Origin of the sequence: Curtobacterium sp. UNCCL20 (genome assembly GCF_900101675.1) — a bacterium.
Taxonomy (GTDB): Bacteria; Actinomycetota; Actinomycetes; order Actinomycetales; family Microbacteriaceae; genus Curtobacterium.
The window spans coordinates 243,424-358,766 of record NZ_FNKG01000002.1 but is presented as its reverse complement, the minus strand read 5'-3'; the positions used below and the strand labels follow the sequence as shown (position 1 = coordinate 358,766).

The 115,343-nt window shown below is 71.1% G+C and carries 102 protein-coding genes and 2 tRNA genes (2 of these 104 only partly in view); 50 read left to right on the top strand and 54 right to left on the bottom strand.

Going from position 1 to position 115,343, the window contains the following annotated elements:
- A protein-coding gene (locus tag BLT36_RS11005; RefSeq protein ID WP_092095137.1) for an alpha/beta fold hydrolase crosses the window boundary here: on the top strand, positions 1–12 show its 3' end. 765 nt of this gene lie to the left of the window's left edge; only the last 12 of its 777 coding nucleotides appear in the window; its start codon lies off the left edge, out of view; the stop codon is at positions 10–12.
- Between the two features lie 15 nt (positions 13–27).
- Here the strand turns inward: BLT36_RS11005 and BLT36_RS11000 are convergent, their stop codons facing one another.
- Positions 28–816 (bottom strand): CPBP family intramembrane glutamic endopeptidase, encoded by a 789-nt coding sequence (locus tag BLT36_RS11000; protein WP_092095787.1) that lies wholly within the window; start codon positions 814–816, stop codon positions 28–30.
- A 108-nt stretch (positions 817–924) separates the two neighbouring features.
- Positions 925–1,476: a GNAT family N-acetyltransferase gene (locus BLT36_RS10995; RefSeq protein WP_092095135.1), complete on the bottom strand. Its 552-nt coding sequence runs from the start codon at positions 1,474–1,476 to the stop codon at positions 925–927.
- A gap of 135 nt (positions 1,477–1,611) precedes the next feature.
- On the opposite strand from BLT36_RS10995, the gene BLT36_RS10990 reads away from it, so the two are divergent.
- From BLT36_RS10990 to BLT36_RS10980, 3 genes are all read left to right on the top strand, one after another.
- Entirely contained in the window at positions 1,612–2,931 is a 1,320-nt protein-coding gene (locus BLT36_RS10990) for a GNAT family N-acetyltransferase (protein WP_092095133.1), read from the top strand.
- A 13-nt stretch (positions 2,932–2,944) separates the two neighbouring features.
- Positions 2,945–3,427 (top strand): DUF2087 domain-containing protein, encoded by a 483-nt coding sequence (locus BLT36_RS10985; RefSeq protein WP_092095132.1) that lies wholly within the window; start codon positions 2,945–2,947, stop codon positions 3,425–3,427.
- Positions 3,428–3,520: 93 nt separating this feature from the next.
- Positions 3,521–4,543: a squalene cyclase gene (locus BLT36_RS10980; RefSeq protein ID WP_092095130.1), complete on the top strand. Its 1,023-nt coding sequence runs from the start codon at positions 3,521–3,523 to the stop codon at positions 4,541–4,543.
- Between the two features lie 117 nt (positions 4,544–4,660).
- On the opposite strand, the gene BLT36_RS10975 is transcribed toward BLT36_RS10980, so the two are convergent.
- The 9 genes from BLT36_RS10975 to BLT36_RS10935 all read right to left on the bottom strand — a co-directional run bounded on the left by BLT36_RS10975 (position 4,661) and on the right by BLT36_RS10935 (position 17,457).
- The gene (locus BLT36_RS10975; RefSeq protein WP_092095129.1) at positions 4,661–5,659 is read right to left on the bottom strand and encodes an ABC transporter permease; all 999 of its coding nucleotides are present in this window, start codon (positions 5,657–5,659) and stop codon (positions 4,661–4,663) included.
- A complete protein-coding gene (locus BLT36_RS10970; RefSeq protein ID WP_092095128.1) occupies positions 5,656–6,594 on the bottom strand; it encodes an ABC transporter permease in 939 nt (312 codons plus the stop codon). Before BLT36_RS10970 ends, BLT36_RS10975 begins: the two co-directional genes overlap by 4 nt.
- Positions 6,591–8,342 (bottom strand): dipeptide ABC transporter ATP-binding protein, encoded by a 1,752-nt coding sequence (locus BLT36_RS10965; RefSeq protein WP_092095126.1) that lies wholly within the window; start codon positions 8,340–8,342, stop codon positions 6,591–6,593. The genes BLT36_RS10970 and BLT36_RS10965 overlap by 4 nt, the downstream gene beginning before the upstream one ends.
- Positions 8,339–10,009: an ABC transporter substrate-binding protein gene (locus BLT36_RS10960; RefSeq protein ID WP_092095124.1), complete on the bottom strand. Its 1,671-nt coding sequence runs from the start codon at positions 10,007–10,009 to the stop codon at positions 8,339–8,341. The genes BLT36_RS10965 and BLT36_RS10960 overlap by 4 nt, the downstream gene beginning before the upstream one ends.
- A 707-nt stretch (positions 10,010–10,716) precedes the next feature.
- Positions 10,717–11,991, bottom strand: coding sequence for a D-arabinono-1,4-lactone oxidase (locus tag BLT36_RS10955; protein ID WP_092095122.1), 1,275 nt, complete (start codon positions 11,989–11,991; stop codon positions 10,717–10,719).
- A gap of 17 nt (positions 11,992–12,008) precedes the next feature.
- On the bottom strand, positions 12,009–13,544 hold the full coding sequence (araA, locus tag BLT36_RS10950; RefSeq protein ID WP_092095120.1) for an L-arabinose isomerase: 1,536 nt from the start codon (positions 13,542–13,544) through the stop codon (positions 12,009–12,011).
- Positions 13,541–14,254, bottom strand: a complete 714-nt coding sequence (locus BLT36_RS10945) for an L-ribulose-5-phosphate 4-epimerase (protein ID WP_092095118.1) — start codon at positions 14,252–14,254, stop codon at positions 13,541–13,543. The genes araA and BLT36_RS10945 overlap by 4 nt, the downstream gene beginning before the upstream one ends.
- Positions 14,251–16,032: a xylulokinase gene (locus tag BLT36_RS10940; RefSeq protein ID WP_092095116.1), complete on the bottom strand. Its 1,782-nt coding sequence runs from the start codon at positions 16,030–16,032 to the stop codon at positions 14,251–14,253. The genes BLT36_RS10945 and BLT36_RS10940 overlap by 4 nt, the downstream gene beginning before the upstream one ends.
- A gap of 426 nt (positions 16,033–16,458) precedes the next feature.
- The gene (locus BLT36_RS10935; RefSeq protein WP_092095114.1) at positions 16,459–17,457 is read right to left on the bottom strand and encodes a LacI family DNA-binding transcriptional regulator; all 999 of its coding nucleotides are present in this window, start codon (positions 17,455–17,457) and stop codon (positions 16,459–16,461) included.
- 212 nt (positions 17,458–17,669) lie between these two features.
- On the opposite strand from BLT36_RS10935, the gene BLT36_RS10930 reads away from it, so the two are divergent.
- From BLT36_RS10930 to BLT36_RS10915, 4 genes are read left to right on the top strand one after another with little or no spacing between them, the layout of a single operon-like run.
- Positions 17,670–19,655, top strand: coding sequence for a glycoside hydrolase family 127 protein (locus tag BLT36_RS10930; protein ID WP_092095112.1), 1,986 nt, complete (start codon positions 17,670–17,672; stop codon positions 19,653–19,655).
- A gap of 4 nt (positions 19,656–19,659) precedes the next feature.
- Positions 19,660–20,967: an ABC transporter substrate-binding protein gene (locus tag BLT36_RS10925; RefSeq protein ID WP_092095786.1), complete on the top strand. Its 1,308-nt coding sequence runs from the start codon at positions 19,660–19,662 to the stop codon at positions 20,965–20,967.
- A 52-nt stretch (positions 20,968–21,019) separates the two neighbouring features.
- On the top strand, positions 21,020–21,976 hold the full coding sequence (locus BLT36_RS10920; protein ID WP_092095110.1) for a carbohydrate ABC transporter permease: 957 nt from the start codon (positions 21,020–21,022) through the stop codon (positions 21,974–21,976).
- Positions 21,977–21,979: 3 nt separating this feature from the next.
- Positions 21,980–22,933 carry a carbohydrate ABC transporter permease gene (locus BLT36_RS10915; protein ID WP_092095108.1) on the top strand — a complete coding sequence of 318 codons (954 nt, stop codon included), beginning with the start codon at positions 21,980–21,982 and terminating at the stop codon, positions 22,931–22,933.
- A 134-nt stretch (positions 22,934–23,067) separates the two neighbouring features.
- Here BLT36_RS10915 and BLT36_RS10910 read toward each other — a convergent pair whose 3' ends face one another.
- Complete coding sequence (locus BLT36_RS10910) at positions 23,068–24,117, bottom strand: LacI family DNA-binding transcriptional regulator (protein ID WP_092095106.1); 1,050 nt, start codon at positions 24,115–24,117, stop codon at positions 23,068–23,070.
- 181 nt (positions 24,118–24,298) lie between these two features.
- Between BLT36_RS10910 and chvE the strand changes: the two genes are divergently transcribed.
- From chvE to mmsB, 3 genes are all read left to right on the top strand, one after another.
- On the top strand, positions 24,299–25,429 hold the full coding sequence (chvE, locus tag BLT36_RS10905) for a multiple monosaccharide ABC transporter substrate-binding protein (protein ID WP_092095104.1): 1,131 nt from the start codon (positions 24,299–24,301) through the stop codon (positions 25,427–25,429).
- A gap of 102 nt (positions 25,430–25,531) precedes the next feature.
- Positions 25,532–27,085, top strand: coding sequence for a multiple monosaccharide ABC transporter ATP-binding protein (gene mmsA / locus BLT36_RS10900; RefSeq protein ID WP_092095102.1), 1,554 nt, complete (start codon positions 25,532–25,534; stop codon positions 27,083–27,085).
- Entirely contained in the window at positions 27,072–28,253 is a 1,182-nt protein-coding gene (gene mmsB / locus BLT36_RS10895; protein ID WP_092095100.1) for a multiple monosaccharide ABC transporter permease, read from the top strand. The genes mmsA and mmsB overlap by 14 nt, the downstream gene beginning before the upstream one ends.
- Positions 28,254–28,346: 93 nt before the next feature.
- Here the strand turns inward: mmsB and BLT36_RS10890 are convergent, their stop codons facing one another.
- The gene (locus tag BLT36_RS10890) at positions 28,347–29,684 is read right to left on the bottom strand and encodes an alpha-amylase family glycosyl hydrolase (protein WP_092095098.1); all 1,338 of its coding nucleotides are present in this window, start codon (positions 29,682–29,684) and stop codon (positions 28,347–28,349) included.
- Positions 29,685–29,750: 66 nt separating this feature from the next.
- Between BLT36_RS10890 and BLT36_RS10885 the strand changes: the two genes are divergently transcribed.
- Both BLT36_RS10885 and BLT36_RS10880 read left to right on the top strand, forming a co-directional pair.
- Entirely contained in the window at positions 29,751–30,149 is a 399-nt protein-coding gene (locus BLT36_RS10885) for a DUF3253 domain-containing protein (protein WP_092095097.1), read from the top strand.
- A 37-nt stretch (positions 30,150–30,186) separates the two neighbouring features.
- Positions 30,187–31,287: an SDR family oxidoreductase gene (locus tag BLT36_RS10880; protein ID WP_092095784.1), complete on the top strand. Its 1,101-nt coding sequence runs from the start codon at positions 30,187–30,189 to the stop codon at positions 31,285–31,287.
- 20 nt (positions 31,288–31,307) lie between these two features.
- On the opposite strand, the gene BLT36_RS10875 is transcribed toward BLT36_RS10880, so the two are convergent.
- The gene (locus BLT36_RS10875; RefSeq protein ID WP_092095095.1) at positions 31,308–31,655 is read right to left on the bottom strand and encodes a DoxX family protein; all 348 of its coding nucleotides are present in this window, start codon (positions 31,653–31,655) and stop codon (positions 31,308–31,310) included.
- Positions 31,656–31,748: 93 nt separating this feature from the next.
- Between BLT36_RS10875 and BLT36_RS10870 the strand changes: the two genes are divergently transcribed.
- Entirely contained in the window at positions 31,749–32,402 is a 654-nt protein-coding gene (locus BLT36_RS10870) for a TetR/AcrR family transcriptional regulator (RefSeq protein WP_092095093.1), read from the top strand.
- A gap of 22 nt (positions 32,403–32,424) precedes the next feature.
- Positions 32,425–32,721, top strand: coding sequence for a biopolymer transporter Tol (locus tag BLT36_RS10865; protein ID WP_092095091.1), 297 nt, complete (start codon positions 32,425–32,427; stop codon positions 32,719–32,721).
- Between the two features lie 136 nt (positions 32,722–32,857).
- On the opposite strand, the gene BLT36_RS10860 is transcribed toward BLT36_RS10865, so the two are convergent.
- From BLT36_RS10860 to BLT36_RS10845, 4 genes are all read right to left on the bottom strand, one after another.
- Positions 32,858–34,684, bottom strand: coding sequence for a glycoside hydrolase family 35 protein (locus BLT36_RS10860; protein ID WP_092095089.1), 1,827 nt, complete (start codon positions 34,682–34,684; stop codon positions 32,858–32,860).
- A gap of 68 nt (positions 34,685–34,752) precedes the next feature.
- Complete coding sequence (locus BLT36_RS10855) at positions 34,753–36,087, bottom strand: ABC transporter substrate-binding protein (RefSeq protein WP_175529607.1); 1,335 nt, start codon at positions 36,085–36,087, stop codon at positions 34,753–34,755.
- Positions 36,088–36,177: 90 nt separating this feature from the next.
- On the bottom strand, positions 36,178–36,987 hold the full coding sequence (locus BLT36_RS10850) for a carbohydrate ABC transporter permease (protein ID WP_092095783.1): 810 nt from the start codon (positions 36,985–36,987) through the stop codon (positions 36,178–36,180).
- Between the two features lie 176 nt (positions 36,988–37,163).
- The gene (locus BLT36_RS10845; RefSeq protein ID WP_092095085.1) at positions 37,164–38,099 is read right to left on the bottom strand and encodes a carbohydrate ABC transporter permease; all 936 of its coding nucleotides are present in this window, start codon (positions 38,097–38,099) and stop codon (positions 37,164–37,166) included.
- A gap of 158 nt (positions 38,100–38,257) precedes the next feature.
- Between BLT36_RS10845 and BLT36_RS10840 the strand changes: the two genes are divergently transcribed.
- Both BLT36_RS10840 and BLT36_RS10835 read left to right on the top strand, forming a co-directional pair.
- The gene (locus BLT36_RS10840) at positions 38,258–39,286 is read left to right on the top strand and encodes a LacI family DNA-binding transcriptional regulator (protein WP_254787571.1); all 1,029 of its coding nucleotides are present in this window, start codon (positions 38,258–38,260) and stop codon (positions 39,284–39,286) included.
- A gap of 161 nt (positions 39,287–39,447) precedes the next feature.
- The gene (locus tag BLT36_RS10835) at positions 39,448–39,741 is read left to right on the top strand and encodes a hypothetical protein (protein WP_092095083.1); all 294 of its coding nucleotides are present in this window, start codon (positions 39,448–39,450) and stop codon (positions 39,739–39,741) included.
- Positions 39,742–40,142: 401 nt separating this feature from the next.
- Here BLT36_RS10835 and BLT36_RS10830 read toward each other — a convergent pair whose 3' ends face one another.
- Positions 40,143–41,645, bottom strand: a complete 1,503-nt coding sequence (locus tag BLT36_RS10830) for an arabinosylfuranosidase ArfA (RefSeq protein WP_092095081.1) — start codon at positions 41,643–41,645, stop codon at positions 40,143–40,145.
- Between the two features lie 234 nt (positions 41,646–41,879).
- Between BLT36_RS10830 and BLT36_RS10825 the strand changes: the two genes are divergently transcribed.
- The 3 genes from BLT36_RS10825 to BLT36_RS10815 are packed head-to-tail and all read left to right on the top strand — an operon-like array spanning position 41,880 to position 45,168.
- The gene (locus BLT36_RS10825) at positions 41,880–43,247 is read left to right on the top strand and encodes an extracellular solute-binding protein (protein ID WP_092095079.1); all 1,368 of its coding nucleotides are present in this window, start codon (positions 41,880–41,882) and stop codon (positions 43,245–43,247) included.
- A 45-nt stretch (positions 43,248–43,292) separates the two neighbouring features.
- A complete protein-coding gene (locus BLT36_RS10820; RefSeq protein WP_092095077.1) occupies positions 43,293–44,258 on the top strand; it encodes a carbohydrate ABC transporter permease in 966 nt (321 codons plus the stop codon).
- Between the two features lies 1 nt (position 44,259).
- Positions 44,260–45,168, top strand: a complete 909-nt coding sequence (locus BLT36_RS10815; protein WP_092095075.1) for a carbohydrate ABC transporter permease — start codon at positions 44,260–44,262, stop codon at positions 45,166–45,168.
- 86 nt (positions 45,169–45,254) lie between these two features.
- On the opposite strand, the gene BLT36_RS10810 is transcribed toward BLT36_RS10815, so the two are convergent.
- Positions 45,255–46,094: a siderophore-interacting protein gene (locus tag BLT36_RS10810; protein ID WP_092095073.1), complete on the bottom strand. Its 840-nt coding sequence runs from the start codon at positions 46,092–46,094 to the stop codon at positions 45,255–45,257.
- A gap of 19 nt (positions 46,095–46,113) precedes the next feature.
- Between BLT36_RS10810 and BLT36_RS10805 the strand changes: the two genes are divergently transcribed.
- The 6 genes from BLT36_RS10805 (at position 46,114) to BLT36_RS10780 (ending at position 52,112) form a co-directional block, all read left to right on the top strand.
- The gene (locus BLT36_RS10805; protein ID WP_254787570.1) at positions 46,114–47,202 is read left to right on the top strand and encodes a FecCD family ABC transporter permease; all 1,089 of its coding nucleotides are present in this window, start codon (positions 46,114–46,116) and stop codon (positions 47,200–47,202) included.
- Positions 47,199–48,317: a FecCD family ABC transporter permease gene (locus BLT36_RS10800; RefSeq protein ID WP_254787568.1), complete on the top strand. Its 1,119-nt coding sequence runs from the start codon at positions 47,199–47,201 to the stop codon at positions 48,315–48,317. The genes BLT36_RS10805 and BLT36_RS10800 overlap by 4 nt, the downstream gene beginning before the upstream one ends.
- A complete protein-coding gene (locus BLT36_RS10795) occupies positions 48,314–49,174 on the top strand; it encodes an ABC transporter ATP-binding protein (RefSeq protein ID WP_092095071.1) in 861 nt (286 codons plus the stop codon). The genes BLT36_RS10800 and BLT36_RS10795 overlap by 4 nt, the downstream gene beginning before the upstream one ends.
- Positions 49,175–49,185: 11 nt before the next feature.
- Entirely contained in the window at positions 49,186–50,214 is a 1,029-nt protein-coding gene (locus BLT36_RS10790; protein ID WP_092095069.1) for an ABC transporter substrate-binding protein, read from the top strand.
- A 162-nt stretch (positions 50,215–50,376) separates the two neighbouring features.
- Positions 50,377–51,162 carry an SDR family NAD(P)-dependent oxidoreductase gene (locus BLT36_RS10785; protein WP_092095067.1) on the top strand — a complete coding sequence of 262 codons (786 nt, stop codon included), beginning with the start codon at positions 50,377–50,379 and terminating at the stop codon, positions 51,160–51,162.
- A gap of 38 nt (positions 51,163–51,200) precedes the next feature.
- Entirely contained in the window at positions 51,201–52,112 is a 912-nt protein-coding gene (locus BLT36_RS10780; RefSeq protein ID WP_175529606.1) for an alpha/beta hydrolase, read from the top strand.
- Here BLT36_RS10780 and BLT36_RS10775 read toward each other — a convergent pair.
- A complete protein-coding gene (locus tag BLT36_RS10775; protein ID WP_092095065.1) occupies positions 51,995–52,873 on the bottom strand; it encodes a helix-turn-helix domain-containing protein in 879 nt (292 codons plus the stop codon). The two genes, BLT36_RS10780 and BLT36_RS10775, sit on opposite strands and share 118 nt — an antisense overlap.
- A gap of 69 nt (positions 52,874–52,942) precedes the next feature.
- On the bottom strand, positions 52,943–54,994 hold the full coding sequence (locus BLT36_RS10770; protein ID WP_254787566.1) for a transglycosylase domain-containing protein: 2,052 nt from the start codon (positions 54,992–54,994) through the stop codon (positions 52,943–52,945).
- 166 nt (positions 54,995–55,160) lie between these two features.
- Between BLT36_RS10770 and BLT36_RS10765 the strand changes: the two genes are divergently transcribed.
- From BLT36_RS10765 to BLT36_RS10755, 3 genes are read left to right on the top strand one after another with little or no spacing between them, the layout of a single operon-like run.
- On the top strand, positions 55,161–56,156 hold the full coding sequence (locus tag BLT36_RS10765) for an alpha/beta hydrolase (protein WP_092095063.1): 996 nt from the start codon (positions 55,161–55,163) through the stop codon (positions 56,154–56,156).
- A 23-nt stretch (positions 56,157–56,179) separates the two neighbouring features.
- Complete coding sequence (locus BLT36_RS10760; protein WP_092095061.1) at positions 56,180–56,554, top strand: VOC family protein; 375 nt, start codon at positions 56,180–56,182, stop codon at positions 56,552–56,554.
- Entirely contained in the window at positions 56,551–57,123 is a 573-nt protein-coding gene (locus BLT36_RS10755; RefSeq protein ID WP_092095059.1) for a GNAT family N-acetyltransferase, read from the top strand. Before BLT36_RS10760 ends, BLT36_RS10755 begins: the two co-directional genes overlap by 4 nt.
- A gap of 114 nt (positions 57,124–57,237) precedes the next feature.
- Here the strand turns inward: BLT36_RS10755 and BLT36_RS10750 are convergent, their stop codons facing one another.
- The 3 genes from BLT36_RS10750 to BLT36_RS10740 form a co-directional block, all read right to left on the bottom strand.
- On the bottom strand, positions 57,238–57,924 hold the full coding sequence (locus BLT36_RS10750) for a class I SAM-dependent methyltransferase (RefSeq protein WP_217638291.1): 687 nt from the start codon (positions 57,922–57,924) through the stop codon (positions 57,238–57,240).
- An 18-nt stretch (positions 57,925–57,942) separates the two neighbouring features.
- Complete coding sequence (locus tag BLT36_RS10745) at positions 57,943–58,320, bottom strand: VOC family protein (RefSeq protein ID WP_092095057.1); 378 nt, start codon at positions 58,318–58,320, stop codon at positions 57,943–57,945.
- 99 nt (positions 58,321–58,419) lie between these two features.
- A complete protein-coding gene (locus BLT36_RS10740) occupies positions 58,420–59,121 on the bottom strand; it encodes a helix-turn-helix transcriptional regulator (RefSeq protein ID WP_092095055.1) in 702 nt (233 codons plus the stop codon).
- 160 nt (positions 59,122–59,281) lie between these two features.
- Between BLT36_RS10740 and BLT36_RS10735 the strand changes: the two genes are divergently transcribed.
- From BLT36_RS10735 to BLT36_RS10710, 6 genes are all read left to right on the top strand, one after another.
- A complete protein-coding gene (locus BLT36_RS10735; protein WP_175529605.1) occupies positions 59,282–59,920 on the top strand; it encodes a TetR/AcrR family transcriptional regulator in 639 nt (212 codons plus the stop codon).
- A gap of 74 nt (positions 59,921–59,994) precedes the next feature.
- Positions 59,995–62,595 carry an MMPL family transporter gene (locus BLT36_RS10730; RefSeq protein ID WP_092095051.1) on the top strand — a complete coding sequence of 867 codons (2,601 nt, stop codon included), beginning with the start codon at positions 59,995–59,997 and terminating at the stop codon, positions 62,593–62,595.
- Between the two features lie 397 nt (positions 62,596–62,992).
- On the top strand, positions 62,993–63,436 hold the full coding sequence (locus BLT36_RS10725) for a MarR family winged helix-turn-helix transcriptional regulator (protein WP_092095049.1): 444 nt from the start codon (positions 62,993–62,995) through the stop codon (positions 63,434–63,436).
- 51 nt (positions 63,437–63,487) lie between these two features.
- The gene (locus tag BLT36_RS10720; protein ID WP_092095048.1) at positions 63,488–63,700 is read left to right on the top strand and encodes a hypothetical protein; all 213 of its coding nucleotides are present in this window, start codon (positions 63,488–63,490) and stop codon (positions 63,698–63,700) included.
- 61 nt (positions 63,701–63,761) lie between these two features.
- Positions 63,762–64,856 carry an alkene reductase gene (locus tag BLT36_RS10715; protein ID WP_092095046.1) on the top strand — a complete coding sequence of 365 codons (1,095 nt, stop codon included), beginning with the start codon at positions 63,762–63,764 and terminating at the stop codon, positions 64,854–64,856.
- Between the two features lie 154 nt (positions 64,857–65,010).
- Complete coding sequence (locus BLT36_RS10710; RefSeq protein WP_175529604.1) at positions 65,011–67,140, top strand: acyltransferase family protein; 2,130 nt, start codon at positions 65,011–65,013, stop codon at positions 67,138–67,140.
- A gap of 244 nt (positions 67,141–67,384) precedes the next feature.
- On the opposite strand, the gene BLT36_RS10705 is transcribed toward BLT36_RS10710, so the two are convergent.
- The 3 genes from BLT36_RS10705 to BLT36_RS10695 all read right to left on the bottom strand — a co-directional run bounded on the left by BLT36_RS10705 (position 67,385) and on the right by BLT36_RS10695 (position 69,803).
- Positions 67,385–67,460: transfer RNA gene (locus tag BLT36_RS10705), tRNA-Arg, on the bottom strand.
- A 127-nt stretch (positions 67,461–67,587) separates the two neighbouring features.
- Positions 67,588–68,373 (bottom strand): dienelactone hydrolase family protein, encoded by a 786-nt coding sequence (locus BLT36_RS10700; RefSeq protein ID WP_092095042.1) that lies wholly within the window; start codon positions 68,371–68,373, stop codon positions 67,588–67,590.
- An 11-nt stretch (positions 68,374–68,384) separates the two neighbouring features.
- On the bottom strand, positions 68,385–69,803 hold the full coding sequence (locus tag BLT36_RS10695; protein ID WP_092095040.1) for a glucose-6-phosphate dehydrogenase: 1,419 nt from the start codon (positions 69,801–69,803) through the stop codon (positions 68,385–68,387).
- An 82-nt stretch (positions 69,804–69,885) separates the two neighbouring features.
- Between BLT36_RS10695 and BLT36_RS10690 the strand changes: the two genes are divergently transcribed.
- From BLT36_RS10690 to BLT36_RS10675, 4 genes are all read left to right on the top strand, one after another.
- Positions 69,886–71,055, top strand: coding sequence for a Gfo/Idh/MocA family protein (locus BLT36_RS10690; protein WP_175529603.1), 1,170 nt, complete (start codon positions 69,886–69,888; stop codon positions 71,053–71,055).
- A complete protein-coding gene (locus BLT36_RS10685; protein WP_092095036.1) occupies positions 71,052–71,978 on the top strand; it encodes a sugar phosphate isomerase/epimerase family protein in 927 nt (308 codons plus the stop codon). The genes BLT36_RS10690 and BLT36_RS10685 overlap by 4 nt, the downstream gene beginning before the upstream one ends.
- Positions 71,979–71,996: 18 nt before the next feature.
- The gene (locus BLT36_RS10680; protein WP_092095034.1) at positions 71,997–73,811 is read left to right on the top strand and encodes a thiamine pyrophosphate-requiring protein; all 1,815 of its coding nucleotides are present in this window, start codon (positions 71,997–71,999) and stop codon (positions 73,809–73,811) included.
- Positions 73,812–73,913: 102 nt separating this feature from the next.
- Positions 73,914–76,253 (top strand): bifunctional metallophosphatase/5'-nucleotidase, encoded by a 2,340-nt coding sequence (locus BLT36_RS10675; protein WP_092095032.1) that lies wholly within the window; start codon positions 73,914–73,916, stop codon positions 76,251–76,253.
- A 305-nt stretch (positions 76,254–76,558) separates the two neighbouring features.
- Here the strand turns inward: BLT36_RS10675 and BLT36_RS10670 are convergent, their stop codons facing one another.
- Genes BLT36_RS10670 through efeU form a run of 3 tightly spaced genes read right to left on the bottom strand, consistent with a single transcriptional unit; the run spans position 76,559 to position 80,680 of the window.
- The gene (locus BLT36_RS10670) at positions 76,559–77,863 is read right to left on the bottom strand and encodes a Dyp-type peroxidase (protein ID WP_092095030.1); all 1,305 of its coding nucleotides are present in this window, start codon (positions 77,861–77,863) and stop codon (positions 76,559–76,561) included.
- Positions 77,860–79,083: an iron uptake system protein EfeO gene (gene efeO / locus BLT36_RS10665; RefSeq protein ID WP_092095028.1), complete on the bottom strand. Its 1,224-nt coding sequence runs from the start codon at positions 79,081–79,083 to the stop codon at positions 77,860–77,862. Before efeO ends, BLT36_RS10670 begins: the two co-directional genes overlap by 4 nt.
- On the bottom strand, positions 79,070–80,680 hold the full coding sequence (gene efeU, locus BLT36_RS10660) for an iron uptake transporter permease EfeU (protein ID WP_092095026.1): 1,611 nt from the start codon (positions 80,678–80,680) through the stop codon (positions 79,070–79,072). The genes efeO and efeU overlap by 14 nt, the downstream gene beginning before the upstream one ends.
- A gap of 69 nt (positions 80,681–80,749) precedes the next feature.
- Here efeU and BLT36_RS10655 point away from each other — a divergent pair, with 69 nt between their 5' ends.
- On the top strand, positions 80,750–81,520 hold the full coding sequence (locus tag BLT36_RS10655) for a trimeric intracellular cation channel family protein (protein ID WP_092095024.1): 771 nt from the start codon (positions 80,750–80,752) through the stop codon (positions 81,518–81,520).
- A gap of 277 nt (positions 81,521–81,797) precedes the next feature.
- On the top strand, positions 81,798–82,460 hold the full coding sequence (locus tag BLT36_RS10650; RefSeq protein WP_092095022.1) for a TetR/AcrR family transcriptional regulator: 663 nt from the start codon (positions 81,798–81,800) through the stop codon (positions 82,458–82,460).
- A 405-nt stretch (positions 82,461–82,865) separates the two neighbouring features.
- Here the strand turns inward: BLT36_RS10650 and BLT36_RS10645 are convergent, their stop codons facing one another.
- The 5 genes from BLT36_RS10645 to BLT36_RS10625 all read right to left on the bottom strand — a co-directional run bounded on the left by BLT36_RS10645 (position 82,866) and on the right by BLT36_RS10625 (position 89,988).
- Complete coding sequence (locus BLT36_RS10645) at positions 82,866–85,253, bottom strand: transglutaminase TgpA family protein (protein WP_139166440.1); 2,388 nt, start codon at positions 85,251–85,253, stop codon at positions 82,866–82,868.
- Complete coding sequence (locus BLT36_RS10640) at positions 85,250–86,581, bottom strand: DUF58 domain-containing protein (protein ID WP_092095018.1); 1,332 nt, start codon at positions 86,579–86,581, stop codon at positions 85,250–85,252. Before BLT36_RS10640 ends, BLT36_RS10645 begins: the two co-directional genes overlap by 4 nt.
- Positions 86,581–87,534, bottom strand: a complete 954-nt coding sequence (locus BLT36_RS10635; RefSeq protein WP_217638307.1) for an AAA family ATPase — start codon at positions 87,532–87,534, stop codon at positions 86,581–86,583. The genes BLT36_RS10640 and BLT36_RS10635 overlap by 1 nt, the downstream gene beginning before the upstream one ends.
- A gap of 241 nt (positions 87,535–87,775) precedes the next feature.
- Positions 87,776–88,780, bottom strand: a complete 1,005-nt coding sequence (locus BLT36_RS10630) for a sugar phosphate isomerase/epimerase family protein (RefSeq protein WP_092095016.1) — start codon at positions 88,778–88,780, stop codon at positions 87,776–87,778.
- A complete protein-coding gene (locus tag BLT36_RS10625) occupies positions 88,777–89,988 on the bottom strand; it encodes a Gfo/Idh/MocA family protein (RefSeq protein ID WP_092095014.1) in 1,212 nt (403 codons plus the stop codon). Before BLT36_RS10625 ends, BLT36_RS10630 begins: the two co-directional genes overlap by 4 nt.
- A gap of 109 nt (positions 89,989–90,097) precedes the next feature.
- On the opposite strand from BLT36_RS10625, the gene BLT36_RS10620 reads away from it, so the two are divergent.
- Positions 90,098–91,099: a LacI family DNA-binding transcriptional regulator gene (locus BLT36_RS10620; protein WP_092095012.1), complete on the top strand. Its 1,002-nt coding sequence runs from the start codon at positions 90,098–90,100 to the stop codon at positions 91,097–91,099.
- A 45-nt stretch (positions 91,100–91,144) separates the two neighbouring features.
- On the opposite strand, the gene BLT36_RS10615 is transcribed toward BLT36_RS10620, so the two are convergent.
- Positions 91,145–92,143, bottom strand: a complete 999-nt coding sequence (locus BLT36_RS10615) for a glycosyl hydrolase family 18 protein (protein ID WP_139166439.1) — start codon at positions 92,141–92,143, stop codon at positions 91,145–91,147.
- 64 nt (positions 92,144–92,207) lie between these two features.
- A complete protein-coding gene (locus tag BLT36_RS10610; protein ID WP_092095010.1) occupies positions 92,208–92,657 on the bottom strand; it encodes a MarR family winged helix-turn-helix transcriptional regulator in 450 nt (149 codons plus the stop codon).
- A 136-nt stretch (positions 92,658–92,793) separates the two neighbouring features.
- Between BLT36_RS10610 and BLT36_RS10605 the strand changes: the two genes are divergently transcribed.
- Positions 92,794–93,987 carry an MFS transporter gene (locus BLT36_RS10605; protein WP_092095008.1) on the top strand — a complete coding sequence of 398 codons (1,194 nt, stop codon included), beginning with the start codon at positions 92,794–92,796 and terminating at the stop codon, positions 93,985–93,987.
- A 21-nt stretch (positions 93,988–94,008) separates the two neighbouring features.
- Here BLT36_RS10605 and BLT36_RS10600 read toward each other — a convergent pair whose 3' ends face one another.
- The 4 genes from BLT36_RS10600 to BLT36_RS10585 all read right to left on the bottom strand — a co-directional run bounded on the left by BLT36_RS10600 (position 94,009) and on the right by BLT36_RS10585 (position 98,086).
- Positions 94,009–95,202, bottom strand: a complete 1,194-nt coding sequence (locus BLT36_RS10600; RefSeq protein WP_092095006.1) for an amidohydrolase — start codon at positions 95,200–95,202, stop codon at positions 94,009–94,011.
- A 120-nt stretch (positions 95,203–95,322) separates the two neighbouring features.
- Positions 95,323–95,412, bottom strand: a tRNA-Ser gene (locus BLT36_RS10595).
- 389 nt (positions 95,413–95,801) lie between these two features.
- On the bottom strand, positions 95,802–96,476 hold the full coding sequence (locus BLT36_RS10590; RefSeq protein ID WP_092095004.1) for a GntR family transcriptional regulator: 675 nt from the start codon (positions 96,474–96,476) through the stop codon (positions 95,802–95,804).
- A gap of 149 nt (positions 96,477–96,625) precedes the next feature.
- Positions 96,626–98,086 carry an MFS transporter gene (locus tag BLT36_RS10585; protein WP_368086375.1) on the bottom strand — a complete coding sequence of 487 codons (1,461 nt, stop codon included), beginning with the start codon at positions 98,084–98,086 and terminating at the stop codon, positions 96,626–96,628.
- A 234-nt stretch (positions 98,087–98,320) separates the two neighbouring features.
- Between BLT36_RS10585 and BLT36_RS10580 the strand changes: the two genes are divergently transcribed.
- The gene (locus BLT36_RS10580; protein WP_092095002.1) at positions 98,321–99,706 is read left to right on the top strand and encodes a MoxR family ATPase; all 1,386 of its coding nucleotides are present in this window, start codon (positions 98,321–98,323) and stop codon (positions 99,704–99,706) included.
- Complete coding sequence (locus BLT36_RS10575) at positions 99,699–101,711, top strand: vWA domain-containing protein (RefSeq protein WP_092095000.1); 2,013 nt, start codon at positions 99,699–99,701, stop codon at positions 101,709–101,711. The genes BLT36_RS10580 and BLT36_RS10575 overlap by 8 nt, the downstream gene beginning before the upstream one ends.
- A 309-nt stretch (positions 101,712–102,020) precedes the next feature.
- Here BLT36_RS10575 and BLT36_RS10570 read toward each other — a convergent pair whose 3' ends face one another.
- From BLT36_RS10570 to BLT36_RS10560, 3 genes are read right to left on the bottom strand one after another with little or no spacing between them, the layout of a single operon-like run.
- Positions 102,021–102,779 carry an SCO1664 family protein gene (locus BLT36_RS10570; RefSeq protein WP_092094998.1) on the bottom strand — a complete coding sequence of 253 codons (759 nt, stop codon included), beginning with the start codon at positions 102,777–102,779 and terminating at the stop codon, positions 102,021–102,023.
- Complete coding sequence (locus BLT36_RS10565; RefSeq protein WP_092094996.1) at positions 102,776–103,303, bottom strand: DUF3090 domain-containing protein; 528 nt, start codon at positions 103,301–103,303, stop codon at positions 102,776–102,778. The genes BLT36_RS10570 and BLT36_RS10565 overlap by 4 nt, the downstream gene beginning before the upstream one ends.
- 33 nt (positions 103,304–103,336) lie before the next feature.
- A complete protein-coding gene (locus tag BLT36_RS10560) occupies positions 103,337–104,047 on the bottom strand; it encodes a histidine phosphatase family protein (protein WP_092094994.1) in 711 nt (236 codons plus the stop codon).
- A gap of 57 nt (positions 104,048–104,104) precedes the next feature.
- On the opposite strand from BLT36_RS10560, the gene BLT36_RS10555 reads away from it, so the two are divergent.
- Entirely contained in the window at positions 104,105–105,319 is a 1,215-nt protein-coding gene (locus BLT36_RS10555; RefSeq protein WP_368086374.1) for an MFS transporter, read from the top strand.
- 74 nt (positions 105,320–105,393) lie between these two features.
- Here BLT36_RS10555 and BLT36_RS10550 read toward each other — a convergent pair whose 3' ends face one another.
- Positions 105,394–106,122, bottom strand: a complete 729-nt coding sequence (locus BLT36_RS10550) for a DUF3800 domain-containing protein (protein ID WP_092094993.1) — start codon at positions 106,120–106,122, stop codon at positions 105,394–105,396.
- 122 nt (positions 106,123–106,244) lie between these two features.
- Here BLT36_RS10550 and BLT36_RS10545 point away from each other — a divergent pair, with 122 nt between their 5' ends.
- The gene (locus tag BLT36_RS10545; protein WP_092094992.1) at positions 106,245–106,673 is read left to right on the top strand and encodes a BLUF domain-containing protein; all 429 of its coding nucleotides are present in this window, start codon (positions 106,245–106,247) and stop codon (positions 106,671–106,673) included.
- A 63-nt stretch (positions 106,674–106,736) separates the two neighbouring features.
- On the opposite strand, the gene BLT36_RS10540 is transcribed toward BLT36_RS10545, so the two are convergent.
- The 7 genes from BLT36_RS10540 to BLT36_RS10510 form a co-directional block, all read right to left on the bottom strand.
- Positions 106,737–107,186, bottom strand: coding sequence for a luciferase domain-containing protein (locus BLT36_RS10540; protein ID WP_254787563.1), 450 nt, complete (start codon positions 107,184–107,186; stop codon positions 106,737–106,739).
- Entirely contained in the window at positions 107,183–107,491 is a 309-nt protein-coding gene (locus tag BLT36_RS10535) for a hypothetical protein (RefSeq protein ID WP_092094989.1), read from the bottom strand. The genes BLT36_RS10540 and BLT36_RS10535 overlap by 4 nt, the downstream gene beginning before the upstream one ends.
- 4 nt (positions 107,492–107,495) lie before the next feature.
- Positions 107,496–108,107, bottom strand: a complete 612-nt coding sequence (locus BLT36_RS10530) for a ScbR family autoregulator-binding transcription factor (RefSeq protein WP_175529602.1) — start codon at positions 108,105–108,107, stop codon at positions 107,496–107,498.
- Positions 108,108–108,199: 92 nt separating this feature from the next.
- Positions 108,200–108,670 carry a BLUF domain-containing protein gene (locus tag BLT36_RS10525; RefSeq protein WP_092094985.1) on the bottom strand — a complete coding sequence of 157 codons (471 nt, stop codon included), beginning with the start codon at positions 108,668–108,670 and terminating at the stop codon, positions 108,200–108,202.
- Between the two features lie 99 nt (positions 108,671–108,769).
- On the bottom strand, positions 108,770–110,149 hold the full coding sequence (locus BLT36_RS10520; protein WP_092094983.1) for an ABC transporter substrate-binding protein: 1,380 nt from the start codon (positions 110,147–110,149) through the stop codon (positions 108,770–108,772).
- A 26-nt stretch (positions 110,150–110,175) separates the two neighbouring features.
- Positions 110,176–111,117 carry a carbohydrate ABC transporter permease gene (locus BLT36_RS10515; protein WP_092094981.1) on the bottom strand — a complete coding sequence of 314 codons (942 nt, stop codon included), beginning with the start codon at positions 111,115–111,117 and terminating at the stop codon, positions 110,176–110,178.
- Between the two features lie 16 nt (positions 111,118–111,133).
- Entirely contained in the window at positions 111,134–111,973 is an 840-nt protein-coding gene (locus tag BLT36_RS10510) for a carbohydrate ABC transporter permease (protein ID WP_254787561.1), read from the bottom strand.
- Positions 111,974–112,302: 329 nt separating this feature from the next.
- On the opposite strand from BLT36_RS10510, the gene BLT36_RS10505 reads away from it, so the two are divergent.
- The gene (locus BLT36_RS10505) at positions 112,303–113,538 is read left to right on the top strand and encodes a Gfo/Idh/MocA family protein (RefSeq protein ID WP_092095770.1); all 1,236 of its coding nucleotides are present in this window, start codon (positions 112,303–112,305) and stop codon (positions 113,536–113,538) included.
- A gap of 73 nt (positions 113,539–113,611) precedes the next feature.
- Entirely contained in the window at positions 113,612–114,625 is a 1,014-nt protein-coding gene (locus BLT36_RS10500; protein WP_254787559.1) for a LacI family DNA-binding transcriptional regulator, read from the top strand.
- A gap of 66 nt (positions 114,626–114,691) precedes the next feature.
- On the opposite strand, the gene BLT36_RS10495 is transcribed toward BLT36_RS10500, so the two are convergent.
- Positions 114,692–115,153, bottom strand: coding sequence for a winged helix-turn-helix transcriptional regulator (locus tag BLT36_RS10495; RefSeq protein WP_092094975.1), 462 nt, complete (start codon positions 115,151–115,153; stop codon positions 114,692–114,694).
- A gap of 103 nt (positions 115,154–115,256) precedes the next feature.
- Between BLT36_RS10495 and BLT36_RS10490 the strand changes: the two genes are divergently transcribed.
- Positions 115,257–115,343, top strand: the start of a protein-coding gene (locus BLT36_RS10490) for an SDR family oxidoreductase (protein ID WP_092094973.1). It continues 612 nt past the right edge of the window; only the first 87 of its 699 coding nucleotides appear in the window; the start codon lies at positions 115,257–115,259; its stop codon lies beyond the right edge, outside the window.

The window sequence follows — 115,343 nt, the reverse complement described above, 5'->3', positions numbered from 1 at the left end:
AGTCGGGTCTGAGCGGCGCGCGGCGGCTCACGCGGTCGCGCTCGCGACCACCAGTGCGAACGTGAAGATGACCCAGTCGTTCAGGATGTGCGCGCCCGTGCTCACCAGGATGTTCTTCGTCCGCACGTAGGCGAGCGTGAGCACGATGCGGGCGACGCCGATGACCAGGAACGCCTGCGCGAAGTTCCACTGGTAGGTCGGCAGGTGCGCCGCGGCGAACCAGGCTGCGGTGACGACCAGGGCGATCACGATCGCGGGCCGACGCGACAGGCCCCCGGACGTGCAGAAGGCGAGCACCGCGAGGAAGGGCAGGATCGTGAAGAGTTCCTCGCCGAACAGCTGGATCCCGGTGCCGACGTAGAACGCCACGACGGCCCCGGGGTCGTGCACCCCGTCGACGGCGGCGTTCGCGTTCGCGCCGAAGAGGGCCTTCACGACGATCCCGACGATGATCGTCACGACGAGGTTCGCGGCCGCGAAGAGGACCATCGCCCACACGTCCCGGCCGCGGATCCGGTGCATGATCGCCGTCCACTGCCCTCGGGTGAAGGCGATGAAGACGGTCAGCGGGATCGCCGGGAACAGGATCCGCGACACGAGCGCCTGCACGTCGTTCCTCGCGGGGTAGAGGATCAGCACGAAGAACCCGAGGGCGCAGGCGAGGACGACGATGATCCACTGCCAGCGGGCGAGGCCGAACGGGTTGCCGTCGTAGAACGGGAAGTCGCGTCCGTCGTCACGCTCGACGGCGCGTCCGAACCGCTGGCGTTCGGTCGGGACGAGCCTGTCGTCCGTCGTGGACACGGTCTGCGGCATGGCGGTCCCCTCGCTCACTGTGAGCCGAGCGGCCCCTCGGGCCGAGCGGCCCCTCCGGCTGAGGATACTGACGCGACACTCGGCCGACAACTGTCCGGGGAACGCGAGCTACGGCTCGACCGACTCGAGCGTCTTCGCGTACCAGCGGTCCGAGAACGGCTCGTCGTTGAAGGGCTCGACCCGGACGTACCCGAGCCGCTCGTAGAGGGCACATGCCTCGGCGAGCTCGGCGCGGGTGTCCAACCGGAGGAGTGCGGCGCCGCGGTCCCGGCAGGTCTGCTCGAGCGCCCGGAGCAGGGCGGAACCGGCTCCTCTCCCGCGGTGCGCCGGCACCGTGAAGACCTTCGTCACCTCCGCCACGAGACCGACGGCGTCGGCACCGCCGCCGTCGGTGCCGTCGCCGCCGCCTGCGCCGCCGCCCGCGCCGCCCCCGACGAACCTGGCGCCCGCGCACGCGACCACCTCGTCCGCGTCGCGCGCCGTCAGGAACACCCCGGTCTCGCCCACGAGATCGTCGTACGGTTCGTCGCGGAGCGCCCGCTCGACCTCGGCGGCCGTCACGGGCCGTCCGTACCACCGCGACGCGACCTCGCCGAGGTACGTCCGCACCACGGTCTCGGCGGCAGCCGAGCCCGGAGCGGTGACCGCGATCGTGAACACGACACCGGAGCCTAGCCACGCGTCCGCCCCGCGGCACCCGCGCCGCCAGCTGTCGAGATGTCCGTGGCGGAGCCGAGCCGCTCCTCCCGGCCGATGCGCAGCCGCGCTGTCACAGCCCACCGATAGTGTCGGAGCGTGAGCAACGAGGCATGGGACGACCGGTACGAACTGCGCGAGTTCGCGCCCGCCGCGGACGACGCGGGGGCACCGAACGCCGAGACCGAGGCATGGATGCGGGCCGTGGGGCTCGGCTTCCACGAAGCGGATCCGAGTGACGAAGGCGCGGCGCGGTTGGTCGAGCACGTCGTCGAGGACGGCAACACGTGGCTCGGCGCCTACGTGCGGAAGCCGGCCCCGGGATCCGTCGACGAGACCTGGCCGGCCGGCACGTTCGCGTGGTTCCGGAAGCCGCTCAGCTGGGGCGACGGCTCCTCCATCGACACGCAGGCGATCTCCGCCGTGACGGTCCGACCGACCGAGCGTCGGCGCGGGATCCTCCGCCGGATGATGACGCACGCACTCGAACGCGGTGTCGCCGAGGGCTACGCGATCGCGTCGCTCACCGCGTCCGAGGGCACGATCTACCGTCGCTTCGGGTTCGGCAGCGCCATCCGCGAGCGTGCCGTCAGCGTGCGCCGCAACCGCGCACTCCCCTTCCTCGCGCCGACCTCCGGCGTCGTCAGCGTCGTCACGCCCGAGTGGCTCGCCGGCGGTCCGGGGCGCGCCGTGTTCGACCGGTTCAACGCCCGCACGCCGGGTTCCATGGTGCGGAACGCCGGCACCTGGCCGGTCGCGCTCGGGCTCCGGGGCCAGGACGGCGAGAAGGCGAAGGACGTCCGCGCGGCGGTGCACCGCCCCGACGGCTCGGACGAGGTGGACGGCTACGTCACGTGGCGCGTCACCGAGAGCCGCAGCGACGACACCGTGCTCGAGGTCGTCGACCTGGTCTACGCCACCGACGAGGCCTACCTGTCGCTGTGGGAGTTCCTGCTCTCGATCGACCTCAACGACGTCGTCCAGTACAAGCGCTCACGCCTCGACGACCCCATCGTCGCGGCGCTCGGCGACAACCGTGCGTACGACGTCGACCACGAGGAAGACCACGTCTGGCTGCGTGTCCTCGACGTCCCGGCAGTGCTCGCGTCACGGCCGTACGCCGTCGACGGTTCGCTGACGCTCGCCGTCACGGACGCGCTCGGCTTCACGACGGGGACGTACCGACTCGACGTCCTGGAGGCGCGTGGCACCGTCACGAAGGTCGCCGACGACGTCGACGTGGCCGGCTCTGACCTCCAGCTCGACGTCGCCGACCTCGGTGCGGTGCTCATCGGGTCGGTGTCGCCGGTGACGCTCGCGGCCGCGGGCCTGGTCCGCGCCGCCGACCCGGCTGCGCCGGCGCTGCTCCGCGCGATGCTGACGCCGCTGCGGACGCCGCACGGGATCACCTACTTCTGATGGTGGCCTCCTCGTGACGGTCGGTGGTTCGCTCGGTCGGGCTCGTCAGGCGGTCTCCGTCCTGGCGAGCCCGACCCTGCGCGCCGCGGTGATCGGCGGGGGCGCGCTCGACGAGCGGACCGAACACGCCGTGCGGGCGTTCGACTGGCTGGGCGACACCGGACCGGACGCGGCGCTGCTCGGACGGACCGCGAAGGACCTGCAGCGGCTGCAGGACCCGGCTGCGCTGCTCGAGTTCGACCGGATCGCACGCATGCCGGGCAAGGACTCGGAACGGCATCCGCTGTCCGTGCGGATCGTCGGGCTCGTGTTCGAACGACTCGGCCGGGTTCGTGGTCCTGCCGTTCCCGAGGCGCTGCTCAACGCGGCGATCGCGATGTTCGCCGAGGACGTCTCGATCGTCCGGCGCGACGCGGTCGACCTGGGTGTGCTCGAACGGACGGACGACGGGTCGGCCTACCGGTTCGTCGGCGACGGGGCGATCCCCTCCGCGTAGTCCCCCGATGCGGCGTTGGCGGGGTGGTCTCCGCGGCGCGGTCGTTGCGGAGTGGTCTCCGCGGCGCGGTCGTGACGGCGTAGTCTCCGCGGCATGAGTTCCGACACGGTGGTCGACTGGCTGCTCGACTCCGATCCGGCGATCCGGTGGCAGGTGGAGCGCGACCTCGTCGGTGCACCGGCATCGACGTGGCAGGAGACCCGGAGGCGCGTCGCCACCGAGGGCTTCGGCCGGGCGATGCTGGCCCGCCAGGACCCGGACGGGCAGTGGGCGGGCGGCGCGTACTTCCCGGCGGACTTCGACTTCGATGGACCCGAGGCGCAGGAACCCGGCCAGCCCTACACGGCCACGACCTGGTCGCTGAACGCCCTGCGGAACTGGGGGCTCGACCCGGCGGTCCTGGGCGACACCGCGGCCCGACTCGAGGCGAACAGCCGGTGGGAGTACGAGCAGCTGCCGTACTGGGACGGTGAGGTCGACTGCTGCATCAACGCCTTCACCCTGGCGAACGGGACGTGGCTCGGTGCTGACGTTGACGGGATCGCGACCTGGCTGCTCGAGCACCAGCAGGACGACGGCGGATGGAACTGCGAGTGGGTCGAGGGCTCCACGGTGTCGTCGTTCCACTCAACGCTCAACGTCCTGGAGGGCTTGCTGCAGCACGAGCAGCTCACCGCCGGACGGCACCCGCAGGCAGCGGAGCTGCGTGCTGCGCGCCACCGCGGAGCGGAGTACCTGCTGGAACGCCGGCTCCTCTACCGGAAGTCGGACGGCGAGCTCGTCGGTCCCTGGGCGACCCGGTTCGCCGCCCCGTTCCGGTGGCAGTACAGCGCGCTCCGTGCGACGGACCACCTCCGGGCGGCGTCCCTGCTCGACGGGACCCCGCCCGACCCGCGTGCCGCCGAAGCCATCGAGGTCGTGCGGGCCGCCCGGAACGCCGACGGGACGTGGACGCAGGGCGACCGCCCGCCCGGTCGGCAGTGGTTCGAGGTGGACGTGCCCGCCGGTGAGCCGTCGCGCTGGCTGACGCTGTCCGGCATGCGGGTGCTGCGGTGGTGGGACGCTTCGGCACAACCGAAGTCACCCGGAACCGCGGGTTCGCACGGTTCGGTTTGACGTTGGTTGTGCGAAGGCGGCCCGCGCCACGGACTGTGCGGGATGCGACCCGCAACGTCCGCCCCGCGGCCGCCCGCGCCCGCCCGCGCCCGCCCGCGCCCGCCCCGCGCACTCCCCCTACGCCCGCCGGCGCACCCGCGGGTCCACGAACGCGTAGACCACGTCGACGATGACGTTCGCCGTGACGATGAGGAGCGCCGAGAACAGGGTGAAGCCGACGACGACCTGCAGGTCGAGCGAGTGCACCGCGTCGATGAGGAGCGCCCCGAGTCCCTGCATCGAGAACACCTTCTCGGTGATGACCGCCCCGCCGAGCAGCGACCCGAGGTCGAGCCCGAACAGGGTCACCACCGGCAGGATCGCCGTCCGGAGCCCGTGCCGCACGACGACCTGGCGTTCGCGGAGGCCCTTCGCGCGGGCGGTCCGGACGAAGTCCTGCGACATCGACTCGAGCATCTCGCCGCGGGTCAGGCGGGCGTAGATCGCGGCGCTGATGAACGCCAGCACGCACCACGGCAGGATCAGGTGTGTGAACCAGCCCACCGGGTCGTCCCCGAACGCGACGTAGCCACTCGTGGGCAGGATGCCGAGGACGAAGCCGAACAGCAGGATCCCGAGCAGGCCGACGAGGTACGAGGGCGCGGACACCCCGGCGACCGCGACGGTCATCACGGCCCGGTCGACGAACGTGCCCCGGCGGAGGGCGGAGAGCGCACCTCCGGCGACCCCGGCGACGAGCCAGAGCACAGCGGCACCGACGGCGATCGACGCGGTGACGGGCAGGCGCGACAGGATCAGGTTCGTGACGCTGTCGTGGAGCTGGAACGAGTAGCCGAAGCACGGCGCGGCGCAGTGGATGACCGATGCGCCGGTCCCGAACGTGCGGCCGGCGAAGATGCCCGCGAGGTACGCCCCGAACTGGGCGATCCACGGCTTGTCGGTGCCGAGGAACGCCTGCACCTCGCGGAGCCGGTCGGGTGTGCAGGGCTTGTCGCAGATCGCCCGTGCCGGGTTCGTCGGCAGCAGCATGAACAGCGCGTACGTGATCGCGGCGACGACGAGCAGGACGACGACCGCCCCGAGCACGCGGACGGCGATGAAGCGGAACGCGGTCACCGGGTGCCTCCCCGCGGGTCGAGGGCGTCGCGGAGCGCGTCGCCGAGGACGTTGAACGCCAGGGTGATGAGGAACAGCGCGGCGCCGGGGAACACGAGGTACATCGGGTCGGTCTGGACCCAGCCGATCGCGTCGCCGATGCTGCGGCCCCACGACGGCGTCGGCGGGGTGACGCCGACGGCGAGGAACGACAGGGCGGCCTCGGCCCCGATCATCGACGGGATCGAGATCGTCGCGTAGACGGTGATCGTCGCGGCGAGGTTCGGCAGCAGCTGCGTGCGGATGACGTGCCAGCGTCCGGCCCCCATGGCGGTGGACGCGACGACGTAGTTCCGGGTCACGAGGGACAGCGTCTGCCCCCGGACCACTCGGGCGACCGACGGCCAGCCGAAGAACCCGATGACGAGGACGACGAGCACGGGCTTCGGGAACGACGTCGGCACGATCGCGGTCAGGGCGATCATGAAGACCAGCGACGGGAACCCGAAGATGACGTCGACGACCCGCGACAGCACGCGGTCGTACCAGCCGCCGAAGAACCCGGTCGTCACGCCGACGAGCACGCCGATCACGATGGAGACGACGGTCGCGGCGAGGCCGATGCCGAGCGACGTCCGGGCACCGTACGTGACGATGGCGAACAGGTCGCGCCCGGTCAGCGGCTCGACCCCGAACCAGTGGTCGGCGCTGATGCCGCCGCCGAAGCCCTTCGGGGCACCGAACGAGTTGAGGGCGTCGATGTTGTAGCCGTAGGGGTCCTGCCCGCTCAGAGCGGCGATCAGGGGGGCGGCGATCGCCACGACCGCGAACACCGCGATGACCACGGCGGACGCGACGGCCCAGCGGTCCTGCCGCACCCGTCGGACGACGGCGCGGAAGCCGGTGCTCCGGTTGGCGGCGGGCGAGACCGGCCGCTCGACGACGTTGGCGGTCACGAGGCCACCCCTTCCCATGCGCGCCAGGCCTCGCGGCGGGCTGCCTGTCGCTCCGGGTCGGCGACCGGCGCTGCCGCGAGGAGCATGCGCGTGTAGTCCTGCTTCGGGTCGTCGAGCACGGACTCGGTGGTGCCGCGTTCGACCACGCGTCCGTCGTGCAGCACGACGACCTCGTCGGCGAGCTGGCGGACGACGGCGAGGTCGTGGCTGATGAGGAGCATGCCGAACCCGAACTCGTCCTGCAGCGAGGAGAGCAGGTCGAGGACAGCGGCCTGCACGGTCACGTCGAGCGCCGAGGTCGGCTCGTCGGCGATGACGAGCGCGGGCCGGAGCGCGAGGGCCCGGGCGACGGCGACGCGCTGCCGCTGGCCGCCGGAGAGCTGGTGCGGGAAGCGTTCGGCCCACGAGGGGTCGAGCTGCACCGCGGTGAGCAGCTCTCGCACGTGCTCGGCACGGTCTGCGGCGGATGCGGTGCCGTGCACGAGGAGCGGTTCCGCGATGCTCCACCCGATGGTCTGTCGGGGGTTGAGCGAGGACGCCGGGTCCTGGAAGACGATGCCCACGCGGCTCCGGAGTTCACGCAGGCGTCCGCCCCGTGCCGTCCGCAGGTCGCTGCCGTCCACCTCGACCGAACCGGCCACGACGGGGACGAGCCCGGCGAGCGCGCGCCCGATCGTGGACTTGCCGGACCCGGACTCCCCCACGAGCCCGAGGGTCTCGCCGGCGTGGAGCACGAAGTCGATCCCGGAGACGGTGGGTTCGCCGCGGCGCGTGTAGCGCACCGCGACGTCGCGCAGCTGCGCGACCACCGGCCTGGAGGCGCGCCCCGCGTCCCCGAGACTCGCTTCCGTTGGTCCGGGACTCGCGCTGGGCGACACTTCTCGCGCCTCCGGGCGCGAGGAGTGTCGCTGTGCCCGAGACTCGTCCACGGGCCCGTCCGTCGCCGACGAGGCGGACGCACCACGCGCCTCCAGGCTGGGGACGGCGGCCAGGAGGTCACGCGTGTACTCGGCGGTCGGGTGCGCGAACACCTCGGCGACCGACCCGCGTTCGACGGGGTCGCCGCGGCGCATCACGAGCACCTCGTCGGCGACGTCCGCGACCACGCCCATGTCGTGCGTGATGAGGAGCACCGCGAGCGAACGCTCGATGCCGAGCCGGCGGAGCAGGTCGAGGATCCCGGCCTGCACCGTGACGTCGAGCGCCGTCGTGGGTTCGTCCGCGATGAGCGCCACCGGGTCGCCGGCCAGCGCCATCGCGATCATCGCGCGCTGCAGCTGCCCGCCGGAGAGCTCGTGCGGGTACGCCTTCCGGATCCGCGCAGGATCGGTGAGTCCCGCGGCGCGCAGCAGCTCGTCGATCCGCGCGGAGACCCCGGCGCGGTCGAGGTCCGTCGGGTGCGCCCGGACGGCCTCGGCGATCTGCGTGCCGATCGACAGCACCGGCGTGAAGGAGTTCATCGGCTCCTGGAAGACCACGCCGATGCCCGCACCGCGGACGGCTCGGAGGGTGTCGTCGGATGCCCCGACGAGTTCCTCGCCGCGGAACCGGATGCTGCCGGAGACCCGGGCCTCCGGCGGGAGCAGGCCGAGGATGCTCATGGCGCTGACGGACTTGCCCGACCCGGACTCGCCGACGAGGGCGAGCACGCGGCCGGGCGTCAGGGTGAAGGAGACGTCACGGACGACGGGCTCCGCGTCGCCGAACGCGACGTGGAGCCCCTCGACCTCGAGCAGCGGGGAACTCACTTCGCGAGCGAGACCTTGAGGTAGTTCGGGTACGCCGGGAAGTCCGCGATCCGGAAGTTCTGCACGTTCGAGCCGGCGAGGAACGACTGCTTCGCGTAGGTGAGCGGGACGATCGGCGCGTCGGCCATGATCTTCTTGTCCGCTTCGGCCCAGAGCTTCTGCGCGTCCTTCTGGTCGACGGTGCCGCTCGCCTGCTTGATGAGGGCGTCGACCTCCGGGTTGCTGTACTTCGACACGTTGTAGCCACCCCCGCCGATCTGCGACGAGTCGTACAGCGGCTGGATGTTGGCGTTCGCGCTCGGGAAGTCCGGCTGCCAGCTGAACAGCGCCAGGTCGAAGTCGGTGCCGTCGGTCGTCGCCGTGTAGAACGAGTCGGCGTCGAGCGGCTTCAGCGTGACGGTGATGCCCGCGCGCTTGAGACCAGCCTGCAGGGCCTGGGCCTGAGCCAGATAGGTCGGGTCGTTCTGCGTGGCCAGGGTCAGCTTGAGGTCGGAGACCCCGGCCTCCTGCAGGAGCTTCTTCGCCTTGGCGACGTCACCCGAGGGGCCCGGCTTGTACAGGTCGTAGTCCTGGCGTCCGGCGATGCCCGGCGTGATCAGCGTCGTGGCGTACGAGCCGGCGAGCGCACCACCGGCGGCGATCCGGTACGACTTCTTGTCCACCGCGTACTGCAGGGCCTGGCGGACCTTGAGGTCCTTCAGCGCGCCCTTCTGCGTGTTGATCGCCATGTAGTTGATGGGGCCGGCCTTCGACGTCGCGAGGCGGTCCTGCGCGGACGGGTTCGACCGGACCTGGTTGAGCTCGGCGGCACCGAGGTAGGTGGCACCGAAGGAGTCCTTCGCGTCACCGTTGTCCGCGATGAGCGTCTGGGTGACCGTCGACGGGTCCTGGCTCTCCTTGAACACGACCTTCGACGGGCCGGCGGTGCGGACGTCGTCCGTCTTCGCGCTCCAGGACTTGTTGCGCACGAGGGTGATCTGCGACCCCTGCGTGTTCGACTGCACCTGGTACGGGCCGGAGGCGACCGGCTTGGCGTCGTACTCGCCGGTGTTCGTGCCGTCGCCGTCGGGGACCGGGGCGAACGCCGGCATCGACACGATCCACGGCCAGTCGCCGTAGGCCGCGTTCAGCTTGAAGACGATCGTGGAGTCGTCCGGCGTCTCGATGCTGTCGAGCGTCTTGCCGTCGAACGGGCCCTTGTACGTGTCACCGCCGACGAGGAGCGACTTGTGGTAGCTCAGACCACCGGTGAGGGTCGGCGCGAACGAGCGCTCGATGCCCCACTTGATGTCCTTCGTGGTGATCTCGGTGCCGTCCTGGAACTTCAGCCCCTTCTTGAGGTGGTAGGTCCAGGTCTTGCCGCCGTCGCTCGAGTCACCGGTGTTCGTCGCGAGGTCCGGCACGACCTTCGCGGTCTTGCCGGGCTGGACGTCCCACGCGGTGAGGCGGCGGAGCACCAGGCCGAGCGTCGTGATGTTGAGGTTCTGACTGGTCGCCGGGTCGAGGTGCACCGCGGTTTGCGTCGTCAGGATGTTGAGCGTCCCGCCCTTGTTCGTCCCGCCGGATGCGTCGTCGGACGAAGACCCTCCGCCCGAGCAGCCGGTGAGCACCAGGGCTGCTGCTGCGGCGACCGCCGCGGTGATGGTCAGGCGCTTGGGGCGTCTCATGACGATGCTGCTCCTCGTGGGAAGGGGTGGGGGCGGCCGTGGGGTGGCCGCTGCGGTGCTCGGGATCGGGACACCGGGCGGACTCAATCCTGACACCGCAACGGCAGACCGTCCGAATCCCGCGTGCGACGGACGTCGCACGACGTAACGGTGCAAGGCCCCGGAGACGTCCCGCTATTCCCGATGCGTTCGCACAGAACTCCGCGAGCTCGAGAACGTGGAATGTGACGTTGTAGCGGACGGTTCGTCGTAGGCTGACCTTGGTCGCGACACCCGCCGGATCGCGACCTGGGCGAATGAGCCGAGGCCCGGAACTGCTAGCACAGTTTCCGGGCCTCGATTTGCCTTCCGAGTGGAAGCCAAGGGATGCAAACCCATCCCGAGTCAATCGCTCGGAACCGATGGTAGCCGAGCCCGCTCGGCTCCGCATCCCTCGGCCGACGCTCCTCGTGTCAACCGGCGACGACACAAGGAGGTCCTCGATGTCGAACGACAACGACGGCCGGACCAGGCGTCAGGCGCTGTGGCTGGGGGTCGCGAGCTTGCTCGTGAACCTCACCCGGCTCCTGCTCGACCTGTTCCGCAAGGCCTAGGGGCACGGGCGCTCCCGCACCGCAACCGTGGTGTGGGAGCGCTCCGCCGGTCGACCTGGAGGCGCGTGGCACCTCCGCGCGCAGGCGCCGGCCCGACAGGCACCGGGCGCCGCGTCAGGACAGCACGCGCGCGAGGAACAGGTTGCGGAAGCGACCGGTGGGGTCGAGATCGCGGGCCAGGGCGGCGAACGAGGACAACCGCGGGTACACCTCGTGCAGCCGATCGACGCTCGTCGCGGACACCTTCCCCCAGTGCGGCCGGGCCTCGAACGGCGCGAGGACCTCCTCGATCCGCTCCACCGCGGCGGCCACGGCGGCGGCGTCCCGGCGGAAGGTGAAGTGGATGCCGACCGACTGCCGCTCCGACGACGGTGCGAGCCAGGCGGTGTCGGGTGCGACGGTCCGGATCTCGGCGGCGATGAGGAGTGGCGCGAACAGCTCCTGCAGCGGTCGCAGGGCCCGGAGCGCGTCGACGGCGGAGGACGCTGGCAGCAGGTACTCCGCCTGGATCTCCGCGCCGGTGGACGGGGTGAACGAGGACCGGAAGTGCGGCAGCCGCTCGGACCAGGGCCCGGGCACCCCGCCCTGCTCGGTGACGCCGGCGGGGTCGTTCTCCCCCGGGTGCACGGGGCCGGTGGCCGGGCGTGCTCCGAGGGCGACGAGGTCGACGGTCGGCGCCGGGTCGTCGACGCGGTGCTTCACCCAGACCTGCCGGGCGCCGCGGTCGTCGAACGAGGTGAACATCGACACCGAGTACGCGTCGGCCATGACCGCGTCGAAGTGGTCGAAGACGGCATCCCACGGCAGGTCGAGGTGCACGGTCGTGGCGACCTGGAACGTCGGCACGATCGCCAGTTCGACCGCGGTGACGATCCCGAGCGCGCCGATGGCCACCCGGTGCGCGTCGAGCTGCCCGTCCGGCGAGGACGCGTCGACCCGTTCGACGTCGCCGGTGGCGCGCACCACGTCCAGGCCGACGACCGCCTGCGCGAGCGACGGGTTCCGCACACCGGATCCGTGCGTGCCGGTGGCGACCGCCCCGGCCGTGGAGATGTGCGGCAGGGACGCGAGGTTCCCGAGTGCCCAGCCCCGCGCCTCCAGGCCGGCGGCGACCTGACTGTGCGTCATCCCGGCGGCCACGCGGACCACGCGACGCGACTCGTCGATGTCGAGCACCGGCGGCAGTCCCGCCAGCGACACCTGCACGGCGTCGGTGTCCGCGATCGTGTTGAACGAGTGCCGCGAGCCGAGCGCCGTCAGGCGCGGGGTCGACGCGACCAGCTGCTGCAGCGACGCCACCGAGTCCGGGCTGGCCAGGGCTGAGGCGCGATAGGTGACGTTGCCGGCCCAGTTCGTGTGCGTGCGCTCCGCTGCGATCACGTCGGTCATCGTAGGGTCCGTCCCCGTCAGAAACCGCGGTCGAGCCGGTGCCACGTCTGCTGGAGCCGCACCTCGTCGCGGAACCCGCGGAGCGTGGTGTGCTCGTCGATGACGAGGAACTCGGTCCCGACCATGGTGGCGAAGTCCTCGACGACCTGCAGGCCGACGGCGGTGGTCATCACGGTGTGGTGGGCGGCGCCGGCGGTGAGCCAGGCCTCGGCGGCGACGGGGAACGACGGCCGGGGCTCCCAGACCGCGCGGCCGACGGGCAGCTTCGGCAGGGCCTCGGTCGGGGGCACGACGTCGACGACGTTCGCGGTGAGGCGGAAGCCGTCGCGGGTGTCGGAAAGCGCGACGACGACGGCCTCGCCGGAGTCGGCGGTGAAGACCAGGCGGACCGGGTCGTCCTTGCCGCCGATGCCGAGCGGGTGGATCTCGAGTGTCGGCTTCGTGGTGGTGAGCGTCGGTGAGACCTCGAGCATGTGCGCGCCGAGGATCTTCTCGGCACCCGGGGTGAGGTCGTACGTGTAGTCCTCCATCAGGGAGGCACCACCGGGGAGCCCCGCGCCGGCGACGTTCATCGCCCGGACCAGGACCGCGGTCTTCCAGTCGCCCTCGGCACCGAAGCCGTAGCCGTCGGCCATCAGCCGCTGCACCGCCAGTCCCGGCAGCTGCTTGAGCGAGCCCAGGTCCTCGAAGTTGGTGGTGAAGGCGGCGCTGCCGTTCTGCTCGAGGAGGGCCCGGAGGCCGATCTCGATGGCGGCACCGTCGCGGAGCGCGGCGTGCCGGTCGCCGCCGGCGCTGCGGAGTGACGGGTCGACGTCGTAGTCGCGCTCGTACGTCGCGACCAACGCGTCGACCGCCGCGGTGTCGGCTGCGGCAGCGTCGACCGCTGCGGCCAGCTCGTTCACCGCCCAGGTGTTCACCTGCACGCCGAGCTCGATCTCCGCCTCGGTCTTGTCGCCCTCGGTGACGGCGACGTAGCGCATGTTGTCGCCGAAGCGGGTGAGCTTCAGTTCGCGGACGGCGGCGGCGCCGGCGGCGGCACGGGTCCAGTTCGCGACGCGCTGCTGGACGCGAGGATCCGAGACGTGGCCGACGGCCGTGGCGTGCCGGACGCCGAGGCGGGCCAGGGCGTAGCCGAACTCACGGTCGCCGTGCGCGGCCTGGTTGAGGTTCATGAAGTCGAAGTCGATGTCCGCCCAGGGCAGCGTGACGTTCGCCTGTGTGTGCAGGTGCAGCAGCGGCTTCGTGAGAGCCTGCAGCCCGCCGATCCACATCTTGGCCGGGCTGAACGTGTGCATCCACGTGGTGACACCGATGACCCGGTCGTCGGCGCTCGCCTCGATCAGGGCCCGGCGGATGCCGTCGGCGTCCTTGAGCACGGGCTTCCAGACGAGCTTCACCGGCAGGTGCCCGGCGAGCTCGGCGTGGACGGCCTTGCTCTGCTCCTCGACCTGGCGCAGGGTCTCCTCGCCGTAGAGCCCCTGGGAGCCGGTGAGGAACCAGACCTCGTAGCTGTCGAGCGTGGCCTGGGGGTCGACGGGGGTGTCCTGCGTCATCGCATGGCTCCTTCGGGGTTCTGTCCGTAGACGTTCTGGTAGCGATCGAAGAGTCGATCGATGTCTGCTGCCGCGATGGGGACGAGTTCGCCGCCCTGCTTCGCGATGTGGACGGTCCGTGCCACGTCCTCGCACATGACGGCGGCCTTGACGGCGTCCTTCGCGTCCTTGCCGATCGTGAACACGCCGTGGTTCTGCATGAGGACCGCACGGGAGCGGTGGCCGGACAGCGTCTCGACGATGCCGTGGCCGATCGAGTCGTCGCCGATGATCGCGAAGGGTCCGACCGGGATCGGGCCGCCGAACTCGTCCGCCATCGCCGTGATCACGCACGGGATCTCCTCGGCGCGGGCCGCCCACGCGGTGGCGTAGGTCGAGTGCGTGTGCACGACGCCGCCGACCTCGGGCATGTTCCGGTACACGTAGGCGTGCGCGGCGGTGTCGCTCGACGGGCCGTGGGCGTTGCCCCAGCCGTCCGCGGGCACACCGTCGAGGGTGCAGACCACCTGGTTCTCCGGGGTCAGGTCGTCGCTCGACACCCCGCTCGGCTTGATCACGAAGAGGTCGGTGCCGGGGACGCGCTCGGAGACGTTGCCGCCGGTCCAGATCACGAGGCCGTAGCGGACGAGTTCGCCGTGCAGGCGGGCGACGCGTTCGCGGGTGGCGGCGACGGCGTCGCGGGTGGCCTCGTCGAGGCTCGGGTCGGTCATCGGGTCGGCTCCTTCACTGCCTGGAGGCGCGGGTCGGCTGCCGTCGTCGGCTCGCCCGCGTGCGTGGTCGCGCTGGTCGTGGTCCCGCCGGTAGCGGTCGCGTCCGGCTCGGTGGCCTGCTCCGCGCCCGTGTCCGACCGGCTGGGCTGGGTCGCCGCTGCCGCCGCGGCCTGGACGGGCAGGGCGGCGCGGTACCGATCGAGGTAGGTCTGGAACCCCTGGACGTCACGGTCCTCGGGCTCGGCGACGTGCACGCTGCCGCCGCCGAAGACCGTGTCGGCGAGGAAGTCGCCCAGTCCGTGCTCGGTGTGCTCGAGGTAGGCGGCGAGCACGGCGATGCCCCAGGCGCCGCCCTCCCCTGCGGTCTCCTCGAGCGCGACCGGCACGCGGAGCGCGGCGGCGAGCAGCTGCTGCGGTGCGCCGGGCGTGCGGAAGAGCCCGCCGTGCGCCGTCATCCGGTCGACCTCGACGTGCTCGCCGTGCAGGACGTCCATCCCGATCGCGAGGGTGGCGAACGCGCCGTGCACCTCGGAGCGGACGAGGTTGCCGAGGGTGAAGCGCGCGTCGGGGGTGCGGAGCAGCAGGGGCCGACCGTCCTCGACGTGGGTGACGGGTTCGCCCGCCAGGTAGTTGAAGGAGAGGAGTCCGCCGGCGTCGGCGTCCGTGCTCTCGGCGACGGCTTCCGCCAGGAGGGTCGCGTACACGTCGTCGATGTCCGGCGGGGTGCTGCCGGTCCGTGCGGCCGCTGCCGCACCGAACCGACCGAACACCCGGGCCCAGCTCGCGATCTCGCTCGCGCCGTTGTTGCAGTGCACCATCGCCACGGCGTCGCCGGAGGGCGTGGTGACGATGTCGAGCTCCTCGTGCGCGGTCTCCAGCGGGTGCTCGAGGACGACCATCGCGAAGATGCTCGTGCCGACGCTGACGTTGCCGGTGCGGGGCGCGACCGCGTTCGTGGCGACCATGCCGGTGCCGGCGTCGCCCTCGGGCGGGCACAGCGGGACGCCCGGGCGGAGCGACCCGCTCGGGTCGAGCCACGCCGCACCCTCGGGGGTGAGGGCGCCCGCGTCGTCGCCGGCGACGAGCACCTCGGGCAGGAGCGCGCGGAGGTCCGGCACGGCGTCGCCGAGCAGTTCCTGGGTCTGCGCGAGCATGGCCGCGTCGAAGTCGCGGGAGCCGGGGTCGCCCGGGCCGCTGTCGGCCGGGCTGTTGTCGATCGGGAACACGCCGCTCGCGTCGCCGACGCCGAGGACGTCCCGGCCGGTCAGACGACGGTGCACGTACCCGGCGAGCGTGGTGATGCCGGCGAGCTCCGACACGTGCGGCTCGTCGTCGAGGACGGCCTGGTACAGGTGCGCGATCGACCAGCGGAGCGGGATGTTGAAGCCGAGGGCCTCGCTCAGGCGTTCGGCGGCCGGACCGGTCGAGGTGTTGCGCCACGTCCGGAACGGCACGAGCAGCTCGTCGTCGGCGTCGAACGCCAGGTAGCCGTGCATCATCGCGCTGACACCAGCCGCGCGGAAGCTCGTCGGTGTCACGCCGTACTGCGCCTCGACGTCGGCCACGAGGGCGGCGTACGCGGCGCGGAGCCCGTTCTCGACGGCTTCGAGGGAGTAGGTCCAGCGACCGTCGACGAACTCGTTCTCCCACTCGTGGGCTCCGGCGGCGATGGGGACGAGGTCCTCGTCCACCAGGCACGCCTTGATGCGCGTCGACCCGAGCTCGATCCCGAGGGTCGTGCGGCCGTCCACGACCTGTTGCCGGCGGTCCTCGCCCATGCAGTCCTCCAAGACTCCGTCGTCCGTCGTGAGCGCTCACATCCTGGCACGTGAGCGCTCACTCCCGCAACGCCGACGCGCTGCCCACCCTGTGCGCCCACCCCGCCTGGTCGCCCGTCCTGCCGAGCGCACCGGAGGCCCCGCCTGCGCGCCGCCCGTGCTGCCTGTTCCGAGCGGGCACGACACGCCGCGCGCGCCGCACCGCGCGGGCACGACACGCCGCCGGGCAGCATCGACCGTGACGTATTGCGCCTCCTCGGCGCCGCCGCGCCAGCCACCCCATCACCCCTCGCCGCCCGCGCCGAGCGGGCACGACACGCCGCCCGCGCCGCACCGCGCGGGCACGACACGCCCCCGGGCAGCATCGACCGTGACGTATTTCGCCCGCTCGCCGCCGCCGCGCTGCCCGCCGCCGCCCCGGGCGACCTACGCGCCGATCGTGCTCTCGCGGATGACCAGGGACGGTGTCACCGCGGCCGAGGCCGCCGAACCCCCGTCGATGAGGTCGAGCAGCGCCCGACCCGCGACGCGCCCGAGTTCCTCGAGCCGCAGGTCCACCGTGGTCAGCGGCGGCCGGCTCGCCAGCGCCATCACGTCCCAGTCGTCGAACCCGGTGACGGCGACGTCCTCCGGCACGGACTTGCCCGCCTCGCGCAGCCGGTCGCACACGCCGCGGGCGATCTGGTCGCTCCCGCAGACGATCGCGTCGACGTCGGTGTCCCCGCGGAGCAGCACGTCGACGGCCTGCCGCCCCCACCGCTCGGACCACTCGCCGTACAGCGGTTCGCCGACGAGCCGCGAGCCGAGCACCGACGCGGCCCCGGAGACACGACGGACGGCGGACTGGTGCCGGGCGGGCCCGGTGACGATGGCGACCCGCGACCGTCCGAGCGTCAGGACGTGCGACGCCACGAGGGCGCTGCCGGCCGCGTCGTCGAGCGTCACGGAGACGTCGGACGGCGAGGTCGACGGCGTGAAGGCGTACACCACCGGGATCGGCACGTCGATCGGTGGGCGGGCGTCGGCGGACCGCCCGGTGACGATGATGCCGTCGACGCCGCGGGCGGCGAGCGAGCGGAGGTAGTGCGTCTCGCGGACGTGGTCGTCGCGGGTGTCGCAGAGCAGCACGGCCATCTGCCCGGCGGACAGGGCGTCCTCGGCGCCGAGCAGCACCGGGATCGAGAACCGGCCGAACGAGTCGGTGGTGATCATGCCCACGGTGTAGGTCCGGCCGGAAGACAGCGCGCGGGCCCGGGCGTCGCCGACGAACCCGAGCTTCTCGGCGGCGTCCTTCACCCGCGTCCGCGTCGAGTCGCGGAGCTGGCCGGTGCCGTTGAGCGCCTTCGAGGCGGTGCCGATCGACACGCCGGCGAGCGCCGCCACGTCGGTGATCCGGACGGGCTGCCCGGTGCGTTCCAGCGTCACGGCAACCACCTTTCCGTCGATCGAAAACGTTCCATGACTATACGCAAGAATCCGCAGGAAGCCCTTGCGCGCCTCCAGTCCGTGTCGTAACGTCCACCGCAGAAACCGTTTTCCGAACTCGGAGAGTCGGTGGTCCGGAAGGGCGGAGCGGCGGACGACGCCGCACGCACCCACGGCCCGGACAGCACCCAGTCACATCGCAAGGAGGCGACATGACCACCACGCTCGCGACCGACAGCCGCGCGCAGACCGCGACCCCGGTCCTCCCGACCGTCGACGCGCACCTCACCCTCCGGCCGCTCCCCACCGGCGACGCCCGGATCACCGGGGGCTTCTGGGCGCTCCGGCAGGAGCGCAACGGCCGCGACGCGATCCGCGGCGGCTACGCCCTGCTCGAGACGGCCGGCAACTTCCGGAACCTCCGGATCGCCGCGGGCCTCGAGGAGGGCGACGCGACCGGCCCGATCTTCATGGACTCGGACGTCACGAAGTGGCTCGAGGCGGTGGCGTGGGAGTACGGCCGCGCACCGTCGGACGACCTGCTGGAGCTCCAGCGCGAGGTCACGGCGCTGTACGCACAGGCGCAGGCGGAGGACGGCTACCTCGACTCGGTCCAGCAGATCCGTGGGAAGGGCGAGCGGTACACGGACCTCAAGTGGAGCCACGAGATGTACTGCGCCGGGCACCTGTACCAGGCGGCCGTGGCGCAGCACCGAGCGACCGGGGACACCGGGCTGCTCGAGGTCGCGGTGAAGAACGCCGACCACCTCGTCCGCACGTTCGGCCCGGGCGACGACCGCACACAGGACGTCGACGGCCACCCCGTCGTCGAGATGGGCCTCGTCGAGCTGTACCGCGAGACCGGCAACCGCGACTACCTCGACCTGGCGCACTGGTTCGTCGATGCCCGGGGCCACGGGATCATCGAGCGTGCCGGCGGCGAGCCGACGTACTTCTCGGACCGGGTGCCGAGCCGCGAGGCCACGACGGTGGAGGGCCACGCGGTCCGCGCCGTGTACCTGGCCGCGGGTGCGGTCGACGTCGCGATCGAGACCGGTGACACCGAGCTCCTCGCCGCGAGCGAGCGGCAGTTCGCCGACATGATGGCGACGAAGGCGTTCATCACCGGCGGCCTCGGGGCGCGCTGGGACTGGGAGGCGTTCGGCGACCCGTACGAGCTGCCGACCGACCGGGGCTACGCGGAGACCTGCGCGGCCATCGGCGGCGTGCAGTGGGCCTGGCGCCTGCTGCTCGCGACCGGGAAGCCCGTCTACGCCGATGCGATCGAGCGCCTGCTCTACAACGCGTTCCTCGCCGGTGTGAGCCTCGCCGGCACGGAGTACTTCTACGTCAACCCGCTGCAGCACCGCGACCACGCGCACCAGGACGAGAACCGCTCCCCCGCGCACGGCCGCCGCGGCTGGTTCGACTGCGCCTGCTGCCCGCCGAACATCATGCGGACGTTCGCGAGCCTCGACGGCTACCTGGCGACCGCGACCGACGGCGGCCTGCAGATCCACCAGTACGCCACGGCGTCGCTCGGCCCGGTCCAGGTCGAGACCGGGTACCCGCACGACGGCCACGTGCGCGTCACGGTCACCGAGGACGGGCCGCTCGCGCTCGGCCTCCGGATCCCGGCCTGGTCGGACACGACGAGCGTCACCGGCCCCGACGGACAGGACAGCCCGCAGCCGGGCGCGCTGCACGTCATCGACCGCGAGTGGTCGGCGGGCGACACCGTCGAGCTCGTCTTCGACACGACGCCGCACCGGTACGTGGCCGATGCCCGGATCGACGCCGCACGCGGGCAGGTCGCCATCGAGCGCGGACCCCTCGTGTACGCGGTCGAGCAGGCGGACCAGCAGGGCTTCACGGTCGACGACCTGACGGTCGACGCCGACGCGCCGATCACCGAGGAGCGCCAGGACGGGCTGCTCGACGGGGTCGTCACGCTGCGGATCCCGGGACACGCCCCCGCCGAGCACGCGCAGGGAGCGTGGCCGTACCGCCGGCTGGATGGGCCTGGAGGCGCGGATCACGCCCGTGGCGCGACCAGCGTCGACGACACGGCCGGTCCCGAGCACGCCACCACGGGCCTCCCGGTCCCTCGCGACGTCGTCGTGACGGCCGTGCCCTACTACGCCTGGGCGAACCGCGGAGCCGCGCCGATGCGCGTCTGGCTCCCGCTGGCGCGGTGACGTGATGCTGCGCAGAGCGTTCCTCGCCGGCGGCCTCGCCGGCGGGGCAGCCCTCACCCTGGCCGCGTGCTCCGGAACGCTGCCCAAGGTGGACGCGAAGGTGGCGTCGTTCGGCCGGAACGCGACCGGCACCGTGCACGTCTGGTGTCGCGCCGCCACCCAGGCCGGGCTGACGGCCGCGGTCGCCGGTTTCAACAAGGCGAACCCGAAGCTGCAGGTCGAACTGACACCGGTGCCCGACGGGCAGTACGTCACGAAGCTCGCGACCGCGATCCGCGGTGGTGAGCCGCCGGACGTCGTGGACATCGACGACATCAACTCGCAGCTGTTCATCTTCCGCGAAGCGTTCGCCGACCTCACCGACGTCGTCAGGGGTCTGGACTACTTCGACCAGATCTCCCCCGGACACCTGCGCCTGCTCGAGTACAAGGACCGGTACTACGGCCTGCCGTACCTGGCGGACAACTCGCAGCTGTTCGTCAACACCGAGCTGTTCGAACGGGCCGGGCTCGACGTCGAGGACGCGACGAAGGACCTCGACTCGCTGCTCGCCGCGGCGAAGGCGATCCGGAAGACCGGTGACGACGTGTACGGGTGGTCGATCGCCGGCAACTCGGCGGGCATCATCGGCTTCGTCACCCAGCCGCACGTCTGGGCCACCGGGGTCGACATGATGTCCGGCGAGGTCGGCTCGCAGAAGGCGAACATCACCGGCAACGAGGCCCTCGAACGGATGCTGGAGTTCTACCGGCAGCTGTGGAAGGACGGCGCGCTCTCGAAGGCGACCTACTCCGACGCCGGCACCACGTGGGGCGCGGACTTCCGGGCCGGCAAGGTCGGCATCTTCCCGACGTCGTACGGGGCCACCGTGCCCGCCGCGACGAAGGCGATGCGGGCGAAGATGCAGACGGTGCTGATCCCGTCGTGGGACGGCAAGCGCTCGTTCTTCGACGGCGGCGACAACATGTGCATCCCGAACGGCGCCGCGAACCCCTCCGGGGGCTGGGCGTTCATGCAGTACGCCAACGGGCTGCAGCCGCAACAGGCGCTGCCCGACGGCGGCTACTTCCCCACCCGCTCGGACGCCGCCACTCCGGCGTACCGGAAGAAGTACCCGCTCGCGTTCGGCCCGCTGGACGCCCTCGACAAGGGCTACGCACCGCAGACGCTCGCGTACAACCTGCTCAACAACCAGCCGTCGTCGCCGTACTTCGCGATGTTCCGCGAGGCCGTGTTCGGCTCGGGGACCACCGCCGCCATGCGGACCGCGCAGTCCGAGTACCAGCGCATCCTCGACCAGGTCCAGGCCTGAGCCACCCCTCCCCGTTCGTCTCGTTCGTCTCGATGCACAGAGAGGTGCACGCATGTCGACCATCTCCACCCGGCGCACCACCGGCCGGACCGGTGCCGGCCGCCCCACCGTGGGTCGCGGCCGCCCGGTCCGGACCCGCAACTCGCTGACACACCCACCGCGCACCGGTGCCGTGCTCGTCGCCCCGGCGATCCTGTTCGTCGCGGTGTTCGTCCTCGCGCCCCTGCTGTTCGCGCTCTACATCTCGTTCACGAACTGGCCGCTGATCGGCCCCTACCGGTTCATCGGGGTGCAGAACTACCTGACGCTGTTCCAGGACCCGACGTTCGTGCACGCGATCGGGTACACGCTGCTGTACACCGCGATCGTGACCCTGCCGATCCTCGCCCTCGGGTACTTCCTCGCCGTCCTGGTCCGGGCGAGGCGACGCGGCAGCACGCTGCTCCGGACGGTGTTCTTCCTGCCGTACGTGGTCGGGCTGACGACCCTGTCGTTCATGCTCGTCCTCGAGGCGCAGCCGAACTCCGGCGCGGTGAACATGGTGCTCCGCTGGCTCGGGATCACCGACGGCAGCACCGCCTGGCTCGTGAACGGGCCGCTCGCCACGCTGCTCATCTGCGTGCTCGTGGTCTGGGCGGTGTCCGGCCTGACCATGGTGCTGCTGATGTCGGCGATGCAGGGCGTCCCCGACGAGGTGTACGAGTCCGCGCAACTCGAGGGTGCGTCCTGGTGGCAGACCGAGCGACTCATCACGTTCCCGATGATCCGGCCGACCGTGGCGCTCAGCGTGATCATCTCGGTGATCGGCTCCCTGCTGGCGTTCAACCAGTTCTACATCCTCACCCAGGGCGGGCCGGGCACCGAGACCACGACCATCGTCAACGCGATCTACAACCGCGGGTTCGTGAACCTGCAGCTCGGCGCCGCGACCGCCCAGTCGATCGCCCTCGTCATCGTCATCGCCGCCGTCACGGTGTTCCAGTTCTGGGCCCTCCGAGAGAAGGACTGAGCCATGAGCACCACGACCTCCCGGGCGGGCCTCGCCGCGCCCGACCTGTCGACACGGACGCTCACCACCGAGGGTGACGGGCGCCGACGCCGACACCACCAGGGCAGCGTCCGGCACCCGCGGGACACCGCCGTCAAGCGCACGCTGTACGCGATCGCGGGCATCGGCTCCGCCCTCGTCTTCGGCGTCCCGCTCATCTGGTCGATCCTGCGGGCCTTCCAGCCCGAAGCCGTCATCACCCAGGCGCCGGACGCGGCGACGTTCTTCCAGCTCGGCTGGCAGAACTTCGCCGCCGTGTTCAGCTCCTCGTCGCACCTGCTCACCGGCGTGCTCAACTCCGTGATCGTCTCGGTGTGCACCGCCGTCCTGACCGCGATCATCGCGACGATGGCCGGGTACGGCTTCGCCCGCTTCCGGTTCGGCGGGTCCGGGCTGGTGTTCGGCCTGGTGCTCCTGACGATGATGGTGCCGTTCCAGGCGATCCTCACGCCGCTGTACCTCGAGCTCAACGCGATGAAGCTCACGAACTCCCTGCTCGGGCTCGTGCTCTTCTACACGACGGTGAACCTGCCGTTCGGCGTGTTCGTGATGCGGAACGCGTTCGAGTCGATCCCGACCGAGCTCGAGGACTCGGCGTTCGTCGACGGCGCCTCACGCTTCCGGGTCGTCGTGTCGGTGCTCCGCCCGCTGCTCCTCCCCGGGGTGGCGACCGCGGCGCTGTACGCGTTCCTGGCGTCGTGGACGGAGTTCCTCGGCGCGCTGACCTTCCTCACGAAGGACTCGCTCTACACGCTGCCCGTCGCGCTGCTCAACCTGCAGACCGGGGCGTACGGACAGGTGTCGTACGGGAACCTCGTCGCCGGGTCGGTGGTGGCGATGGTCCCGTGCATCGCGCTCTACGTCGGGCTGCAGCGGTTCTACGTCGCGGGCCTGTCGTCGGGGGCGCTGAAGGGCTGACGGTCGGGTCGGCCCGGGGTCGTGCGCGGCTTCGCACCGTGCGCGGTCCCTCGGCCGGTGCGAGGTTGGCCGCTCGGTGCGGAGCTGTAGCGCCGCACCGGGCGATCAACCTCGCACCGGCCGCGACGTCCGGCTCACGTCGAGCGGCGCACCACCAGCTCGGGCGCGAGCAGCGTCTCGTCGCGGGGCTCCCCCTCGACGAGGGCCCGCACGGTGTCGAGCACCCGTTCCCCCATCGCCCGGAAGTCCTGCCGCACGGTGGTGAGCGGCGGCGTGAAGTGCGCCGCCTCGGGCACGTCGTCGAAGCCCACCACGGCGATGTCGTCGGGTACCCGGAGCCCGTCCTCCGCGAAGGCGTGCAGCACCCCGAGCGCCATCTGGTCGTTCCCGGCGAACACCGCGTCCACCGTCGTCACGTCGATGGACCGCCCGGCGGCGAACCCGCTCGTGGGTGTCCAGTCGCCGTCGAGCACGACCGGTTCGAGCCCGGCCTCGCGCATGATCCGCGTGTAGGTGTCACGGCGCACCTCGGACTCCTGCGAGACGCTCGGGCCGGCGATGTGCACGATCCGCCGGTGTCCCCGGTCGAACAGGTGCCGCATGACGAGTTCGGTGCCGGCGACCTGGTCGATGGCGACGGCGGCGACGGTCGGTGCGACGGGGGCGCGCGCGGCGTCCCGCTGCACGGCGTTGGCGACGACGACGGGCACCGACACCGGCACGGTCAGGGACGCGAGCGCGTCGAGCACCCGGTTGTCGGCGGCGACGAGCACGATCGCGGCGACGTCCTGCGCGAGCAGGGTCGTCACGCCGGCGGACAGGTCGCCCGGTCGCGGGTCGTCGGGGAGGGTCGAGAGGAGCACGTGGTAGCCGGCCGATCGTGCGGCGCGTTCGAACCCGATCGCGGTGCTCGACGGGCCGTACAGCGCGTCGCCCGCGGTGATGATGCCGAGCGCCTTGCTGCGTCCGCCGGCGAGCGCCCGGGCGGCGGCACGGGGGCGGTAGCCGAGTTCGGTGACCGCGTCGGAGACCTGCGTGCGGAACTGCTCGCGGACCGTCGGGTCGCCGTTGATGACGCGGGAGACGGTCTGGTGGGAGACGCCCGCCCGTTCGGCGACGTCGAAGATCGTCGGCGCCTTCCGGCGCTTGCCGCCCTTGCCCTCGGGGGCGGTCGTGGTGGTCACGTCGCCAACCGTACCGCGCAGTACGGCCAGCGCTGCAAGATCCCGAAACGGTCACGTCGAGTTGACACCCCGTCACGGAACCCACAAGATGTGAGCGCTCACACGAGCAATTCCCGCGGGGCACAGCAGCCCCGGCACCTGAGCGCGTCGAGGACGACGCGAGAGGAACAGAGGTACTTCGATGATGAAGCGCAGGATCTTCGCCGGGGTCGCAGCCCTCGGCATCGCGATCTCGCTGGCAGCGTGCTCGGCCGGCGGCCGTGCGTCCACCGACGGTGGCGGCAGCGGCGACTCGAACAAGGGCGCCCTCGTCGGCGTCGCGATGCCCACCAAGGTCTCCGAGCGGTGGATCAAGGACGGCAACGCCGTCAAGAGCGACCTCGAGAAGGCCGGCTACAAGGTCGACCTCGAGTACGGCGACAACAAGGTCCAGCAGCAGGCGCAGCAGGTCAGCAACATGATCACCAAGGGCGCGAAGGTCCTGATCATCGCGTCGATCGACGGTGGCGCGCTCTCCGACCAGCTCGACGCCGCGGCCAAGGCCGGCATCAAGGTGATCTCCTACGACCGCCTGCTCACGGGCAACAAGAACGTCGACTACTACGTGTCGTTCGACAACGAGAAGGTCGGCGTCGACCAGGCGACGAGCCTGCTCACCGGCCTCGGCGTCCTCGACGCGGACGGCAAGAAGACCGGCAAGAAGGGTCCGTTCAACATCGAGGTGTTCGCGGGTTCGCTCGACGACAACAACGCGAGCTTCTTCTTCAACGGCGCGATGGAGACCCTCAAGCCGTACCTCGACGACGGCACGCTGAAGATCCAGTCCGGCCAGGACAAGCTGTCGCAGGCCGCGACGCAGCAGTGGGACCCGGCCACGGCCAAGGCCCGCATGCAGAACCTCATCGCGAAGTCCTACTCCGGTGGCACGACGCTGAACGGTGTGCTCTCGCCCTACGACGGCATGTCGATCGGCATCATCTCGGCGCTCCAGGGTGCCGGCTACGGCTCGAGCGACCGTCCGCTCCCGACCATCACGGGTCAGGACGCCGAGGCCGCCTCGGTCAAGTCGATCATCGCCGGTCAGCAGTACTCGACGATCTACAAGGACACCCGCAAGCTCGCCAAGCAGTCGGCCACCATGGCCGAGGACCTGCTGACGGGCAAGAAGCCCGAGGTCAACGACACCAAGAGCTACGACAACAAGGTCAAGGTCGTCCCGACCTTCCTGTTCCAGCCGACGGTCGTCACCAAGGACAACTACAAGGAAGTCCTCGTCGACTCCGGGTACTACACGGAAGCCGACCTGAAGTAGTCAGGCCCATCTCTCGGACTGGAGGCGCGGTGCACGCCCGCACCGCGCCTCCAGTCCGTCTCCACCAGCGCGCGTACGCGCGCACGACGGAAAGGCGTCCACATGGCGGACACCATCCTCGAGATGCGTGAGATCACCAAGACGTTCCCCGGCGTGAAGGCCCTGCAGGGGGTCTCGATCGAGGTCGAGCGCGGGCAGGTCCACGCGATCTGCGGCGAGAACGGCGCCGGCAAGTCCACCCTGATGAAGGTGCTCTCCGGGGTCTACCCGCACGGCTCCTTCGACGGCGAGATCCTGCTCGACGGCAAGCCGGTGTCGTTCTCGGACATCAACGACTCCGAAGCGGCCGGCGTGGTGATCATCCACCAGGAGCTCGCCCTCAGCCCCTTCCTGTCGATCGCCGAGAACATCTTCCTCGGCAACGAGCAGTCCAAGGGCGGCTTCATCGACTGGAACAAGACGAACCTCGCCGCCGCGGAACTGCTCCAGCGCGTCGGCCTGAAGGACAACCCGATCACGAAGATCGTGGACATCGGCGTCGGCAAGCAGCAGCTCGTCGAGATCGCCAAGGCGCTGTCGAAGCGGGTCAAGCTCCTCATCCTCGACGAGCCGACCGCGGCACTGAACGACGACGACTCGGCGCACCTGCTCGAACTCATCCGGTCGCTGCAGGCCGAGGGCATGACGGCGATCATCATCAGCCACAAGCTCAACGAGATCAAGGCGATCGCGGACAAGGTCACGATCATCCGCGACGGCAAGACCATCGAGACGCTCGACATGCACGCCGACGACGTGTCCGAGGACCGGATCATCCGCGGGATGGTCGGTCGGGACCTGTCGAACCGGTACCCCGAGCGCGAGGACCCGGTCATCGGCGAGGAGCTCCTCCGCATCGAGGACTGGACCGTCCACCACTCCCTCGACTCGTCGCGCGAGATCATCCACCGCGCGAACCTCAACGTCCGCGCAGGCGAGGTCGTCGGCATCGCCGGGCTCATGGGCGCCGGACGCACCGAGCTCGCGATGAGCGTCTTCGGCCAGTCGTACGGGACCGGCATCAGCGGCACCGTGTACAAGCGTGGCGTCCCGATCAAGACGCACACCGTGACGCAGGCCATCGACAACGGCATCGCGTACGTCACCGAGGACCGCAAGCGCTACGGCCTGAACCTCATCGACGACATCAAGCGGAACATCTCGGGCTCGGCGCTCGGCAAGCTCGCCAGCTGGGGCTTCGTGAACGCCGCGCAGGAGACCACCGTCGCCGCGCAGTTCCTGAAGAACCTCAACATCAAGGCGCCGAACGTCGACGTCATCACGGGGAAGCTCTCCGGCGGGAACCAGCAGAAGGTCGTCCTGTCGAAGTGGATGTACGCCGACCCGGACGTGCTCATCCTCGACGAGCCGACGCGCGGCATCGACGTGGGGGCGAAGTACGAGATCTACACGCTCATCAACCAGCTCGCCGACCAGGGGAAGGGGATCATCGTGATCTCCTCCGAGCTCCCGGAGCTCCTCGGCATCTGCGACCGCATCTACACACTCTCCGAGGGCACGATCACCGCTGACGTGCCCCGCTCCGAGGCCACCCCCGAGGTCCTCATGCAGTACATGACCCAGGAACGGGAGACCCCTGTCAATGAACGCGCTTAAGTCCGCCGCCGGCTACCTCACCGGGCAGCTCCGACAGATCGGCCTGTTCATCGCGCTGATCGTCATCGTCATCTTCTTCCAGGTGACGACGAACGGCATCACGCTCGCACCGATCAACGTCTCGAACCTGATCGTGCAGAACAGCTACATCCTCATCCTCGCGATCGGCATGGTGATGGTCATCATCGCCGGGCACATCGACCTGTCCGTCGGGTCGGTCGTCGCCTTCACCGGCGCGATGGCGGGCGTCATGATCACCCAGTGGCACATCCCGTGGCCGATCGCCGTCGTGCTCTGCCTCGTCGTCGGTGCGCTCGTCGGCGCCTGGCAGGGCTTCTGGATCGCCTACTTCGGGATCCCGGCGTTCATCGTCACCCTGGCGGGCATGCTCGCCTTCCGCGGTGCCGCCCAGATCGTGCTGCAGAACCAGCAGATCTCGCCGTTCCCGACCGGCTTCCGGTCGCTCGGATCGGGCTTCCTGCCGTCGTTCGGCACCAGCGGGTACGAGCCGCTCACGATGGTCCTCGGCTTCGCCGCCGCCGCCGTCCTCGTCGTGACCGCGTTCCGGGGTCGTGCGACGCGGCGCAAGTACCAGCTCGAGAGCGAACCGTTCGCGTGGTTCCTCACGAAGCTCGTCTTCACCGTCGCCCTCGTGATCTACGTGGCGCTCCTGCTCGCCAGCTACAACGGCACCCCGATCGTGCTCGTCGTGCTCGGTGCGCTCGTGGTCATCTACTCGGTCGTGATGCGGAGCGCGGTGTTCGGCCGCCACATCTACGCGATCGGTGGCAACGCCCTCGCCGCGCAGCTGTCCGGCGTGAAGACGAAGCGCGTCACGTTCATGCTCTTCGTCAACATGGGCGTCATCTCGGCGCTGGCCGGCGTGGTGTTCACCGGGCAGCTCAACCTGGCGGCCCCCGGTGCCGGCTCCGGCTTCGAGCTCGACGCCATCGCGGCCGTGTTCATCGGTGGCGCTGCCGTCACCGGTGGCATCGGCACCGTGCCGGGGGCCATCGTCGGTGGTCTCATCATCGGCCTGCTGAACAACGGCATGTCGATCCTCGGTGTCGGCACCGAGTACCAGTCGCTCATCAAGGGCCTGGTGCTGCTCGCCGCCGTCGCGTTCGACGTGTTCAACAAGCGCCGGGCTGCGTCCGCGCGCAAGTAGGGCAGGCGCTCGCCCCGAGACTCGGGCTGAGCGACAGGTCACGCGCCGGTCGGCGCGAGGACGGTCGCTCAGCCCGAGTCTCGTTGCGTCGGGTCACGCCGTCAGGACGACCCACCCCTCGGCCTGGAGGCGCACGGTCCCGTCCCGCAGGTCACCGCCGCCCGCCACCACCTGCGTCGCGTCGGCCGCGGGTAGCTCGACGGGGTCCGCCGCCAGGTTCAGGGCGGTCACCACGGAATCCGTCCCGGTCGCGGTGCGCAGGACGATCGCCGTGTTGGTCAGGTGCACGACGTCGGTGTGGGCCCGGTGCAGCCACGGGTGACGGCGACGCAGGGCGATCAGGGCCTCGTACGTGTGCGTCAGGTCGACCGGCGCCGACGGCTGCTCGGGGAACTCGGGCCGGACGGCGTCGTCGCCGCCCTCGCGCTCCTCCTTCACCCCGGTCCAGCCGTACTCGTCCCCGGCGTAGACGATCGGTGTCCCGGCGACCGTGAACAGGACCGCGGCGGCGTGCGGGGCGAACCGCTCTCCCACCGCGCTCGCGATGCGCGTCACGTCGTGGTTGCCGACGAAGGTGCTCGGGACGAAGGTCCGCAGCAGGGCGTCGTGCCGTTCGATCGCGTGGCCGAGCTCGAAGCAGTTGCCGTCCGCGATGCCGTGCCAGATCCCCTGCCAGAGTTCGTACTGGGTGGTCGAGTCCATCGTCGAGTCGCGGACGATCGCCGCCGCGTCGCCGTGGATGACCTCGCCGCTGAACCACGCCTCCGGGAACCGCTCCCGCACCCGGGGCAGCACCCGCGCCCAGAACGCCGGCGGCACGGCGTAGGCGGCGTCGAGCCGCCACCCGTCGACCCCGCGACCGAGCCAGTGCGTCATCACCTCGACGACCAGGTCCTCGGTCGCCCCGGCATCGTGGTCGAGCGCGACCAGGATGTCGTGGCCCTCGAAGTTCCCCACCGGCACCGGCGCCCCCGGCGTCCACCCGCTCCAGTCGATGCCGAACAGCGACGCCGTCGCTGCGTCCGGTCCGTCGGACTCGAGCGCGCGGAACGCGGGGTGCTCGCGCCCGACGTGGTTGAAGACGCCGTCGAGGAGCACCCGGACCCCCCGGTCGTGCGCCGTCCGGACGAGTCGGTCGAAGTCGGCGTCGTCACCGAGCCGCGGATCGATCCGGAAGTGGTCGACGGTGTCGTAGCCGTGCGTCGAGCTGGCGAACACCGGCCCGAGCAGCACCCCGTTCAGCCCGAGGTCGACGACGTGGTCGAGCCAGCCCTCGATCCGGTCGAGGCGGTGCTCGACGGGGCGGTCGTCCACGGGGCTCGTCGGCCGGACCTCGGCGCCGACGAAGCCGAGCGGGTAGAGGTGCCACCAGAGGACGTGCTGCACCCAGTCCGGTTCGTGGGGACGGACGGGTTCGGTGTCGGGAGTCACCGCTCCGATGCTGCCAGTTCCCTCGCTCCTGGGTACAGGAGTGTGTGTCCGGACCATGCTGGACCGATGGGACGAGCGATCAGGACCGCAGCCGACGCCGACGCGTCCGAGCAGGCGAACGCGGAGCGGACCTGTGCGTCGTGCGGCCGTCGGATGCCGTCGTCCGCAGCGCCCGAGGCGAAGTGGTGCTCGGCCGCCTGCCGGAAGCACGGCGTCGACGACGTCGACCGGGCGCTCGAACAGCGCATCGACGAGCTGCTGGCTGCACGAGCGCGGTCGTCGAGCATCTGTCCCTCCGAGGTCGCCCGGTCGCTGGACCCCGACGACTGGCGCGACCTGATGGAACCCGCGCGTCGTGCCGCCCGCCGGATGGTCGCTCGGGGCGAGGTCGAGATCACCCAGCACGGGACGCTCGTCGACCCGTCCACGGCCAAGGGGCCGATCCGTATCCGCCGACCGCGCTGAGGGAACACCACCGGGACGACAGGTGTTGGCGAACACGATGACCACTGACGAGACCACCCCGCAGTCCTCCGACCACCGCCGCGCACTCGTCGTGGGTGCGAGCGGCATCACCGGCTCCGCCCTGGTGCGGCTCCTCATCCGCGACGGGTGGGACGTGGCGGCGCTCTCCCGACGCGCGGCCACCAGCGACGGCGTCCGAGGCGTCGCAGCGGACCTGCGCGATCCTGAGTCCCTGCGCACCGCGCTGGCCGACGAGCAGCCCACCCACGTGTTCTTCACCGCGTGGCAGCGACAGGCGACGGAGGCCGAGAACATCGCCGTGAACGGGGCGATGGTCCGCGACCTCCTCGCCGCACTGGGACACGCCCCGCTCGAGCACGTCGCCCTCGTCACCGGGTTGAAGCACTACCTCGGCCCGTTCGAGGCGTACGCCGCGGGCGAGATGCCGGACACGCCCTTCCACGAGGAGGAGCCCCGGCTCGACACCCCGAACTTCTACTACGCGCAGGAGGACGAGCTCTTCGCCGCCGCCGCGCGCCAGGGCTTCACGTGGTCGGTGCACCGGTCGCACACGGTCATCGGGCACGCCGTCGGCAACGCGATGAACCTGGGCCTGACCCTCGCCGTGCAGGCCACGATCGCCAAGGAGCTCGACCTCGACTTCGTGTTCCCGGGCAGCGAGGCACAGTGGAACGGCCTGACCGACATGACCGACGCGGGCCTGCTCGCCGAGCACATGGTCTGGGCGGCGACCTCGCCCGAGGGTGCGGACGAGCCGTTCAACATCGTCAACGGCGACGTCTTCCGCTGGCGGTGGATGTGGCCCCGCCTCGCCGCACACCTCGGGGTCGACCCGTCCCGCGTCGTCGGGTACCAGGATGCTCCGCGCCCGCTCGAGGAGCAGATGGCGCCGTACGAGTCCGCGTGGGCCGGCATCGCCGAGCGCTACGGGCTCGCCGAGCCGGACGTCACCCGGGTCGCCTCGTGGTGGCACACCGACGCCGACCTCGGTCGAGCGATGGAGGTCGTCACCGACATGAGCAAGAGCCGCGAGGCCGGCTTCACGGGGTACCGACGGACCGAACGGGCCTTCGCGGACTTCTTCGAGCGCTACCGCGAGGACCGCCTGATCCCCTGACGCTGGCGCCGGTTCCTCGGCTACCGGGCGAGGAGCAGGACCACGAGCGTGGCGACCGAGACGACCAGCAGGACGACGGCGCCCTGCAGCTCGCGGTCGTGCGCGCGGAGGTGTGCCACCACGGCTCCGGCGAAGTAGACGACCGAGCCGATGGCTGCCGCGATGGCGAGCGGCACCCACCACAGACCGACGACGAGCCCGGCGGCGGCGGCGACCTCGAGCAGGCCGAGGACGGTCATCTGCGCGGGCGTGACGTGCACGGCCTCCATCGAGGCGACGATCTTCGGGTTGCGGATGAGCTTCATCACCCCGGAGCCGAGCGTGGCGAGTGCGAGGACGAGGGACAGGACGACGGCAGCGATGTGCACGGTGACTCCAGGAGGTACGAAACGGATGGTTGTCCCCGTTTCAAACCGGAGAGCACTCCCCGTATTCCCGGGCGCCGGAACTAGGTTGGGGACATGACCCGCAAGGACGTCGCTCGGAACCGTCAGGCGCTCGTCGACGCGGCCCGGTCTGCGTTCGCCGAGCAGGGCCTCCAGGCTCCCCTCGAACCGATCGCGGTCGCTGCCGGACTCGGCAACGCGACCCTGTACCGGCACTTCCCGACGCGAGCCGCCCTGTGGGAGGCGGTGCTCACGGAGCCGATGCAGGAGGTCCTCGACGACGTCGAGCGCTGCCTCGAACTGTCGGCGTCCGACCCGTGGTCCGGCTTCGCGACGTTCGTGCGCGGAGCGGCCCGGATCGAAGCACGGCGCACCGGCTTCAACCAGCTGATGACGACCGACTACCGCGAGGCGCCGGAGCTCCTCCGACTGCGCGTCGCCGTGCAGGACGGCGTCGACGCGCTCTTCACCGCCGGGCAGGAAGCCGGCGTCATCCGTGCGGACGCCGCCCTGGCGGACGTCGCCGTCATGCAGCTGTCCATCGCGGAGACCATCGGCACCTTCGGCCGGATCGCGCCCGAGGCGTACAAGCGCTGGGTGGAGCTGGCACTCGACGCGTTCCGAGCGCCCGGCGTCGCACGCGAACCGCTGCCCGGTCGCCCGCTCCGTGGTGACCAGGTACGTCGCGCGATGGCGCAGCGCGGGCAGCCCACCCGTCAGAAGGGGTAGCCGAACGATGCAGGCTGGAGGCATGAGCGAGCCCGACGACCACTTCTTCGTCGTCGACGGGCGTCGATGGCGGCGCACCGACCCGGCGTTGCCCGAGGACCTGGCCGCGGCGCTCCGCTCCCACCTGGGCCGCGGGCGGAACGCGGTCAAGCAGGCGAAGCGATCCGGCGACGACGAGGCACTGGCGGCCGCACGGCACCGGAACGGTCTCGCGAAGCACGGCCTCGGCGAGCGCGGACCCGAGTGGTGGGCCCGCCCGGAGGCCGATCGGATCGCCGATGCCCGTCGAGCCCTCGCCGAGCTGGACACCCTGTCGTGACCACGATCCGCCCGCCTCGTCTCGACCGGATGCTCGCCCTCGTCGTGTTCGGACCGGTCGTCATCGGGACGGGTGTCACGGTGGCGATCGCGGCGATCGTGTCCGGTGCCAACGCCGGGCAGCGCCGTGCCCCGCGTCAGGCCTCGGTGTGGCCCAGGTCGGGCTCGAGCAGCAGGCACGCCGTGCGGGACGCCGAGGCGTGGAGCTCGAGCACGACGAGCTCGTTGCGCCCCTCGCGGAGCACCGGCCCGGGGATCGCGAGCGTCTGCTGCGGGCCTCGTGACCAGTACCGGCCGAGGCAGAACCCGTTCACCCAGGCGACGCCTTTCCGGAAGCCGTCGAGGCAGAGGTACCGGTCGTCCGGCTCGGCGAGGTCGAACGACCCCGCTGCGAACGTCGGGCCGGCGAGCACCTCACCGTCGGTCGGTCCGGTGGCGAGCAGGGCGGCCAGCGCGGCTTCGGGCACCGGGTCGAGTGCGATCGGCGACGCGGTCCACCGGGCGAGGGGGACGCCGTCGATCGAGACACCCCCGACGAGGCCCTTGGGCTCGCCGATGCGGGGCCCGTAGTCGACCCGGCCCTGGTCCTCGACGAGGAGTTCGAGCGTGCCGGTGACGGGCGGGAGGGCGATGGCGCGGTCGTGGTGTTCGCGTTCGAGGACGCCGACGACGGTGCCGTCGGCGCTGACGATCGCGCGGTCGCGGACCTCTTCGCCGACGGTGAGCACGCCGCCGGTCGGAAGGTCGACATCGGCCCGGTACAGGACGAAGCCGCTGGCCGCGCCGAGGGCGTCGAAGGTCGGCGGCTCGTCGTGTGCCGACCACGTCGTGAGGGTAGGCAGCAGGGAGCGGAGCGACGCGACGCGGTCCAGGCGGACGGCGAGGTCCGTGGCGGGGGCGACCCGGGCCTCCCGGTCGCTTGAATGGTCATACGATTCAAGGCGACCCGACCCACCCGGCTCCATCGAGGCGGGCAGCGGCGGGACGGGCGCGTAGCGCTCGATCACGGACCGGAACGCGTGGAACTTCGGCGTCGGCCGGCCGGCCTCGTCGAGGGGCGCGTCGTAGTCGTACGACGTCGAGATCGGCCGGTACACACCCTTGTCGTTCGCGCCGTTGGTGAACCCGAAGTTCGTGCCGCCGTGGAACATGTAGATGTTGACCGAGCCGCCGGCGGCGAGCAGGTCGTCGAGGTCCGAGGCCGAGGCCTCGGCGGGAGTGGTGTGGTGGTGCTCGCCCCAGCTGTCGAACCAGCCGTCCCAGAACTCGGAGCACATCAGCGGCCCGGTCGGCTGCGCCTGGCGGAGCCGCTCGAGACGTGCGGCGGAGCGGGACCCGAACGAGCCGGTCTTGTGCAGGGACGGCAGCGAACCGTCCTCGAGCATCGTGCCCATCGGCTGGTCGACGCTCGTGAACGGGACCGTCAGGCCGATGTCGCGGTGCAGCTGCTCGAGCTTCGTCAGGTAGACGGGGTCGGAGCCGTACGCGCCGTACTCGTTCTCGACCTGCACGAGGACGATGGGTCCGCCGTGGTCGATCTGACGCGGGACGAGGACCGGGGCGAGCTGCTCGAGGTACCCCTGCACGGCGGCGAGGAACTGCGGCTCGTCGCGCCGGACACCGACCGTGCCGTCCGCGAAGAGCCAGTACGGCAGACCACCGTTGGTCCACTCGGCGCAGATGTAGGGCCCGGGGCGGACGATCGCGTGCATGCCCTCCGCCGCGACGAGGTCGAGGAACCGGCCGAGGTCGAGCCCACCACTCAGGTCGAACACGCCGGGCGACGGTGCGTGCGCGTTCCACGCCACGTACGTCTCGATGGTGTTGAGCCCCATCAGCTTCGCCTTGCGGATCCGGTCCGCCCAGAGGTCCGGGTGGACACGGAAGTAGTGGATCGCCCCGGACAGGATCCGGTGCGGCTCGCCGTCGAGCAGGAAGTCGGTGTCGCCGATGGCGAAGCGCATGAGGTGACTCTTTCAGGAGACGGGGCCGTGCGGAAGATCCGCACGGCCCCGGTCGAACGTGGGACGGACTACTTGGTCGAGACGGTGAAGCCCTGGTCCTTGCCGTACTTGGCGAGGGCCTTCTGCCAGGCTGCGAGCCCGCTCTCGAGCGAGGTGCCGTTCTCGTACGACTGCCCGACGGTGTCCGCGTAGACGCTGTTCGCGTACACCTGGTACGGCAGGTAGGTGAAGTCGTTGTCCGAGGACTTCGACGCGTCGACGAGGACCTTGTTGATCTGCTGCCCACCGAAGTAGTCCGGCTTCTCGTCGAGGAACGCGGACGACTCGAGGTCGGCCGTGGTCGACGGGAACCCGCCGGACTCCATGAAGACCTTGGTGGAGGCCTTCGACGAGTTGAGCCACTTCAGGAAGCCCGCGGCGAGGGCCGGGTTCTTCGACTGCTTCATGACGACCTCGGCGCTACCGCCGTTGTTCGCGGTCTGTGCGCTGCTGCCGTCGTAGGTCGGCATCGGTGCGACGCGCCAGTCACCCTTTGCGGCGGCGACGCTCGCCTCGAGGTTGCCGGGCATCCACGCGCCGGTGATGAGCGTGGCGATCTGGCCGTTGCCGAGCTGCTTGTACCAGTCGTCGGTCCAGCCGACCGTCTTCGACAGCAGGCCCTTCTCGACGAGCTCGTTCCAGGTGCCGGTCCACTTCTTCGTCCCGGCGTCCGCCAGGTTGATCGTGACCTTGTCGCCCTTGGTGGTGAACGGGGTGCCACCGGCCTGGGCGATCATGCTCGTGGTGAAGCCGGCGTCGCCGGAGTCCGCCGTGATGTAGGCGTTCGGGTCGGCGGCGTGCAGCTTCTCGGCCGCGGCGACGTACTCGTCCCAGGTCTTCGGCACGGCGATGTCGTGCTCGTCGAAGACCTTCTTGTTGTAGAACAGCGCCATGGGGCCGGAGTCCTGGGGCAGGCCGTAGACCTTGCCGTCCATGTCGACCGAGTTCCAGGTGCTCGACGCGAACTTGTCCTTCAGGTCGCCGAACCCGTACGAGGACAGGTCGAGGAGCGAGTCGGACAGGGCGAACTGCGGGAGCGCGTAGTACTCGACCTGGGCGACGTCGGGGGCGCCCGAGCCGGCCTTCACGGTGTTCTGCAGCTTCGTGTACTGGTCGGCACCGGTGCCGGCGTTGACGAGCTTGACGTTCACCTTGGGGTACTGCTTCTCGAACGCGGCGACCTGGGCCTTCGCGGAGGGGGTCCACGACCAGTAGGTCAGCGTCCCGCCCTTCTCGAGGGCCTTGTCGACGTCGGAGGCGGAGCCGCCGGACGACGAGCCGCCGGAGGCGCAGGCCGCCAGGGCGATGGCGGCGGTGACGCCGATGGCGAGGGCGCTGAGTCCGCGCCGGAGCCTGGTGTTCATGTGGGTGCCTTTCACTTCTTCGTGCAGGGGTTGTGCGTGCAGGGGTTGTGCGTGCAGGGGTTGTTGCTGGGTCTGGCCGGTGGTGCTGCGTCAGGCCTTGACGGACCCGGCCGCGAGGCCGGACTGCCAGAAGCGCTGAAGGAAGAGGAACGCGACCACGATCGGGACGATCGTGAGGAGCGATCCGGTGACGACGAGGTTGTAGATCGGCTGCGCGCCGGAGCCGGTGGCCTGGGCGTTCCACTGGTTCAGGCCGACGGTCAGCGGGTACCACTTCGGGTCGCTCAGCATGATGAGCGGCAGGAAGTAGTTGTTCCAGGTGGCCACGACCGCGAAGAGCAGGACGGTGACGACACCGGGCGCGAGGAGGCGGAGCGCGATCGTGAAGAAGATCCGGAACTCCCCCGCGCCGTCCATGCGGGCGGCCTCGAGGAGTTCGGCGGGGATCGCGTCCACCGCGTAGGTCCAGATCAGGTACATGCCGAACGGGCTGATGAGCGACGGCAGGATGATCGCCCACGGGGTGTTCGTCAGGCCGACCTGCGAGAAGAGCAGGAAGGTCGGGACGGCGAGGGCGGTGCCGGGGACGGCGATCGCTCCGAGGACGATCGCGAAGACCGCACGGCGTCCGACGAACTGGAACTTCGCCATGCCGTAGCCGGCGACCGTCGCGAGGAGGGTCGCACCGCCGGCACCGACGACCACGTAGAGCAGCGTGTTGCCGAGCCACTGGACGAAGATGCCGTCGTTGTAGGTCAGCGTGTCGACGATGTTCTGCCAGAGGTTGAACTTCCCGCCGAACCACAGGCCGAACGTCGACAGCAGCGAGGACTGCGTCTTCGTGCTGTTCACGAGCAGGTAGAACAGCGGCGCGAACGAGTAGACGACGAAGACGATCATCACGGCGGTCAGGAGACCGGAGCGCTTCACCTTGCGTCCGTCGACCGGCCGGCGGTTGCGGCGCCCCTTGCCGGCTGGCCTGGAGGCGCGGCTCGACACGTCGCGCCGGTCGCGCTGCGTCGTGGTCGCCTCGGTGACCGTGGCCGGGCCGGACGCGGCGGGGTGCTGCAGGGTGCTCATCGGTTCTCCTGGCGGGTTCCGCGCACCTGGACCACGTAGGCGATCACGGCGGTGATGACGCCCATCACGATGGCGACGGTGGCGGAGTAGTTGAACTGCTGACCGCTGAACGACAGCGAGTAGGCGTACATGTTCGGGGTGAAGGCGCTGCCGATGACGTTGGGGGCGAGGGTCTTCAGCAGGTTGGGCTCGTTGAAGAGCTGGAAGCTGCCGATGATCGAGAAGATCGTGGCGATCACCATCGGGCCGCGGAGGGCCGGCAGCTTGATCGAGAACACCGTCCGCATGGGTCCGGCGCCGTCGAGCTCGGCGGCTTCGTACAGCTCGCCCGGCACGGTGCGGAGCGCGGCGTAGAAGATCAGCATGTTGTAGCCGAGGAACTCCCACGTGACCACGTTGCCGATGGACGTGAGGACCCAGCTCGGGCTGAACGGCTGGAGCAGGTCGATGCCGAGCGCGTGGTTCGCGGCGCCGGTGAGGCCGAACTGGTTGCCGTAGATGAAGCCCCAGATGAGGGCTGCGACGACGCCGGGGACCGCGTAGGGCAGGAACACCGCGATGCGGAAGAACGAGGTCCCCCAGAGCCGCGCGCTGTCGAGTGCGAGGGCGGCGACGAGCGCCAGGCCGAGCATGATCGGGACCTGGATCACCAGGAAGATCGCGACCCGGCCGAACCCGGACCAGAACTTCGCATCCTGGAAGAGCTGCACGTAGTTGGCGAACCAGACGAACTGGTTGCCGCCGATGAGCTGGTCGCGGAACAGGCTGAGCCACAGGGCGTACCCGATCGGCACGATCAGCATCAGGACGAGGACGACGACGAACGGGCCGACGAAGAGCCATCCGGTGAAGCGGCCGCGCGGCTTGGCGCGGCGGCGCGGTGGCGCGGACGGTGCGCTGGCACCGGCCGGGCGCGCTTCGAGCGTGCTCATGGAACTCCCTTGTCCTGCTGCGTTCTGGCCGTTCGATGTTGACGTCAACATCGAACGTCGCGACGATAGCATGGCAACGTCAACATGCGCTAGCGTTCGGGAACCGGGCGCTGTCCGGACGCCGGGTTCCCGCCCGGATCTGGACGAAAGGGGCGATCGTGACGACCGAGCTCTCCGCCGCGGCACGCCGTTCCCCCTCGATGGCCGCCGTGGCCGAGGCCGCCGGCGTCTCGATGCAGACCGTGTCCCGCGTCGCCCGCGGCTTCGACAACGTCTCTCCCGACACCCGCGACCGCGTGCAGCGCGCCATGGACGACCTCGGCTACCGCCCCAACCGCGCGGCCCGGGCACTCCGCTCCGGGCGCTTCCGCACCATCGGCGTGATCATGTTCACCCTCGCGTCGTACGGCAACATGCGCACGCTCGAGGCCATCGCCGACGCCGCCGGCACCGCGGACTTCACGATCACCCTGCTGCCGATGGCCTCCCGCACGGAAGAGGGCGTCCGCTCGGCCTTCTCACGCCTCCACGAACAGGCCGTCGACGGCGTGGTGATCATCATCGAGTCGCACATCATCGACACCGCCGAGGTCGCACTGCCCGACGGCGTCCCGATGGTCGTCATCGACTCCACCGGCACGACGCAGCACCCGGCGATCGACACGGACCAGGCCGACGGCGCACGGCAGGCGACGCAGCACCTGCTCGACCTCGGACACGACACGGTCTGGCACGTCGCCGGCCCCGAGTCCTCGTACTCCGCCGCCCGCCGACTCGCCGCCTGGCAGGCCACGCTCGAAGCAGCCGGTCGCGCCGTCCCACCGGTCTTCCACGGCGGGTGGAGCGCCGACTCCGGCTACCGCGCCGGTCTCGAGATCGCCCGGCGGCCGGAGATCACCGCCGTCTTCGCCGCGAACGACCAGACCGCGCTCGGTGTGCTCCGCGCCGCGCACGAGCTCGGCCGCGCCGTGCCGGAGTCGTTGAGCGTGGTCGGGTTCGACGACTCCCCCGAGTCCGACTCGTTCTGGCCGCCGCTCACCACCGTCCACCAGTCCTTCGACGAGGTCGGGCGCCGAGCGGTCACGAACCTGCTCGCCCAGATCGAGGGCGAGCCCGTCCGCCCCTCGGCCGACCTGGTGCCGGTGCGGCTCGTCGAACGCTCGAGCACGGCGCCACCGCCAGCCTGAACCAGTCCGGTTCCCGCGCGGTCAGGCCCCGAGGCGTACCGTGCAAGTGGAGCCGGCTCGCTGTCCGGTCCCGGGTGTGCGCCGCTTCCGTGTGTCCGGAGGAACGCCGCACCCACATCACCAGCGTCGGCCCTCACCTTCTCCACCACGGCTCACGGATCATGAAGAACATCGTCTACGGCCTGACGGCAGTGCTCACCTCCGACGAGGCTGCCGATGCGGTCCTGGACTACGCCGCGGCCCTGGCGCACGCCGGGCTCGCGGACACCGTCGCCGTGCCGACCGTCGATGCCTTCGGCAGCACCACGACGACCTCGTTCCTGCTCGCCCCCGCGCTCGGCCTGCTCATCGAGGACGCCGCCGACGACCCCCTCGGCCCGGACACCGCCGCCTTCGTCGAGGAGATCAGCTGGCGGGCGCGCGCCGTGCGCTGCACGCCCCCGACCGACTCCTGAGTCGCGCCCGCGCCGCGGCCCGCGCCCGGGGGCCCGGCCCCGCCGAGTCTCGCGCTGAGCGACAGTCCTCGCGCCCGCAGCCCCGAGAAGTGTCGGCCAGCCCGAGACTCGGCCCAGCACCGCCACCCGCTGACGGACTGGGGGCGCGGTGCCAGCCCGCCACGCGCCTCCAGGCCCGCCGCCGGTCCGGACCCGCCGGTCCGGCCCGCCGAGTCTCGCGCTGAGCGACAGTCCTCGCGCCCGCAGCCCCGAGAAGTGTCGGCCAGCCCGAGACTCGGCCCAGCACCACCAGCACCAGCGCACCGCCACCAGCGCACGCAGCAGAGGGCGCCGGGACCGCTGCGCGGACCCGACGCCCTCTGTGCTCACTCGACGCTCGCCGCAGCGCGCGCCGAGGCGTCTCAGCCGATCGACACGGCGGTCCAGGAGACCGGCGGCAGCTCGATCGTGATGGTGTCGCCCTCGCGGCGGACGGTCTCGTTGGTGCGGAGCCCGACGCGCTCGGTGTCCCCGAGCGCGTTCACGGCGTGGATGTCGTCGTCCCAGACACCCTCGGCGTGGACGTCTCCGTCGGCGTCGATGCCGGCCAGGTCGATCGTGACGGTGGTCGACTCGGAGGGGTGACGGTTCACGAGGAACACCGCTGCGCCGTCGTCGGACACGGTGGCGGCGGAGTCCACGACCGGCACCTCGCCGTACTTGCCACCGTCGACGGTGTCACCGGACGCCTTGACCTGCAGCGACGTGCCGTTCGCCAGGCGCGAGGTCAGCGAGAACGGGAAGAAGGTGGTCTGGCGCCAGGCCGGCCCACCGGGCTCGGTCATGATCGGGCCGATCACGTTCACGAGCTGCGCGATCGAGGCCGATGCGACCCGGTCCGCGTGGCGGAGCAGCGAGATGAGCAGGCCGCCGACGACGACCGCGTCGGCCACGGTGTACACGTCCTCGAGGAGGCGCGGGGCGACCGGCCAGTCCTGGAGCGTGAACTCCTTCTGCATCTCGTTCCACTTGGTGATCGACCAGACGTTCCACTCGTCGAACGAGATGTCGATCCGCTTGTCCGACTTCTTCTGCGCCTGCACGTGGTCCGCAGCAGTGGTGACCGTCTTGATGAAGTGGTCCATGTTGACGCCGGAGGCGAGGAACGACGGCAGGTCGTCACCCTCCTCGTAGTAGGCGTGCGCGGAGATGTAGTCGACGTCGTCGTAGGTGTGCTCGAGGACGGTGCGCTCCCACTCGCCGAACGTCGGCATCGACGCGCCGGAGGAACCGCAGGCGACGAGTTCGAGGTCGGGCTGGATCTGCCGCATGGCCTTGGCGGTCATGGCGGCGAGCTTGCCGTAGTCCTCGGCGTTCTTGTGGCCGAGCTGCCACGGGCCGTCCATCTCGTTGCCGAGGCACCACATCTTGATGGCGAACGGCTCCTGACGACCGTTCGAGCGGCGGTACTCGGAGAGCGCGGTGCCAGCGTCGATGTTGGCGTACTCGAGGAGCTCGATCGCCTCGGCGGTGCCGCGGGTGCCGAGGTTCACGGCGAGCATGAGCTCGGAGCCGACCTGGTCGAGCCAGTGCTGGAACTCGTGCAGGCCGACCTCGTTCGTCTCGGTGGAGTGCCACGCGAGGTCGAGCCGGCGGGGGCGCTGCTCGACGGGGCCGACGCCGTCCTCCCACTTGTAGCCGGAGACGAAGTTGCCGCCGGGGTAGCGGATGGCGGAGACGCCGAGTTCCTTCACGAGCTCGACGACGTCCTTCCGGAAGCCGTGCTCGTCGGCGGTCTCGTGGGACGGCTCGTGGATGCCGTCGTAGACGTGGCGTCCGAGGTGTTCGACGAACCCGCCGAACAGGCGACGTCGCACCGGCCCCACGGTGAACGCGGCGTCGAGGACGAGGTGTGTGCGGGACATGGATCTCCTTCGATCATGTGCGGGTCGTTCGAGCGCGGGGGTCGTGCGGGTGCGTGTGGGACCGGTCGGGTTCCGATGCACGCCGTCACGAAAGTGAGCGCTCACCTAACGGAAACGTTACCGGTTTCCGCGCCGACGCGAAAGGGGTGGCGGATGCTGTTCGCGAGCGCTAATGTGAGCGCTCACGGAGCACCGACCCTGCTCCGACTCGGCCCGTCCCGATGGAGTGATGCCATGCCGAACAAACTCGCCGTACCCACCACGTCTCCGAGGGGTGGCGCCTTCACCCGGCGCGGCCTCCTCGCCGCCGGCGCAGCCGCCGCAACGGTGCTGCCGCTGGCCGCCTGCTCGAGCCCCCTCGCCGCCGGCATCGCCGGTGCCCCGCTCAACCCGGAGACGCTCGTCTTCTGGAACCTGTTCGGTGGCGGTGACGGACTCCGCATGCAGGAGATGGAAGCCGGCTACGCCAAGCAGCACGGCGGATCCTCGTCGCTGCAGGCGACGACCTTCGCGTGGGGCAACCCGTACTACTCCAAGGTCACACTGGCGACCGTCGGGAACAAGCCGCCGGACGTCGCGATCGCCCACCTCACCCGGGCGAAGCCGCTCTGGGACGGCGACCTGCTCGACCCGATCACGAGCGACGACCTGGCCTCGGTCGGTCTGAGCGCGAGCGACTTCAACCAGAAGGCGTGGACCGCCCAGAAGACCGACGGCAACAACATCTGCATCCCGCTCGACACCCACCCCTTCGTCCTCTTCTACAACGTTGACATCTGCAAGAAGGCAGGCCTGATCGACAGCGACGGGAAGCTCAAGGACCTGTCGGGTCTGGACGCGTTCGAGAGCGCCCTCGCCGCGGTCTCGAAGGTCACCGGCGGCACGGCCCTCAACGTCGCGAACGTCAGCGAGGTCGCGACCCCGTGGCGCTTCTTCTGGACGATGTACAACCAGATCAACGGCGCGACGCCCTTCATCAGCGACGGCGGCTCGAAGCTGACCGTGAACGAGGACGCATACAACACGGTGACGTCGATGACCCAGAAGTGGGTCAAGAACGGCTGGCTCAACAAGGGCCTCGACTACGCGACCGCCCAGACCCTGATGTTCACCGGCAAGGCCGGGTTCTTCATGCAGGGCGAATGGGAGATCAGCACGGCGCAGTCGATCAAGGGCCTGAAGTTCGGCATGGCGCCGATCCCGCAGCTCTTCGACAAGCCGGCGACCCAGGCGGACTCGCACACGTTCATCCTCCCGCGGAAGGACCGGACGCCCGAGCAGCGGAAGGCACACATGCTCTTCATCAAGCAGATGCTCGAGCAGAGCCTCACGTGGGCGCAGGGCGGACACGTCCCGGCCTACATGCCCACGTTCGACAGCACCGCCTACAAGAAGCTGACGCCGCAGTCGAACTACGCCTCAGCCGCCCAGAGCGCGGTGTTCGACGACCCCGCCTGGTACGGCGGCTCCGGCTCGACCTTCGAGAACACCGTCGGTGCCCAGCTCGCCCTCGTGCAGCAGGGCAGCAGTTCCCCTGCGCAGGCGCTCTCCGCGATCAAGGACCAGCTGGCGACCTACCTGAACACCCCGAGCCCGCTGTGACCCGGCACCCGAACGACGTGAACACCGCGCGAAAGGCACGATGACGTGACCACAGCACCTGTCCTCGACCGCCCCACGGACGCGGCGACCGCGCCCCGGCGGACCCGCACCTACCGAACCAGCCTCACCCGCGGCCAGGGCCGCAGCGGCTGGCTGTTCCTCGCCCCCTTCGGCCTGTTCTACCTGGCCTTCCTGCTCGGCCCGACGGTCTGGATGATCGTCTCGAGCTTCTTCAACACCTCGACCGTCCGGACCGGGCTCGGCAGCTTCGCCGGGTTCGCGAACTACGCGGAGATGCTCGGACGCGCCGACTTCTGGTCGTCGCTCTGGCACACCCTGCAGTTCACGCTCTACACGACGCCGCCGCTCGTCATCCTGGCGTTCGTCTTCGCCGTGCTGACGAACCGGATGAACCGCGGTCAGTGGTTCTTCCGACTGGCGTTCTTCCTGCCGTTCATCCTGCCGTCGGCGACGATCTCCCTCATCTGGGTGTTCATCTTCACGCCGTCCACCGGGCTCTGGGCGAGCATGCAGACGCTGCTCGGCATGACCCCGGGCGCCGGCGTCCTGGCGAGCCCGAACACCGCGATGATCGGTGTCGCGATCGCCACGGTCTGGTGGACCCTCGGGTTCAACTTCGTGCTGTACCTGGCCGGCCTGCAGGAGATCCCCCGCGAGCTGTACGAGGCCGCCGCCGTCGACGGTGCGTCCAGCTGGCAGCAGATCAAGTCGATCACGCTGCCGCTCCTCGGTCGCACCACGACGCTGGTCATCCTGCTGCAGGTCATCGCCAGCCTGAAGATCTTCGACCAGGTGTACCTGATGACGAACGGCGGTCCGGGCATCTCGACCCAGGTCTCGCTGCAGCTCATCACCGGCGTCGGGTTCACCGACAACCGACTCGGTGCCGCATCGGCCGCGTCGGTGCTCCTGTTCATCGTGATCGTCGCGATCGCAGTCATCCGGCAGCTCGTCGAGCGCGCTGCCGCCAAGCGAGAGATCGGTGCCTGACATGACCGCCACCGAGAGCATCACCCGCCCCAAGCTCCGCAACGGCGTCTCCGCCGCGGCACCCGCGAACGCCGCGAAGATCGGCGTCTCCGGCAGGGGCTTCAACACGGTCGCCGCGATCATCCTGACGGTGTTCGCGATCATCTGGCTCATCCCGAGCGTGTTCGCGCTGAAGACGTCGCTGTCCGACAACGGCGTCGCGGCCCTCGGCGCGAACTCGATCCTGTCGAACTGGAACCCGACGCTGCACTCCTACGCGTCCCTGTTCCAGGCGGGCGACATCTGGAACTGGTACCTCGCCAGCGGCATCACGAGCGTGATCACGGCGCTGCTGACCGTGCTGTTCGCGTCGATGGCGGCGTTCGCACTGTCCCGGCTCGTGTTCCGCGGCCGGAACATCGCGTTCCTGCTCATCATCCTCGGGATCATGATCCCGACCCAGGTGCTGATCATCCCGATCTTCCAGGAGCTCAACGCCGTGGGCCTCCTGAACACCTACTGGTCGGTGATCTTCCCGCAGGTGCCCGCCGTGATCGCGGTGTTCATCTTCAAGCAGTTCTTCGACGGGATCCCGAAGGAGCTCGAGGAGGCCGCGCGCATCGACGGTGCGGGCATCTGGAAGGTCTACTGGTCGGTGATCCTGCCGCTGTCGCGTCCGGTGATCGCAGCGGTGACGATCCTGACGTTCGTCGGGGTCTGGAACAACCTGCTGCTCCCACTGTTCGTGCTGTCCAACCCGGACCTCATGACGATCCCGGTCGGGCTCGCCACGGTGCAGGGCAGCTTCGGCCAGCGCTACGCCGACATCCAGGCCGGCGCGATCCTGGCGGCGCTGCCGCTGATCATCCTCTACCTGATCTTCCAGCGGCAGATCGTCGAGGGTGTGACCGGGTCCGGTCTGAAGGGCTGACGCGACCACACGACGGACTGGAGGCGCGGTGCCGGCTGGCACCGCGCCTCCAGTCCGTCTGCTGGTCGCGTCGCAACGACCGCCGGTCAGGCGGGGACGGACTTCCGCGCCTCGTGCTTCCAGAACCCCGAGAACGTGATGCGCGACTTCGGCAGCCCCGCACGGTGCAGGTGGCGACGCCCCTCGGTCGCGAGCGTCGACTCCCCCACCACGAACGCGTACCCGCGGTCGTCGACGGGCACGTGCCGCTGGAGTTCGGCGAGCGCCGCCCGCCCGGGAACGGCGTGCGCGTCGACCTCGTCGCGGATGAGCCACGTGACCCTGACGCCCGCGGGAGCGTCGAGTTCCCGGACGTCGGCGGCCGTGGGGACCTCCTGGATGATGCGGCCGACGGTGTCGCGCGGCAGCGAGGCGGCGATGCCGACGACGCCGGGCAGCCCGGTCTCCTCGGCGGCGACGATCACGTCGCTCGTGCCGTCGGGGACGTCGAAGATGCAGCCCTGGTCGAGCATCGCGAGCTCGTCGCCGGGTCGGGCGCCGCAGGCCCAGATCGCGGCGCGGCCCTCGGGCTCGCCTCGGTGGTCGGTGTGCACGACGAAGTCGATGTCGAGCTCCGCGGTGCCGTCGGAGCGCCGTCGGTACGCGGCGACCGTGTAGTTCGCGCAGTGCGGTCGGACGGCCTCGGGGATGCCGAGGAACGTCGGCCACCACTTCTTGCCGTCGAGGTCGGGCATCCGGAAGACGTCCTGGTCCGGACGCTTCGTGAACAGGCGGAACCAGTGGTCGAAGCCGAGGTACGGGAACTCGTGCAGGTCGTCGCCGGTGACCGTGACGCGCTGCATCGACGGTGACGTGCGCTCGGTGCGGAGGACCCGGGCGCGGAACAGCCGGGGGTTCTCGGGCAGGAGCCGCGGGGTCTTCGCCATGAGGCAAGGCTAACCTAAGATGATCTCCGTGCCAGCCCCGATCCCCGTCCTGGCGTCCGCTCCGGGCGCGAGCGTCCCCGATCCCGAAGCCGCCCTCGGCGTGCACCGCCGAGCGGTCCGTCGCCGCGTCCTGGTGATCGCCGGGCTCGTCGTCGTCCTGGCCGTCGTCGCCGTCCTGAGCATGCTCCTCGGCAGCAACCGGATCGGTGTCGACCAGGTGCTCGCCGGGCTCACCCGCACGGGCAGCGGCACCGACGAGGCGATCGTGTGGGGCTCCCGGATCCCGCGCACGCTCATCGGCGCATCGGTCGGCGCGGCTCTCGGCATCGCCGGACTCCTCATGCAGGGACACACCCGCAACCCGCTCGCCGACCCCGGACTGTTCGGTGTCTCCTCGGGTGCGGGTCTCGCCGTCGTGATCGGCGTGTACGTGTTCGGGATCACCGGCACCGGCGCGACCGTGTGGTTCGCACTGGTCGGTGCCCTGGTCGCGAGTGTCGTGGTGTTCTCGGTGACGATCGCCGGCAGCGGGACGGCCAGCCCGGTCCCGCTCGCACTCGCGGGTGCCGCGGTGTCGGCGCTGCTCGGAGCACTGACCTCGTTCGTGGTCCTCACCGACCAGGACTCCCTCGACGCCTACCGGCTCTGGGTCGTCGGCTCGCTCGCCGCCCGGCAGCTCGACGTGCTCGGTGCGGTGTGGCCGTTCCTCGTCGCCGGGCTGCTCCTCGCCGTCCTCAACGTCCGGGCGCTCGACGCCCTCGGGCTGGGGACCGAGCTGGCGAAGGGCCTCGGCGAGAACGTCCTGGTCGCACGACTCGTCGGACTCGGGGCGATCACGCTGCTGGCCGCCGGGGCGACCGCGGCGGCGGGGCCGATCGGCTTCGTCGGCCTGACGGTGCCGCACGTCGCCCGCGCCCTCGTCGGCACCGGGCACCGCTGGACCCTGCCCGTGTCAGCACTCGTCGGAGCGGCGCTCGTGCTGCTCGCGGACGTGATCGGCCGGCTCATCGGCGGGTTCTCGGAGGTCGAGGTCGGCATCGTCCTCGCCGTCGTCGGCGGCCCGGTGTTCATCGCGGTGGCCCGCCGTCGATCCCTGGTGTCCCTGTGAGCGCCACCGACGCCGCCCGGGCGACCGGTGCGGACACGGCAGCCACGCCGGCGCCCCGCGCTCCCGGCCGCCGCGGCATCGTCGTCGGTCCCGTCGGGCTCGCCTGGCGGCCCCGCGTGTTCTGGTACACCGTCGGGTCGCTCGGTGCCGCGGCCGTGCTCGTCGTCCTCGGCGTCGCGATCGGCTCGACGTGGATCGCCCCGGTGACCGTCATCCGCTCGCTGCTCGGCCTGGAATCCGGGCCCGACGCGTTCATCGTGGAGACCCTGCGCCTCCCCCGGGTGCTGACCGGTGCCCTGGTCGGCCTGACGCTCGGCGTCGCCGGCGCACTCACCCAGACATTCACCCGCAACCCGCTCGGCACCCCGGACATCATCGGCGTGACGTCCGGTGCGAGCGTCGGAGCGGTCGCCGCGATCGTGCTCGGCGGCGGCACGTACTCGGTGTCGTCGCTCGTGCTCGGCGGCGGGATCCCGGTCGCCGCCACGATCGGCGCGCTGGTCGCCGCGGTCGCCGTGTACGGGCTCGGCTGGCGCGGCGGGGTGCAGAGCTACCGGCTCGTCCTGGTCGGCATCGGCGTGAGCGCCACCCTCGACGCGGTCACGAGCTACCTGCTCGTCCGCGCGAAGATCACCGTCGCGGCGGCGGCCTCGCAGTGGCTCGTCGGCAGTCTGTCGAGCACGTCCTGGTCCAGCCTCTGGCCGCTGCTCGTCGTCGCCGCGATCGCCGTCCCGCTCTCCCTCGCGACGAGCGCGGCGCTCGGCATCGGGCAGCTCGGCGACGAGGTCGCCACCGGCGTGGGCCTGGCCGTCCAGCGGCACCGGCTCATCGTGATCGCGCTCGCGGTCGTCCTCACCGCCGCCGCCGTCGCCGCTGCCGGACCGGTCGGCTTCGTCGCGTTCGTGGTCCCGCAGATCGGACTCCGGCTCGCCGGCACGAACCGGCCGCCGCTGCTCCTCGCCGGGGCGCTCGGGGCCGTGCTCGTCCTCGCGGCCGACCTGCTCGCCCGTGCCGCCTTCCCGTGGCAGGTGCCGGTCGGCATCATCACGACCGTGATCGGCGCCCCGTACCTGATCTGGCTCCTCATCCGTCACCGCAAGGAGATGTCCCGATGACCCGAACGCACGACCACGCCGGCACGACGCCCGTCCTCGAGGCCCGCGGCCTCGCCGTCGGCTACGACAAGCACGCCGTCCTGACGGACCTCGACCTGCGCATCGAACGCGGCACCGTGACGACGTTCCTCGGCGCGAACGGCTGCGGCAAGTCCACGCTCCTGAAGGCCTTCGGCCGCGTGTTGAAGCCGCAGGCCGGTGAGGTCCACCTCGACGGCGTCCCGATCCGCAAGGAACCGAACCGCGCCGTCGCCCGGAAGCTCGCGATCCTGCCGCAGTCCCCGGTCGCCCCGGCCGGCACGAGCGTGCTCGACCTGGTGATGCGGGGCCGGAACCCGCACCAGTCGTGGGCGAAGCCGTGGACCGCCGACGACGCCGACGTCGCCGAGCAGGCCATCGCCGCCACCGGTCTCACCGAGGTCGCCCACCGCGACGTCGCGAGCCTGTCCGGCGGGCAGCGTCAGCGTGCCTGGATCGCCCTCGTCGTCGCGCAGCAGGCCGAGACGCTGCTGCTCGACGAACCGACGACCTACCTCGACCTCGCGCACCAGCTCGAGGTTCTCCGGCTCGTCCGTCGGCTCAACCGCGAGCAGGGGTCCACCGTCGTGATGGTCCTGCACGACCTGTCGCTGGCCGCGCGCTACTCCGACCGGCTCGTCGTCCTGCACGACGGCGGGGTCGCTGCCGACGGCACTGCCGCCGAGGTGCTCACGCCCGCGCTGCTCGAGCGGGCGTTCGGGCTCCACGCCCGCGTCATCCCCGACCCGGTGACGGGCGCGCCGATGATCGTGCCTGAAGCGGACGAGCACGACCTGTTCCGGGAACTCGAACTGGCGACCGGAGCGGAGTTAGGTTAGGCTCACCTAACGTGAAGATCCCCCGCCGCGGCTCCCTCCGAGCCGCCCTCGTGACCTCCGTGGCCGTCTCGGCCCTCCTCCTCGCCGGCTGCTCCAGCGCGAACTCCGACGGCTCCGGCGACACCGCCGGCAGCGGGAGCACCACCGCCTCCGACGGCGCGTGGTCGTACAAGGACGCCACCGGCGCGACGATCAAGGTCGACCACACGCCGAAGCGGGTCGTCGTCCTCAACGACATCGCGATCTCGTTCATCGAGTACGGCCTCCGCCCGGTCGGCACCTTCGGTCAGCTGACGATGGCGAAGGACGCCCGCTTCACGGGCCTCGACACCGACGGCATCACGCAGCTCGGCACCGGCTACGGCGACGTCGACCTCGAGAAGCTCGCGGCCCTGAAGCCCGACCTCGTCGTCACGTCCGTCTACCCGACGGACGAGAAGGGCACGCTCGACACGACGCAGCCCGGCTACGGCTTCAAGGACAAGGAGCAGGAGAAGCAGATCGAGGCGATCGCTCCCGTCGCCCAGGTGAAGTGGGGCGGCAAGGGCGAGGACGTCATCGACCACATCGCCGACCTCGCCGAATCGCTCGGAGCGAAGGAGTCCACGGTCGAGAAGGCCGAGCACCGCTTCGACGCCGCCCGCGACCGGCTCGAGGAGGTCACGAAGGAGAACGAGCTCTCCGTCGTCTCGATGTACGCCGACGGCGACGGCGCGTACGTCACGCGGCCGAGCGACGAGCCGACCCTGCAGATGTACGAGTCCTTCGGCGTCGACCTGGTGAACCCGAAGCCGAAGGGCTTCTACTGGGGCATCTACTCGTGGGAGAACGCCGGCCAGATCAGCGGCGACGTGATCCTGCTGTCGCAGCAGGGCTACCAGGTCTCCGACCTCGAGAAGCAGCCGACGTTCGCCGACAACGCCGCACTCAGGGCGGGCCAGGTCCACAGCTGGACCTTCCCGGCGCTCGACTACGCGTCGCAGGCGGACTACATGAAGAAGCTCGCGGGCTGGCTCGAGGAGAGCAAGCAGCTCTCGTAGACGCGACCGTCTGACGGACTGGAGGCGCGGTGCCAGCTGGCACCGCGCCTCCAGTCCGTTCCGTGGTCCGGATCGACCGTCGTCCGGCCCGGACCCTGGGAGCGGGGGTACCAGGAGAACCGCGAGCACGCGCCGGAGCGCGGCGCTTCCTACCGTGGCCCCATGGACCTGCACCTCACCGACCGGGTGGCCGTCGTCACCGGAGCCAGCTCCGGCATCGGCCTCGCCGTCGCACGCGCCCTCGTCGCCGAGGGCGCGTGGGTCGTCACCGGCTCGCGCACCGTGTCGCCGGCACTGGCCGAACTGGCGGACTCCGGGCGCCTCACCCCGGTCACCGTCGACCTCGCGACCGCGGACGGCCCCGCCGAGCTCGTCGCACGCGCCGAGGACCTCGGCGGCGTCGACGTCCTCGTGAACAACGTCGGCGCCGTCACGCCCCGGCCGGACGGGTTCCTCACGGTGGACGACGACGCGTGGGACCGCACCCTCCAATTGGGCTTCTTCGCCGCCGTCCGCGCGATCCGTGCCGCCGTGCCGAGCATGCGACTCCGCGGCGGCGGGAACGTCGTGACCATCGGTTCGGTCAACGCGTTCCTCCCCGACCCGTTCGTCGTCGACTACTCCGCCACGAAGGCCGCCGTCTGGAACCTGTCGAAGGCGCTGTCCCAGGAGTTCGGCCCGGACGGGATCCGCTTCAACACCGTGAGCCCCGGTCCGGTGGCCACACCGCTCTGGCTCGGGGAACACGGGGTCGCCGCGACCATCGCCGCGACGACCGGTGTCGACGCCGAGACCGCGAGGCACCAGGCGGAGAGCGGGTTCAGCACCGGCCGCTTCACCGAGCCCGAGGAGGTCGCCGACCTCGTCCTCCTGCTCGCCAGCGACCGCGCCGGCAACGTCACCGGAGCCGACTTCCTCATCGACGGCGGCCTCGTCAAGACCCTCTGACCCCCGCTTCCCCACCTCCAGCCGACAGGAAACCCGACATGACCGGCAGCACCCCCGTCCTCTTCGTCCACGGCCTGTGGATCCACGCCTCCGCCTGGCAGCCCTGGGTGGAGTACTTCTCCGCCGCCGGGTACGACCCGAGCGCGCCGGGCTGGCCCGGTGACCTCGAGACCGTCGAGGCGACGCGCGCCGACCCGAGCGGCCTCGACGACGTCGGGATCGAGGCGATCTGTCGGCACTACGCCGGGATCATCGAGGCGTCGGGAACGCGGCCGATCGTGGTCGGGCACTCGTTCGGCGGCCTCATCGCCCAGGAACTCCTCGCCCACGGCTTCGCCACGGCTGCCGTCGCGATCGACCCCGCACCGATCAAGGGCGTGAAGATCCTGCCCTTCGCCCAGCTCCGCGCGGGCCTGCCGGTGCTCGGGAACCCCGCGAACCGGAAGCGGACCGTGGCGCTGACGGCCAAGCAGTTCCGGTACGCCTTCGGCAACGCGATCCCGGAGGACGAGTCCGACGCGCTCTTCGAGGCCTGGACGATCCCCGGACCGGGGCGCCCGCTCTTCGAGGACGCGACGGCGAACTTCGTGAAGGACTCACCGGCGACGATCGACACCCACGCGGCCGAGCGCGGTCCGCTGCTCCTCGTCTCCGGGACCGAGGACCACACCGTTCCCCGGTCGGTGACCGTCGCCGTGGCGAAGCTCTACGAGGGCGGCCCGTCGACCACCGACTACCGGGAGTTCGCCGGGCGCGGACACTCGCTGACGATCGACTCCGGGTGGCGGGACATCGCGGATGCGGCACTCGCGTGGCTGCAGGAGCAGGGACTTCACGCCGGAGCAGTCGGCACGGGCGCTACGGGTGCCGGAGCCGGCACGCGCGGCGCCGGCACCGGCGCTGCTGGACCGACGACGGACCCGAGCAGCGCGAGCGCCGCTTCCGACTGACTGCCGGGCTCCGCGTGGTAGACGACCACGACCGGGTGGTCGGAGCCGGCGACGCACAACCGTTCGAACCGCAACTCCAACGGGCCCACCGCCGGGTGCTCGAGCCGGTTGACCCCGCTCGAGGGAGCGTCGACGTCCTGCCGCGCCCAGAGCGCCGCGAACCGCGGACTCCGCTCGGACAGTGCGAGGACGAGTTCGGGCAGCCGCGGGTCGAGGGGCGGTGCCTCCGCCTGCACCCGGAGGTAGGAGACGAGCCGGACCGTCATCTCCTCCCAGTTCACGTAGAGGTCTCGGAGGGCGTCGTCCTCGAAGGCAGCCGTCATCAGGTTCACGCCCGGGCTGAACGCCGGGGAGAGCGCCCGTGCCAGGGCGTTCGACGCGACGACTCCGAGCACCCGGTCGTGGACGAACGCGGGGGCCGTCAGCGCCCGGACGAACACCCCGAGCCGCTCGGCTTCCGCTTCGGCCCGGTCGGTGGCACGGCCCCGGTCGCGAACCAGGCGGTGCAGGAACTCCTCGGACGACGGGCCGAGGAGGAGCGCCACGGCGAGACCCCGGACGACCTGGTCGGAGGGGTGGCGCTCGCGTCCCTGTTCGAGTCGGAGGTAGTACTCGGCGCTGATCCCGGCGAGGACGGCGACCTCCTCGCGGCGCAGCCCGACGACCCGCCGCCGGTTCCCGTCGACCCGCAGGCCCACGTCGGACGGGCGCACGGCACCGCGCCGAGCGCGGAGGTAGTCGCCGAGGGCGTTGTCCGCCATGACCGAAGCGTAGCCACTTCACGCACTGCGGCACAGGGCCGCCGCCCGCTCGCGCGGGCGGCGGCCACGTCAGCCGACCGGCAGGGCCGCGTTCACCGCCGTCTGCGCCTGCCGCCAGACCGCGGCGCGCGTGCCGGCGTAGGTCCCCTCGACGTTGTCGTAGTGCCGAAGGTTGTGCTTCCCACCGTCGGTGTTGCCCTGCCAGTACGCCGTCACCGCACGCGAGGTCCCGCCGACGAGCCAGATCTGGTCAGCGGCGTCGGTGGTGCCGGTCTTGCCGAACAGCGTCGCGCCGTCCGGGGTCTGCCCGCCGCTCGCCGTCCCACCGCGGAACGCGCCCTGCATGACCTCGAACGCGGTGGCCGCGACCGAGGGTGACACCGCCTGCCTGCACGTCTTCTCCTGCCCGCCGAGCTGCTTGCCGTCCGGACCCGTCACCTGGTCGATGACGACCGGCGCGCAGTACACGCCGCCGTTCGCGATGCCGGCGTACGCGGCCGCCATCGTCAGCGGCGCGATGCTCGTCGTGCCGAGGACGGCCGCCGGGTTCGCCGGCAGGTCACCGCCACGCGCGGGGTGGACGCCGAGGCTCTCGGCCACGTCGCGGATGTCGCAGAGGTCGAGCTGCGCAGCCATCGAGGCGTACGCAGCGTTCACCGACTGCGCCGTGGCGGCCCGGACCGTGTACGAGCCCTTCTGACCGGGCGAGTCGTTCTTCGGGTTCCAGTACGCGTTGATCGTCTGACCGCACTGCGTCCAGGTGCTCTGCGCGTGCTGGGTGCCGTTCACCACCTGGTCCGGACTCCGGCCGGACTGGAGCCAGGCCAGCAGCGTGAACATCTTGTAGGTCGAGCCGACCTGGAAACCGCCCGAGCCGCCGTACGCGTGGTCGGTCGAGTAGTTGAGCGAGGTCGCGGTCGCCGGGGCGTTCTCGGACCGGTCGTAGTCCTTGTTCTGCGCCATGGTGAGGACGCGGCCGGTGCCCGCCTCGACGGTGTCGAGCGTCGCCCCGAGGTCGAGCCGGGACTCGGTGTTCGGGTCGTACCGGTCGAGCAGCGCCTTCTGCTGCCCGTTGAGGTCGAGGTCGAGGGTCGTCTGGATCCGGTACCCACCGGTGCGCCACGCGTCGTCACGCCGGTCCTCGGTCGGGCCGAGCTGCGGGAGTCCCTTGGCGACCTCGACCGCGTAGTCGCAGAAGAACTCGGCACCCTCGGCGACCGCCTCGCACCCCTGCTGCGGTGCCGTGACGTGGACGTAGTCGGCCGGCTCCGACGCGAGTGCCCCGGCCAGCTCCGCGCTGCTGAGGTGCCCCTGCTCGTGCATCGACCGGAGGATGACGTCGCGGCGTGCGGCGTTGTCGTCGTAGTGCGACGGCGTCGACAGGTCGCGCTTCTCGGGCCACTGCACGATCGCGATGAGCGACGCGGCCTCGGCCGGGGTCAGGTCGGTGGCGTCCTTGCCGTAGTAGTGCTGCGCGGCGGACTGCACGCCGTACGTCTGGTCACCGAAGTAGGCGATGTTGAGGTAGGCGGTGAGGATCTCCTTCTTGGAGTACTCCTTCGCCAGCCCGATCGCGAGCTTCATCTCCTCGAGCTTCCGGCTCGCGGAGCGCTTCGTCGCCTCCCGGTACCCGGCGTCGCGCTCGGCTTGGGTCGGGAGTTCGCTCGCCCGCTGGATCTTGATGTTCCGGACCAGCTGCATCGTCAGGGTCGACCCACCGGAGCCACCCTCGCCGTTCGAGGCGATCACGCTGGCGAGGGAACGCACCATCGAGGTAGCGTCGACGCCGCCGGTCTCGTAGAACCGCTTGTCCTCGCCGTCGACCGCGGCGTGCTTCAGCTGGTCGCTGATCTGGTCGAAGGCGAGCTCCTGCCGATCCTGGTCCCACACGTTCGCCAGGAGCACGGGCTTGCCTCCCCGGTACGCCCAGACCTCGTTGCGCTGCGGGAGGTCGCCGATCTCGATGTGCTCCGGCATCGAGTCGAACACCCCGATGGCCGAGGTCGTCCCCACCCCCGCCACGGCGAGCACCGGCGTGACGCCGACCCCGACCAGCAACCCGGCGAGCACACTCCCGCCCACGAAGCCGATCGCGGCTCCCCCTGCACGTCTGAACGTCATCCCCTGGGCCTCCCGGTCGATGGATCTCCCGCAGCTGCGGTTCCCGGAGCGTCCCAGCCGACCTCGGACGGCAGCCGGGACTTCTCCGGAGAAGTCCGCCGTGTCCGCTGGGAAAGCCCCGAGGCGGACCGGATCGTTACCGAACGTCGACGGATACGCTCGACCGATGACGGACCACGGATGGCGCGAGGACGTCCTCGGAGCGCCGTTCGAGCGACTCGAACTCCCGCTCGGTGAGGACGCCGAGGGGCCGGTGGTCGCGACGCTCGTCCGGCGGAGACGGTCCCCGGCCGACCTGCTGCTGCACGCGCACGGCCCCCTGCACGGCGTCGACGTGCTGTACGTGCACGGCTGGTCCGACTACTTCTTCCAGGTCGAGCTCGCCGATCGGCTCGAACAGCTCGGCGCACGGTTCCACGCCCTCGACCTGCGGAAGTACGGCAGGAGCCTGCGGCCACGGCAGACCCCGGGCTTCGTCGACGACCTGACCACCTACGACGCGGACATCGCTGCCGCCCTCGACGTCATCGCCGCCGAGCACCGCCGCGGCGACACCGACCGCCGCCTCGTCCCGATGGGGCACTCGACCGGCGGACTCACCCTGTCGCTGTGGGCGGCCCGCCACCCCGAGCACGTCGCCGGGGTCGTCCTCAACAGTCCCTGGCTCGAGTTCCAGGCGAGCGCCGTGGGCCGTGCCCTCGTGGCGCCCGTCATCAAGCTCGGCGCCCGACGGAACCCGCTCGCGCCACTGCCAGCCGTCGACCCGGGCTTCTACACGCGCACGGTGTCCGCTGCCGACGAGGGCTCGTGGACGTACGACCAGCAGTGGCGGCCCGATCGCGGGTTCCCGCTCCACCCCGGCTGGCTCGCCGCGGTGTTCGACGGGCAGGCGACGGTCGAGGCGGGGCTCGGGATCGAGGTCCCGGTGCTCGTCATGCTCAGCGACAAGAGCATGCTGCAGCCGCGGTGGGACGACGGGATGGCCCGCGCCGACGTCGCGCTCAACGTCGACGTCGTCGCGCACCGAGCCCTCTCCCTCGGCAGCGAGGTCACGGTCCGACGGTTGCACGGCGCGCTGCACGACGTCGTCCTGTCCGCGCCCGAGGTGCGGGAGCACGCCTACGACGCGATCGCGCGCTGGGCGAAGACCCTCCGACACTGAGCGCGAGGGCTACCCTGGCCGCCATGACCGCATCGTTCAACCACACGATCATCGCGGCGAAGGAGCCCGCGGTGTCCGCGGCGTTCTTCGTCGACCTCCTGGAAGCAGCCGAGGCCCCGTCGTGGGGCCCGTTCACCAACCTGCAGCTCCCCGACGGCGTGCTCCTGCAGTTCGCCGCACCCCCGATGGACTTCCCGCCCCAGCACTACGCGTTCCTGCTCGACGACGACCACTTCGACCGCGCCTACGCCCGGATCACCGCCGAGGGTCGCGAGCACTGGGCCGATCCGCAGCGCCAGCGTCCGGGCGAGACGAACACCGAGCACGACGGCCGCGGTGTGTACCTGCTCGATCCCTCCGGCCACTACATCGAGCTCCTGACGAGGCCCTACCTGTGAGCGACGTCCGTCTGGTCCGGCTCGACCCGACCGGCGCGGACCGTGACGCGCTCGTCGCCTTCCTCAGCGGCGAGGAGTTCCCCTTCCACGTGCGGAGGACGATCAGCCCCGAGGACGCGGCCCGGACGATCGACGCCGGGGCGTTCCGCGACGACGAGCACGACACGTCGTGGCTCGAGCACGACGGCCTCGGGCCGATCGGGATCGTGCGGCTCGAGGACCTCGAGGATCCGGTTCCCCTGTTCGACCTGCGGATCGCCGGACGGTTCCGCGGGCGGGGCCTCGGGGTCCCCGCGCTCCGGGCGGTCACCGACCACGTGTTCACCTCGATGCCGACCGTCTCCCGGTTCGAGGGGCAGACGCGTGAGGACAACGCGGCGATGCGCCGGGTCTTCGTCCGCGCCGGCTGGGTGAAGGAGGCGCACTACCGTGCGGCCTGGCCCGTCGAGGGCGCGGCCCCCGTCGCGTCGGTCGCCTACGGCGTGCTCCGCCGCGACTGGGAGACCGGGCAGACGACCCCGGTCCCGTGGGACGACGAACCGAGCACCGGGCTCTCGGTCGGGCGTTGATGGATCGGGTGCAGGATCTCAGGGATCTGTGCACCGGATCCGTCACGACGAAGAGACCAGACGACCCCGCCCTCGAGCAACAGCCCGAGGGGCGGCGTCACGCTGCTCCGGGCCTCAGACGGGGACGGCGCGCCACACCAGGACGTACCGCCAGAACAGCCCGTGGCGCAGGCGTGCTCCCGGCAGGAAGCGGGCGGCAGCGTTCCGGATCTCCTCGAGGGTCGCCGTCGGCTCCACTGTCGGAGCGGTCATCTCCGCCGGGGCGAGCTCGCCCGGCCGCAGGTGCAGGAGCGTCCCGACGAGGGGGTTGAGCACCATCGAGGACAGTGACCAGCCGAAGTCCCGTCGTGTCTCCGCCGCCAGACCGATCACCACGAGCCGCCCGCCGGGTCGGACCAGGCGCCGGAGGCTGCGAAGCGCGGGTTCGAGCGGAAGGTGGTGCAGAACGGCCACGAGCGACACGAGGTCGAACTGCTCCTGGCCGATCGAGTCCAGAGACCCCTGGATGATCCGCACGGCCGGGATGTCGGCAGTCGTCCGTCGTGCGAGCGCCGCCGTCGGCGCGGACGGTTCGAGGCCGATGACCTCGTCGAACGATCGACCGAGGCGACGCGCGAGCAGCCCCGTCCCGCACCCGACATCGAGCGCACGCGACGGAGCACGGTCGTCGAGCAGTCCGTCGGCTCTGACCCCGGATCGTGCGAGCCGGCCGTGCGCGAGCACCACTGGTGTGTATGCCTTGTTGTGGGACCACGGGTGCCGGGCGTTCCACCGGTCCAGCGCAGCGAGCATCCACCCCATACGGTCGACGCTAGCCGGTCAGGGCGCCGTCGGTCGGCTGAACAGGTTCACGATGTTGCCGTCCGGGTCCCGGAACAGCGTCGACCGGTTGCCCCACGGCATCGTCGCGGGCGGCAGCACGACGTCGTCGAGCACGCCACGCAGCCGTTCGAACGCCGCGTCCACGTCCTCGACGAGGAACTCGACGAGCACGCTGCCGTTCGCCCGGGGCGTCGGAGCCGCGGTTCCGAGCATCGCGACGGTCGCCGGGGACGCCAGCGCGAGGACCGCGCCGCCGGTGTCGACCTCGGCGAAGACCGGTGCCGGACGTCGAGCGGTGGTACCGGTGACGCGCTCGTAGAACGCCACCATCCCGTCGAGGTCGTCGGTGATGATCCGGATGGATGCGAACTGCACGGTGTGCCCTCCTGATCGGCCACGGTGGCCGTCTCGCCCAGCATCAGCCCGCAGTGCGACAGCGTCCTGTCGGTGTTCGGCGGAGACGTGCGGAGCGGATCAGGACCACGCACCGAGGACGGGCCGGAGCACCCCGTGCGGGATGTCGAGCTCCTCGACGCGCACGATGCGCGCGGGAGCGACCTCGTCGGTCACCTCGACCTCGAGGACCCGGTCACCGCGGAACGCCCGGACGCCGTCGCGGAGCCGGCACCACGCGACGAGGTACCAGTCCTCACCCTTCCCGATGTACCCGAGCGGCTCGACCGTCCGTTCGGTGTCCGTGCCGCCGGCGTCGCGGTAGCGCATCCGCACCACGCGCCCGCTGGCCAGGGCCCCGGCGAGCGCCGTCGGTGCGGGGGCACGGTCGCCGGACTCGAGCAGGTGCACGCGACGGGCCAGCCGGTCGGTCCGACGGGCATCGTCCTCGGCGAGGACCGCGGTCACCTTGCGGGCGGCGCTGCGGGCGGCGTCGCGGAACGGGCTCCCGGCGAGGCTCCCGAGGCCGATCGCGACGGCGAGCGCCTCCTCCACGGTGAGTCCGAGGGGCGGCAGGGTGGCGCTCGCGTCGATCGTGTACCCGCCGCCGCGACCGGGCTCCGCCCAGATCGGGACCCCGGCTCCCTGCAGGGCACGGAGGTCGCGTTCGACGGTGCGGACGCTGACCGCGAAGCGGTCGGCGAGCCGTCGGGCGCTCCGCAGGGCGGGAGCGACGGCGCGGAGCTCCTCGACGAGCGCGTAGAGACGGTCGGTCCGGTTCACGACGCGACCATAGCGCCCTGGGGGCGAGCCACGGACGGCCTGGAGGCACGGTGCCAGCCCGCCCCGCGCCTCCAGGCCGCCACCAGGTCGCGGGGGACGAACCTGAAGATGCACTCCTAGTGATTGCACCGAGTGCATCGATGCACTTAGTGTGCTCGTCGTGACCCTGTCGATCGACCGCCGTGCTGCCCTCAAGGCGAAGCACCGCGCCGCGATCCTGCAGGCTGCACGCGACCTGGTCGAGGAACGCGGCGGGCGTGACTTCAGCGTCGACGACCTCGCGGCGCGGGCGGACATCGCCCGCCGAACGGTCTTCAACCACTTCGGCTCGCTCGACGAGGTCCTGCTGGCGGTCTGCGAGCAGGAGCTCTCCGTCATCATCGACCGCTTCCTGGCCGACATGGCGAACACCCCGGTCGGCGACGGCAGCCGTGCCTCGATGTTCGACGAGCTCGAGTCCGCCGCCCGCGGGGCGGACCTGGCGCTGGCGATCGCGAGCATGTACCGGATCCTCGGCGACCCCGGCAAGGACGACCCCAAGGCCGCGGTCCTCACCCAGACGGCGTTCTCGCGCGTCTCCGAACGCCTGCGAGCCGAGGTCGCCCGCCGCCACCCCGCCGCCGACGCCCTCGACGCCGCACTCCTCGTCGAGTCCCTGATGAGCGGCATCGTCGTGATCGCACACCACTGGCTGGCGACGACCGGTCCGCGGCTCGACCAGGCGGCACTCGACGACTGGGACGCCCTGCTCGCACGACTCGTGCACAGCGTCCGCAGCGGCTACCTGCCGACCGACTGACCACTCCTCCCAGGGGTCCACCGGCGTACCCCGCACCTCCACAGCACCTGACACGAAAGGAACGGGGCAACCGCATGGCCGGTCTCCTCTACCGTCTCGGACGGTTCTCCGCACGACGCCACTGGCTCGTGATCATCGCCTGGGTGGTGATCCTCGGCATCGCGGGCGTCACCTACAGCCTGTTCGCGGGCTCGATCTCGTCGTCGATCACGATCCCGAACACCAAGACCAGTCAGGTGCAGGACGAGCTCGCCGACAAGTTCCCGTCCGCGAACGGCGGCACCGGCACGATCGTGTTCGAGACGAAGGACGGCGACGCGTTCTCGAGCACGCAGAAGTCCGACATCGCCGACTTCCTGACGAAGATCGAGAAGCTCGACGGCGTCAAGGGCGCGACGAGCGGCTTCGACACCCAGAAGCAGCTCGACGAGGGCCGGCAGAAGATCGCGGACGGCAAGTCGAAGATCGCCGACCAGGAGCAGCAGCTGACCGACGGTCAGGCGCAGATCGACTCCGGCAAGGAGCAGATCGCCGCGGCCCAGAAGCAGATCGACGCGCAGAAGCAGCAGGTCGCCGCGCTGACCGGACCGGCCCAGAGCGCCGCCCAGCAGCAGGTCGACGCCGCGCAGCAGCAACTCGACGCGCAGCAGCAGACCCTCGACGCGTCGCAGCAGAAGATCGACTCCGGCAAGGAGCAGATCGCCGACGCGAAGCAGGAGCTCGACCAGAACGCCCGACTCCTCGACCTGTCGAAGGACATCCGCTTCGTCTCGTCGAACGGCAGCGCCGTCATCGGCACGGTGCAGTTCACGAAGTCGACGTTCGAGGTGCCGGCGGACACGAAGACCACGATCGCGGACGACGCGGAGTCGGCCGACATCAGCGGCGTCAACGTGTACGTGTCGAACGACATCGCGCAGGGCGTCCCGTCGATCCTCGGCCCGGGTGAGATCGGCGGCGTCATCATCGCCGCGCTCGTCCTCTTCCTGATGCTCCGCACGGTCATCGGCGCCGCGGTCCCGCTCGTCTCCGCCGTGCTCGGCGTCGGCGTGGCCTCGCTCGCGGCCCTGTCGTTCTCCAGCCTCGTCGAGTTCATCTCGGTCACGCCGGTGCTGGGGGTGATGCTGGGCCTGGCGGTCGGCATCGACTACTCGCTGTTCATCCTGAACCGGCACCGGAACCAGCTGAAGCAGGGCATGGCCGTGCACGAGTCGATCGGGCTCGCGAACGGCACCTCCGGCAACGCCGTGGTGTTCGCCGGCGCGACGGTCATCGTCGCCCTGCTCGCGCTGAACATCACCGGCATCCCGTTCCTCGGGCTGATGGGCACGGTCGGCGCCGTCGCGGTGTTCTTCGCGATCCTCATCGCCACGTCCTTCACTCCGGCGCTGCTCTCCCTCATCGGCATGCGGATCCTCCGGAAGAAGGAGCGCTCCCGGATCGGCAACACCGACTCGACGCGGGTGCCGAACAAGCCGATGTCGACCTGGCGCGCGATCATCACGCTCGTCGCCGGGATCGCGGTGCTCGGGACGATCGCCCTCCCCGCCACGCAGATGCGGCTCGGCCTGCCCTCCGGCTCGTCCGAAGCGGTCGACTCCAGCCAGTACAAGGCGTACAAGACGCTCGACAAGGAGTTCGGCGCCGGCCAGAACGGTCCGCTCCTCGTCGTCGCGACGCTGCCGGAGTCGGTCAGCAAGGACGACGTCACGGCGACCGAGGTCACCATCGGCGAGGCCATGGCGAAGAACGACGACGTCAAGGCCGTCCTGCCGATCGGCGCCTCGAAGGACCGCGACATCATCGCGTTCCAGGTGAAGCCGGCCGGCGGCCCGGACAGCGTCTCCACGGAGACCCTCGTGAAGGACCTCCGCGCGCAGGACGTGAAGGTCGACGGCGGCACCGCCACGCTCGGCGTCGCGGGCAACGCCTCCGCGAACATCGACGTGTCCGAGAAGCTCGCGAACGTGCTGCCGCTCTACCTCGTGGTGGTCGTCGGCCTGTCGCTCATCATCCTCATCATCGTGTTCCGGTCGTTCCTCGTGCCGATCACCGCGACGGCGGGCTTCATCCTGTCGGTCCTCGCGTCGTTCGGTGGCCTGACCGCGATCTACCAGTGGGGCTGGCTCGGCAGCGTGTTCGGCGTGCACGACCCCGCACCGATCCTGAGCTTCCTGCCGATCATCGAGATCGGCATCCTGTTCGGGCTCGCGATGGACTACCAGCTGTTCCTGGTGTCCGGCATGCGTGAGGCCTACGCCCACGGCGCTTCGGCGAAGGTCGCGGTCCAGCGCGGTCTGCACGCCGGACGCGCGGTGGTCACGGCGGCGGCGATCATCATGATCTCGGTGTTCGCGGGCTTCATCTTCTCGGACTCGTCGACGATCAAGCCGATCGGCTTCGGGCTCGCGTTCGGTGTCCTCATCGACGCGTTCGTGGTCCGCATGCTGCTCATCCCCGCGGCGATGCACCTGCTCGGCCAGAGCGCGTGGTGGTTCCCGAAGTGGCTCGACCGGATCGTGCCGGACGTCGACGTCGAGGGCGCCAAGCTCGAGCGGTCGCACCCGGCGGGTGGCGGGCACGCGTCCGAGGGCGAGCACCACGGGTCGCACGCGGCTCCGGCGGAGCCGGACGCCAACCCGCACGAGGGGCACGTGCCGACGCACCGCGCGTAGTCCACGACGCACCCGGCCTGGAGGCGCGGGTCGACCCACCGGGGTCGGCCCGCGCCTCCAGGCGGTTGCGGCCAGTGCGCCTGCCGCGGCCCGGTGCGCACCCGCGCCCCCGCTGCCCGCGCTGCCGACTCGCCCGCGGAGCGCCGATACGCGTGCATGTTGCGACATCCCACCCGTCGATCCCCGCGTGCTTCGTCGGAACATGCACACGCAGAGGATGCGGACGCAAGGTTCGACAACCCGCGAGTCGATCGCCTCGTGCATCGTCGAATGCTGCGTGTACATGTTTCGCCGAGCGGACCGCCCGGCCCTCCGGCCGCCCGGCACCCGCACCCCACACCCCGCACCCCGCACCCGACACCCACAACACTTCGTGCGCGAACGGTATGGTGGACGGATGACCGAGACCGACGTGGACCCGCTCGCCCTCGACCGGCAGCTCTGCTTCGCACTCGCGGCGACGAGCCGCAGCGTCATCGGGCTCTACCGTGACCTGCTCGAGCCGATGGGCCTGACGCACCCGCAGTACCTCGTGATGCTCGCCCTCTGGGAGCACGACCCCCGCTCCGTGCGCGAGATCGCCCGCGAACTGCGGCTCGACTCGGCGACACTGAGTCCGTTGCTCAAGCGCCTCGAGGCCTCCGGCTACCTCCGCCGGACCCGCAGCACGACGGACGAACGACAGCTCCAGGTGTCCCTCACCACCGCGGGACGTGCCCTCCGGGAGCGCGCCCGCGCCGTACCCCTCGCCGTCGCCGACCGACTCGGGTGGCCGCTCGCACGACTCGAAGCCCTGAAGGACGAGCTCACCGAGCTGCTGGAACGCGTCGACACCGTGTGAATCCCTTTCGTTCGTGGCACAATGGTTATTGCACGAACGAAAGGACGGACCATGGGTCGCTTCGGACAGTGGTACGAACGGTGGAACAGCACGCTCATCGCGAAGATGGGTCCCTCGCAGATCGGTGCCGGTCACCCGGAGGGCATCGACGACCGCACCGTCGACCGCGGCTGCCCCCTCTGCGGCAAGCCGCTGTCACTGCACCAGGTGATCCGCCCCGAGGGCCAGGTCCGCTCCTCCACGCTGGTCTGCCCACGCGACTGAGCACACCTGGCAATCCGCTCCACCTCGGAATTGCAGCGCGCAACACGTCGTTGCCGCCTGCGTGAAGCTCTTCGAACCCGCCGTCCTCGGCGCCCTCCCCCTGTCGAACCGCATCGTGATGGCCCCGCTCACGCGCACCCGCGCCGGTGAGCTCGGCATCCCGAACGACCTGCTCGTCGAGCACTACCGGCAGCGTGCCGGCCTCGGCCTCATCGTGACCGAGGGCACGTGGCCCGTCCAGGAGGGCCGCTCGTACCCCGGGCAGCCCGGCATCGAGACCGACGAGCAGATCGCCGGCTGGCGCCGCGTCGCCGACGCCGTGCACGCTGCCGGCGGACGCATCGTCATGCAGCTCATGCACGGCGGCCGTGTCTCGCACCCGGACATCGCGCAGACCCCGCGCATCGTCGCCCCGTCCGCCATCGCCGCACCCGGGCAGACCCACCTCGCGGACGGCTCCAAGGCCGACATGCCCGTCCCGCACGAGCTGACCACCGCCGAGGTCCACGAGGCGGTCCAGGGGTTCGTGCAGGCCGCCCGCAACGCCGTCGCCGCGGGGCTCGACGGCGTCGAGGTGCACGGCGCGAACGGGTACCTCGTGCACGAGTTCCTGGCGCCGGGGTCGAACACCCGCACGGATCAGTACGGCGGGTCCCCGGAGAACCGCGCCCGCTTCGGCATCGAGGTGACCACAGCCGTCGCCGAGGCGATCGGAGCCGACCGCACCGGCATCCGCCTCTCCCCCGAGCACGGCGTCCAGGGCGTCATCGAGGACGACGCCGAAGACGTGCGCGCCACCTACACGGCACTCGCCGAGGGACTCGCACCGATCGGCCTCGCCTTCGTCGACATCCTGCACGCCGACCCGACGGGCGACCTCGTGCAGCACATCCGTCGCACGATCGGCGCCCCGTTCATCGCGAACTCCGGCTTCAGCGCGCTGACCACCCGCGAGGAGGCGCTCGCACTCGTCGAGGACGGCCACGCGGACGCCGTCGGCGTGGGCCGGGCTGCCATCGCGAACCCGGACCTCGCGCACCGCTGGGAGCACGACACCGAGCTCAACGAGCCGCGTCCGGAGCTGTTCTACGGCCAGAGCGCCGAGGGCTACACCGACTACCCGACGCTGGCCGAGTCGCGGGCGACCGTCGCGTAGTCGACGGGACCACGACGAATCCGGGAGGCGCGGTGCCAGCTGGCACCGCGCCTCCCGTCCGTCGTTCCGCAGCCGCCGCGACCACCCGCACCGCGCTGAGACTTCCCCGAGCAATGTGCTGGCCCGTTCTCCGAGATCTCGTAGACTCCCGCCAGTGAGCACAGCGACAGGTGGGAGTCCGGGGCCCGCGCACCGCGCGCGGGACACCACTCGTTGGGACATCCAGGGGCTCCGTGCGTTCGCGGTCCTCGCCGTGGTGGTCTACCACCTCTGGCCGGCCCGCCTCCACGGCGGGTTCGTCGGCGTCGACGTGTTCTTCGTCATCTCCGGCTACCTCATCACCGGGCACCTGCTCCGCGAACAGATCGCCACCGGCCGCATCCGACTCGGCCAGTTCTGGTCCCGTCGTGCCAAGCGTCTCCTACCCGGGGCGTTCCTGACGATCATCGCCACCGGCATCGCCGTCCTGACTGTCGTCCCGAGCGCGCTGTGGGAGCAGTACGGCCGCGAGCTCATCGCCTCGACCGTCTACGCGCAGAACTGGGAACTCGCGGCGAGTTCGGTCGACTACCTCGACGCCGACAACGCTGCCTCGCCGTTCCAGCACTTCTGGTCGTTGTCGGTCGAGGAGCAGTTCTACATCGCGCTGCCGCTCCTGCTCCTCCTCCTGACCCTCGCCGTCCGCAACCGGGTCTCCCCGCTGACCACCGCCCGCATCCTGCTCGGCACGGTCGTCGCCCTGTCGCTCGTCTGGTGTGTCGTGCAGACGAACACGAACCCCGGCGTCGCGTACTTCTCGACGGCGACCCGCGCATGGGAGTTCGCCCTCGGCGGCCTCGCCGCGACCGTCCGGCTCCCCGTCGCCCGAACCACGGTCGCCCTCGCGGTGCGGGGCACCGGTGCGGCGGTCGGCGCGGTCGCGCTCATCGCCTCGCTCGTCGTGATCACCCCGGCGACGCCCTTCCCGGGCATCGCCGCTGCCCTCCCCGTCGTCGGCGCGACGCTGATGGTGCTGTTCGGCTCGCGGACCGTCTTCGAGAGCCTCGGCGCGATCCCGCCGATCGCCTTCGTCGGTCGCATCTCGTACTCGCTCTACCTCTGGCACTGGCCGCTCGTCGTGATCGTGCCGATGGTCCTCGGGCACCCGCTCGGCTGGAAGAGCAAGCTCGCGGTGCTCGTGGCATCACTCGCGCTCGCCGCCGTCACCACGAAGTGGTTCGAGGAACCGCTCCGGTTCTCCGGCGTCGTCCGGCGGCTCCGCCCCGGCCGCGTCGCCGTCGTCGGCGTCGTCTGCACCCTCGCCGTGGTCGCCCTCGGCGCCTCGACGCTCGTCTCCGTGCACGTGCAGCAGGTCCAGGCCGCCACGTACGCGAAGGAGCTCACCGCCGGACACGTCCCGTGCTTCGGCGCCGCCGCCGAGATCAGCGCGCCGAAGCCCTGCGTCGACCCGCGGCTCGCCGACGTCCTCGTCCCGGCACCCGCCGCGGCGAAGGAGGACGACCCGAACCCGAAGCCCGACGAGACCGACCCGAACTTCAAGAAGTGCTGGACCGGCCGGTTCGACCCGTGTGTGCTCGGCAAGGCGACCGGGTTCTCGAAGCACCTGCTCGTCATCGGGGACTCGCACAGCAACTCCCTCCTCGGCGCGTACGAGAAGATCGCGACGGACAACGGCTGGCGGATCGACCTCGCCGGCATCGGCGGCTGCTACCTCACCACTGCGAAGCAGGACTCCCTGAGCGACTCAACGCTCCGCAGCTGCACCAAGTGGAAGCAGCAGGCGATCCGCTACGTGCGGCAGCACCGCGACGCCGACGCCCTCGTCGTCGTGCACTCCACCACCCAGATGCCCGTCTCCGCCCCCGAGGGTGCCCAGCGGGACGCCGCGACGCTCGCCGGGCTGAAGGACGCGTGGGAGCAGGCCGCCGGCGACCAGCTGCCGGTCATCGCGATCCGCGACAACCCGGTTCCCCGCCGCGACGTCATCACCTGCGTGAGCGCGATGGCCCACCCGACCGACGGCACCTGCGACCAGCCGCGGTCCGAGGCGCTCGGGCAGACCGACTCGTCCGCCGAGGCGGTCAAGGCCTTCAGAGCGGACGGCGGCACGGCGGGGCTCATCGACCTGTCGAAGTACTACTGCACGGACACGACGTGCCCCGCGGTGATCGGCGGCGTGCTCGTCTACCGGGACACCAGCCACATCACCGGCACGTGGGCGATGTCGCTCGAGCCGTACCTGGAGCGGGACATGAAGGCGCAGCTGGCGTCGTTCGCGCGCTGACCCGACGGCTGTGTCGCGACGGGCACTGCGGTACGGCGCGCTCTGCGCGCTCTGCGCGCTCTGCGCGCTCTGCGCTCTGCGCGCTCGCGCCGGGTCAGGGCCGAGGACGCGACCGGTCGACGGCCTGGAGGCGCGTGGCGGCGTCGCCACGTGCCTCCAGGCCGTCGGCGTGCAGGAACGACGAAAGCCCCGTCGCGATGCGACGGGGCTTTCGACTGTTCGGTGTCGTACCGACTGGCGGTACTGGTGCGCTCGAAGGGACTCGAACCCCCAACCTTCTGATCCGTAGTCAGATGCTCTATCCATTGAGCTACGAGCGCAGGTTGCCTTGCGGCCGTGGAAGACTCTACAACAGGTGCAGCCCCGGCGCCAATCGAGGGGTCTCCGCGCGGCCGCTCGGCGTGTCGCGGGTCAGTGCGCGCTTCGGCGCGCGCTTCGGTGCGCGCTTCAGTGCGCGGCGAGTTCCTCGTCGAAGACCTCGGCGAGGAACACCTCGAGCGCCTGCCACGACCGACGGTCAGCACGCTCCTGGTACTGCGCACCGTGGTCCGGGGAGTCGGTGCCCGGGACGGCGAAGGCGTGCATGGCTCCGGCGTAGGTCACGACCTGCCAGTCGACCTCCGGCGCGGCGCGCATCTCGTCCTGCCACTCGGCGACCTTCGCGTCCGGCACGACCGGGTCGGCGGCGCCGGTCAGGACGAGGAGCTTCGCGCGGATCGCGGACGCGTCGGAAGGGTCGTGCGTGATGAGGCCGCCGTGGAAGGAGACGGCACCGACGAGGTCGGCTCCGGTGCGGGCGAGCTCGAGGGCCGTCGAGCCGCCGAAGCAGTAGCCCATCACGACGATGCGGGAGGGGTCCACGTCGGGGTCCTCTCGCAGCCGGTCGAGGCCGGCGGTGGCGCGGGCGCGGAGGAGCGGGAGGTCCTGGTAGAACGACCCGGCGACCTGGCCGGCGGTGTCGTCGCCGGGCCGCACGCCGGCGCCGTAGACGTCGGCACCGAACGCGACGTACCCGAGGCGGGCGAGCATCGTCACCCTCGCCTCGACGTGCTCGTTCACCCCGTGCCAGTCGTGCACGACGAGCACGGCGGGGCGGCGGCCGGCGATCGCGGCGTCCTTGGCGAGGACCCCGTCGAGCGCGGTGCCCTCGTGGTCGTAGCGGACGGACTCGACACGGATGTCGGCTCCGGCGGGTTCGGGAACGGTGTTGAGGACGTCGTCGATCGTGGTCACGTCACCAGACGTTACGCGTCGATGTTGTCCCAGGCATCGGGACCCTCGGAGCCCGCGGCGTAGTCGTCGAGCGGCGTCTTCCCGCTGCGCCAGGCGTCCAGGAAGGGTTCGACGACCTTCCAGCCCTGCACGGCGCTGTCGCCGCGGACCGAGAGGGTGGCGTCCCCCTCGAGGACGCCGGCGAGGACCTCGCCGTAGGCGCTCAGCCGGCCGGGGTTGAACGACACCTCCAGCGCCGTGTGGTCGATCGTGTACGGGTCGCCGGGGCCGTTCACGTTGAGCTCGAGCTGCATCTCGTCGGGGGCGATCCAGATGCACAGCCGGTCGGGCCGCTCGGCCCCGGTCAGGCCGACGGGCACGTGCGGCGAGTCCTTGAACGTGATGAGGATCTCGCGGCGCTGCTTGCCGAGTGCCTTGCCCGACCGCAGGGTGAACGGCACGCCCGCCCACCGCCAGTTGGCGACCTCGAGCTTGAGCTGGGCGAGGGTCTCGGTGCCGAGCGACGGGTCCACGCCGTCCTCGTCGACGTACGAGGGCAGCTGGCGGTCGCCGACCTTCCCGGCGGTGTACCGCGCGCGCTTGCCGGCACTGACGACGTCGCCGCCCCACGGTCGGACGGCCCGGAGCACGAGCTCCTTCTGGGTGCGGAGGTCGTCGGCGTCGATGCTGGCCGGCGCCTCCATCGCGACCACGGCGAGCACCTGCAGCAGGTGGCTCTGGATCATGTCGACGAGCGCGCCGGCCTTGTCGTAGTACCGCGCACGCCCCTCGAGCCCGAGGGTCTCGTCGTACACGATGTCGACGCGCTCGACGTGCTGCGACGACAGCAGGGGCTCGATGATGCGGTTCGCGAACCGCAGCCCGAGGAGGTTCAGGACGGTCGACCGGCCGAGGAAGTGGTCGACGCGGTGGATGCGCTCCTCGGGCAGGAACGAGTGCAGCAGGTCGTTGAGGTGCTCGGCGCTCTCGGCGTCGGTGCCGAACGGCTTCTCGAGCGCGAGCCGCGTGCCGGCGGGCAGGTCGAGGCCCTTGAGCACCTCGCAGCTCTTCTCGGTCACGGCGGGCGGCAGCGCGAAGTAGACCGCGGGGTCGTGCTCGCACGCGGCGAGGAGCGCCCGCAGGTCGTCGGCGGCGGTGACGTCGGCCTTCCGGTAGGTGGAAGCGTCGACGACGGCCTGCAGTCGGGCGGAGAGCGTCGCCTCCGCCTCGGCACCCTCGTCCTCGTTCTTCGACGCCTGCGCGTTCTCGAAGGACGCACGCACCTGCTGCTTCCAGTCGGCGTCCGAGATGTCCTCCACGCCGGCTCCGACGAGCTGGACGTCCCAGTCCTCCTTCACCTCCAGCAGCGTCGCGAGGCCGGGCAGGAGCAGGCGCTTCGACAGGTCGCCACTGGCACCGAGGATGAGCAGGGAGGTCTGGAGGCTCGACATGCCCCAGAACGTACTCATGCGTTCCGGCACGTGGCCGGGAGACGCCGATACGGTGGGACTCAGTCCGGCGCGAGGGAGCACCATGAGCAGTGGGTACGAAGGGCGACGCCTCCGCGTCGCCGTGGTCGGGACCGGCATGATCGCCGGAGTCCACGCGCGGGCCGCGCGCGCGGCGGGCGCCGAGGTCCTCGGCGTGCTCGGCCGGAACCGGACGCGATCGGAGCAGGTCGCCGCGCAGCTCGGCCTGCCGCGCGGGTACGCCTCGCTCGACGAGGTGATCGCGGACGCCCCCGACGTCGTGCACATCTGCACCCCGAACGACCAGCACCACCCGCAGGCGCTCGCCGTGATCCGCGCCGGCATCAACGTCGTGTGCGAGAAGCCCCTGGCGATCGGCGCCGCCCAGGCGTCGGAGCTCGTCGAGGCGGCCGAGCAGGCCGGGGTCGTCGCGACGGTGCCGTTCGTGTACCGGTACCACCCGATCATCCGCGAGATCCGCGACCGCATCGCGGACGGCGACCTCGGCCGGGTGCTCGCCGTGCACGGGCACTACCTGCAGGACTGGATGCTCGACGAGGACGCCTCGTCGTGGCGGGTCGACGCCGGGTCGGGCGGGCTGTCCCGCGCCTTCGCGGACATCGGCTCGCACTGGTGCGACCTCGTCGAGTTCGTCACCGGCGACCCGTTCGCCTCGGTCTCCGCCGTGACCGACATCGTCTACCCGACCCGCCCGGCAGCCTCGGGCCCGTCGTTCTCCGGCTCGCCGGACCCCGACCCGGTCGCCGATTCATCGCAGCGTGCCGAGGTCACCACCGAGGACACCGCCGTCGCCACCTTCCGCACCGGCACCGGTCGGATCGGCAACGTCGTCATCTCGCAGGTCGCCGCGGGCCGCAAGAACCGGCTGTGGTTCGAGGTCGACGGTTCCCTGGGGTCGGCGGCCTTCGACCAGGAGCAGCCGGAGTCGGCGTGGTTCGGCAACGAGCGCGGCGCCCAGATCGTCGTCCGCGACCCCGCCCTCGGCGTCCCCGACCAGCGCCGGCTCGCCGTCGTGCCGGCCGGGCACCCGCAGGGCTACCTCGACGCGTTCGCGGCCTTCGTCGCCGACACGTACGCCGCCGTCCGCGCCGAGGGTGACCGGTCGGCGTGGCCCGAGGGACTCCCCACCTTCGCGGACGGGGCCCGCGCGGCGCACATCATCGACGCCGTGATCGGCAGCGCCGCCGACGGGACGTGGAGGGAGATCCGATGAAGCTCGGGATGCTCACCGCCTGCCTGCCCGGGTGGTCGCTCGACCGCATCGCCGGGTTCGCCGCCGAGCAGGGCTACGAGCGACTCGAGGTCGCCGTCTGGCCCGGCACCGGCGGTCGCGACTTCGAGGCGGCGCACCTGCCCGTCGCCACGTTCACCGAGTCGGACGCCGACGCCACCCGTGCGCTCCTCGACCGCACCGGCCTCGAGATCTCCGCGCTCGCCTACTACGAGAACAACCTCCACCAGGACCTCGACCGCCGCGCCGAGGTCAAGACCCACCTGTTCCACGCGATCGACGCCGCCCAGACGCTCGGTGTCCCCTACGTCGGCACCTTCGTCGGCCGCGACAACAGCAAGTCCGTGCGGGAGAACATGGCAGAAGGCGACCGGGTCCTGCCGGAACTCGTCGACTACGCCGGCGAGCGCGGGGTGAAGCTCATCATCGAGAACTGCGTCATGGAGGGCTGGCACCCGGACGGCTACCCGGGGAACATCGCCTACTCCCCCGAACTCTGGGGCTGGGTGACCGGTCTCGGCTTCGGCCTGAACTGGGACCCGTCGCACCTGACGTGGATCGGCATCGACCCCGTCGAGACGATCCTGCCCTTCGCCGAGCACATCGTGCACGCCCAGGCGAAGGACCTCGAGCTCTTCCCGGACAAGCGCAACGAGTTCGGCTTCTTCGGCAAGGTCGACAAGGGCGAGAACCCGTGGGAGATGGGCTGGTGGCGCTTCCGCGTCCCCGGCCGCGGGGTCGTGGACTGGCCGCACGTCGTCGACCGGCTCTACGAGGCGGGCTTCGACGGCACGCTGAGCGTCGAGCACGAGGACCCGCTCTGGGGCGGCACCGACGAGAAGGTCCTCGAGGGCCTCCGGATCGCGCACCGCACCCTGCGTCCCCTGATCGCCCAGGGAGGCTGACCCGAGCACGCTGGTCGCATGACCAAGACCGTGAGCGACTTCGTCATCGACCGCATCAAGGCGTGGGGCGTCTCCCGCGTGTTCGGCTACCCCGGGGACGGGATCGGTGCGTTCGACGGCGCGCTCGGCAAGGCCGACGGCAGCGAACGGGCGCTCGAGTACGTCCGCCCGACGCACGAGGAGATCGCCGCGCTGATGGCGACGGCGCACGCGAAGTTCACCGGCGAGGTCGGCGTCTGCGTCGCGACGTCGAGCCCGGGCGCCTTCCACCTGCTGAACGGGCTCTACGACGCGCAGATGGACAACCAGCCCGTCGTGGCGATCGTCGGGCAGCAGGGTCTGGCGTCGATCGGGACGTTCACCCAGCAGGAGTCCAACCTCGAGCGCGTCTTCGCCGACGTGGCCTGCTACGTCGAGACCGTGGCCACGCCGGACGCCGTCGGGGTCGTCGTCGACACCGCGTTCCGGACGGCGATGCTCCGGAAGCAGCCCGCTGTGGTGGTGCTCCCCCACGACGTGCAGGCCATGGCCTACGAGGCACCGGCGGCGGAGCACTGGGTGTCCCGGTCGAGCGACGTCGCACCGTCGACGCGGATCACGCCGCCGGCCGACGCGCTGGCGAAGACCGCGGAGATCATCAACGCCGGGGAACGCGTGACGTTCCTCGTCGGAGCCGGTGCGCGCGGTGCCACCGACCAGGTGCTCGCCGCGGCCGAGAAGGCCGGCGCGGGCATCATCACCGCACTCCGGGGCAAGGACGTCATCCCGTCGGACGTGCCGTGGCACACGCAGCAGGTCGGGCTCCTCGGATCCCGTCCGAGCCTGACCCAGATCAAGGAGTGCGACACGATCGTGCTGCTCGGTACGAACTACCCGTACGGCGAGTACCTGCCGGCCACCGGTCAGGCCCGCGGCGTGCAGGTCGACATCAAGCCGGAGCAGCTCGGCCTCCGGTACCCGACCGAGGTGAACCTGTGGGGCGACGTCGGTGCGACGCTCGACGCGCTGCTCCCCCTGCTCACGGAGAAGACCGACACGTCGTGGCAGGAGCGGCTGGCGGGCGAGATGCGGGAGTGGGAGGCCGAGATGGCCCGGCAGGCCGAGGTCGGCTACGACGACGGGGTGAACCCGCGCCGGGTGATCCGCGCCGTGAACGAGCACCTGCCGGAGGGCGTGACGGTCACCTGCGACGCCGGCACCACGGCCGACTGGTACGGCCACCACATCCGCCTGCGCCGCGGGATGCGCGGCGACATGTCCGGCCGGCTCGCCACAATGCTCGCGGCGATGCCCTACGCGGTCGCGGCGAAGTTCGCGTTCCCGGACCGTCCGGCGGTGTGCACGATCGGTGACGGCGCGTTCCAGATGCTCGGGATGAACGAGCTGATCACGGTGAAGAAGTACATGGCCGCGTGGCCGAACCAGCAGCTCGTCGTCGTGATCATGCACAACGACGACCTCGGGCAGGTCTCGTGGGAGATGCGCACCGAGGACGGCAACCCGATGTGGCGCGGCTCGCAGGACGTCGAGACGATGGACTACGCCGGGTACGCCGAGCTCCTCGGCTTCACCGGCATCGCGGTGCGCGGCGACGACGAGGTCGAGGCAGCGGTGCAGCGCGCGTTCGACAACCCCGGCGTCACCGTCATCGACGCGTACGTCAGCCGGAACGTGCCGCCGCTGCCGCCGCACATCACCCGCGAGTACGCGGTGAACACGGCGAAGAGCCTGCTGCAGGGCGACCCGGCCGAGCTCGGCGTCGTGAAGGACTCGGCCAAGGCGTTGGCGGCCGAGGCGGTCGAACGCGTGCGGGGCGTCCTGGGCCGCGACTGACCGGGTCGGCGGCGGTCGACGCAGCCGCGCGTGTGAACAACACGTGACGTGTTGCGGCCAGGGCTGGCGCGTCGCCTGTGCGCTTTCATAGGTTCTCGGACGATGAACGCTCACACCTCCCCGCGCCGACGACGGCGCCTCGTCAGCGGTGCCGCACTCGCCACTGCCGGCGTCCTCGTGGCCCTGTCCGTCCCGTCCACCGCCGTCGCCGCTCCGGGCGACGTCACGATCGACCTCTACGACGTCAACGACTTCCACGGTCGCATCGCGCAGTCCATCTCCCAGACGGACGGCAAGCCGACGCCCCGCGACGGCGACGCCGCCGGAGCGGCCACCCTCGCCGGTGCGCTGGAGCAGCTCCGCGGCTCCGATCCCTCGACGTCGGCGTTCGTCAGCGCCGGTGACAACATCGGCGGGTCGACCTTCGAGTCCTTCATCCAGGACGACCAGCCCACCATCGACGTGCTCAACGACATGGACCTGTCGGTCAGCGCGATCGGCAACCACGAGCTCGACAAGGGGCAGGACGACCTGCGCGACCGGGTGATCAACGGCCCCGCCGACACCCGGGCGCAGTGGGACTACGTGTCGGCCAACATCCTCGACAGCGCGACGGGGAAGCCCGCGTTCGACCCGTACGCGATCGAGGAGATCAGCGGCGAGCGGGTCGCGTTCATCGGCGCGACGGTCGACCTGGTCGGGCAGGGCCTCGTCAGCCCGGACGGCATCGAGGGCCTCGTGATGGGCGACATCACCACCGAGGTGAACAAGGTCGCCGCACAGATCGTCGAGGACGACGCCGCCGACGTCCTCGTCCTGCTCGTGCACGACGGCGCCGAGTCGGCCGCACCGGCCGACCTCGACGGCGACGGTGCGTTCGCCCGGGCCGTGCACGGGGTGACGCCGGACGTGTCCGCGATCCTCTCCGCGCACACCCACCAGACCTACGTCCACTCGGTCGTCCCCGAGGGCGGCACGGTCGCCCGCCCGGTCATCCAGACCGGGTCGTACGGCTTCAACCTCGGCCACGTGCAGCTGACGGTCGGGGCGGACGACACGGTCACGCCGACCGTGGCGGAGAACATCCGCCTGGTGGACGGCACGTTCACGCCGGACGCGGGTGTGCAGGCGACAGTCGACGCCGCCGTCGCGAAGGCCGACGAGCTCGGCGCCGTCGAACTCGGGACCGTCGACCGCGACCTGCGCCGTGCCGTGCAGCGGAACGGGTCCGAGAACCGGGGCGGTGAGTCGACGCTCGGGAACTTCGTCGCCGAGGTGCAGCGCGCCGCGACGACCCGGCAGGGCTCGCAGATCGCCTTCATGAACCCGGGCGGGCTCCGTGCGGACATCGCCTCCGGATCGGTCACCTACAAGGAAGCCGCGGTCGTCCAACCGTTCGCGAACACCCTCGTCGTGCTCGACCTCACCGGTGCCCAGATCCAGCAGGCGCTCGAGCAGCAGTGGCAGCCCGCGGGTGCCAGCCGACCCTTCCTCAAGCTCGGCGTCTCCGACGGGTTCGTCGTGACGTACGACCCGCTCGCGCCCGCCGGCTCGCGCATCACGTCCATGTCGCTGCACGGCACGCCGATCGCCCCGAGCACGACCTACCGGGTCACGGTGAACTCGTTCCTCGCCGGTGGCGGGGACAACTTCGCCGCCTTCACGGCGGCCTCGGCCAAGCAGGACAGCGGCAAGGTCGACCTCGAGGCCCAGGTCGAGTACTTCGACGGCAACCGGGCCGTCGCGGTCCAGCGCGACCAGCGGTCCGTCGGCGTGCACATGACGCCGACACCCGCCGGCGGCTTCCAGCCGGGGGACGAGGTGACGATCGACCTGTCGTCGCTGACGTTCAGCAACGACGGCGACCAGGCCGGCACCGTCTCGGTGCGCGCGGGCGACCGGGTCCTCGACACCGCGACGGTCGACACGAGTGTGGTCGACAAGAACGACGAACAGGGTCGCGCCACGCTCGACTTCACGGTGCCGGGCGCCGAGCAGGCCGAGCCGACCGGACGTGCGGTGGCTCGCGCAGCAGCCGTCACGACCCTGGCCGCCGCCCCGGCAGCGACGACCGACGAGCCGCTCGTCGTCACGCTGCCGAACGGTCAGACGGTGACGCTGGCCGTGACCGTGCCGATCGCCGCGGCCGTCGACCCGACCGATCCCACGGAGCCGACCGACCCGGCCGACCCGGGCACTCCGGGGGCCGGCGACCCCGGCACCGGTGGCGACGGCGGCGGTGCGGCCGGCGTCGACACCGACGGCGACGGTGTCGACGACGGCACAGTCCCGGTCCGGGCCGACGGTGAACTCGCGTTCACGGGCGCGGAACTCGCTGCCCCGGCGATCGCGGCGGGCGTCCTGCTCCTCGCCGGACTCGCGGCGCTCGCGGCCGTCCGCCGGAACCGGGCGAGGCGTGAGGCGGCGGTCCTGACGGACTGACCCCGCGCCTCCAGGCCGACCCGACGGGCCGTCCCACCATGGTGGGACGGCCCGTCGTCCGACTGCCTGGAGGCACGGATCACGTCGTGCGCGTCGGCACGCGTCGACCGGTCGTCACCAGCACTGTCCCATCCCGGTACTTCCCTGCGGTACCGGTGAAGCGCGGGGTACGCTCGGGCCTGTCGCAACGCGACGCGTCGCGCTGGGTCGCCTCTCATCCGGACGGTGGTTCCGCCCGGCGGACTCCGCGACGCGGGTGCTCTCCGTCTCCAGGGAAACGACGGAGGGCACCCACTCTCGCGCGGTCAGCGGAAGAGCTGTTCCCCGATGTAGGAGCCCTTGCGGGGAGCCGGGGGGACGGCGAACACGGCCGAGCCGATGTGCGAGATGTACTCGTTCAGCCGGTCGGACGCGCCGAGCTTCCGCTGCAGCGTCGTGAAGTGCTCGGGGTCGTTCATGTACGCGGTGAACAGCAGCCCGGCGTCGAGCTGCCCGTACTGGTTCAGCCCGTCCGTGTAGTTGTACGGACGCCGGAGGATCTTCACACCGCCGTTCGCCTCGTGGGCCGCGAGGGCGATGTGCGACGTCGGATCGATCTTCGTCCCACCGCCCGTCGCCGCGGCGTGGAAGTCCGGCGTGGTGTGCTCGCTGCCGCCGGAGAGCGGGGCACCCTCGATCTTCGTCCGACCGAACACCCGCTGCTGGTCGCTGACGACGTCGGCGTCCCAGATCTCGATGTTCATCCGGATCTTCCGCGCCACCTGGTACGTGCCGCCGGCCATCCAGTCGGCGTCGTCGTCACCGACCCAGACGAACCGGGCGTAGTCCTCGTCGGTGCTGATGTTGCGGGTGCCGTCCTTGAACCCCATGAGGTTGCGGGGCGTGGACTGGTCGGGGCCCGCCGAGGCCCGGCCGAAGCCGAGCACGGTCCACCGCACGGTCGCGGTGCCACGGGCCATGCGCGCGAGGTCGCGGACGGCGTGGTACGCCACCTGCGGGTCGTCCGCGCACGCCTGCAGCGAGAGGTCGCCGCCGGTGAGCCCGTCCTCGAGGTTGTCGCTCGGCAGCGTCGGGATCGCGGCGAGGCGCGCGGGCTTCTTCGCGGCGAGGCCGAAGCGGTCGTCGAAGACGCCCGGGCCGAGCCCGACGGTCACGGTGAGGGACGCGGGGCCGAGGTCGAGCGCCTCACCCGTGTCCGCGCCGACGCCGTCGCCGTGGGCGGGTTCGACGCTGCCGACGGTCTTGCCCGCCTGCAGCTGCGCGATGGACGCGGACCAGCGGGCGAGGAGCACCTGCAGGTCCGTCGCCGTGCTCGACGCCATGTCGAAGGTCATGAACACGCAGTACCGCTGCGGCGCGGTCTGCACGCCTCCCTGGGGCTGCCGGGCGGTGGTTGCGTAGAACGGGTGGCTCTGCGACAGGTCGATCGACTCGTCGCCGTCGGTCGCGGCCGCCAGCGGGTTCACGCCGGTGGCGGCGGTGGCCCCGGCGATGCCGGCGACCGCGCCGACGCCGACACCGGCGGCCGCGACACCCGCGCCGAACAGCCCGCGCCGGGAGACGCCGGCGCGGGCCGCGGGCTGGTCCTGCTGGTCGTGCTGGTCGGTCACGCGGTGGCGACCTTCTCGGCGAGGCGCGACAGCGGGTCCTGCAGCGCCTGGACCTGCTGGGAGACCTTGTTCGCGTCCGACGCCTTGGTCGCGGCGTCCCACGTGGCGAAGCCGCCCAGGTCGTCGGCGTTCCGGTAGCCGTCCATCAGCGCGTTCGTCGCGTCGAACTGCTTCGCGATCTGCTTCGTGAGGGTCGGGTCGAGCTTGGTCAGGCCCGGCTTGAGGTACGCGAACGCCTGGCGGGCACCCTCGACGTTGGCGGCGAGGTCGACGAGGTCGATGTGGCTGTACGCCTCCTCCTCGCCGGTGATCTTGTTCGACTGGACCTCCTCGAGGAGCCCGGCCGCACCGTTCGCGAGGTCCTCGGGCTTGTAGTCGAGCGTCGGCACGAGCTTCGCGAGCAGCTCGACGTTCTCGGTCAGGTCCGCGGCGGTCTGCTTCGTCGTCGGCGTGATCGCGCCGGCCTCGAACAGGTCCTTCTCGACGGCGTGGAACCCGCTCCAGCCGACGGCCGGGTCGAGGTTCGAGGCGCGCATGTCGATCAGGTAGTCGAGGTTGCCCGCGTTGTCGGTGGCTTTGAAGCCCTTCTTCACGAAGCCGTCGACGTCGCTCTCGACGTGCTCGTAGAACGGGCGGGCGTTCGCGTAGTCGGTCTTCGCGGCGGCGAGGTCGCCCTTGTCGACGTCGGCCTGCAGCTGCTTGACCGCGGCGACCATGTCGGTGACCTGGCCGTCGACGTACTCGGCGTAGCCCTTCGTGCCCTCCTGCAGCAGGGTCGCAGCGCTGCTGTTCGCCGTCGAGGTCACCTTGCCGGTGACGGTGAAGTCGGTGAGTTCGCGCTCCGCACCGGGGCAGTACACCTGGTACTCCCCGCCGGTCAGCGTCGCGGTGAACCGGACGGCGTCGAGCCCCGGAGCCAGGTTCTCCTTCTCGCCGAGGATGCGCTGGTCCTGCAGCAGCTCGACCTCGGTGATCGCCGTCGACGACTCGTTCTTCACAGTGAACGTCACGGGCCCCGCGGGGACCTTCGTCGTCGACACCGCGCACTTGTCCGAGCCGTCGTTCGTCAGCGTCACCGAGACACGGGACACCTTGCCGGAGGCCTCGGCGCCGTCGCTCGACGACGGGGACGAGGCCGCGCAGCCGGTGAGTGCGAGCGCGGCGACGACGCCGAGGGCGCCGATCGTGATCAGGGGGCGGGCAGTCCTAGCGAACGGCATACTCGGGGCTCCTCGTGGCGTCGTCCGCGGGTGGGCCGCGGGACGGGTCGGGTTCGGGCGTGGTGGTCGTGGGGGTGGGCCGACGTCGGCGGTCACGCAGGGCCAGCAGCGCCTGCGTGACGGTGGCGAGGCCGAGGGCGATCGGCAGCCAGGCCTTCCACAGCAGCAGCTCGGCCGCGCGCGTGTCCGCGCTCGCCACGGCAGCGGCGGACCGCTGGACGTGTGCGTCGGGGACGGCCCAGAGGGTGCGGTCGAGCGTCGTGGTGCGTGCAGCCGGGAGGCCCCCACCGGCGATCGTGAGCACGGTGCGTTGGGTGCGGGTCGCGTCCAGGACGCCACCACGGACCGTCCAGAGGGTGACGGTGTCGCGGACAGCCCAGCGGGCGGTGAACGGACCCGGGTTCGTGCTCGGCGAGATCCCGACCGGCACCCGGCCGAACAGGTCGACGAGGTCGTCCAGGCTCAGGGTCGACGGCCGCGCGGCGGCCGTGCTGCCTGCCGTGGTGGCCGGGGCCTCCGCGGTGGTCCGCCAGCGGTCCGCGGTCACGCCCGCGCGGGTGACGCGGCGGTGAGCCGACGTCGGCAGGGTGATCCGGGCCTCCCGGCCGCTGCCCGTGGTGCGGAGGACGGCTGACGCTCCGTCGACCGACGCCGCGACGGACGTGGCGTCGCCGGTGACCGCGGTCGTGCGGGGCAGGTCGACGCCGCCGGTCGGGACGCCGACGGCGAGCGCGACGGCCGCGACCGCGAGGCCCGCGGCGACGCCGGCGCGGACGACGGGGACCCGCGCCGGGGTCGGCCGCCACGCCCGGGGCCAGAGCGAGAGGGCGAGGACCGGGACGACGTAGAGGACCCAGCCGAGCACCTCGATGACGCGCGGGTCCGGCGGGATGCCGAGGACGCCGGTGACGAGCGCGCCCTGCACGGACCCGTTCGGGGCGAGCCAGCTGAGGTCGACGGTGCGCTGCTGGCCGATCACGATCCAGCCGGCCTCGTGCGCACGGCGGAGCACCGTCAGGACGAGGCCGCCGGCGACGAAGACGAGGAAGACGCCGGTGCCGGTGAAGAACCTCGACAGGTTCAGGCGGACGCCACCGGTGTAGATGCCGTAGCCGACGACGACCGCGCCGGCGATGCCGATCACCGCGCCGAGGGCCGCGAGTCCGGTGTCGGACGATGCCTGGAAGGTGGCGAGCAGGAAGACCGCGGTCTCGAAGCCCTCCTTGAGGACGGCGAGGAACGCCATGCCGGCGAGCGCCCAGGCCGTGCCGCGCCCGAGGGCCTCGGTCGCACTGGCCTCGAGCTCCTTCGTCAGGGTGCGCGCGTGCGTGCGCATCCAGACGATCATGCCGGTGACGAAGACGACGGCGACGATGCCGATGACTGCCTCCATGCCCTCCTGCTGCGCCTGGGGCAGCGCCTGCTCGACGACCTGCAGCCCGAAGCCGACCGCGATGCTGAGCACGACGGCGACCCCGACGCCGAGCCACATGGGGGCGAGGGGGACACGGTTGCGACGGAGGAACGCGGCGATGATGCCGACGATGAGCGTCGCTTCGAGGCCTTCGCGGAGGCCGATGACGAGAGTGGCGAGCATGACGAAGGTGAGGCTAACCTAACCGGGCCTCGGCCCGCCAGTCGTCCGGCGTGGGGTTTGATGGTTCTCATGAACCTGCTGTCGCCCGAGGGACTGGCGTCGGTCACGAACGTGCTCGACCTCGCTGGCGTGTTCGCGTCCGCACTCCTCGGCGGATCCCTCGCCCGCACCATGGACTTCGACCTGTTCGGGTTCCTGGTCGTCGGGTTCATCTCCGGGCTCGGCGGCGGCATCCTGCGCGACACCCTGCTGCAGAACGGCCCGCCCGTCGCGCTCGTCGACCCGCTCTACGTGCCCGTCGCGATCGCCGGCGCCCTCATCGCCTTCTTCGTGTCCTTCTCGGCGCTCACCTGGGACCGGTTGTTCACGGTGCTCGACGCCGCCGTCATCGGGTTCTGGGCGGTGGTCGGGGTCCAGCGGACGTTCGACGCCGGACTCCCGTGGCCCGCCGCGATCATCATGGGCACCATCACCGCGGTCGGCGGTGGTGCGATGCGGGACCTCCTGCTCCGCCGCGTCCCCGCCGTGTTCGGCGGCAACGCGCTCTACGCCACCGTGGCCGTCGCCGCGTCGGCCGTGATGGTCATCGCCTCGCACCTCGGCTCGCCGACGATCGGGATCGTCGCCGCGATCCTCCTGTCGCTCGGGCTCCGCTGGGGTGCCGTCCGGCGGGGATGGGGTCTGCCGAACGGCCGCGACTGGCAGCCGAAGTCGACCCTCGGCTCACTCCTGCAGCGAGGCCGGAAGCTCCGCCCGGACGCCATCCGGCTGCTCCGACGCCCCGGCCGCCGCTCGGGCGCGGGCAGCGTGCGGAGCGAGCACGAAACGCCCGACGACTGAGGGGCTGTCATCCCGCGGTCCTCGGGCGTAGCATCAGTACCGCCGGGTATCGATCCGGTGCACGTCGTCCGCTCTCGCACCGACGCGACCCGAACGCGACGGTTCCGAGCAGACGTGTGGTTGGGGGCTTCGCTGATGCCGCGCGGGATCAGACGCGCGGCGCGGCAGGTCTCCGTCCACGCCCTGCACGCACCAGAATGATGGCCGACCACCACCACGCCAGCCCGACGAAGCCGGACCAGACGCGCTTCGGCGGGCCACGTCGAATCAGGAACCGATGAGCGACGACGCCCCCGACGCCCCTGACGCCCCCGTGCCGGACTCCCCCGTGCCGGATTCCCCCGTGTCGGACTCCCCCACGCCTCGGACGCCGCGGGCCGAGGTCCGCGAGCGGCTGCTGCTCGCCGGTGCCGCGGTCTTCGCGGAGCAGGGCGTGCACGAGGCCCGTCTCGACGAGGTCGCCGCCCGCGCCGGGTTCAGCAAGGGTGCCGTCTACTCGAACTTCTCGTCGAAGGACGACCTCGTCGGGCAGGTCATGCAGCGCGCCACGAACCTGGTGCTCGGCGAGCTCCGCGGGTTGGTGCGCGCAGACATCGCCGCCGTCGAGATCGGCGACGTCGTCCGAGCGGCGTTCGGCCGGCACGACCAGAGCGCACAGTTCGCCCTGCTCTCCGAGTTCCGCGGCTACGCCATCCGGCACCCCGAGTTCCTGCCCGAGTTCGTCCGGCAGCGGCGCGAACTGCAGGACGGTGTGCACGAGCTCGTGCTGCTGTGGTTCGGGGCGCACCCGGAGATCGACCCCGGGATGCCGCTGGAGGACCTCACCACCGTGCTCGTCGGGGCGAACGTCGGCATCATGTTCGACACCGCGGCGCTGCCCGGCGTGAACCCGGGCGAGGTCGTCGCGGCCCTCGTCGAGGCGGTCATCCGCCGCCGCTGACCGCGCCGCGCACCGTGCGAGGTTCGCCACGCGGTGCGCCGCGCACCGTGCGAGGTTCGCCACGCGGTGTGCTGCGCACCGTGCGAGGTTCGCCACGCGGTGTGCCGTCCGTCGGCCGGTGCGAGCCTGCAGCACCGCACGGGGCGCGCAACCTCGCACCGTGCGGCCAGCCGTCGGCCGCCGTGCACCGTGCGAGATCGGCCGCGTGGTGCGCCGTCCGTCGCCGGGTGCGAGCCTGCAGCACCGCACGGGACGCGCAACCGCTCACCGTGCGGCCAGCCGTCGGCCGCCGCGCACCGTGCGAGGTTCGCCACGCGGTGCGCCGTCCGTCGCCGGGTGCGAGCCTGCAGCGCCGCACGGGACGCGTAACCTCGCACCGTGCGCGGTACGCCAGGCCGGGCCGCGCTACGCGGTGCGGCGGCGCGCCCGACGTCCCTCGTGCGACCACGCCGACGAGGGCAGCAGGCTCGGCGGCAGCACGCGCGACCGGAGCACCCGCGCACCGGAGGCCGATGCGTCGAGGGCGACCCGCGCCTCCCGGACGGCGACGAGCAGCGCGTCCGTGTCCACCGACGCCGATCCGTCCGCCGCGAAGCGTTCCCGGTCGACCGCGTCGACCACCGCGTCGAGGTGCGGCAGCACCGACGCCGGCAGCGACGGGCGGAGCCGCCCCAGCACCGCGCGCGCGGTCCGTGCGGCGGCGGCGGAGTCGCCGGGCGGCGCGAGCCCCGGCGCGTACCCGTGGTCGGCGACGTCGTCGAGGACCTCCCGCCACGCGTGCACCGCTGGCGACCGACCCGACCGGACGGCCCCGATCCGGGAGCGTCGCCGAAGCGCCCGCACGAGCGCCGGCGAACCGAGCAGCGCCAGGGCGAGCACGATGCCGACGGCCAGCCCGAGCGGCCCGTTGCCGCCACCGTTCGTCGAACCAGCGGCGCCGGGACCAGCGGATGCCGAGGGGGTCGGGGTGGCCTCGGACTCGGCCGGTGCGGACTGGCCCGGCGCCGGCAGCGGGGTGTCGGGGGCCGCGGCGGACGGGGTCGCGGTCGCCTGGCTCGAGGAGGTCGCGGCGTCGTCGGAGTCCGGCGTCGGCTCGAACGCGACCCACCCGGCGCCCTTGATGTACAGCTCGGGCCATGAGTGCAGCTGCCGGTTCGAGACCGTGTACTCGCCGTCCGCCTGGGTCGCGCCGGCCCGGTACCCGACCGCGATCCGTGACGGGATGCCGAGCGTGCGGGCCATCACCGCCATCGCCGAGGAGAAGTGGACGCAGTAGCCCTGCCGGACCTCGAGGAACTTGGCGACGACGTCCATGCTGTCGCCGTCGTAGCCCTGCTCGACCGGCGCGGTCTCGGAGTAGGTGAACAGGTCGCTCCGGAACCACTGCTCGAGCGCGCGGGCCCGCTCGTAGTCGGTCCCGGCGTTCCCGGCGACCCGCTGCGCCGCGCGGGCGATGCTGTTCGGCAGCTTGTCCGGCAGCGCGAGGTCGGTGCGGAGCTGGGCGGGCGACGGCCTCGCGAACCCACGACCGTCGGCTCGGCCGAGGAGTCCCGAGGCGGCGATCGCGTCGAGGTACTCCCCCGACCAGGTGGAGGCCCCGTAGACCTCGTACGTGGAGCCGCGCGGTGTCGCGGGTCCGGTCGACCGGACGGTGCTCGAGTCCCCCATCCAGCGCCACTGGCCGAGGTCGAGGTTGGTGGAACGGGACTCGATCGACACCGCACCGGAGGGCACCGGCAGGTAGTTGCTCGACAGCCCGGTGATCCGGACCGTGACGTCGCCGCGGGTCGAGAGCCGCGGGTTCACACCGACGGCCCACTGCTGCTGGTCGGCGGTCTCGGAGGTACTGGCGTCGGTCGTGGTCGGCACCCAGTCGCCGGTGCCGAACTCGTCGAGGTCGGCGAGCTTGAGGTACTCCGGCTGCCCGTCGGACGAGCGGTACCGGAACACCTCGAGCTCGTTCGGCTGCCGGAGGTCCTGGCCGAGGTTGAGCAGGGTGCCGGGGCGCCCCGGCTGGACGGGCGACTGGATCGCACCGGTGACCCCGGACAACCAGCTGGCGTTGAGCGGCACGATCGCCGGCAGCCCGACCGCGACCACGAGCCCGATCGCACCGACCACCGCGGCCGGGAACGCCCGCTGGACGGGTCGGACCGACAGCCAGAGCAGGGCGAGGAAGGCGACCCCGGTGACGATGACGAGCGCGGGGGCAGCGGGGGCGCCGGTGACGATGCCCGGGACGATGAGGATGACGAGGGCGGGCGCCGCGGCCAGTGCTGCGGTCGGGGCGACGGCCGCCAGGAACAGGGACACCCCGGCGACCCACCCGATCGCGATCGTCACGATGAGCCGGATCGAGTCGGTCTGCGGCAGCGGCGCGGGGTTCAGCCGGATCGCCGCCAGCGTCTCCCCGAGCGCACCGTCCTTGTCCAGCCAGCCGAGCGGTTGGATGTCGTTCACGACGGCGGCGGCGCAGGAGAGCACCACGAGCGCCGCGACGAGTGCGACGAACCGGATGCCGGGGGCACGTCGGCGGACGGCGAGCATCGTGCCGACGAGCACGGCGGCGATGAGGATGCCGGAGACCCACCACGCGATGCCCTGCACGAGCGGACGCATCGCGAGCGCGGCGATGAGCACGGGGACGGGGGCGAGCGCGACGACCCAGGGGTTCGGGGAGTCTGGGCGGTCCGCGCGCTCGGGCGGCACACGGCCGTCGGACGGGCCGCTCGCCCGACCGGACGGGCCGCGGGGCGCACCACGCTGCGGTTCGCGGGTGGTGACGCCGCTCACCGGATGCTCCCGGCGGTGTGCGCACCGGCGACCGGCACGACGAGGGTCCGCCATCCGCCGCGGTCGAGGATGCCGCGGACCACCGGGTCCGGCGGGACGATGGTCGCCATGATGCCGCGGCTGGAGCCGGTCGTCGCGGAGACGAGTTCGGCGGCCTGCTCGGCGGTGCAGTGCCCGGTGACGACGGCGGTCATGCCGTGCACGTCGCGCCCGCGGACGTCGGGCAGGACCTCGGTGACGGGGCGCGCGTCGGAGCGGATCCGGACGTCGGCGAGCCCGACGAGGACGTCGGTCAGTCCGCCGGCGTCGCCCGCGTGCCGGGTGCTGCCGGAGGGGCCGTCGCTGACGAGCAGCACGCGGGAGGTGCGTGCGGCCAGTGCGCGGGCGACACTGGCGGCGACGACGACCGCGTGCTCGAAGGCGGCATCGCCGCCGAGGTCGGACAGCTCGGCCAGGTCGTCGCGTCCGAGCCGCTGGTACGACTCGCGGCGGACGTCGAGTGCGATGACGGCCTCGGGCGGTTGCGCCTGCGTGGTCTGCCGGACGTGGAGCTCGCCGCGCTTGGCGCTCTGGCCCCAGTGCACCCGGCGGATCGGGTCGCCCGGCCGGTACGGGCGGAGTTCGCTGTCGTCCGCCGATCCACCCTGTCCGACCCGGCCTTCGTCGGCGGACACGGCGCCGGCGAGGGCACCGGTGTCGAGCGCGGCGAGCGGGGTCGTCGCCGGGACGACGACGACCTCTTCTGCCTGCACGACGGGGCGGTCGATGCGGAGGAGCCCGAACGGGTCCTCGACGCGGATCGTCACCGGACCGACCAGGCTGCGCCCGCGGTGCATCGCGAGCGCCTCGACGTCGAGCACCGCCGGCGGCACGGCCGGGCCGACCGCGGCGTACGTCTCCGCGGTGGTCATGCTCACCAGGCCGTCGTCGAGCTGTTCACGGACGAGGAGCGTCGACCGCGGGCCGATCGGCAGGCTCGTGCCGCGCAGCGTGATGCGTTCGCGGTAGACCTCGCCGACCTGCACGATCGCCCGCGCGGTGCTGCGGGCGCCGCGGAGCGGAGCGGCCACGACGAGCGCCATCACCACGCCGAGGACCACGAGGACGAGCAGGAGCAGCCCTGCCGAGACCGCGACGCTCGTCGTGCCGACCAGGCCGCCGCCGATCAGCCCGATGCCGACCGCGATGACGGTCCATCCCCGCACCGTCGGGCGCGGGAACGGTGTCCGGCGCAGGAGCGACAGGGCACGGCGTCCGTACCGGCCGAGGACCGATCGTGCGGCAGCGACGCGCAGTGCAGCTGACGACGGTGCCGACGAGCCGGACATCAGGAGCGGACGGGGGCGGCGGTGAAGGGCACGGCGGTGTCGGACACGATGCGGACCACGATCTCGCGGGCGGTGTCGTCGCCGGTGCCGCCGAGGCCGCGGGCAACCGGCACGAGCCGGTGCGCCAGGATCACCGGCGCGAGGGTCGCGACGTCGTCCGGCGTGACGAAGGGCCGGCCGAGCAGGGCCGCGTGGGCGCGTGCGGCCTGCGCGAGGTGCAGCGTCGCGCGGGGGCTGGCGCCGAGGACGATGTCCGGGTGGGACCGGGTCGCGCGGACGATCTCGACGATGTACGCCTCGACGTCGGGCGCGACGTGCACCGTGCGGACCGAGTGGATGAGGTCGCGCAGGGTGCCGACGTCGACGATCGGGCGGAGGTGCGCGAGCGGGTCGCCGCCGCCGCGGTTCGTCAGCATCTGCCGTTCCGAGTCGGCGCTGGGGTACCCCATGGTGAGCCGCGCCATGAAGCGGTCACGCTGGGCCTCCGGCAGGGGGTAGGTGCCCTCCATGTCGATCGGGTTCTGCGTCGCGACGATCATGAACGGGCTGTCCAGCTTGCGCGTGACGCCGTCGACGGTGACCTGGGACTCGGCCATCGCCTCGAGCAGTGCCGACTGGGTCTTCGGGCTGGTGCGGTTGATCTCGTCGCCGATGACGACGTTCGCGAACACCGGTCCGGGTGAGAACCGGAACGTGCTCGACGACTGGTCGAAGATGTTCACGCCGGTCACGTCGGACGGGAGCATGTCGGAGGTGAACTGGATGCGGTTCACGGAGCCGCCGACGGAGGCGCCGAGCGCCTTCGCCAGCACCGTCTTGCCGACGCCCGGGACGTCCTCGACGAGCAGGTGGCCCTCGGCCAGCATCACGGTGAACGCGGTGCGGATGGCCTCGGTCTTGCCGTCGACCACCGTGGAGACGGCGGCGATGACGCCGTCGCCGACGTCGCGGATGCGATCGATCGGGAAGACGGGGTCGGTCGGTTCCGGCACGCAGGCCTCCTCGTCGCGGGACAGGTGTCGTGCATGCTACCTCGGCCCGGTGACAGCCTCCGGAGCGTGCGCCGCGGTCCGCACCCGGGGACACGGCCTGGAGGCGCGGATCACGTGTGCGGTCCGCTCACGTGATCCGCGCCTCCAGGCTGATGACCGCGGTGCGTCACCGACGCGCAGTTCGTCACCGACGCGCAGTTCGTCAGCGACGCGCCGCGCGCGCCGCGTCCGCTGCGCGCAGCACCGCTGCCGCGACGGCGACACCCTCCTCGCGACCGAGCTCGGTGTCCTCGTGCTCGATGTTCACCCACATGTCCGGATCGACCTCGTGCAGGGCCTCGAGGAACCTCGACCAGTACGCCTCGTCGTGCCCCTTGCCGAGCGCGACGAAGTCCCACGCCGACGGCTTCGGCCACTCGTTCGCCCACTCGTCGCCGCCGAGGTTCGTGCGCGGCTCGTCGGCGGACAGCCGCCGGAAGGAGTTGTCGAGCACACCGTTGATCGCCGCGTGCGGGTTGATCCTGACGTCCTTCGCCGCGGCGTGGAACACCAGCGGGCCGAGGTCCCGGACGACCGCGACCGGGTCCATCTGCTGCCAGAACAGGTGCGACGCGTCGAGTTCGACCCCGACGTTCGTCAGACCGCCACGCTCCACCAGCTCGCGGATCGACGCCGGGTTGAACACGAGGTTCTGCGGGTGCAACTCGAGGGCGACCCGCACTCCGTGCTCGCGGGCGAGCGCGTCGATCTCCTGCCAGAACGGCACGGCGACGCTCCACTGGTGGTCGAGGACGTCGAGCGCGGCGGAGTTCCACGCGTTCACGATCCAGTTCGGCCGTGTCCCCCCGGGTTCTCCGGCCGGCAGGCCCGACATCGTGACGACGCGGTCCTGTCCGAGCCGGGCGGCGAGCCGGATGCTCCGCCGGACGTCCTCGGCGTGCGCGGCGCCGATCGACGGGTCCGGGTGCAGCGGATTGCCGTTGCAGTTGAGCCCGGCGATCTGCACGCCGGCGCTCGCGAACTGCGCCAGGAAGGCGTCCCGGGCCGTGTCGTCGACGAGGACCGCGTCGATGTCGGGCACGTGCACCGGCGGCAGGAACCCGCCGGTGTTCAGCTCGATGCCGGTGAGGCCGTTGTCCGCGATCACGCGGAGGGCGTCCGGCAGCGGTCGGTCGTGCAGGATCGCGTCGTAGAGACCGAGTCTCATGCTGTGGCTCCTTCGGTGGTGGCGACCAGCACGGAGGCACCGCCGGCCGTGGCCGACCGTGCGACGGCGTCGAGGACCTCCATGTTGTGGACGCCGTCGTCGAACGTGGCGTTCGCCGGCAGCGGGTCCGTCGCGCCCGAGACCTCGTCGAGGAACGCGCGCGCCTGGTACTCGAACATCTGGTTCTGGCCCCATCCGACGCCCGGTGCGTCCATGGCCATCCCGCCGGCGACGTAGGGGTGGTCCGGGCCGAGCACGACCTGGCGGTACCCACCGAGTCGCGAGCCGTCGGCGCGGAGCGCGAGGCCGATCTCGGACGCGCGCTCCTGGTCCCAGCGTGCAGCGCCGTGCTCGCAGAGGACCTCGACGACCAGGCCGTTCGGGTGCGACGTGGCCACGCGGGAGACGTCGAGCGAACCGATCACCGACCCGTCGCCGAAGCGGGCGGTGAACACGGCGGAGTCGTCGTTCTCCACGGTCGCGGACTCCCCCGTCAGCCGGGCGGCCTGCCCGCGGAGGGCGTTCCCGGCGGCGACCGGCCGCGAGGTGATCGAGGTCGAGAACACCCCGCCGCCCACGCTCTGGACCCGCCCGGCGAGGAACTCGGCGACGTACGTCAGGTGCGAGCCGACGTCGGCGAGGGCCCCGGTCCCCGGGGCGCCGGCGAAGCGCCACGAGTGCGGCACGTCGGGCGACGAGCCGTAGTCCGCCCAGTAGCGGCCGGAGACGTGCAGGACGCGGCCGAGCGTGCCGTCCTCGACGAGCTGCCGGATCGCCGCGAGACCGGGTGCGCGTCGGTAGGTGAACCCGACGCGGGCGACGATCCCCCGCTCGGCGGCCCGGGCGGCAGCGTCGGCCATCGCGCGGGCGTCCTCGAGCGAGTCGGCGAGGGGCTTCTCGCACAGCACGTGCTTGCCGGCTGCGAGGAGTCCCTCGACGATCTCGCGGTGCAGCCGGTTCGCGACGACGACGCTCACGACGTCGATGTCGTCGGCGGCCGCGATCGCCCGCCAGTCGGTGTCGTGCCGCGTGTAGCCGAACCGCGCCGCGGCGTCGGCGGCGAGCGCCTCGTCGACGTCGCCGACCGACACCAGCCGCACCGACGGCAGGGTCGGGGCGAACAGGGACGGCGCGTTCCGCCACGCGGCCATGTGGGCCTTGCCGGCCATGCCGGCGCCGATGACGGCGACGCCGATGCTGTCGCGCATGTGCTCTCCTTCGAGTGGTCTGCGTTCTGTTCTGGAACGTTCCAGAACGTGTGGCTAGACTGTAGCCGCACCAGCCCATGTCCTGTCAAGCACCGATCGGGAGACCCGCGTGTCGCTCCGCCGCCCGCCGACGATCATCGACGTCGCGACCCGTGCCGGCGTCTCGAAGTCGCTCGTCTCGATGGTCATGCGCGACGACCCGGGCGTCTCCGCGGCACGACGGGCCGCCGTGCTCGCCGCCGCCGCCGAGCTGGGCTACCGACCGAACCGCGCGGCCGCCATCCTCGCGGGCACCAGGACCCGGACGATCGGCGTGGTCGTCGACGACTTCCGGAACCCCTGGTACGTCCCGATGCTCGACGGCGTGCGCGACGCCCTCGCGCCGCACGGCCTCCGGCTCACCCTGGCCGACACCCGCGCGAACGCCCACCTCGACTCCTCACCGTTCGACGACCTGCTGTCACTCCGCGTCGACGGGGTCGTGCTCGCGGCCGAGGGCTTCCGCGACCTCGTCGTCCCCGCGGACACCCCGGTGGTGATCGCCGGCGAACGCGCCGAGGTCCCGGGCGGGCTCGACGTGGTCGCCTCGGACGAGGCCGCCGGCGGCCGGTTGGCAGCGGATCACCTCATCGGCCTGGGTCACCGCCGCATCGTCCACGTCACCGGGTCTGGAGGCTCGGCTGCCGTCCGGCGCGCCGCCACCGTCGCACGGCTGGCCGAGTCCGGCATCGAGCCGCTGGTGTTCGGTGACGGGCCAACCTCCGAGGCCACCGGCTACGAGGGCACCCGCCGGGCGCTCGAGAGCCACCCCGACCTGACCGCGGTGTTCGCCGCGAACGACGTGATGGCGATGGGCGCGATCGCCGCCGTCCGGGACGCCGGCCTCCGGATCCCGGAGGACGTCTCGGTGATCGGCAACGACGAGACCCCGCTCGCCGCCTCGCCCCTGCTCCGCCTGACGACGGTCGACCCGCACAACGACGAGGTCGGCCGACTCGCCGCGGCCCGGCTCGTCGACCGGATAGGCGCCGCGGAGCCGTCGTCGCCGACCCGGGTCCTCGTCCCGCCATCGCTCGTCGTCCGCTCGACCACCGCTCCCCCGCGCAGCTGAAGCAGACGGCGGAGTCCGGCGCCGGCATCCGGCGGCGGAGTCCGATCAGGACGGCAGCGCGAGGGTGTTCAGGGACCAGAGCGCGACGCCGTGCAGGCCGAGGTCCTCGGCGAGCGCGACCCGGGCGCGGTAGGAGCGGGCGTCCGACCAGTGCAGTTCGCGTCCGTCGTCGAGCCGTGCGGACCACTCGCCGTTCGTCGCAGACCACCGCGCCGCTCGTCCCGCGGTCGTCGCTGCCGACGCCGGGCTGACCTGCGGATCGCCCGATCCGCCCCAGACGTAGCCGTAGCCGGCGATCCCGAGGTCGATCCGGCGCGCCGAGAGCCCCTGGTGCTCGGCGGCCGAGACCACCCGCTTCGCCCAGGGCAGGGCGCCGACGGTCCCCGGTCCGCTCCACGGGCCGTGCTGGTCGTACGTCATCAGGACGAACCGGTCGACGTGTGCTCCGAGGCCGCGGAGGTCGTACCCGGTGTCCCGGTACCCGTCAGCGGTGGTCGATGCCATCACGGCCATCGAGACCGTGGCGTGGGCGCCGAGCCGCTCGTGCACGGCGTCGGAGAGCGCGGCGGCGAAGGCGACGAGGCCAGCGCGGTCCCGGGCGCGGAGTGACTCGAGGTCGATCTGCACGCCCCGCACGTGCTCGCGTGCCGCAACCGCGGCGAGCGCCGTCGCCACACGGGTCCGGTGTCCGGCGTTCCCGAGCAGGGCGGTGCCGATCGCAGGCGAGAAGTCCCCGATCCGGTCGGAGTAGTTGCTCACGAGGAGCTCGGGCGACGCGCCACCCGTCGCGGCGGTGCGGGCGAGGGAGCCGACACCGTCGGGGACGTCGTCGAGTCCCGCGCCGTCCTCGGTGAGGGTGACACCGTCGATGCCGATGGTCGCCGAACGCGGAGCCGCGCCGGACACCCGGGCAGCGGCGCCGCCACCGGGTTCGACGTACGCCTCGACGGTCACCCCGCTCGACGCCTCGGCGGCGGCGCAGCCGCCGAGCACTGCCGTGAGCACGACCGCCGCCGTGACCGTGAGACCCGTCCGCCGCACCACCTGCACACCGTAGCGCCCGTGGCGGGGCAGGCCGCGCCTCCCGGCCTGCTCGACGGGACGGAGGTCAGACGGTCGCACCCTCGAGTCGGTCGACCGCGATGGCGAGCTCCTCGAGCTCGGGGACGTCGCGCGCCTCGGCGAGCGCCTCCTCGAGCGCTGCGGCGTGGATCGGCGTCGCCCGGTCGAGCAGGACCTGCCCGGCGTGCGTGAGCTCCGTGTAGAGCCCCCGCCGGTCGTCGGCGCAGAGGACACGGGTGAGGAGCGCACGTTCCTCGAGGCGGTTGACGAGTCGGGTCGTCGCGCTCGCGCTGAGGGCCGCGGCGCGTGCGAGCTGCTGCATGCGCATGTGGAAGCCGTCCTGGCGACGGAGGGCGTCGAGGACCGTGAACTCGACGACCGAGAGGTCGACCTCGCGCAGGGCTCGCTCGAGGCGCGTCTCGATCAGGCCGTGCAGGGCGGCGAGAGTGCGCCAGCCGTGGGCACGGACGGCGGTCGAGGTGTCGTCGACGGACATCGGGCTCCTTCGGGTGATCGTTGCAGGAGCGGCCAGTTGCTTGCGCGGATATGCCGCGTGTGCAACTATCGATATCCCGCGTCTGCAACAACCAGCGTACGCGGGACAGCTGCACCGCACAACGGAAGGACACCCCATGCCCGCGGGACTCATCGCCCTCGCACTCGGCGGATTCGGCATCGGCCTCACCGAGTTCGTCATCACCGGACTGCTGCCCGAGGTGGCCGCCGACTACGGGGTGACCGAGACCACGGCTGGCTGGCTCGTGACCGGGTACGCCCTCGCCGTGATCGTCGGGGCACTCGGCCTCACCGCCGCCACCACCCGACTCCCCCGGAAGCCCGTCCTGGTCGGGCTGCTCGTGCTCTTCATCATCGGCAACACGCTCTCCGCACTCGCGCCGGTCTACGGCGTGATGATGCTCGGCCGCGTCGTCGCCGCCCTCTGCCACGGCGCGTTCTTCGGCATCGGGTCCGTCGTCGCGTCGAACATGGTGGCGCGCGAGAAGCGCGCCTCCGCCGTCGCCCTGATGTTCACCGGCCTCACTGCATCGAACGTGCTCGGCGTCCCCTTCGGCACCTTCCTCGGCCAGGCGCTCGGCTGGCGCGCCACGTTCTGGGCCATCGCGGTCATCGGTGTCGTCGCCCTCGTGGGTGTGCTCGTGCTCGTCCCCGCCGTCCGGGTCACCGAGACACCGTCGCTCGCCCGGGAGCTCAGCGCCTTCCGCTCCGGCCAGGTGTGGCTCTCCCTCGGCATCACCGTGCTCGGCTACGGCGGGATGTTCGGCGCCTTCACCTACATCGCCTACACGCTGACGTCGGTGTCCGGATTCGCGTCGAGCTCCGTACCGTGGCTCCTCATCGTGTTCGGCGTCGGGCTGTTCGTGGGGAACTTCGCCGGCGGGAAGCTCGCCTCGAAGTCGATCGACGGCACCCTGCTCGTCGTCCTGGTCGTGCTCACCGTGGTGCTGGCGGTGTTCGCACTCGTCGCGGCCTCGCCCGTGCTGACGATCATGTCCCTGGTGCTCATGGGGGCCTTCGGGTTCGCCACCGTGCCAGCCCTGCAGACACGGATCATACAGTACGCCGACCACGCGCCGACCCTGGCGAGCGGGGCGAACATCGCCGCGTTCAACCTCGGCAACGCGCTCGGCGCCTGGATCGGTGGGCTGACCATCGCCGCCGGGCTCGGGTACACCTCGCCGATCTGGGCGGGAGCGGGCATCACCCTGGCCGCCGTGGTGCTGACCGTGTTCGCGGCGCAGGCGGCGCGTCGCAGCCGTGCGGGCCGTCCGGTCGGGACGGCGACGGGGAGCGTCCCGACGGTCTGACGGCGGCCGCCCCGTCCTCGCTCAGTCGAGCCAGGTCCGCGCCGCGGTGACGAGCGCCTCGACGCCCCGGCTCAACGTCGGTTCGAGGACCGGGGCGAAGTGGGGCGAGTGGTTCGAGGGGACGTCACGGTCGAGGGTTCGCGCCTCGGCAGCCCGGAACCACGACGCCGCGTCCGCACCGCCGAGGATCCAGTAGACCAGCGGCGCACCCGCAGCGGTCGCGAGCAGCCCGACGTCCTCACTCCCGCTCAGCGCCCCGGGATCGAGGAGGCTCGCGTCGCCGAACGCCGCACGGAACGCGGCGTTCGTCCGCTCCGTGGCGTCCACGTCGTTCACCAGGACCGGGAACGACTCCGCGTACTGGATGCGCGGCTCGGGAGCCCCCGACGCCGTCGCCTCTGCCCGGACGATCCGCTCGATCGCCAGCAGGACCCGGCTCCGGACATCCTCGTCGAACGCACGGACGGTGAGCCCGAGGGACGCGGTCTCCGGGATGATGTTGTTCTTCGTCCCCGCGGAGATCCGTCCGATGCTCACGACGGCGGTCTCCTGCGGCGAGACCTCCCGCGCGACGATCGTCTGCAACCGCATGACGATGGCGGCAGCGAGGACGATCGGATCGATCGTGGTCTCCGGCCGGGACCCGTGACCGCCGCGCCCGAAGACCGTGACGTCGAGACTGCTCGCGCCGGCGAAGGCCGGGCCGGCATGCGCCCCGAGCGCCCCGGCAGGCGCGGGACCGACGTGCTGCCCGAGCACGACGTCGGGGACCGGCACGCGCTCGTACAGCCCGTCGTCGAGCATCGCCTGCGCACCCCCGCCGGCTTCCTCAGCGGGCTGGAAGAGCACCACGAGGGTCCCCGACCAGTCCGCTCGCCCCTGCGCCAACTGCTCGGCGGCACCGATGAGCGTCGAGACGTGCACGTCGTGACCACAGGCGTGCATGCGCCCGTCGACCGTGCTGGCGTACTCGAGACCGGTTTCCTCGGTGACCGGCAGCCCGTCCATGTCCGCCCGCACGAGCACGGTGGGTCCGTCACCGTTCCGCAGCACCCCGACGACGCCGGTGCCACCGATACCCGCGGTGACGTCGTACCCGGCGGCCCGGAGCGCTGCTTCGGCGATGCCGGCGGTCCGGACCTCCTCGAAGGCGAGCTCGGGGTGGCGGTGGAGGTCCCGGTAGCGATCCACGGTCGACGGCGACGGAGGCGTCATGGGCCCATCCTGCCGCACGGACCGTCGCTCGGACAGGGGCGTGACGCATCACCGCGAACGCTCCGGAACGACCGAAGCCCCTCGGACCCGCAGGTGCGGATCGGAGGGGCTTCTTCGGTGCGGAGACGGAGGGATTTGAACCCTCGGTCCCCTCAAAGGGGACTCCACCTTAGCAGGGTGGTGCACTCGGCCGGACTATGCGACGTCTCCAAGCACTCTCGCGAGCGCTGCGACCACCATACAGGAGGACGAGCCCGGTCTCGAACCCGGCGCACCCGGCGCCGATCGACTCCGGTCCCCCGAAGTGGGGACATTGCGGGGTTGTCTGCCCGTACCCCGCTCCGTAGCATCGGGACGCGGCCATCACGTTCCGGGGAGCGATCCCCGTCCGCCGCGACACAGCACCGACGTCGCTCCCCCCTGCTGAGCCTGACGCGCCCGATCATGCGGCGCTCAGCGGGGAGTGGCCCCGGGGGCGCGGCCCACCACCGCGCCCCCGATCTCGGCGTCGAGCGTCACCGCCGGCCGAGACCGTTGCGGTGCCGACGTCAGGACGCCAGCGCGGTCAGGACGCGCGCGCGGTCAGGCCGCGAGCACGGTCAGGCCGCAGCCCGGAACCGCTCGGGCATCGCGATGAGCGCCGACGCGAGTTCGACCAGGGCGAGGGCACACTCGTCGAGCTCGTCCGCCTCGGCCGCCACGGACGCCCGCTCGACCAACTGCATCCGATCACGTCGGGCCACCACGGCGTCGATCCCGTTCGCCAGGGCGACGTCGTCCGTGTAGAAGACGTCGAGCACGGCCCGTTGGGACAGGAGCCAGTCCGCACTGACCGCGGCGCCCCGCCGACGAAGCCACCACGAGGCGAGTTCGACGAACGCTCCACCCTCGGTCGCGCACTCCCGCAACCAGCCGACGTGGAACCGGTCGTCGCAGCCGGTCGTCCCCGCAGACGGCTCGGTCAGCATCGTGCGGGCGATTCGGATCCGCTCGGTCATGTGCTCGACCGTCCAGTGGGCGATCACGACGCCGACGTACCGCTGCACCGTGACGAGCCGGAGCGTCTCGAGCGGCACGAGGGCTTCGCGCACCGGCGTGCGCGAGACGCCCATGTCGTCCGCGATGGTGTCGAGGCGGATCCGCTGCCCGCGCCGGTACACGCCGCGCAGGACGTTGTCGAGCAGCCGTGCGAAGACCGCGTCCCGCAACAGACTGCGCCGGATGCTGTTCCGGTCCTCGTCGCCGCGACCCGCGCGGTTCCTCGATCGCTCCATCTCGCCAGGATCACGCACGGTCCGCGCCGCCGCGTGCAGAGGAGACCGGACCGTGGACCGTGCGGGCTGCTGTCGCCCTGTGGAGGAGTGCCATACGGCGACACTGACAGGCGCCGCTCCGACCCGCTAAACACTCCGTATACGAAATGCTACTTCGGGGCCTTCTCCGCCTCCCCGGTCAGGACCGACAGCGGCTGCGTGACGTCCTCGAGACCCTTCCGAGCGGCATCCACCCCGAAGACCAGCGCCACCACGCCACCGCCGATCATCACCGCGGAACCGAGCAAGTACCCCCAGAAGAGCGGCTCCCGCGACGACCCGTTGCCGATGAACGCGCCGTAGATGAGCGGCGCGACCGCGCCGAAGATCTGCGCGAGCGCGAAGAAGTACGAGATGGCCTGCGACCGCAGCTCGAGCGGGAAGATCTCGCTCACCGTCAGGTAGGCGCTGGACGCACCGGCCGAGGCGAAGAAGAACGAGACGCACCAGAACACGACCTGCACGGTGGCGCTGATCGCGTCGGCACGGAACAGGAACGCCGACGTGGCGAGGACGAGCCCGGACACCAGGTACGTCAGGAAGATCATCTGCCGCCGGCCCCAGGTGTCGAAGAACCGGCCGAGGATGATCGGCCCGAGCAGGTTCCCGATGGCGAAGGGGAAGAAGTAGATCGACGTCTGCGCGGTCTTCAGTCCGAAGAAGTTCGTGAGCACGAGCGCGTAGGTGAAGAAGATCGCGTTGTACAGGAACGCCTGCGTGATCATCATCGTCGCGCCGACGAGCGTTCGGCTCGGGTACTGCCTGAGGAGCACCCGCGCGATGGTGAGGAACCCGACGCGGTCCATCGGCGTGACGGTCATCGCCTTCGACTGGTCCACGTCCGGCAACCGGTGCCCCGTCGACTTCTCGACGGACTCCTCGATCTGCGTGACGGTCGCGTCCGCCTCTTCCTCGCGCCCGTGGGTCATCAGCCACCGCGGACTCTCGGGGATGTGCCGTCGCAGGAAGATGATCGCGATGCCGAGCACCGGGCCGAGGAAGAAGCCGATGCGCCAGCCGATGTTCTCGGCGAAGTGCTGGGTGTCGAGCAGGTAGATGTTGGCGAAGGCGCCGAGCGCTGCACCGCCCCAGTACGTGCCGTTGATGGCGATGTCGACGTGCCCGCGGTACTTCGAGGGGATGAGTTCGTCGATCGCCGAGTTGATCGCGGCGTACTCACCGCCGATGCCAAGCCCGGCGACGAACCGGAAGGCCGCGAGGAACCAGAAGTCCTGCGCGAGGCCCGCGATGCCGGACCCGATCAGGTAGATCGCCAGGGTCAGGATGAAGAGCTTCCGTCGCCCGAGCCGGTCGGACATGCGCCCGAACACGAGCGCTCCGACGACCTGACCGACGAGGTAGATCGTCCCGAGGGACGTCACCTGCTGCGTCGACAGGTTCAGATCCGCTTGGAACCCGGCGTTCGACACGATCTGGATCTCGAGCCCGTCGAGGATCCAGGAGACGCCGAGTCCCACCACGACACTCCAGTGGAACCGTGTCCACGGGAGTCTGTCCATCCTGGCGGGGACCAGGCTCTTGATCGCCCCGTTCGTCGTCGCGCTGCTCACGAGAGGGGACCGTACGCCGAGATCGCCGAGATGGTTCACGGTCGGTACGGCAAAGGGACGGCGACTCCGGCGCGGAGCCGAATCCCCCTATCGAATCCGGCTCCGACGCCGGAGACACAATCATTGCAATTGCTATGTAAACCCACAAGCGGGCCTGGAGGCGCGTGGCGGGCCCGCCACGCGCCTCCAGGCACCCACTGGCCGCGTCCACAGCACGGGCGTAACGTCGACGGGGTGACCCGACCCTCCATCAGAACGGTCGGCGAGCTCCGCACCTCTGGTCACGTCCAGAAGACGGTCCGCGCCGAGATCCGCGACAACCTCCTCCGTGCCCTCCGCGAGGGCACCGACCCCTGGCCCGGCCTGCACGGCTTCGCCACCACGGTCGTCCCCCAGCTCGAACGAGCCCTCATCGCCGGACACGACGTCGTCCTGCTCGGCGAACGCGGACAGGGCAAGACGCGACTGCTGCGCACGCTGCAGGGGCTGCTCGACGAGTGGACGCCCGTGATCGCCGGTTCCGAGCTCGGCGAGCACCCCTACCAACCGATCACCACCGCGAGCATCCGTCGCGCCGAGGACCTCGGCGACGCGATGCCGATCGACTGGCGGCACCGCGACGACCGCTACGTCGAGAAGCTCGCGACGCCGGACACCTCCGTCGCGGACCTCATCGGTGACGTCGACCCGATGAAGGTCGCCGAGGGCCGCAGCCTGGGCGACCCCGAGACGATCCACTTCGGGCTGGTCCCCCGCGGCCACCGCGGCATCGTCGCGATCAACGAGCTCCCCGACCTCGCCGAACGCATCCAGGTCGCGATGCTCAACGTGATGGAGGAGCGTGACGTGCAGATCCGCGGGTACGTCCTGCGGCTGCCGCTCGACGTGCTCGTCGTCGCCAGCGCCAACCCGGAGGACTACACGAACCGCGGCCGCATCATCACGCCGCTGAAGGACCGGTTCGGCGCCGAAATCCGGACGCACTACCCAATCGAGCTCGAGGACGAGATCGCGGTGATCCGCCAGGAGGCGCAGCTCACCGCCGACGTGCCGGACGCGCTCATCGAGATCCTCGCCCGGTTCACCCGCGCCCTCCGCGGATCCAGCGCGGTCGACCAGCGGAGCGGCGTCAGCGCCCGCTTCGCGATCGCCGGGGCCGAGACGGTCTCGGCGGCCGCCGTGCACCGCGCCGCCCGACAGGGCGAGGAGCACGCGGTCGCGAGGCCGATCGACCTCGAGACCGCGGTCGACGTCCTCGGCGGCAAGATCGAGTTCGAGAACGGCGAGGAGGACCGCGCCGACGAGGTGCTCGAACACCTGCTCCGGACGGCCACCGCCGAGACCGTGCGCTCCCGGTTCCGCGGGCTCGACTTCGCCGTCCTCGTCGAGGCGCTCGACGGTGGCACGATGGTGACGACCGGTGAGCAGGTGAGCGCCCGCGCCTTCCTCGAGGGGCTGCCGTCGATCGGCGAGTCCGACCTCTACGACCAGGTCTGCGACCGGCTCGGCGCGACCGACGACGGCGAGCGGGCCGGTGCGATCGAACTCGCGCTCGAGGGGCTCTACCTGGCGCGACGCATCAGCAAGGAGTCCGGCGGGGGCGAAGCCGTCTATGGCTAGGCAGAACCGGCGGCTCGCGCGCGACGCCCGCTACGGCAAGTACGAGGACGGGCCGGACCCGCTCGCACCGCCGGTCGACCTGGCCGAGGCGCTCGACGCCATCGGTGAGGACGTGATGGGCGGCACCTCGCCCGAACGCGCCATCCGCGAGTTCCTGCGCCGGGGCGGTCGCGACCAGCACGGGCTCGACGACCTGGCCCGCCGTGTCGCCGAACGGCGGCGCGAACTGACGAGCAGGAACAACCTCGACGGCACGCTGCAGCAGGTCAAGCAGCTCCTCGACGAGGCCGTGCTCGCCGAACGCGGCCAGCTCGCCCGGGACACCGACATCGACGACGGCGACCGTGCGCTCGCCGAGATGCAGCTCGACAGCCTCTCCCCCTCGCCGGCCAGCGCCGTGCAGGAACTCAGCGGCTACGACTGGAAGAGCCCCACGGCGCGACAGAAGTACGAGGAGATCAAGGACCTGCTCGGCCGCGAGATGCTCGACCAGCGCTTCGCCGGCATGAAGCAGGCGCTCGAGGGTGCCACGGACCAGGACCGCCAGGACGTCGCCGCCATGATGCGCGACCTCAACGCCCTGCTCGAAGCGCACGCCCGCGGCGAGGACTCCCCCGAGCAGTTCGACGAGTTCATGGCCGAGCACGGGCAGTACTTCCCGTCGAACCCGCAGAACGTGGACGAACTCCTCGACGACCTCGCTGCCCGTGCGGCCGCGGCGCAGCGGATGCGGAACTCGATGACCCAGGAGCAGCGGGACGAGCTCGACGCCCTCGCCCAGCAGGCCTTCGGCTCCCCCGACCTGATGGGACAACTCACGCAGCTCGACGGCAACCTCCGCTCGATGCGCCCCGGCGAGGACTGGGGCGGCTCGGAGCGGATGGACGGCGAGCAGGGCCTCGGGCTCGGCGACGGTACCGGGGTCTTCCAGGACATCGCCGACCTCGACGCCCTCGCCGACCAGATCGCGCAGTCCGGCCCGGGCTCCGACCTCGACGACCTGGACCTCGACGCACTCGCACGGCAGCTCGGCAACGAAGCAGCCGTCGACGCGAAGACCCTGCAGCAGCTCGAGAAGGCGCTCCGGAACTCGGGCGCGATGCGACGCGGCGCGGACGGGCAGCTCCGGCTCACCCCGAAGGCGATGCGGCAGCTCGGCAAGAGCCTGCTCCGCGACGTCGCGGAACGGATGTCCGGCCGACAGGGTGCTCGCGACCTGCGCCGGTCCGGGGCGGCGGGCGAGCCGTCCGGGTCCACGCGGCAGTGGCAGTACGGGGACACCGAACCCTGGGACGTCACCCGGTCGATCACGAACGCCCTCACCCGGACCGCGGCATCGGGACGGATCGGTCCCGGCGTCCGCCTGGAGATCGACGACGTCGAGGTGCAGGAGACCGAGGCGCGGACGCAGGCCTGCGTGGCGCTCCTCGTCGACACCTCGTTCTCGATGGCGATGGAGGACCGCTGGGTGCCGATGAAGCGCACCGCCCTGGCGCTCCACACCCTCGTGTCGACGCGGTTCCGCGGCGACGACCTGCAGCTCATCGGGTTCGGCCGCGAAGCCGAGGTGATGGAGATCGAGCAGCTCGTCGGACTCGACGCGATGTGGGACAAGGGCACGAACCTGCACCACGCCCTGCTGCTCGCGAACCGGCACTTCCGGAAGCACCCGACCGCGCAGCCCGTCCTGCTGATCGTCACCGACGGCGAGCCGACGTCGCACCTCGAACCGAACGGTCAGGTGTGGTTCGGCTACCCGCCGGACCCGATCACGATCGCGCTGTCGGTGCGAGAGCTCGAGAACGCCGGCCGCCTCGGCGCCCAGACCACGTTCTTCCGGCTCGGGGACGACCCGGGACTCGCGCGGTTCATCGACCAGATGGCGAAGCGCGTGGACGGCAAGGTGGTCGCACCGGAGAACGACGACCTCGGAGTCGCGGTCGTCGGGTCGTACCTCGGTTCACGCCGCGGCGGCGCACTCTTCCGCGACGACTGGTCGCTCTGACGAGCCACGACCGGTCGGCCCACGAGGGGCTGTCGTTCTGCACAGCTCCGTCGTATGCTGACGCAACAGCAGCCCCGGACCCCGGCCGCGACCACCGACCACGCGCACCGAGCAGCACGGTGCGCCGACTCGGCCGGTCGAGTGCACCTGATCCGTCCTCGACCGGTCGTTTCCCCGTGGCGTCCCGGAGGACGACGGCGTCCTCCACCCGGACGACACGGGCTCCGCGTCCCGACAGGCGGGACGCGGTCCGGGTCGGCGGGCTCCGGACCCGACGGAGCCCGCCGACCCGATCTCAGGCGGACGACGTCAGAAGAGCGGCCACGGGACCGCGGGGCCGTGTCCGGGCGGCGGCGGGAACATCGCCACGGCTCGGAGCGCGGCGCAGCGAGCGCGGAGGTTGTCCACCTCGGCGACGGTGAGGTGCTCGTCGAGCGCATCGCCGAGCGCTCCGTGCAGCGCCTCGGTCACGCGGTCGATGCCCTCGAGCTCGTCGGGGTCGAGCGGCTCCCCGATCCAGCCCCACAGCACCGTGCGGAGCTTGTGTTCGACGTGGAAGGTGAGCCCGTGGTCGACGCCGTACCGGTGCCCGTCGGGCATCGCCAGCACGTGCCCGCCCTTGCGGTCCGCGTTGTTCACGACGACGTCGAAGACCGCCATCCGCCGCAGCGCGGTCGTGTCCTCGTGCACGAGGGTGACCGGACGTTCCTGCTCGTCGATCGCTTCGAGCACCGGCAGCCACGGCGACCCCTCGGCGTCGGCGGTGTCCGTCGGCACGAGGTCGACGGCGTCCTGGTCGGGGTCGACGTCCTGCCAGCGCTGGACCATGCCACGCCCGAACGGTCCGTCGCCCATCCAGGTCGGGGGTACGACGCCCCACCCGAACGCTTCCGACACCAGGTACGCAGCGACCTCGCGATCAGCGAGCGTGCCGTCCGGGAAGTCCCAGAGCGGCCGTTCGCCCTCGATCGGCTTGTACACGACGGACTCGCCGTCGAGGTCGGCCAGGAACGTCGCGTTCGACGCTTCGCGGATGCGTGCCCGGATGGACAGCGATCCGTCGCTCATGCGTCCCCGGACGGACGGCCGGCGGCCACGACTTCGCGCGTGCGCTCGACGAACGCACGGGCGGTGCCGACCGGGATCTTCACCTGGAACAGCTCGGCCGGTTCGGGGATCTCGACCACTGCCTCGACCTCGTCGCCGTCCTCGTTCGTCTCGGTGACGATCTCGATCTCGTCGTCGATCGGGTACGCCTCGATCACGACCTGGGCGGTCGCCGGGTCGAACCCGAGGCTGAGGGCGCCCGCCCGGAACTCCGGCTCGACCGGCTGGTCGAGCGGTGCGCCGTCACGGAGCTCGGTGGGGGCGGACGTCGGGACGCTGAAGCGGTTGTCCTCGACCGTGGCGACCTCGTCGAGGAGCTCGTCGATCTTGTCCGCGAGGACCGCCGACTGCTCCTTCTCGAGCGCGACGCTGGTGACGCGTCGGCCGTCCCGCGCCTGGATGTAGAACGACCGCTCGCCGGGCTGACCGACCGTGCCGACGACGAGACGATCCGGCCAGTCGAAGCCGTGGACGATGGTTGGCATACCCGCATTGTAGGAGGGCACGCCGACACCCGTTCAAGCTCCGGCAGGACCTGTCTCGTCGTGACCGGCACCGCCCCCGACGGCCGCATCGCCAGTGGGCGCGAGAGCGGCGGCCAACCAGGCCAGATCGCCGGACTCGGTGTTCGACGCGACCACCTCGGGTCGCTGCTCGCCGTAGCGCACGATGGACACGCTCGCCGGGCCCACCGAGATCCGCTGGAACAGGTCGAGGTGCATCCCGAGCGCGTCGGCGAGCACGGACTTGATGACGTCGCCGTGGCTCACCGCGACCCACACGGCGGCCGGGCCGTGCGCTGCCTCGACCTCGGCGTCGATGCGCCGGATCGCCGCCACCGCCCGCGACTGCATGCCCTGCATGGACTCGCCGCCGGGGAACACGACGGCGCTCGGGTTCGCCTGGACCGTCCGCCAGAGCGGCTCCTTCGCGAGGTCGGCGAGCTTCCGACCCTGCCACTCGCCGTAGTCGCACTCCGTGATCGCCCGCTCGATGCGGGTCTCCGGCGTGCCGGACTGACGGTCGAGCAGCGCCCGGGAGGTCTGCCGACACCGCTCCAGCGGACTCGAGACGACGGCAGCGAGGGGAACGGCGGCGATGCGCTCGGCCGTCCGCGCTGCCTGCTGCCGGCCGACGGCGTCGAGGGCCACCCCGGCAGTCCGGCCGGCGAGGAGCCCGGTCGCGTTCGCGGTGGTCCGTCCGTGCCGGACGAGGAGGACGGTCGCCATGCGCTCGATCCTAGGCGCACCCTTGACGCGGTCTCGTTGAAACGTTCTGATGGACCCATGATCGGGCGCCACCGAGCAGCACTCTTCGCCACGTCGACGATGACCGGGTTCGGGATCGCCTCGTGGATCACCCGCACGCCCGCGGTCCGCGACGAGCTCGGCGCATCGATCGAGGCGATGGGCATCGTCCTCCTCGGGCTGTCCATCGGGTCGATGATCGGGATCCTCGGGGCCGGCGCGCTCGTTCGACGCCTGGGGACCCGGCCGCTCATCGTGCTCGGAGGCGCGCTCCCCGTCGTCGGCATGCTGCTCGTCGCGCTGCTCGCGCCCGCACAGGCGGCGGCCGGTGTCTGGGCCGGACTGTTCCTCATCGGCTTCGGGTCCGGCGTCGCCGAGATCGGCCTCAACGTGGAGGCCGCCGCGGTGGAGCGGCACATCGGACGACCCGTGGTGCCGATGCTGCACGCCTGCTTCAGCCTCGGGACCGTCATCGGAGGGGCCGCCGGCATCGCGCTGACCGCCACCCGGACGCCCGTGGTGGTCCACCTGCTCGTCGCCACCGTCGTGATGGCCGGGCTGGCGACGTTCGCCGCCGTGAACCTCCGACCGCTCCCCCGCGCCGTCGCGGCCGACACCACCACGACGGGAGCTGTCGCCACACCACGGCTCCGGTCGGTCATCACCGTGCAGGTGCTCCTCATCGCCGTGATCACGCTGGCGATGGCGTTCGCCGAGGGTGCTGCGAGCGACTGGCTCCCCCTCCTCATGACCACCGATCACGATGCGCCCGAGGTCGTCGGCTCCCTGGTGTTCACCGGGTTCGCGCTCGCGATGTTCGTCGGACGCTCGGCCGGCACCCCGTTCGTCACCCGGTTCGGTCGCGCTCCCGTCATCCGGGTGTGCGCCGTGGTCGGCGCCGTCGGGGTGCTGCTCGTGGTCGTGTCCCCGAACCCGGTGCTCACCGCTGCCGCAGCCGGGGTCTGGGGCCTCGGGATCGCGCTCGGGTTCCCGCTCGCGATCTCCGCCGCGGGCGACCACCCGACCGACGGCGACCGACGGGTGTCCGTCGTCGCCACAGCTGGCTACGTCGCGTTCCTCGCCGGTCCGCCCGCACTCGGGTTCCTCGGCGAGCACCTCGGCCTGCAGACGGCGATGCTCGTGCCAGCGGCCCTCCTCGTCGTCGCCGTGGTCGTCGCGCCCGCCACCCGCAACGCCGTTCGAGGAGTCGAGCGTGGGGCACCGGTCCCCGCCCCGAGCGCTTCCGCCGACTGACGACGACCATGGCTTGTTCCCGCGGAAGGTCCTGTGCCAGACTGGCGGAGCAGACCCCCCTGCGGTAGCGCAGATCAGGGGGTCTCGCTGTGTCCCGGGGGCATCTCGAGCGGGCGCCGGTGCGGATCTCTGACGGACAGATGGTCCTCGTACCACGACCACGCGAACTCGTGGCGCCGCGGACGCTCGACGGCGACGTACGCGCACCACGCGGCCAGGTCGGCCATCTGAACGAGGTGCGACGAAGCCGAATCGATCATCAACGGGTCCTCGATGATCCGACGGACGTCCAGCTGCAGCTGTCGGTGGGCGGTCCGGTAGGAGTGGTCGGTTCCGTTGCCGTCCATGAACAGCATCGCGAGCTCTCCGTCCGCGGAGAGCTCCTGCTCCCATGATCGGACGAGGTCCCGGTACAGGCTGACCTTCTCCGCCTGCAGCGGATGTGGATCGACGCGACGGAACACCGCACCGACCGTCATGCCCTCGAAACAACTCATCTCACGCAGGAGTCGGACCGCGAGTTCCCGCCCGAGGTCTTTCCAGTACGTCACCCCGTCATGGACGTACCGGTCGGGCACGCACGATGAGATGCGCCCACGACCGTTCACGAAGTCCGTCGCATGCAGTTCACGCTCGACGTCGATGCCGTGCTCGCGGGAGAGCGTCTTCCTGAGTTCCAACCAGCGTCGGAGGACGGGTCGCCACGCCTGCGGTGAGAGCGACACCCATCCGAAGACGAGGAGCCCGGTGGGTTGATGTCCGGAGTCGTCGATGTAGATGAGACGGGAGAGGGGGTCGGGCACGTCGCGAGCGTACGAAGATCCGCAGCGTCGATCGCGTGGTCCCGCAGATCTGTGGACAACGCTCCAACGGCGGGGAACGGACATGATTCGCGTGCCCGGAGCACGCCCACCAGGATGGAGTCGTGCTCGTCTCCATCGTCTACATGAGCCGCGCGGCCACCCCCTTCGACGACGCTGCCCTCGCCGAGCTCCTGCGTGAGGCGCGACTCCGGAACGAGGCGCTCGGCGTCTCCGGGATCCTGTTGGCGAAGGACGGCCGCTTCATGCAGCTGCTCGAGGGTCCGGCGTTCAGCGTGGACGACCGGTTCTCGGTCATCGCGAAGGACCCGCGGCACGGCGAGGTCAAGTCGCTCATCCGCGAGGACATCGAGCGCCGACGGTTCGACGGCTGGTCGATGGCCTACCGCTCGCTCGACGACGCCGACGTCTCTGCCGAGGAGGGGTTCAGCCCGTTCCTCACGGACACGATCGACTTCCCGCCGTCGTTCGACCGGACGAGCGCGGCGTGGCTCCTCAAGTGGTTCCGCGACCGCGACCTCCGCGACGTCTGACGACCCGGTGCGTCCCGCCCGAGGTGCCCCGAACACGCGGGCGTGCACGCCGACGCAACCCGATCACCCCCGCGCGAACGCCAGGCTCTCCGCGACGATCCCGACCACCACGGCGAGTTCGTCGTCGTCCCGGGGTCCGTAGACCATGAACTCGGTCCCGAAGTCGGCGTAGCCGTGCGGTTCGGCCCACCCGAGCTCCATCAGCTCCCGTCCCCGCTCGACCGGCAGCACGAGGTGCACGCTGGTGTCGTCGACGCCGTGCAGGTGCACGGGTTCGAGCCGGCGCCCCGGTGCGAGTGACCGTTCGGGCGCGGACTCGGTCTCGCGGTCGGTCGGGAACACGGCGCGGGAGCTCGGCGGCGAGACCTGGCTGTGTCCCTCGACCACGTCCGGCAGCGCGAAGACAGCGGCCACGAGCCGTCCCCAGAGTTCCGGGGTGGAACGCTGGTCGACCTGGCGGTGCGGCCCCTCGACCGAGGTGGTCGGAGCCGGTCCGGAGCGAGGAACTGTCATGCGTGCAGTCTGCCGCGAGTGCGGCGGCGCCTGGAGACGACACCCGCGAGTGCGAGGACACCGGTCCCGGCGAGTGCCAGGAAGACCGCCGCCGTGCCGAGGACTCCCGCTCCGATGTTCGCCCCGCCGCCCTCGTCCATCGTGGTGACGACGAGCCACGCCGTCACCAGCAGCGTGACGACGGCGCCGGCGAGCACGACCCAGCCGACGAGCCGTAGCGCGACGACCGCGGCAGAGGCGCGCGGCACCCCGAGCGTCGACTCCGCCAGCCGCGGGTCGCCGTAGGGGGACGAGTGATCGTGCACGTGCTCAGTCTGCCTGCCGGAAGGTGTCCTCGACCAGCGCGAGCAACCGTGCACGATGGGAGCGGTCGGCGATGCCGGACACCACCACGCGCCACATCGTCGCGACGGCCGGGTAGAGGTCGGCACGGCCGGTCCGGACGTCGGACACGAGCTGCACTCCGGTGAAGTACGGCACCACGGTCGCGCCGAGTTGCTCGGCGGAGAGGTCGGTCCGGAGTTCCCCGCTCGCGACCGCCAGCCGGAACACGTCGACGATCCCGGCGATCCACTGCTCGTAGAAGCTGGCGGTGGCCGCGGCGAACTCCCCGCGTTCGAGCGAGAGTCGGATCCCGGCGCGGACGATCGGATCGGTCCGCAGCAGGTCGGCGATGCCCTTCGACGCCCCGATGAGCGCGGCCATCGGCGAGCTGTCGGTGTGGCTCACGACGGCGAACGTGCGGACGTTCTGCTCGTCGATGACGGCGAGCGCCATCGCGAGCTTCGTCGGGAAGTGGAAGTGCAGCGCACCCTGCGAGACGCCCGCGGTGCGGGCGATGCCCGCGACGGTCGCGGCGGCGAAGCCGGCGCGGTCGAACTCCTCGGCCGCGGCCACCAGGATCAGCTCACGTCGTTCCACGGTTCCAGTGTGACGGACTGGAGGCGCGTGGCGGGCCCGCCACGGGCCTCCAGTCCGAGGGGTGGCCGCGTCAGCCGACGCGACCGCAGCGGTCAGGCCGCGTGCCGTGCCAGGGTGATCCGCTCCTCCGGGACGTCGAGGAGGTCGTGTCCGCGGAACCATCGGAGCAGCCAGTCGGCCGGGGACCCGGCGAGGCCGGTCGGAAGACCGGTGCGCGCGGTGAGGAACGTGCTGAAGCCGGGCTCCTCGCGGACCTCGTCGTCCGAGGGGTTGCCGAAGGCCATCGCCCAGCCGTCGAAGCGGCGGGTCTCGATCGACTCACGCGACAGCGACTTCACGTCACGGTGCCGAGGATCGCGCGAGATCGCGGCGAACCGGTCCTCGACGCTCCAGGCCGGTCCCTCGAGGACCTGCATGAACCGTCCGCCCTTCGCCAGCAGCAGGCCGGAGACGCCGAGCGCGTCGTTGGTGAGCCGCGCCTCGCGCAGCATGGCGACCAGCTGGCCGTCGGTCAGGTCGTCGACGGCGACGGACATGTACACGAGCGAGGTGAGGGAAGTCATCCCCGTCAGTGTGGGACGCGCTCCCGGGGACGGTCAACGCCGTGCATGCGGTCGTCCGCACACCGCACCGGTGGTCGCGGTGTGCGGACGACCCGGGTGTCAGGTGAGCGCCAGCAGGGTGTTGACCTGCTCGTTGACACCGGTGAGCGTGCGGATCGACTTGCCGTTGGCGTACACGTCATCGAACGCGGGCTGGAGGAGCGCCTGCACGTCGGCGGGGTTGCGGGTCACCGGGAACAGGAACGTGGTCTTCTCGTCGACCTGCCGGGTGAACGGGGAGACGTCGAGCCCGCGCTCCTTGAAGGACGCGACCGCTGCTTCGGTGCCCGCGGGCCGTGCCGGGAACACGATGCCGGCCTTCCCGACGATCTCCTGGGCGGCGTCGGTGCCGAGGAACGCGACCCATTTCGCAGCGGCCTCGGGGTTCTTCGCCTGCTTCGTGATCGAGTCCCCCAGTCCGTTGAACATCGAGGCACGGTGCCCGATCGGTCCGACCGGTGTGGGGGCCAGCGCGATGTCGAGGTCCTTCATGTTCAGGTAGGAGCCGATCATCCAGGACCCGTTGAAGGACAGCGCGCACTTGCCGGCTCCGAGCTGCACCTCGGGGCCGGTGGTCGTGGAGAACACCCCGTACTTCGCCATGTAGCCCTTCTCGGCGAGCCCGTAGTACCAGGCGAGGGTGTCCTGCACGACCCGCTCGTCGTACCGGAACTTGTCGCCCCACGGGTTCTCGTTCGTGTAGAACCAGTCGGTCGAGCCGGTGAACGGCGACCACTGCGTCTGTCCGAACCCGTCTCCGCCGGAGCCGTTCGAGGAGATCCCGTAGACCTCGACGTCGTGCTTGTCGAACCCGGGCTCGTCCCCACGGCGGCCCTTCGAGTCGATGGTGAGGTGTGCGAGCATCCGTTCGAACGTGCCGCCGTCGTCGGGGTTCCACTCGAGGGCGGCGAGTTCGGCGTCGGTGACCCCGGCCTTCGCCATCGCCTTCTTGTCGTAGAACATCGCGATGGTGTCCCAGTCCTTCGGTGAGCCGTAGCGGTGGCCGTCCTTGCCCTTCCAGAGCTCGGCGAGCCCGGACTGGTAGTCGTCGTCGCGGATCCCCTTGGTCGCCTCGAGTTCGTCGAGCTTGTAGAGCACGTCGAGGTCGGCGTACTGCGGGAACTTCGTGAGGTGGTCGGTGAAGACGTCCGGGGCGGTGCCGGCGATGAACCCGGCGGTGAGCTTCGTCCAGTAGTCGTTCCACCCGAGCTGTGTGATCTTCACGGTGATGTCGGGGTTCTCGCGGTGGAACGCGTCGGCGACCGCCTGGTAGGCCGGCAGCTGGTTCGAGTCCCAGAGCCAGTAGGTGACCGTCGTCGCCCCGCTGCGCGAAGTGGTGCCGGTTCCGCGGCTCGGCGACGAGCACGCGGCGAGCGCACCGAGGGCGAGGGCGGAGGCGCCGCCGGCGAAGAGTGCACGGCGCGTCAGTTCGTTCGTCATGGTGTGTGGTCCTGTCCGTGCCCGGGTTACTTGATCCCGGAGAAGCCGATGGAGTTGACGATCCGCTTGGCGAAGAGGCCGAAGAGCACGATCATCGGGAGCGCAGCCACCAGGGTCGCGGCCATCAGGCCCGCCCAGTCGGTGCCGGACTGCGGGGACTGCGACTTGAAGACGCCGAGTGCGACGGTGAGCACCCGCGAGCTGTCCGTGTACGACACCATCAGCGGCCAGAAGTAGTCGTTCCAGCTCGTGATGTACGTCAGCACGGCGAGGGTCGCGATCGGGGCGGCGGCCATCGGGATGACCAGGCGGAAGAACACCCGGATCTTGCCGGCGCCGTCGATGAGCGCGGCTTCCTCGACCTCCTTGGAGATGCCGAGGAAGAACTGTCGCAGGAAGAACACCGCGAACGGGGTCATGAACATGGTCGGCAGGGCGATGCCGAGCAGGTTGTCGACGAGGCCGAGTTCCTTGATGAGGGCGAAGTTCGGCAGCAGCGTGAAGATCGCGGGCACCATCAGGCCGGCGAGGAACACCGCGAAGACCTTGTCGCGTCCGGGCCAGCGCAGCCGGGCGAACGCGTAGGCGGCCGCGGCGGAGAAGAACACCTGCCCGACGGTGACGAGCGTCGAGACGATGACGGAGTTGCCGAGGTAGCGCCAGAAGTTCAGCGCCGCGCCGGAGCCGCCCTGCTCCAGGGCCTCCTTCGTGGACTGCAGGCCGAAGACCCGCTCGAACCCGCCCAGGCTGAACCCGACGGGGAGGAGCGACGTCGGGTCGGAGTTGATCGCACCGTTCGACGACAGCGCGGTGCGGAGGATCCAGTAGAAGGGGAACAGGGTGACGACGATGACGGCGATCATCGCGATCCACGCGAGGACGCGGCCGACCGAGGGGCGACGGCGGTGTCCGGCGCCGGGTCGAGGCGGACGCTTCGTGGTGACGGAACGGGTGAGGGTCGTGGTCATGATCGAGACGCTCCGTTCAGTCCAGGTCCGACTCACCCGAGCGGGTGAGGCGGTACTGGATGATCGTGATGATGCTGAGGACGATGAGGAGCGCCACCGAGACGGCGGACGCGTAGCCGAACTGGAACCGGCCGAAGGCCAGGTTGTAGATGTAGTTCTGCACGACATTGGTGGCGTTCGCGGGGCCGCCCTGCGTGGTGACGGCGACGGTGTCGAACACCTGGAACGACCCGATGACGGTGATGATGAGCACGAGCGACAGGATCGGGCGGAGGAGCGGCACCGTGATGCGCCAGAACATCTTCCACTCGCTCGCCCCGTCGATGCGTCCGGCCTCGTAGACCGTCTCCGGCAGGGACTGCAGCCCCGCGAAGATGAGCAGCGCGGTGTAGCCGACGTGCCGCCAGACGTTGATGAGCGCGATCGAGGGGATGCCCCAGACGTCGCTCTGCAGGAACGGGATGCGGTCGAGCCCGAGTGCCGCGAGCATCTCGTTGCCGATGCCGAGCTGCGTGTCGAGGATCCACAGCCAGACGAGCGCAGCGACGACGTTCGACACGAGGTACGGCGCGAGGACGATCCCGCGCACGAAGGTCGACTTCGTCAGGCGGTGCATCATCACGGCGATGAAGAGGGCCACGACCGTCTGGATGACGATGTTGATGACGACGTACTCGACGGTGACGACCATCGAGTGCCAGAAGATCGAGTCCTGGACGAGCCGGACGTAGTTCTGCAGCCCGGTGAACTCCGGCGGCGTGAGGAGGTTGTACGAGGTGAAGCTGAGGTAGATGCCCCGGACGGTCGGCCACGCCAGGAACACCGCGAAGCCGATCGCCGCGGGGGCGATGAACACCAGCGCGAGCCAGAGGTCGTTCCTGGGTCGGCGTCTCGGGGAGGTCGTCCGTGCACCGGAGCGGGCGGCGGGCCGACTCCTGGGTGGACGGGCGGTCGTCAAGGGTGACGACACGGGGCTCTCGGTTGCCATCGCGACTCCTTCGTCTGCGGTGGACTGACGTGCGGCAGTCCGTGAGCCGGGAATCTACACGTGGGGATTGCAGTGCGCAAGAGGCGCAAATGCGGACAGCAAGAGGGGTTGTCACGAGTAGACAGGCGTGTCAGGATGGCCCTCGATCGCATCGGAGCGACCCGCTCGGCGACGCATCCCACACCCTGGAAAGGTCACTGATGATCTCTGTCGGAATGGTCGGCGCGGGCCAGTTCGCCCCCCAGTTCGCCAAGCTGTTCAAGCTCCACCCGGACGTCGACCGCGTCTTCGTCACCGACCTCGTCGACGACCGCGCGTCCGAGCTCGTCGAGTCGCAGCACCTCGACGGCACGTTCCCGGACTTCGACGCCGTCCTCGCCTCCGACGTCGACGCGGTGGCGATCTTCACGCAGCGCTGGACACACGGCCCCCTCGTGGTCAAGGCCCTGCGCGCCGGCAAGCACGTGTACTCCGCGGTGCCGATGGCGATCTCGGTCGAGGAGATCGGCGCCATCATCGAGGCCGTCCGCGAGACCGGGCTCACCTACATGATGGGCGAGACGAGCTACTACAACCCCGCGACCGTCTTCGCCCGCGGGAAGGTCGCCGAGGGCGCGTTCGGCCGGGTCTTCTACGCCGAGGGCGACTACGTCCACGACATGGACCTCGGCTTCTACGCCGCCTACCAGTACAGCGGCGGCGACCAGTGGAAGCAGACCGCCAGCTACCCGCCCATGCTCTACCCGACCCACTCCGTCGGCGGTGTCCTCGGCGCCATCCCCGGGCACGCCGTCAGCGTCAGCTGCCTCGGCGTGAAGGACGACCGCGGCGACGGTGTCTTCGACAAGGACGTCAGCCAGTTCGACAACGACTTCTCGAACGCCACCGCGCTGTTCGAGCTCGACAACGGCGGCGTGATGCGCATCAACGAGATGCGCCGCGTCGGCTACCCATCGCACATCCGCGAGTCCCGCTTCCGCTACTTCGGCACCGAGGCGAGCTTCGAGCAGCTCGCCCGGGTCAGTGTCTGGCAGGACAAGGAGGACGTGCACGACATCAGCGACACGATCAACACGCAGGCCACGATGGACCTCGACGACCCGCGCCTCGCCGACGTCGACCCCTCGCTCCGCGACGCGTTCGTGTCCGGCTACGCCGAGGTGCACGACACCGACCGGCTGCCGCAGGAGTACGCGGGCGTGCCGACCGGGCACGAGGGCAGCCACCAGTTCCTCGCCGACGACTTCGTCCGCGCCGTCGTCGACCGGACCCTGCCGCCGGTGAACGCCTGGACCGCCGCCCGCTTCACGCTGCCCGGGATCATCGCCCACCAGTCGGCCCTGCAGGGCGGCGTCCGGCTCGAGGTGCCGGACTTCGGCGACGCCCCGGAGACGGTCCCGGCGGCGTCCTCGTCTAGTATCGCCAGCGAATAGCTGGTGGTGTTCGGGTGTCGCTCCGCACGGGGCGGCACCCGAACGCGACTCCGACCCGACGAAAGTGACACCCGTGCCCGTCCCGACGACTCCGAGGGCGGTCACCCGCGCCGACGTGGCGCGCTACGCGGGCGTCAGCACCTCGGTGGTGAGCTACGTCGTGCACGACGGCCCCCGCCCGGTCGCCGCTGAGACGGCGGCGCGGGTCCGCGACGCCATCCGGGTCCTCGGGTACCGGCCGAACGCGAGTGCGCAGGCCCTCCGGACCGGGTCCTCGAAGATGCTCGGGCTCATCGTCCCCGAACTCGACAACCCGTTCTGGTCCGAGCTCGCCGTCGAGGTCACGCACGCCGCGGCAGCCCGCGGCTACGACGTCCTGCTCGCGAACAGCGACGGTGACGTCGCGCTCGAGCGGGAGCGGCTCCGGAGCCTCTCCGCCCGCCAGGTCGACGGCATCATCGTGACGAGCATCATGACCCTGCCGGACCTGTCGACCGTGACCGACCCGGGTCTGCCGATGGTCCTGCTCAACACCTTCTTCGAGGTACCCGACTACGCCAGCACCGGTGTCGACGCCCTGCGCGGTGCGTACGACGGCACGAAGCACCTGGTCGACCACGGGTACGACTCGGTCGGTCTCGTGATGGGGCAGACCGGCTCGATGGAGCTCCGCGAGCAGGGCTGGATGCGGGCCCTCCGCGACGCCGGGCTGCCGGACGGGCCGATCGTGCGCACCGACTTCAACCGCCGCGGCGGCTACGAGGCCGGACTCCGCATGTTCGGGGGGCCGAACCGCCCGCGGGCCGTGTTCGTCAGCTCCGACATGCAGGCGGTCGGGCTCCTCCGCGCACTCTACGAACTCGGGCTCTCCGCGCCGGACGACGTCGCCGTCGTCTCGTTCGACGGCACCGCCGAGGCGGACTACACGAACCCGCAGCTCACCGTCGTGCGGCAGCCGATCGAGGCGATGGCGGCCGCTGCGGTCGACCGGGTCCTCGGGCTCCACGCCGACAACCAGTGGCACCGCGACCTCGTCCCCGCCGAGTTGGTGCTCGGCGCGAGTTGCGGGTGCGACGTGCGTCGCTGACGCACCCACGAGACGGCCTGGAGGGGCGGGGCGGGCCCGCCACGGGCCTCCCGGTCCTCCGGCTGGTCACGCTGCGGACGCACGCTCCGTGACGGCGCTGAGTCGTTCGAGCGGCACGCGCTCGTGCGTCTCCTGGCCGACCGCTGCCGCCTCGACGACCTGACCGGACTCGGTGTCGACGAACCGGAGGTCCGACGCGCGTTCGGACGGCCGGTGCCGGTCCGCCCAGCCGCCGAGCGCGAGCAGCACGAGCGAGAGATCCCGCCCCGCGGCGGTCAGGACGTACTCGTCGCGGGCGCGACCGCCCTCCGGCTTGTAGGAGGTGCGTTCGAGGACGCCGCCCCCGACCAGCGTGCCGAGCCGTGCCGTGAGGACCTCGCGCGGGATGCCGAGGTTCTGCTGGAACTGGCTGAAGCGCGTCGCACCGCCGAGGGCGTCGCGGACGATCATGAGCGTCCACTTCTCGCCGAGGACGTCGAGGGACCGCGCGATGGGGCAGCGCTCGTCGCCGCCGAGGATGCCGAGCATGACTCCACCCTACCTGAGTTCGGAATCCAGACGGAAGGTGCTAGGTTCACTTTTCGTACTCAACTTTTCGACTGCACACGACCTCACACGACCGGAGCACCCCATGACCGACCTCAACAACGCGATCGTCCTCGTCACCGGAGCGAACGGTGGCCTCGGCACCGAGTTCGTCCACCAGGCCCTCGCCCGC

Coding starts and splice junctions, on each gene's coding strand:
- BLT36_RS11000 (WP_092095787.1), bottom strand. CDS start 816: ATGCCGCAGACCGTGTCCACGACGGACGACAGGCTCGTCCCGACCGAA.
- BLT36_RS10980 (WP_092095130.1), top strand. CDS start 3,521: ATGAGTTCCGACACGGTGGTCGACTGGCTGCTCGACTCCGATCCGGCG.
- BLT36_RS10960 (WP_092095124.1), bottom strand. CDS start 10,009: ATGAGACGCCCCAAGCGCCTGACCATCACCGCGGCGGTCGCCGCAGCA.
- BLT36_RS10955 (WP_092095122.1), bottom strand. CDS start 11,991: ATGACCGACGTGATCGCAGCGGAGCGCACGCACACGAACTGGGCCGGC.
- araA (WP_092095120.1), bottom strand. CDS start 13,544: ATGACGCAGGACACCCCCGTCGACCCCCAGGCCACGCTCGACAGCTAC.
- BLT36_RS10945 (WP_092095118.1), bottom strand. CDS start 14,254: ATGACCGACCCGAGCCTCGACGAGGCCACCCGCGACGCCGTCGCCGCC.
- BLT36_RS10940 (WP_092095116.1), bottom strand. CDS start 16,032: ATGGGCGAGGACCGCCGGCAACAGGTCGTGGACGGCCGCACGACCCTC.
- BLT36_RS10930 (WP_092095112.1), top strand. CDS start 17,670: ATGACCACCACGCTCGCGACCGACAGCCGCGCGCAGACCGCGACCCCG.
- BLT36_RS10925 (WP_092095786.1), top strand. CDS start 19,660: ATGCTGCGCAGAGCGTTCCTCGCCGGCGGCCTCGCCGGCGGGGCAGCC.
- BLT36_RS10920 (WP_092095110.1), top strand. CDS start 21,020: ATGTCGACCATCTCCACCCGGCGCACCACCGGCCGGACCGGTGCCGGC.
- BLT36_RS10915 (WP_092095108.1), top strand. CDS start 21,980: ATGAGCACCACGACCTCCCGGGCGGGCCTCGCCGCGCCCGACCTGTCG.
- chvE (WP_092095104.1), top strand. CDS start 24,299: ATGATGAAGCGCAGGATCTTCGCCGGGGTCGCAGCCCTCGGCATCGCG.
- mmsA (WP_092095102.1), top strand. CDS start 25,532: ATGGCGGACACCATCCTCGAGATGCGTGAGATCACCAAGACGTTCCCC.
- mmsB (WP_092095100.1), top strand. CDS start 27,072: ATGAACGCGCTTAAGTCCGCCGCCGGCTACCTCACCGGGCAGCTCCGA.
- BLT36_RS10885 (WP_092095097.1), top strand. CDS start 29,751: ATGGGACGAGCGATCAGGACCGCAGCCGACGCCGACGCGTCCGAGCAG.
- BLT36_RS10880 (WP_092095784.1), top strand. CDS start 30,187: ATGACCACTGACGAGACCACCCCGCAGTCCTCCGACCACCGCCGCGCA.
- BLT36_RS10870 (WP_092095093.1), top strand. CDS start 31,749: ATGACCCGCAAGGACGTCGCTCGGAACCGTCAGGCGCTCGTCGACGCG.
- BLT36_RS10865 (WP_092095091.1), top strand. CDS start 32,425: ATGAGCGAGCCCGACGACCACTTCTTCGTCGTCGACGGGCGTCGATGG.
- BLT36_RS10860 (WP_092095089.1), bottom strand. CDS start 34,684: ATGCGCTTCGCCATCGGCGACACCGACTTCCTGCTCGACGGCGAGCCG.
- BLT36_RS10855 (WP_175529607.1), bottom strand. CDS start 36,087: ATGAACACCAGGCTCCGGCGCGGACTCAGCGCCCTCGCCATCGGCGTC.
- BLT36_RS10850 (WP_092095783.1), bottom strand. CDS start 36,987: ATGATCGTCTTCGTCGTCTACTCGTTCGCGCCGCTGTTCTACCTGCTC.
- BLT36_RS10845 (WP_092095085.1), bottom strand. CDS start 38,099: ATGAGCACGCTCGAAGCGCGCCCGGCCGGTGCCAGCGCACCGTCCGCG.
- BLT36_RS10835 (WP_092095083.1), top strand. CDS start 39,448: ATGAAGAACATCGTCTACGGCCTGACGGCAGTGCTCACCTCCGACGAG.
- BLT36_RS10830 (WP_092095081.1), bottom strand. CDS start 41,645: ATGTCCCGCACACACCTCGTCCTCGACGCCGCGTTCACCGTGGGGCCG.
- BLT36_RS10825 (WP_092095079.1), top strand. CDS start 41,880: ATGCCGAACAAACTCGCCGTACCCACCACGTCTCCGAGGGGTGGCGCC.
- BLT36_RS10815 (WP_092095075.1), top strand. CDS start 44,260: ATGACCGCCACCGAGAGCATCACCCGCCCCAAGCTCCGCAACGGCGTC.
- BLT36_RS10810 (WP_092095073.1), bottom strand. CDS start 46,094: ATGGCGAAGACCCCGCGGCTCCTGCCCGAGAACCCCCGGCTGTTCCGC.
- BLT36_RS10805 (WP_254787570.1), top strand. CDS start 46,114: ATGATCTCCGTGCCAGCCCCGATCCCCGTCCTGGCGTCCGCTCCGGGC.
- BLT36_RS10795 (WP_092095071.1), top strand. CDS start 48,314: ATGACCCGAACGCACGACCACGCCGGCACGACGCCCGTCCTCGAGGCC.
- BLT36_RS10785 (WP_092095067.1), top strand. CDS start 50,377: ATGGACCTGCACCTCACCGACCGGGTGGCCGTCGTCACCGGAGCCAGC.
- BLT36_RS10780 (WP_175529606.1), top strand. CDS start 51,201: ATGACCGGCAGCACCCCCGTCCTCTTCGTCCACGGCCTGTGGATCCAC.
- BLT36_RS10775 (WP_092095065.1), bottom strand. CDS start 52,873: ATGGCGGACAACGCCCTCGGCGACTACCTCCGCGCTCGGCGCGGTGCC.
- BLT36_RS10770 (WP_254787566.1), bottom strand. CDS start 54,994: ATGACGTTCAGACGTGCAGGGGGAGCCGCGATCGGCTTCGTGGGCGGG.
- BLT36_RS10765 (WP_092095063.1), top strand. CDS start 55,161: ATGACGGACCACGGATGGCGCGAGGACGTCCTCGGAGCGCCGTTCGAG.
- BLT36_RS10760 (WP_092095061.1), top strand. CDS start 56,180: ATGACCGCATCGTTCAACCACACGATCATCGCGGCGAAGGAGCCCGCG.
- BLT36_RS10750 (WP_217638291.1), bottom strand. CDS start 57,924: ATGGGGTGGATGCTCGCTGCGCTGGACCGGTGGAACGCCCGGCACCCG.
- BLT36_RS10730 (WP_092095051.1), top strand. CDS start 59,995: ATGGCCGGTCTCCTCTACCGTCTCGGACGGTTCTCCGCACGACGCCAC.
- BLT36_RS10725 (WP_092095049.1), top strand. CDS start 62,993: ATGACCGAGACCGACGTGGACCCGCTCGCCCTCGACCGGCAGCTCTGC.
- BLT36_RS10720 (WP_092095048.1), top strand. CDS start 63,488: ATGGGTCGCTTCGGACAGTGGTACGAACGGTGGAACAGCACGCTCATC.
- BLT36_RS10695 (WP_092095040.1), bottom strand. CDS start 69,803: ATGTCGAGCCTCCAGACCTCCCTGCTCATCCTCGGTGCCAGTGGCGAC.
- BLT36_RS10690 (WP_175529603.1), top strand. CDS start 69,886: ATGAGCAGTGGGTACGAAGGGCGACGCCTCCGCGTCGCCGTGGTCGGG.
- BLT36_RS10685 (WP_092095036.1), top strand. CDS start 71,052: ATGAAGCTCGGGATGCTCACCGCCTGCCTGCCCGGGTGGTCGCTCGAC.
- BLT36_RS10680 (WP_092095034.1), top strand. CDS start 71,997: ATGACCAAGACCGTGAGCGACTTCGTCATCGACCGCATCAAGGCGTGG.
- BLT36_RS10675 (WP_092095032.1), top strand. CDS start 73,914: ATGAACGCTCACACCTCCCCGCGCCGACGACGGCGCCTCGTCAGCGGT.
- efeO (WP_092095028.1), bottom strand. CDS start 79,083: ATGCCGTTCGCTAGGACTGCCCGCCCCCTGATCACGATCGGCGCCCTC.
- efeU (WP_092095026.1), bottom strand. CDS start 80,680: ATGCTCGCCACTCTCGTCATCGGCCTCCGCGAAGGCCTCGAAGCGACG.
- BLT36_RS10655 (WP_092095024.1), top strand. CDS start 80,750: ATGAACCTGCTGTCGCCCGAGGGACTGGCGTCGGTCACGAACGTGCTC.
- BLT36_RS10650 (WP_092095022.1), top strand. CDS start 81,798: ATGAGCGACGACGCCCCCGACGCCCCTGACGCCCCCGTGCCGGACTCC.
- BLT36_RS10640 (WP_092095018.1), bottom strand. CDS start 86,581: ATGTCCGGCTCGTCGGCACCGTCGTCAGCTGCACTGCGCGTCGCTGCC.
- BLT36_RS10630 (WP_092095016.1), bottom strand. CDS start 88,780: ATGAGACTCGGTCTCTACGACGCGATCCTGCACGACCGACCGCTGCCG.
- BLT36_RS10625 (WP_092095014.1), bottom strand. CDS start 89,988: ATGCGCGACAGCATCGGCGTCGCCGTCATCGGCGCCGGCATGGCCGGC.
- BLT36_RS10610 (WP_092095010.1), bottom strand. CDS start 92,657: ATGTCCGTCGACGACACCTCGACCGCCGTCCGTGCCCACGGCTGGCGC.
- BLT36_RS10605 (WP_092095008.1), top strand. CDS start 92,794: ATGCCCGCGGGACTCATCGCCCTCGCACTCGGCGGATTCGGCATCGGC.
- BLT36_RS10600 (WP_092095006.1), bottom strand. CDS start 95,202: ATGACGCCTCCGTCGCCGTCGACCGTGGATCGCTACCGGGACCTCCAC.
- BLT36_RS10590 (WP_092095004.1), bottom strand. CDS start 96,476: ATGGAGCGATCGAGGAACCGCGCGGGTCGCGGCGACGAGGACCGGAAC.
- BLT36_RS10575 (WP_092095000.1), top strand. CDS start 99,699: ATGGCTAGGCAGAACCGGCGGCTCGCGCGCGACGCCCGCTACGGCAAG.
- BLT36_RS10570 (WP_092094998.1), bottom strand. CDS start 102,779: ATGAGCGACGGATCGCTGTCCATCCGGGCACGCATCCGCGAAGCGTCG.
- BLT36_RS10565 (WP_092094996.1), bottom strand. CDS start 103,303: ATGCCAACCATCGTCCACGGCTTCGACTGGCCGGATCGTCTCGTCGTC.
- BLT36_RS10560 (WP_092094994.1), bottom strand. CDS start 104,047: ATGGCGACCGTCCTCCTCGTCCGGCACGGACGGACCACCGCGAACGCG.
- BLT36_RS10555 (WP_368086374.1), top strand. CDS start 104,105: ATGATCGGGCGCCACCGAGCAGCACTCTTCGCCACGTCGACGATGACC.
- BLT36_RS10540 (WP_254787563.1), bottom strand. CDS start 107,186: ATGACAGTTCCTCGCTCCGGACCGGCTCCGACCACCTCGGTCGAGGGG.
- BLT36_RS10525 (WP_092094985.1), bottom strand. CDS start 108,670: ATGACTTCCCTCACCTCGCTCGTGTACATGTCCGTCGCCGTCGACGAC.
- BLT36_RS10520 (WP_092094983.1), bottom strand. CDS start 110,149: ATGACGAACGAACTGACGCGCCGTGCACTCTTCGCCGGCGGCGCCTCC.
- BLT36_RS10515 (WP_092094981.1), bottom strand. CDS start 111,117: ATGACCACGACCCTCACCCGTTCCGTCACCACGAAGCGTCCGCCTCGA.
- BLT36_RS10495 (WP_092094975.1), bottom strand. CDS start 115,153: ATGCTCGGCATCCTCGGCGGCGACGAGCGCTGCCCCATCGCGCGGTCC.